General features: G+C 59.6%; 102 protein-coding genes, 2 tRNA genes and 3 pseudogenes (1 of these 107 running past the window's edge). 71 read left to right on the top strand and 36 right to left on the bottom strand.

What is annotated here, in order from left to right; translation table 11 throughout:
* Nucleotides 1–7, bottom strand: partial view of a MaoC family dehydratase gene (locus IEY47_RS12185; protein ID WP_373293577.1) — the 5' end (the start) only. Its footprint begins 890 nt before the window's first position; 7 of the gene's 897 nt are visible here — the first part of the coding sequence; its start codon is at nt 5–7; the stop codon falls past the left edge of the window.
* 389 nt (nt 8–396) lie between these two features.
* Here IEY47_RS12185 and IEY47_RS12180 point away from each other — a divergent pair, with 389 nt between their 5' ends.
* From IEY47_RS12180 to IEY47_RS12140, 9 genes are all read left to right on the top strand, one after another.
* Nucleotides 397–786, top strand: a complete 390-nt coding sequence (locus IEY47_RS12180; protein ID WP_188983517.1) for a DUF2946 family protein — start codon at nt 397–399, stop codon at nt 784–786.
* 55 nt (nt 787–841) lie between these two features.
* Complete coding sequence (locus IEY47_RS12175; RefSeq protein WP_188983516.1) at nt 842–1342, top strand: copper chaperone PCu(A)C; 501 nt, start codon at nt 842–844, stop codon at nt 1340–1342.
* Between the two features lie 73 nt (nt 1343–1415).
* Complete coding sequence (locus IEY47_RS12170) at nt 1416–1808, top strand: DUF2946 domain-containing protein (protein WP_188983515.1); 393 nt, start codon at nt 1416–1418, stop codon at nt 1806–1808.
* 130 nt (nt 1809–1938) lie between these two features.
* Complete coding sequence (locus tag IEY47_RS12165) at nt 1939–3357, top strand: PepSY-associated TM helix domain-containing protein (protein ID WP_188983514.1); 1419 nt, start codon at nt 1939–1941, stop codon at nt 3355–3357.
* A 296-nt stretch (nt 3358–3653) separates the two neighbouring features.
* A complete protein-coding gene (locus tag IEY47_RS12160; RefSeq protein WP_188983513.1) occupies nt 3654–4742 on the top strand; it encodes a calcium:cation antiporter in 1089 nt (362 codons plus the stop codon).
* A gap of 39 nt (nt 4743–4781) precedes the next feature.
* Nucleotides 4782–5315 (top strand): nucleoside 2-deoxyribosyltransferase, encoded by a 534-nt coding sequence (locus tag IEY47_RS12155; RefSeq protein ID WP_188983512.1) that lies wholly within the window; start codon nt 4782–4784, stop codon nt 5313–5315.
* Entirely contained in the window at nt 5312–6283 is a 972-nt protein-coding gene (locus IEY47_RS12150) for an HlyD family secretion protein (RefSeq protein WP_188983511.1), read from the top strand. Before IEY47_RS12155 ends, IEY47_RS12150 begins: the two co-directional genes overlap by 4 nt.
* 21 nt (nt 6284–6304) lie before the next feature.
* On the top strand, nt 6305–7492 hold the full coding sequence (locus IEY47_RS12145; RefSeq protein ID WP_188983510.1) for an ABC transporter permease: 1188 nt from the start codon (nt 6305–6307) through the stop codon (nt 7490–7492).
* A 50-nt stretch (nt 7493–7542) separates the two neighbouring features.
* Entirely contained in the window at nt 7543–8646 is a 1104-nt protein-coding gene (locus IEY47_RS12140) for an ABC transporter permease (RefSeq protein ID WP_373293585.1), read from the top strand.
* Between the two features lie 103 nt (nt 8647–8749).
* Here the strand turns inward: IEY47_RS12140 and IEY47_RS12135 are convergent, their stop codons facing one another.
* A complete protein-coding gene (locus IEY47_RS12135) occupies nt 8750–9016 on the bottom strand; it encodes a hypothetical protein (RefSeq protein ID WP_188983508.1) in 267 nt (88 codons plus the stop codon).
* Nucleotides 9017–9410: 394 nt separating this feature from the next.
* On the opposite strand from IEY47_RS12135, the gene IEY47_RS12130 reads away from it, so the two are divergent.
* From IEY47_RS12130 to IEY47_RS12120, 3 genes are all read left to right on the top strand, one after another.
* On the top strand, nt 9411–10187 hold the full coding sequence (locus IEY47_RS12130; protein WP_229779403.1) for a type IV pili methyl-accepting chemotaxis transducer N-terminal domain-containing protein: 777 nt from the start codon (nt 9411–9413) through the stop codon (nt 10185–10187).
* A 126-nt stretch (nt 10188–10313) separates the two neighbouring features.
* A complete protein-coding gene (gene fabG / locus IEY47_RS12125) occupies nt 10314–11114 on the top strand; it encodes a 3-oxoacyl-ACP reductase FabG (RefSeq protein ID WP_188983506.1) in 801 nt (266 codons plus the stop codon).
* Nucleotides 11107–12918 carry a glycoside hydrolase family 15 protein gene (locus tag IEY47_RS12120; protein WP_188983505.1) on the top strand — a complete coding sequence of 604 codons (1812 nt, stop codon included), beginning with the start codon at nt 11107–11109 and terminating at the stop codon, nt 12916–12918. The genes fabG and IEY47_RS12120 overlap by 8 nt, the downstream gene beginning before the upstream one ends.
* 53 nt (nt 12919–12971) lie before the next feature.
* Here IEY47_RS12120 and IEY47_RS12115 read toward each other — a convergent pair whose 3' ends face one another.
* Nucleotides 12972–14552 (bottom strand): AhpA/YtjB family protein, encoded by a 1581-nt coding sequence (locus IEY47_RS12115; RefSeq protein WP_188983504.1) that lies wholly within the window; start codon nt 14550–14552, stop codon nt 12972–12974.
* 232 nt (nt 14553–14784) lie between these two features.
* Between IEY47_RS12115 and serB the strand changes: the two genes are divergently transcribed.
* Nucleotides 14785–15990, top strand: a complete 1206-nt coding sequence (gene serB / locus IEY47_RS12110; RefSeq protein ID WP_229779401.1) for a phosphoserine phosphatase SerB — start codon at nt 14785–14787, stop codon at nt 15988–15990.
* Nucleotides 15991–16069: 79 nt separating this feature from the next.
* Here serB and IEY47_RS12105 read toward each other — a convergent pair whose 3' ends face one another.
* The 5 genes from IEY47_RS12105 to IEY47_RS12085 all read right to left on the bottom strand — a co-directional run bounded on the left by IEY47_RS12105 (nt 16070) and on the right by IEY47_RS12085 (nt 23441).
* Nucleotides 16070–18124 (bottom strand): EAL domain-containing response regulator, encoded by a 2055-nt coding sequence (locus IEY47_RS12105; RefSeq protein WP_188983503.1) that lies wholly within the window; start codon nt 18122–18124, stop codon nt 16070–16072.
* A gap of 120 nt (nt 18125–18244) precedes the next feature.
* The gene (locus IEY47_RS12100) at nt 18245–19960 is read right to left on the bottom strand and encodes a cyclic-di-GMP receptor FimW-related protein (RefSeq protein ID WP_188983502.1); all 1716 of its coding nucleotides are present in this window, start codon (nt 19958–19960) and stop codon (nt 18245–18247) included.
* Between the two features lie 93 nt (nt 19961–20053).
* Nucleotides 20054–20929, bottom strand: a complete 876-nt coding sequence (asd, locus tag IEY47_RS12095; protein ID WP_188983501.1) for an archaetidylserine decarboxylase — start codon at nt 20927–20929, stop codon at nt 20054–20056.
* A 67-nt stretch (nt 20930–20996) separates the two neighbouring features.
* Nucleotides 20997–21812 carry a rhodanese-like domain-containing protein gene (locus IEY47_RS12090; protein ID WP_188983500.1) on the bottom strand — a complete coding sequence of 272 codons (816 nt, stop codon included), beginning with the start codon at nt 21810–21812 and terminating at the stop codon, nt 20997–20999.
* Between the two features lie 87 nt (nt 21813–21899).
* The gene (locus tag IEY47_RS12085; RefSeq protein ID WP_188983499.1) at nt 21900–23441 is read right to left on the bottom strand and encodes an HDOD domain-containing protein; all 1542 of its coding nucleotides are present in this window, start codon (nt 23439–23441) and stop codon (nt 21900–21902) included.
* 278 nt (nt 23442–23719) lie between these two features.
* Here IEY47_RS12085 and motA point away from each other — a divergent pair, with 278 nt between their 5' ends.
* Nucleotides 23720–24571 (top strand): flagellar motor stator protein MotA, encoded by an 852-nt coding sequence (gene motA / locus IEY47_RS12080; RefSeq protein WP_188983498.1) that lies wholly within the window; start codon nt 23720–23722, stop codon nt 24569–24571.
* A 9-nt stretch (nt 24572–24580) separates the two neighbouring features.
* A complete protein-coding gene (motB, locus tag IEY47_RS12075; protein ID WP_188983497.1) occupies nt 24581–25657 on the top strand; it encodes a flagellar motor protein MotB in 1077 nt (358 codons plus the stop codon).
* Between the two features lie 271 nt (nt 25658–25928).
* Here motB and rsgA read toward each other — a convergent pair whose 3' ends face one another.
* A complete protein-coding gene (rsgA, locus tag IEY47_RS12070) occupies nt 25929–26948 on the bottom strand; it encodes a small ribosomal subunit biogenesis GTPase RsgA (RefSeq protein WP_188983496.1) in 1020 nt (339 codons plus the stop codon).
* Nucleotides 26949–27053: 105 nt separating this feature from the next.
* Here rsgA and IEY47_RS12065 point away from each other — a divergent pair, with 105 nt between their 5' ends.
* The 3 genes from IEY47_RS12065 (at nt 27054) to IEY47_RS12055 (ending at nt 28733) form a co-directional block, all read left to right on the top strand.
* The gene (locus IEY47_RS12065) at nt 27054–27848 is read left to right on the top strand and encodes a class I SAM-dependent methyltransferase (RefSeq protein ID WP_188983495.1); all 795 of its coding nucleotides are present in this window, start codon (nt 27054–27056) and stop codon (nt 27846–27848) included.
* Nucleotides 27849–27920: 72 nt separating this feature from the next.
* Complete coding sequence (gene orn, locus IEY47_RS12060) at nt 27921–28463, top strand: oligoribonuclease (RefSeq protein WP_188983494.1); 543 nt, start codon at nt 27921–27923, stop codon at nt 28461–28463.
* Nucleotides 28464–28514: 51 nt separating this feature from the next.
* A complete protein-coding gene (locus IEY47_RS12055) occupies nt 28515–28733 on the top strand; it encodes a hypothetical protein (RefSeq protein WP_188983493.1) in 219 nt (72 codons plus the stop codon).
* On the opposite strand, the gene queG is transcribed toward IEY47_RS12055, so the two are convergent.
* Nucleotides 28730–29788, bottom strand: a complete 1059-nt coding sequence (gene queG, locus IEY47_RS12050) for a tRNA epoxyqueuosine(34) reductase QueG (protein ID WP_188983492.1) — start codon at nt 29786–29788, stop codon at nt 28730–28732. The two genes, IEY47_RS12055 and queG, sit on opposite strands and share 4 nt — an antisense overlap.
* Before the next feature lie 69 nt (nt 29789–29857).
* On the opposite strand from queG, the gene IEY47_RS12045 reads away from it, so the two are divergent.
* The 11 genes from IEY47_RS12045 (at nt 29858) to IEY47_RS11995 (ending at nt 42775) form a co-directional block, all read left to right on the top strand.
* Complete coding sequence (locus IEY47_RS12045) at nt 29858–31369, top strand: NAD(P)H-hydrate dehydratase (RefSeq protein ID WP_188983491.1); 1512 nt, start codon at nt 29858–29860, stop codon at nt 31367–31369.
* Between the two features lie 26 nt (nt 31370–31395).
* Nucleotides 31396–31824 (top strand): tRNA (adenosine(37)-N6)-threonylcarbamoyltransferase complex ATPase subunit type 1 TsaE, encoded by a 429-nt coding sequence (tsaE, locus tag IEY47_RS12040; RefSeq protein WP_229779427.1) that lies wholly within the window; start codon nt 31396–31398, stop codon nt 31822–31824.
* 7 nt (nt 31825–31831) lie between these two features.
* Nucleotides 31832–33262, top strand: a complete 1431-nt coding sequence (locus IEY47_RS12035) for an N-acetylmuramoyl-L-alanine amidase (RefSeq protein WP_229779399.1) — start codon at nt 31832–31834, stop codon at nt 33260–33262.
* On the top strand, nt 33255–35165 hold the full coding sequence (mutL, locus tag IEY47_RS12030; protein WP_188983489.1) for a DNA mismatch repair endonuclease MutL: 1911 nt from the start codon (nt 33255–33257) through the stop codon (nt 35163–35165). The genes IEY47_RS12035 and mutL overlap by 8 nt, the downstream gene beginning before the upstream one ends.
* 79 nt (nt 35166–35244) lie before the next feature.
* The gene (gene miaA, locus IEY47_RS12025; protein WP_188983488.1) at nt 35245–36216 is read left to right on the top strand and encodes a tRNA (adenosine(37)-N6)-dimethylallyltransferase MiaA; all 972 of its coding nucleotides are present in this window, start codon (nt 35245–35247) and stop codon (nt 36214–36216) included.
* A gap of 86 nt (nt 36217–36302) precedes the next feature.
* Nucleotides 36303–36554 (top strand): RNA chaperone Hfq, encoded by a 252-nt coding sequence (gene hfq, locus IEY47_RS12020; RefSeq protein WP_188983487.1) that lies wholly within the window; start codon nt 36303–36305, stop codon nt 36552–36554.
* A gap of 12 nt (nt 36555–36566) precedes the next feature.
* The gene (hflX, locus tag IEY47_RS12015; RefSeq protein WP_188983486.1) at nt 36567–37868 is read left to right on the top strand and encodes a ribosome rescue GTPase HflX; all 1302 of its coding nucleotides are present in this window, start codon (nt 36567–36569) and stop codon (nt 37866–37868) included.
* Between the two features lie 95 nt (nt 37869–37963).
* Complete coding sequence (hflK, locus tag IEY47_RS12010; protein ID WP_188983485.1) at nt 37964–39142, top strand: FtsH protease activity modulator HflK; 1179 nt, start codon at nt 37964–37966, stop codon at nt 39140–39142.
* Nucleotides 39142–40011 carry a protease modulator HflC gene (gene hflC, locus IEY47_RS12005; protein WP_188983484.1) on the top strand — a complete coding sequence of 290 codons (870 nt, stop codon included), beginning with the start codon at nt 39142–39144 and terminating at the stop codon, nt 40009–40011. The genes hflK and hflC overlap by 1 nt, the downstream gene beginning before the upstream one ends.
* Before the next feature lie 231 nt (nt 40012–40242).
* Nucleotides 40243–41430 carry an ATP phosphoribosyltransferase regulatory subunit gene (locus IEY47_RS12000; protein ID WP_188983483.1) on the top strand — a complete coding sequence of 396 codons (1188 nt, stop codon included), beginning with the start codon at nt 40243–40245 and terminating at the stop codon, nt 41428–41430.
* 49 nt (nt 41431–41479) lie between these two features.
* The gene (locus tag IEY47_RS11995) at nt 41480–42775 is read left to right on the top strand and encodes an adenylosuccinate synthase (RefSeq protein ID WP_188983482.1); all 1296 of its coding nucleotides are present in this window, start codon (nt 41480–41482) and stop codon (nt 42773–42775) included.
* A gap of 136 nt (nt 42776–42911) precedes the next feature.
* Here IEY47_RS11995 and IEY47_RS11990 read toward each other — a convergent pair.
* Nucleotides 42912–42998 (bottom strand) — tRNA-Leu (locus IEY47_RS11990).
* Nucleotides 42999–43207: 209 nt separating this feature from the next.
* On the opposite strand from IEY47_RS11990, the gene rnr reads away from it, so the two are divergent.
* From rnr to dnaB, 8 genes are all read left to right on the top strand, one after another.
* Nucleotides 43208–45814: a ribonuclease R gene (gene rnr, locus IEY47_RS11985; protein WP_188983481.1), complete on the top strand. Its 2607-nt coding sequence runs from the start codon at nt 43208–43210 to the stop codon at nt 45812–45814.
* A complete protein-coding gene (gene rlmB, locus IEY47_RS11980) occupies nt 45811–46554 on the top strand; it encodes a 23S rRNA (guanosine(2251)-2'-O)-methyltransferase RlmB (protein ID WP_188983480.1) in 744 nt (247 codons plus the stop codon). Before rnr ends, rlmB begins: the two co-directional genes overlap by 4 nt.
* A 155-nt stretch (nt 46555–46709) precedes the next feature.
* The gene (locus tag IEY47_RS11975; RefSeq protein ID WP_188983479.1) at nt 46710–49235 is read left to right on the top strand and encodes a response regulator; all 2526 of its coding nucleotides are present in this window, start codon (nt 46710–46712) and stop codon (nt 49233–49235) included.
* A gap of 190 nt (nt 49236–49425) precedes the next feature.
* The gene (gene rpsF / locus IEY47_RS11970; RefSeq protein ID WP_188983478.1) at nt 49426–49842 is read left to right on the top strand and encodes a 30S ribosomal protein S6; all 417 of its coding nucleotides are present in this window, start codon (nt 49426–49428) and stop codon (nt 49840–49842) included.
* Between the two features lie 27 nt (nt 49843–49869).
* Nucleotides 49870–50100: a 30S ribosomal protein S18 gene (rpsR, locus tag IEY47_RS11965; protein WP_003095634.1), complete on the top strand. Its 231-nt coding sequence runs from the start codon at nt 49870–49872 to the stop codon at nt 50098–50100.
* A 33-nt stretch (nt 50101–50133) separates the two neighbouring features.
* The gene (locus IEY47_RS11960) at nt 50134–51021 is read left to right on the top strand and encodes a YybS family protein (protein ID WP_188983477.1); all 888 of its coding nucleotides are present in this window, start codon (nt 50134–50136) and stop codon (nt 51019–51021) included.
* A gap of 19 nt (nt 51022–51040) precedes the next feature.
* A complete protein-coding gene (gene rplI / locus IEY47_RS11955; protein WP_188983476.1) occupies nt 51041–51487 on the top strand; it encodes a 50S ribosomal protein L9 in 447 nt (148 codons plus the stop codon).
* 152 nt (nt 51488–51639) lie between these two features.
* Nucleotides 51640–53034 carry a replicative DNA helicase gene (gene dnaB / locus IEY47_RS11950; RefSeq protein ID WP_188983475.1) on the top strand — a complete coding sequence of 465 codons (1395 nt, stop codon included), beginning with the start codon at nt 51640–51642 and terminating at the stop codon, nt 53032–53034.
* 8 nt (nt 53035–53042) lie between these two features.
* Here the strand turns inward: dnaB and IEY47_RS11945 are convergent, their stop codons facing one another.
* A complete protein-coding gene (locus IEY47_RS11945; RefSeq protein WP_188983474.1) occupies nt 53043–53687 on the bottom strand; it encodes an NAD(P)H-binding protein in 645 nt (214 codons plus the stop codon).
* Nucleotides 53688–53886: 199 nt separating this feature from the next.
* Here IEY47_RS11945 and IEY47_RS11940 point away from each other — a divergent pair, with 199 nt between their 5' ends.
* The 3 genes from IEY47_RS11940 to IEY47_RS11930 are packed head-to-tail and all read left to right on the top strand — an operon-like array spanning nt 53887 to nt 55564.
* Nucleotides 53887–54249: a CidA/LrgA family protein gene (locus IEY47_RS11940; protein WP_188983473.1), complete on the top strand. Its 363-nt coding sequence runs from the start codon at nt 53887–53889 to the stop codon at nt 54247–54249.
* Nucleotides 54246–54962, top strand: coding sequence for an LrgB family protein (locus IEY47_RS11935; RefSeq protein ID WP_188983472.1), 717 nt, complete (start codon nt 54246–54248; stop codon nt 54960–54962). Before IEY47_RS11940 ends, IEY47_RS11935 begins: the two co-directional genes overlap by 4 nt.
* Nucleotides 54963–54979: 17 nt before the next feature.
* The gene (locus tag IEY47_RS11930; RefSeq protein WP_188983471.1) at nt 54980–55564 is read left to right on the top strand and encodes an LON peptidase substrate-binding domain-containing protein; all 585 of its coding nucleotides are present in this window, start codon (nt 54980–54982) and stop codon (nt 55562–55564) included.
* A gap of 3 nt (nt 55565–55567) precedes the next feature.
* Here the strand turns inward: IEY47_RS11930 and IEY47_RS11925 are convergent, their stop codons facing one another.
* A complete protein-coding gene (locus tag IEY47_RS11925) occupies nt 55568–56887 on the bottom strand; it encodes a bifunctional DedA family/phosphatase PAP2 family protein (RefSeq protein ID WP_188983470.1) in 1320 nt (439 codons plus the stop codon).
* A gap of 229 nt (nt 56888–57116) precedes the next feature.
* Here IEY47_RS11925 and IEY47_RS11920 point away from each other — a divergent pair, with 229 nt between their 5' ends.
* From IEY47_RS11920 to lipB, 11 genes are all read left to right on the top strand, one after another.
* Nucleotides 57117–58382 (top strand): glutamate-5-semialdehyde dehydrogenase, encoded by a 1266-nt coding sequence (locus IEY47_RS11920; protein ID WP_188983469.1) that lies wholly within the window; start codon nt 57117–57119, stop codon nt 58380–58382.
* The gene (gene nadD / locus IEY47_RS11915; RefSeq protein WP_188983468.1) at nt 58382–59035 is read left to right on the top strand and encodes a nicotinate-nucleotide adenylyltransferase; all 654 of its coding nucleotides are present in this window, start codon (nt 58382–58384) and stop codon (nt 59033–59035) included. Before IEY47_RS11920 ends, nadD begins: the two co-directional genes overlap by 1 nt.
* A 15-nt stretch (nt 59036–59050) precedes the next feature.
* Nucleotides 59051–59401, top strand: coding sequence for a ribosome silencing factor (gene rsfS, locus IEY47_RS11910; RefSeq protein WP_188983467.1), 351 nt, complete (start codon nt 59051–59053; stop codon nt 59399–59401).
* A 13-nt stretch (nt 59402–59414) separates the two neighbouring features.
* A complete protein-coding gene (rlmH, locus tag IEY47_RS11905; RefSeq protein ID WP_188983466.1) occupies nt 59415–59882 on the top strand; it encodes a 23S rRNA (pseudouridine(1915)-N(3))-methyltransferase RlmH in 468 nt (155 codons plus the stop codon).
* A gap of 11 nt (nt 59883–59893) precedes the next feature.
* Nucleotides 59894–61798, top strand: a complete 1905-nt coding sequence (gene mrdA / locus IEY47_RS11900; protein WP_188983465.1) for a penicillin-binding protein 2 — start codon at nt 59894–59896, stop codon at nt 61796–61798.
* Complete coding sequence (gene rodA, locus IEY47_RS11895; protein ID WP_188983464.1) at nt 61791–62933, top strand: rod shape-determining protein RodA; 1143 nt, start codon at nt 61791–61793, stop codon at nt 62931–62933. The genes mrdA and rodA overlap by 8 nt, the downstream gene beginning before the upstream one ends.
* A gap of 56 nt (nt 62934–62989) precedes the next feature.
* Complete coding sequence (mltB, locus tag IEY47_RS11890) at nt 62990–63952, top strand: lytic murein transglycosylase B (protein WP_229779425.1); 963 nt, start codon at nt 62990–62992, stop codon at nt 63950–63952.
* Complete coding sequence (locus IEY47_RS11885; protein ID WP_188983739.1) at nt 63952–64938, top strand: septal ring lytic transglycosylase RlpA family protein; 987 nt, start codon at nt 63952–63954, stop codon at nt 64936–64938. The genes mltB and IEY47_RS11885 overlap by 1 nt, the downstream gene beginning before the upstream one ends.
* A gap of 84 nt (nt 64939–65022) precedes the next feature.
* Nucleotides 65023–66183 (top strand): D-alanyl-D-alanine carboxypeptidase family protein, encoded by a 1161-nt coding sequence (locus IEY47_RS11880; protein WP_188983462.1) that lies wholly within the window; start codon nt 65023–65025, stop codon nt 66181–66183.
* A 75-nt stretch (nt 66184–66258) separates the two neighbouring features.
* Nucleotides 66259–66537, top strand: coding sequence for a DUF493 domain-containing protein (locus IEY47_RS11875; RefSeq protein WP_188983461.1), 279 nt, complete (start codon nt 66259–66261; stop codon nt 66535–66537).
* Complete coding sequence (gene lipB, locus IEY47_RS11870) at nt 66537–67160, top strand: lipoyl(octanoyl) transferase LipB (protein WP_188983460.1); 624 nt, start codon at nt 66537–66539, stop codon at nt 67158–67160. Before IEY47_RS11875 ends, lipB begins: the two co-directional genes overlap by 1 nt.
* Nucleotides 67161–67388: 228 nt before the next feature.
* On the opposite strand, the gene lipA is transcribed toward lipB, so the two are convergent.
* The 4 genes from lipA to leuS all read right to left on the bottom strand — a co-directional run bounded on the left by lipA (nt 67389) and on the right by leuS (nt 73072).
* A complete protein-coding gene (gene lipA / locus IEY47_RS11865; protein WP_188983459.1) occupies nt 67389–68441 on the bottom strand; it encodes a lipoyl synthase in 1053 nt (350 codons plus the stop codon).
* Between the two features lie 255 nt (nt 68442–68696).
* Nucleotides 68697–69725: a DNA polymerase III subunit delta gene (gene holA / locus IEY47_RS11860; RefSeq protein ID WP_188983458.1), complete on the bottom strand. Its 1029-nt coding sequence runs from the start codon at nt 69723–69725 to the stop codon at nt 68697–68699.
* Between the two features lie 86 nt (nt 69726–69811).
* Nucleotides 69812–70420, bottom strand: coding sequence for an LPS-assembly lipoprotein LptE (locus IEY47_RS11855; protein ID WP_188983457.1), 609 nt, complete (start codon nt 70418–70420; stop codon nt 69812–69814).
* Between the two features lie 45 nt (nt 70421–70465).
* The gene (gene leuS / locus IEY47_RS11850; RefSeq protein ID WP_188983456.1) at nt 70466–73072 is read right to left on the bottom strand and encodes a leucine--tRNA ligase; all 2607 of its coding nucleotides are present in this window, start codon (nt 73070–73072) and stop codon (nt 70466–70468) included.
* Between the two features lie 228 nt (nt 73073–73300).
* On the opposite strand from leuS, the gene IEY47_RS11845 reads away from it, so the two are divergent.
* Nucleotides 73301–73681 carry a hypothetical protein gene (locus tag IEY47_RS11845; RefSeq protein WP_188983455.1) on the top strand — a complete coding sequence of 127 codons (381 nt, stop codon included), beginning with the start codon at nt 73301–73303 and terminating at the stop codon, nt 73679–73681.
* A 26-nt stretch (nt 73682–73707) separates the two neighbouring features.
* Nucleotides 73708–74484, top strand: a complete 777-nt coding sequence (locus tag IEY47_RS11840; protein WP_188983454.1) for a YdcF family protein — start codon at nt 73708–73710, stop codon at nt 74482–74484.
* A 272-nt stretch (nt 74485–74756) separates the two neighbouring features.
* On the opposite strand, the gene lnt is transcribed toward IEY47_RS11840, so the two are convergent.
* From lnt to miaB, 5 genes are all read right to left on the bottom strand, one after another.
* On the bottom strand, nt 74757–76280 hold the full coding sequence (gene lnt, locus IEY47_RS11835) for an apolipoprotein N-acyltransferase (RefSeq protein ID WP_188983453.1): 1524 nt from the start codon (nt 76278–76280) through the stop codon (nt 74757–74759).
* 100 nt (nt 76281–76380) lie between these two features.
* A complete protein-coding gene (locus tag IEY47_RS11830; protein ID WP_188983452.1) occupies nt 76381–77220 on the bottom strand; it encodes a CorC family transporter in 840 nt (279 codons plus the stop codon).
* Nucleotides 77217–77693 carry an rRNA maturation RNase YbeY gene (gene ybeY / locus IEY47_RS11825; RefSeq protein WP_188983451.1) on the bottom strand — a complete coding sequence of 159 codons (477 nt, stop codon included), beginning with the start codon at nt 77691–77693 and terminating at the stop codon, nt 77217–77219. The genes IEY47_RS11830 and ybeY overlap by 4 nt, the downstream gene beginning before the upstream one ends.
* Nucleotides 77686–78711 (bottom strand): PhoH family protein, encoded by a 1026-nt coding sequence (locus IEY47_RS11820; RefSeq protein WP_188983450.1) that lies wholly within the window; start codon nt 78709–78711, stop codon nt 77686–77688. The genes ybeY and IEY47_RS11820 overlap by 8 nt, the downstream gene beginning before the upstream one ends.
* Before the next feature lie 251 nt (nt 78712–78962).
* The gene (miaB, locus tag IEY47_RS11815; RefSeq protein ID WP_188983449.1) at nt 78963–80333 is read right to left on the bottom strand and encodes a tRNA (N6-isopentenyl adenosine(37)-C2)-methylthiotransferase MiaB; all 1371 of its coding nucleotides are present in this window, start codon (nt 80331–80333) and stop codon (nt 78963–78965) included.
* 141 nt (nt 80334–80474) lie between these two features.
* Between miaB and IEY47_RS11810 the strand changes: the two genes are divergently transcribed.
* Nucleotides 80475–80804, top strand: coding sequence for a DUF1820 family protein (locus IEY47_RS11810; protein ID WP_188983738.1), 330 nt, complete (start codon nt 80475–80477; stop codon nt 80802–80804).
* Between the two features lie 59 nt (nt 80805–80863).
* On the opposite strand, the gene IEY47_RS11805 is transcribed toward IEY47_RS11810, so the two are convergent.
* The 4 genes from IEY47_RS11805 to IEY47_RS11790 all read right to left on the bottom strand — a co-directional run bounded on the left by IEY47_RS11805 (nt 80864) and on the right by IEY47_RS11790 (nt 84449).
* Nucleotides 80864–81403, bottom strand: a complete 540-nt coding sequence (locus IEY47_RS11805) for a tetratricopeptide repeat protein (RefSeq protein WP_188983448.1) — start codon at nt 81401–81403, stop codon at nt 80864–80866.
* A gap of 300 nt (nt 81404–81703) precedes the next feature.
* Complete coding sequence (gene hemL / locus IEY47_RS11800) at nt 81704–82993, bottom strand: glutamate-1-semialdehyde 2,1-aminomutase (RefSeq protein ID WP_188983447.1); 1290 nt, start codon at nt 82991–82993, stop codon at nt 81704–81706.
* Nucleotides 82994–83008: 15 nt separating this feature from the next.
* Nucleotides 83009–83638, bottom strand: coding sequence for a thiamine phosphate synthase (gene thiE / locus IEY47_RS11795; RefSeq protein WP_188983446.1), 630 nt, complete (start codon nt 83636–83638; stop codon nt 83009–83011).
* A gap of 13 nt (nt 83639–83651) precedes the next feature.
* Complete coding sequence (locus IEY47_RS11790) at nt 83652–84449, bottom strand: hydroxymethylpyrimidine/phosphomethylpyrimidine kinase (protein ID WP_188983445.1); 798 nt, start codon at nt 84447–84449, stop codon at nt 83652–83654.
* Nucleotides 84450–84662: 213 nt separating this feature from the next.
* Between IEY47_RS11790 and amn the strand changes: the two genes are divergently transcribed.
* Nucleotides 84663–86135, top strand: coding sequence for an AMP nucleosidase (amn, locus tag IEY47_RS11785; protein WP_188983444.1), 1473 nt, complete (start codon nt 84663–84665; stop codon nt 86133–86135).
* Nucleotides 86136–86278: 143 nt separating this feature from the next.
* Here the strand turns inward: amn and IEY47_RS11780 are convergent, their stop codons facing one another.
* On the bottom strand, nt 86279–86500 hold the full coding sequence (locus tag IEY47_RS11780) for a hypothetical protein (RefSeq protein WP_188983443.1): 222 nt from the start codon (nt 86498–86500) through the stop codon (nt 86279–86281).
* A gap of 201 nt (nt 86501–86701) precedes the next feature.
* Between IEY47_RS11780 and IEY47_RS11775 the strand changes: the two genes are divergently transcribed.
* A complete protein-coding gene (locus IEY47_RS11775; protein WP_188983737.1) occupies nt 86702–87280 on the top strand; it encodes a pseudouridine synthase in 579 nt (192 codons plus the stop codon).
* Nucleotides 87281–87501: 221 nt separating this feature from the next.
* Here IEY47_RS11775 and yacG read toward each other — a convergent pair whose 3' ends face one another.
* Both yacG and coaE read right to left on the bottom strand, forming a co-directional pair.
* On the bottom strand, nt 87502–87696 hold the full coding sequence (gene yacG, locus IEY47_RS11770; protein ID WP_188983442.1) for a DNA gyrase inhibitor YacG: 195 nt from the start codon (nt 87694–87696) through the stop codon (nt 87502–87504).
* On the bottom strand, nt 87693–88310 hold the full coding sequence (coaE, locus tag IEY47_RS11765; RefSeq protein ID WP_188983441.1) for a dephospho-CoA kinase: 618 nt from the start codon (nt 88308–88310) through the stop codon (nt 87693–87695). The genes yacG and coaE overlap by 4 nt, the downstream gene beginning before the upstream one ends.
* A gap of 273 nt (nt 88311–88583) precedes the next feature.
* On the opposite strand from coaE, the gene IEY47_RS11760 reads away from it, so the two are divergent.
* Complete coding sequence (locus IEY47_RS11760) at nt 88584–89432, top strand: sugar phosphate isomerase/epimerase family protein (protein WP_188983440.1); 849 nt, start codon at nt 88584–88586, stop codon at nt 89430–89432.
* A gap of 424 nt (nt 89433–89856) precedes the next feature.
* On the opposite strand, the gene IEY47_RS11755 is transcribed toward IEY47_RS11760, so the two are convergent.
* From IEY47_RS11755 to pilB, 3 genes are read right to left on the bottom strand one after another with little or no spacing between them, the layout of a single operon-like run.
* A complete protein-coding gene (locus IEY47_RS11755) occupies nt 89857–90729 on the bottom strand; it encodes a prepilin peptidase (RefSeq protein ID WP_188983439.1) in 873 nt (290 codons plus the stop codon).
* A 1-nt stretch (nt 90730) separates the two neighbouring features.
* A complete protein-coding gene (locus IEY47_RS11750; protein ID WP_188983438.1) occupies nt 90731–91948 on the bottom strand; it encodes a type II secretion system F family protein in 1218 nt (405 codons plus the stop codon).
* A gap of 2 nt (nt 91949–91950) precedes the next feature.
* Nucleotides 91951–93645, bottom strand: coding sequence for a type IV-A pilus assembly ATPase PilB (pilB, locus tag IEY47_RS11745; protein ID WP_188983437.1), 1695 nt, complete (start codon nt 93643–93645; stop codon nt 91951–91953).
* 233 nt (nt 93646–93878) lie between these two features.
* Between pilB and IEY47_RS11740 the strand changes: the two genes are divergently transcribed.
* The 8 genes and pseudogenes from IEY47_RS11740 to IEY47_RS11705 all read left to right on the top strand — a co-directional run bounded on the left by IEY47_RS11740 (nt 93879) and on the right by IEY47_RS11705 (nt 100301).
* Complete coding sequence (locus IEY47_RS11740) at nt 93879–94319, top strand: pilin (RefSeq protein WP_188983436.1); 441 nt, start codon at nt 93879–93881, stop codon at nt 94317–94319.
* A gap of 56 nt (nt 94320–94375) precedes the next feature.
* Nucleotides 94376–95749, top strand: coding sequence for an O-antigen ligase family protein (locus IEY47_RS11735; protein WP_188983435.1), 1374 nt, complete (start codon nt 94376–94378; stop codon nt 95747–95749).
* A gap of 228 nt (nt 95750–95977) precedes the next feature.
* Nucleotides 95978–96327 (top strand): annotated as a pseudogene (tnpA, locus tag IEY47_RS11730) (IS200/IS605 family transposase); the annotation flags it as partial.
* On the top strand, nt 96305–96505 hold the full coding sequence (locus IEY47_RS11725) for a hypothetical protein (protein ID WP_188983434.1): 201 nt from the start codon (nt 96305–96307) through the stop codon (nt 96503–96505). The pseudogene tnpA and the gene IEY47_RS11725, both read left to right, overlap by 23 nt.
* Nucleotides 96506–96625: 120 nt before the next feature.
* A pseudogene (locus IEY47_RS11720) lies at nt 96626–97140 on the top strand (REP-associated tyrosine transposase).
* Between the two features lie 719 nt (nt 97141–97859).
* Nucleotides 97860–99101: an MATE family efflux transporter gene (locus IEY47_RS11715; protein WP_229779397.1), complete on the top strand. Its 1242-nt coding sequence runs from the start codon at nt 97860–97862 to the stop codon at nt 99099–99101.
* A gap of 7 nt (nt 99102–99108) precedes the next feature.
* Complete coding sequence (locus IEY47_RS11710) at nt 99109–100050, top strand: ATP-grasp fold amidoligase family protein (RefSeq protein WP_188983432.1); 942 nt, start codon at nt 99109–99111, stop codon at nt 100048–100050.
* Nucleotides 100051–100225: 175 nt separating this feature from the next.
* Nucleotides 100226–100301 (top strand) — tRNA-Thr (locus IEY47_RS11705).
* Nucleotides 100302–100350: 49 nt separating this feature from the next.
* Here IEY47_RS11705 and nadC read toward each other — a convergent pair.
* Nucleotides 100351–101199: a carboxylating nicotinate-nucleotide diphosphorylase gene (gene nadC / locus IEY47_RS11700; protein ID WP_188983431.1), complete on the bottom strand. Its 849-nt coding sequence runs from the start codon at nt 101197–101199 to the stop codon at nt 100351–100353.
* A 270-nt stretch (nt 101200–101469) separates the two neighbouring features.
* Here nadC and IEY47_RS11695 point away from each other — a divergent pair, with 270 nt between their 5' ends.
* The 3 genes from IEY47_RS11695 to ampE all read left to right on the top strand — a co-directional run bounded on the left by IEY47_RS11695 (nt 101470) and on the right by ampE (nt 105585).
* Nucleotides 101470–103743 (top strand): DUF1631 domain-containing protein, encoded by a 2274-nt coding sequence (locus tag IEY47_RS11695; RefSeq protein ID WP_188983430.1) that lies wholly within the window; start codon nt 101470–101472, stop codon nt 103741–103743.
* 445 nt (nt 103744–104188) lie between these two features.
* Complete coding sequence (gene ampD, locus IEY47_RS11690) at nt 104189–104752, top strand: 1,6-anhydro-N-acetylmuramyl-L-alanine amidase AmpD (RefSeq protein ID WP_188983429.1); 564 nt, start codon at nt 104189–104191, stop codon at nt 104750–104752.
* Nucleotides 104749–105585, top strand: a complete 837-nt coding sequence (gene ampE / locus IEY47_RS11685) for a regulatory signaling modulator protein AmpE (RefSeq protein ID WP_188983428.1) — start codon at nt 104749–104751, stop codon at nt 105583–105585. The genes ampD and ampE overlap by 4 nt, the downstream gene beginning before the upstream one ends.
* Before the next feature lie 123 nt (nt 105586–105708).
* On the opposite strand, the gene IEY47_RS11680 is transcribed toward ampE, so the two are convergent.
* Together IEY47_RS11680 and cra are read right to left on the bottom strand one after the other, a co-directional pair.
* A complete protein-coding gene (locus IEY47_RS11680) occupies nt 105709–106509 on the bottom strand; it encodes a TatD family hydrolase (protein WP_188983427.1) in 801 nt (266 codons plus the stop codon).
* A 9-nt stretch (nt 106510–106518) separates the two neighbouring features.
* Nucleotides 106519–107499 (bottom strand): catabolite repressor/activator, encoded by a 981-nt coding sequence (gene cra, locus IEY47_RS11675; RefSeq protein ID WP_188983426.1) that lies wholly within the window; start codon nt 107497–107499, stop codon nt 106519–106521.
* A 315-nt stretch (nt 107500–107814) separates the two neighbouring features.
* On the opposite strand from cra, the gene ptsP reads away from it, so the two are divergent.
* The 3 genes from ptsP to IEY47_RS11660 are packed head-to-tail and all read left to right on the top strand — an operon-like array spanning nt 107815 to nt 113386.
* Entirely contained in the window at nt 107815–110691 is a 2877-nt protein-coding gene (gene ptsP, locus IEY47_RS11670; protein WP_188983425.1) for a phosphoenolpyruvate--protein phosphotransferase, read from the top strand.
* Nucleotides 110691–111635 carry a 1-phosphofructokinase gene (pfkB, locus tag IEY47_RS11665; RefSeq protein WP_188983424.1) on the top strand — a complete coding sequence of 315 codons (945 nt, stop codon included), beginning with the start codon at nt 110691–110693 and terminating at the stop codon, nt 111633–111635. Before ptsP ends, pfkB begins: the two co-directional genes overlap by 1 nt.
* Before the next feature lie 11 nt (nt 111636–111646).
* On the top strand, nt 111647–113386 hold the full coding sequence (locus tag IEY47_RS11660) for a fructose-specific PTS transporter subunit EIIC (RefSeq protein WP_188983423.1): 1740 nt from the start codon (nt 111647–111649) through the stop codon (nt 113384–113386).
* Between the two features lie 32 nt (nt 113387–113418).
* Here IEY47_RS11660 and IEY47_RS11655 read toward each other — a convergent pair.
* Nucleotides 113419–113522, bottom strand: a pseudogene (locus IEY47_RS11655) (IS110 family transposase); the annotation flags it as partial.

The following is a 113522-nucleotide window of genomic DNA, read 5'->3' as shown; positions in this document are numbered from 1 at the left end:
AGGTCATCACAGCGATTCCTTGAAGCAGGGCCTTCAGCCCGGTGGGTTGTCCGCGGCGCATACGAACGACGAGAGTATAAGCGCAGCGACGGTCACCAGGCAGATACTTGGCTCTGTACCAAAAAATGCCTGTGCTTGGTGATGCTGCGTCGGAATGGATCTCAGAATGCTCGTTTACAACACGTAAACTGCGCTTCTTCGAACAATTTCGCCTTGGCTGACCTTCGCTCGACGACTTTTCGTACAGAGTCAAGCGGTCAGACCGTGCGAGGTAGCGTCCGTTTCGTTTCGCCGGTGAAGGTTTTCGTACGCCGCGGGACGGAACAAAGCGTGTGCGACCTTAAGACGCCTTTTCTGCGCTCGACGGTTCCGAGCCGCACGCCTAGAATCCCGCGCATGACTACGACCGCCCACCAACGCCGGTCCGTGGCCTTACTGCTGCTGTGCGTCCTTGTCCTGGACGCGCTCTTTATCGGTATTGGACGCGGCCACGCCTCTGCACTCGCGCTGAGTGGGTTGCAGGGTGGCTATTGTTCCGCGGCGGGGCATGTCTTCTCGGGCGTAGGGATCGACTCGAAAGAGGTTGGCCATAAGGTGACTCTCGCGCAATGCCCCCTGTGCGCGTCCTCTGGTGGGTTGCCGATTGGCGGCTGGCGACTCGAAGCATTGGGCGTTGCGCCGGATGTTATCCGTGCAGCGCCGGCGCGGGCGCTGGTCATCGCCGACGATCACTGGCGTTCTGCCAATCCCCGCGCTTCCCCGGGCTCTATCGAATCGTTGGTTTAATTCCTTACCTTCGCCACCGCGTCGCTTTACGCGACGCCATAAGAGTCCGATTCCGATGTTCAAGAAATATGCCCTGCTGGCCGCGTTGCTGGCCACGACTGCTCTCGCTCACGCCCATGCGTTCGACGCCGGTGACCTGCACATCGACCATCCATGGTCGCGAGAATTACCGCCGAACGCACCCACGGCGCCGGCCTACTTCGTCGTGCATAACAAGGGTAGCGAGCCCGATCGTCTGCTTGCTGTGGAAACTGCCATCGCGGGGCGGGCGGAGTTGCACGAGCATGTGCATGCCGGCGACATGATGAAAATGCAAAAGGTCGACAGCGTAGTCATCCCAGCGGGCGGTGAAATTACGTTCGCGCCCTCGGGTTACCACGTCATGCTGTTCGATCTGAAGCAGCCCCTGCGGAGCGGTGATCGCTTTCCGCTGACGCTGCACTTCGAGCGCGCGGGCGATGTGCCAGTGGACGTGGCTGTGCAGCGAGACGCGCCGAGTGCAGATGGCCGCGGTAATGGCGCTCATGCCGAACATGGCGCTCACCACGACCACTGAGCATGCGCAGCGGCACCCGATAGGCGGATAACCCCGTACCTATCGGGCGCCTTGCCTTGCTGACGTTCTCGCCATGACGTCTTCTCGACGATTGCCGAACGGCGTGTTGCCCGCGCTGTTCGCCATGCTCCTGTTGATCGCGGGACCGCTGCTGTCGCAGGCGGTTTCGCTCTCGCACGCCTCGCCTCAGCCCGCACCGTGCCACGCGCAAATACCGGTTCACGCCCATGGCGAACCCGCGGCCAGCGTCGCGCTGCACAGCGACGGTCACGCCCATGCGCTCTGGGCGAAATGCGGCTACTGCGAGTTGTTGCTGACCTGCCCGGGCGTTTCGGGCTTTAGTTATGTGGCCCTGGTGCCGCCGCCTTATGGTGGGCCGCTGGCGCTGCCCCGCAAGGTTCGGGACGAACATCTTCCGCCCATCCTGCACGATGCCCAACCGCGGGCGCCGCCGGTCCTCGTCTGATCGCACATTTTTCTGTGATTCGCATCCGCTGTGCGTCGACGCATGCGACGCGACAGCGATGCTCTGCCCCAATGAAACCCAGGGCACTCATGTGCCGAGGTTTCGAGCGACCCTATGACGAGGTCACCTGATGTCTGTTGATCACTCCGCCGGTTGCGCGCCAGAACGTGCCGCCGGTAATCCGTTGCTTGCGCTTCTCATGCGCCTGCATTTCTACGTGGGCGTATTCGTCGGCCCCTTTCTGTTCATCGCGGCCGCCAGCGGTATCGTCTACGTGCTTTCGCCGCAAATGGAACCCTGGCTCTATTCCAAAGCGCTTTACAGCGAAGCACGGGGGCCATCCTTACCGCTTTCCCGCCAAGTCGAAATCGCCGAAGCCTTTCTCGACCATAAAGGAACGTTGATAGCGGTTCGGCCATCTCCGCAAACCGGGGTGACTACCCGTGTTCAGTTCGCCGAGTCCGGCCTTCGCCCCTCCGAAAGCCGGGCGATCTTCGTTGACCCGGTGAGTGGGGAAGTCCGGGGCGACCATGTGGTGTATGGCACCTCAGGCGTACTGCCGGCCCGTGGTCTCATCGATCAATTCCACCGTGGCCTGTTGTTGGGCGATTTTGGTCGACTCTACAGTGAATTGGCCGCGTCCTGGTTATGGATTGCGGCCCTTGGTGGTGTCGTCCTTTGGCTGACGAAAAGGCGCCGAGCGCGGGCAGAGCCGAAGGCCGGTCAAGGCATGAGACGTTGGCACGCTCGCCTGGGGCTCGTGCTTTTGCTCGGGCTGCTGTTCTTCTCGGCGACCGGCCTCACGTGGTCCCAATATGCAGGTGGAAACATCGGTGTGCTGCGCCAGTTCTACGGCTGGTCGACGCCGTCTGTAGCGACCGCGCTGAATGGCGCTATGGATATGCCGGCAGGTGAGCATGCCGAGCACATGGGGCACCACATGGCGGGAATGACAGGTGATGCGCCGACCGATACCAAGCCGTTCGACGCCGTGTTGGCGGCCGCACGCCAGTCCGGCATCGACGCCAGTTTGCTGGAAATTCGTCCGGCACGTTCTGCCGACAAGGCCTGGACCGTCACGGAAATCGATCGTCGCTGGCCGTCACAGGTGGATGCGGTTGCGGTCGATCCACACACCTTGCGGGTCGTCGATCAGGTACGTTTTGAGGACTATCCGCTGGCGGCGAAGCTGACTCGCTGGGGGATCGACCTGCATATGGGGGTATTGTTCGGGTTCTGGAATCAGGTGGTTCTAGCCTTGTTTGCCCTTGGCCTGGCGGTCATGGTCGTGTGGGGTTACCTGATGTGGTGGCGACGTCGACCTATCGCGTATGGATACCAAGGGCCGCTACGCACCTTTCTGGCATTGGGTGTTGGTATGCGCTTGTGGGTGCTCACGACATTCTTGGTGTTGGGGATCTGTTTGCCCGTGCTCGGCGCGAGTCTGGTGCTGTTCGTCCTGATTGATGGCGTAGTCAACGGCGTGCGCCATCGCGAGCATGGCTGGTCGCAGCCCGGCTCGCCCCCACAGGAAGAGAAGGTGGTGTAACTCCGTCCTTCGCCGTACCGCCGCATTCTTGTGGGAGCGGGCCATGCCCGCGATGTATGGATCAGGCGAAGACGAGCTTACAGTGTGATCGCATTCGCGAGCATGGCTGGTCGCAGCCCGGCTCGCTCCCTCACAGACGAGAGCCGCTTCGTTGAGGTCGTTACTGAACGGCCCAGTGCTACCAGATGTCACTGAATGTGTATTTCGCCCCTGCCCTTGTCGATGGCCGCTTTTAGGGTCCAGCGCATGAGATAGGGCGGAATGCATTCCCTGATGTCCTGCTCCGGAATTCATCGATGTCTGCGCTCAAAGAAGAGTTGTTCCTCATCCTCGCGGCGATCGTTGGCGTCGTCGCCTACGTGCTGGAGCCCCATTGGGCAGAGGGCGGTCGCGCGCTGGCGCTGATTGCGGCAGCGATTCTGGTAGGGGCGATCGTGCTGGCGTCGATGCGAGTCGCGCACCACGCCGAAGTGCTCGCGGAAAAAGTCGGTGATCCCTACGGAACCATGATCCTGACCTCATCCGCCGTACTGGTGGAGGTCGTCATTCTTGCGATCCTCATGAGCCATGAACCCTCGCCAACCCTTGTGCGCGACACCATCTACGCCGCCGTGATGCTGGACCTCAACGGCATTCTCGGTCTCGCAGCCTTGATGGGCGGCCTCAAACACGGCGAGCAGCCGTATAACGACGATTCGGCTCGTACCTATAGCGTGATGATCCTTACCGCGATGGGCATTTCCATGGTGGTGCCCGAGTTCATCCCCGAGGCGAAATGGCACGTGTATTCCTTGTTTACGATCGGCGCGATGGTTCTGCTCTACGGCGTTTTCCTGAAAATGCAGGTTGGCGCCCATAGTTATTTCTTCAGCTACAGCTACCCAGAGAAAAAGCGCCGCAAGGGCGATACCGTCGTCGAAGAAGCCCATGCGAGTACCATGCGCGCGATCGTCACGTTGGTCGTGGGCGTAGTACTCATCGGCGCGCTGGCGGAAGTCATGTCCAAGGCAATGACCATTAGCCTGGAAGGCAGTGGCGCGCCGCCAATCGTCGCCGCACTGATCGTGGCGGCTATTTCGGCAAGCCCTGAGATTCTGACCGCGTTGCGGGCTGCGTTAGCCAATCGCATGCAGTCGGTGGTGAACATCGCTTTGGGCGCATCGCTGTCGACCGTGATCCTGACCGTCCCGGTCATGGAGGCGCTGGCGCTGTACAACGGCCAACCCTTTCAGATGGCGATGACGCCCGTACAAACGGTCATGGTATTCATCACGCTGATCGTGGCTGCGATCAACCTCAACGATGGCGAGACGAATGCCATCGAAGGGATGACGCATTTCGTCTTGTTTGCGACCTTCATCATGCTGGCGTTGATGGGGGTGTAGCGCTGTAATGTGGTCTTTTCCCCCGATCGAGGCGCTTGCATGACCCTCCGAATTTATCTTGCCGGTCCGGCCGTGTTCCGTCCTGACGCCCTCGAGTACGGTGAATGGCTGAAAGCGCAGTGCGCCGAGGCGGGGTTCGAAGGGCTTTACCCGCTAGACAATGCTGTCCCGGCGGAGATCGTCGACCCTGCGGAGCAGGGGGCGTGGGTGTACCGTGCCAACCTTGCCCTCATCGAGCGGTGCGACCTGGTATTGGCTGACCTGAATTTCTTCCGCGGCGCGGAGCCTGACAGCGGCACCTGTTTCGAGGTCGGCTATGCGGTCGCCTGTCGAAAGCCGGTCTATGCTCACGTGGGTGAAACGGGAAGCTATGCAGAGCGGATCGCGCGGCGGTTTCCTGATCTGTTCCATGAGAAAGGCGTGGACCGCGACGGTATGGTTATCGAGGAGTTCGAGTTGCCCCTGAATCTGATGTTGGCCGTCCCGTCCCGGCTCGTCCATGGCAGCGTCACCGATGCGCTGGCGCTCATCGCCCGTGAACACGAGCCTCGGGTGCAAGGCGCAGCCGAATGAAGAGCTGGAAGCTGTTCGCTCCCGTTCTGATCTTCATCATCGTCGCCATCACGCTGTATTTGCGGCTGCACCGTGAGCCCCTGCTACTGCAGGGCGAAGTGGACGCCACCACCGTCACCATCGCCTCGAAGGCACACGGCAGGGTCGCTCAACTTCACGTCCAGCGCGGCGACGATGTGCGCAAGGGCGATCTGCTGGTAAGCATCGTCAGCCCTGAGCTCGAAGCGCAGGTTGCCAGCCTCGAGGCCGCGCGGGCTGGGGCAGAGGCGCAAGTGCGGGAGTCCGCGAGCGGCACGCGGGAAGAAGACCTGCGGGTGCTGCAGGCCAATGTAGCGGAAGCCGAGGCGACGCTGCGCAATGCCGAGCGGGACTACAAACGCTATGCAGAGCTGGCCGACCGTGGTTTCTATCCGCAGAGTCAGCTGGACATCGCGCGGCGCCAACAGGACGTTGCGCGCGATCAACTCGCGGCGGCGCGGGCTAATCTCGCCAAAGGCGAGTCCGGTGATCGAGCGGAACGTCGTGAAGCACTATCGGCCTCATTGGCCCAGGCGGATGCGCAGTTGCAGCAACTTCAGGCGCAGGCAGACGACCTTCAGGTGCAGGCGCCGGTCGATGGCGAAATCGGTTCGATCCCTGCTGAACAGGGCGAGCTGGTCAACGCGTACAGCCCGTTGATGACGCTGGTGCAGTTGTCGCGCAGCTATTTCATTTTCAATCTGCGAGAGGACCTGCTGGTCAATGTGCGCAAGGGCGGTCATGTGCGCCTGCGGGTGCCGGCGCTGGATCAGGACATCGAGGCAGAGGTGCGATATATCGCGCCATTGGGCGATTTCGCGACCAAGCGCGCGACGCGTGCGACGGGCGATTTCGACCTGAAAACCTTTGAGGTACGGCTGTACCCATTGGCACCCGTCGAGGGTTTGCGCCCGGGCATGAGTACATTGTGGCAGTGGGCCGAGGAATGACGGTGCCGGTCGCGTTCCATCATGGCCATCGCTGACCGGCGTCGAGGAACGCCGCAGCGCAACTTCGCGCGGTTCATCCACGCCTTCAACACCGAAGCGCGCATGGCCGCGCGTAGCTGGACGGTGCACTGGCTAGGCTGGATCTGGCCGCTGATCCTGTTCGTCGTGATCAGTGGTATCTACCAAGCGGGGACGTTGCAGGACATGCCGGTCGCGGTGGTCGACCAGGACCACAGCACACTCTCACGGCAATATGTTCGTCAATTGGATGCGGGTTCGCACGCCTCGCTCGTCACGGCCGAAGGTGGGTTGTCCGAAGCGTTGGACGGCTTGCAGCAGGGAGATCAATACGGGCTGATCTACCTCCCTCACGATTTCGAAGCGGATGCATTGGCGGGGCGACAGCCAAGCGCGGCGTTTTATTACAACTCGCTGTTCTATGCGGCGGGGTTCTATTCCACCCTCGACGCAAGCGGGCTGACGGCGGGGCTCCAGCAATCGATGCGACCCCAGTTGGCCGCGGGGATGGGTTTGTCGATGCCTGGGTTGGCGAGCATCAGCGTGGCGTTCGAAAGTCTCTACAACGCCAGTGGCAACTACATTTATTACCAGCAGTTCGCCGCGGTCGTGCACTTGCTGCAGCTGTTCGTTATCGTCGCGACCATCCATGTCCTGGCGCGGGAAGCTCCCGAGCTTCGCGCGAGCTCCCCACATATCTTGCGGGCCAAGGCCCTAGGTGTACGGCTAGTTGGCAAGCTCGCACCGTACACCTTGCTGTTCTCAACGTTGTTGATGATCGAAGTGTTTTTCCTGGTCTGGCTTAACGGGGCGGTGATCAAGGGCAGTGTGTTGTGGATGCTGGCGATCACGGCGTTCTACGTTGCCGCATCCCAAGCCGTCGGGCTGGTGTTGTTCATCTTCACTGCCAATAGGTTCTCCGCGTACTCACTCGTCGGCATGCTCATTGGGATCGCGCAGACCTATTCGGGCGTACTTATTCCCGCGCTGGCGATGCCGCTACCCGCGCAATTGATCAGCCATATTGAGCCGTTGACGCACGCGTTGAGCGGGCTTTTCGATCAATTCTTGCGCGATGCGCCGGGCACGTCCGGGCTCTACGCATGCCTCAAATTGTCGTTGTATCCCTTGATCGCCTACGTCATTGCCAAGCAGCGGCTGCGTAAGCGTCTCGACTTCAGCCCGGCGTAGGAGGCGGCGTGCTCAACTTCTGGAAAGTCCTGCAGCTAAGCCTGAAAAACATGCTGGCTAAGCCGCTCTGGCTACTGCTCGTCGCCACTGTGTGCATTGCGTCGCTGCCGTATCTGGGAAGGACGATCGATAACCTGCCGGTGGCCGTCGTGGACATGGACCACACGAGTGCCAGCCGCCAACTTTCCCGGCTGCTCGACGCAGCACCGAAGATCGCCGTCCGCAGTTACGACAACCTCCCGGACGCCAAGCGCGATCTGGCTTGGCGTGAGCTGTTTGGCGTGATCATCATTCCGGTGGATTTCGAGAAGCGCTTGCTGCGGGGCGAATCGCTGGTGGTGCCGGTGTTTGGTGACGCCACGAATCGCATGGCGAACGGGCAAATCCAGCAGGACATTACCGCGACCTACAACCAATTGCTGAACGATTTGAACCGGGCCGTGCTCATGCGCGAAGGGTTCTCCGAACGGCAGGCGGATGTCATCTTGCGGCCTCTCATTACTCGGCTCGTGGACCTCTACAATCCAGGTACGAGCTTCGCAGCCATCGTTCTGCCCGGCCTCGTCACGCTTGTCCTGCAGCACGGGCTGCTGCTGTCCAGTACTCGGATCAATCTCAATTTGCGCGGTGGAACGCCGCGTTCACTACGTCAGCCCCTGTCGACTCGGCTAGGCCGGTATGCCGCGCAGTTATTGGTATGGATGGTGTTGGCGATGCTGCTGTATGTGATCTGGCCGCATATCTTTGGGTTTCGGCAAACGGCCTCGTTCTGGGCTCTGCTAGGGCTGGTCTTGCCGTTTCTGTTGGCTGTGCTGGCCTTTAGCGAGTTTCTCGCTGAACTCCTGCCTTCCGAGGAGGCGGTCTATCTCACGCTGACGTTCGTAACCATGCCCTTGTTCTACCTCGCAGGCTACACCTGGCCGCCGCAGGCAATGCCGCAATGGGTGCTGTGGCTGGCGAACGCGATACCCTCGACGTGGGCGATTCGGGCGGTGGCGGAGATGAATCAGATGAACCTGCCGCTGCTGGAAACCGGACGGCATGTTTTGGTTCTGTTGGCGCTAGCGGCCGGGTACGGATTGGCGGGGACGTTGATCTATCAGTGGCGTAACTATCGGCGGGATCACGGCAAGGAACCGACGCCGCTGGCATAGCGCTGGAGCGCAGATTCGCCTGTAGGAGCCAGCCCGGCTGGCTCCTACAAAAAACGCGCAAAGGGCAGGGCTGGCTGCGCGGTATGCGCGCGCCGAGCATGGGTCACTGTGAAGAGGTGGCGCCGCTGTTGGTTTTCTCGATCGCTTCCTGGCGAAGCTCATTGGACTTGCGCTGTTCTTCCTGCGCTTTCTGCAGGAGCTCGGTCTTCTTCGCCGGGTCGTCCGTCTTCAAAATCTCATCCATGTGTTGGGCCGCCGTCTCTTTGTGCTCGAGCGCGGCCTGTTGCTTGTCTTCGGCCATCTGCTCACCGCAGCCAGCCAACAGAAACATGGCCGAAAGTGCCATGAGATAACGGGGGACGGTGGACATGAATCGGTTCCCTGTAGAAAAACTCCCCTTTTCGAAAAGTGGCGTATCGGGAAGTTCCTCCCACGGCCCTTCGCCTCTGCAAACACCGGTTTTGATAGAGCCAATATTGCGTGTCATAAATGGCCTAAATGAACCGAGCGGTCAGCTTCTGAGGCTTTTGTGAATTCGCGCAAGGTATCGCCATCGAAGGGCGGATTACGGGGGTAAGCGGTATCTCTATCGCGAAAGCCTTGAGATAGACTTTGCGCGTTCACACCATCTCTCGTTCGTACCTATCGATTGCCCGTTACCGGCGCCCCGTCGTATGGCGCATCCGTGTATAGCGCGAACGAGTTTTTTTTCGTTGAGCGCGGCTCGCCCGGCTCGCGCTCAAGCCAAGATCGAAGGAACTGTCGTGTCTCTCAAGAACTGTTTACGTGCGTTTACCGTAGTGCTCTCGCTGTTCGCTTCGACGAGCTGGGCCGAGATGGCACCCCTCGAAGCGATGAACATGGCGGGCCTGCAACGCACGCTCGGGCAGATTCTCGCCAAGGACTACATGATGATTGGCTCCGACGTGAAGGCAGATGTCGCGTCCAAGCAGCGTGAGGACACGCTGGCGTTGTTCGAAGATCATCACCAGAAGCTCAAGGCCTACGCGCCCAATGACGAGATTCGCAAGGCGCTCGCCGATGTGGATGCGACCTGGCAGGACTATCGCAAGCTCGTCGCCACGGCGCCGGACAAGGATCAGGCGGTAAAGGTCTTTGCCATGGCTGAGCGTCTTGTGCAGCAATGCCAACACGTCACCGACGTGTTCGAGAAGCACAATGGAGACGCCGCGTCGCACTCGATTAACCGAAGCGGTTGGAACCGCGTTCTCACTCAGCGCATTGCACTGCTTTACATTTCCCGAGCCTGGGGTATCGCGGCGCCGAATCTGGATCAAACGTTCGATGCGTCGGTCAAGGAGTTCGGCTTGATCATGGCGGAACTACAAGCCGAGGGTGCGCCGAACGATGCCATCGCTCAATCACTGCGCAAGACCGAAGCCCGCTGGGCGTTCGTGAGCCAGGCGTTCGCGTCCGACGAATTCATGCCAACTATCGTGGCGACCAATGCAGAGTCGATGTTCCGCCAGCTCAACGAGCTGACTCGGCTGTATGCAGGTCTCAACGACAACACGCTTTGAAATAAAACACGCACAGCCGTATTCCGCCGCGGACCTACCGACGCTATTCGGGACGGGTCCGCTGGCTGAACTCCTTTTCAGGCAAGCGGGTCGACTTTCTATCTCTACGTAGAATGGATCGGACCCATGCAGATTTCCCTCCAGCATCAGGTCGCACTGGTTACCGGCGGCAGTTCCGGAATCGGCGCGGCGGTCGCTGCCGCGTTGGCGAAGGCCGGTGCCGCGGTTGCAATCAACTATCACAGTCAGCGCGAACCGGCGCAAAAGCTCGCGGACAAAATCGTCGCCGATGGCGGGAAAGCCATTGCAGTCGGTGCCGACGTCGGCTCGCAGGCCGATGTCGATCGGATGTTCGCGCAAACGCTCGATGCTTTCGGGCGACTCGATATTCTCGTCGCGAACTCGGGCCTGCAACGCGATGCCGGTATCGACGACATGACGCTCGACGACTGGAACACAGTCATCAATACCAATTTGACCGGCCAGTTCCTCTGCGCTCAGGCGGCGATCCGTCAGTTCACTCGCCAGGATATCCAGCCCAATGGTTCGCGCGCGCGCGGCAAGATCATCCACATGAGCTCGGTGCATCAACGCGTTCCCTGGGCGGGCCACGTGAACTACGCAGCCTCCAAAGGAGGCGTCGACCTGCTGATGCAAAGCCTGGCGCAAGAAGTGTCCGAGCGCGGCATTCGGGTGAATTCCATTGCTCCTGGGGCAATTGCTACGCCGATCAACCAAGAAAATACGAAAGGTGAAGCAGGCGAGAAGTTGCTCGAGCTGATTCCTTACGGGCGGATTGGCGACGTAGAAGATGTCGCCAACGCAACCGTCTGGCTGGCTTCCGATCTTTCCGATTATGTGGTTGGCACGACCTTATTCATCGACGGCGGCATGAGTGTTTACCCGGAGTTTCGTGACAATGGATGAGAACTTATCGAAGCAGCGTCCGATCATGGCCCACGGTGTCGTGGGAGACATGCGAACTGCCGCATTGGTCGCGGATGACGGCACGGTCGATTTCTACTGTTGGCCCAAGTTCGATAGCCCGTCGGTGTTCACGTCGTTGTTGGACACCCCCGCGGCAGGCGATTTCGAACTGGCGCCAGAACTGCCAGGCGCGCGTCGGCAGCAGCTCTACATTCCCGGCACCAACGTGTTGCAGACGCGCTGGATCGGCGATACCGCCATTGTCGAATTGACCGACTTCATGCCTATAGACGGGGAGCCTTCTCGTTTGCTGCGCAAGGTCGAAGTGGTTAGCGGCAACGCACGGATCGCGTTGCGCTGTCAGCCCTGCCATGACTACGCCCGCGCGCAGACGCACGCGCGGTTGGAGGGCGAACGGGTATTGTTCGAAGCCGATGGTCAGCCAACGATGAGCCTTAGCGCCAGCCATGCGCTTCAGTTGGAAGGACGCGCCGCTGTCCTGGGCGTCGCACTGCAGCAAGGCGAAGTGTTCTATTGCCAATTAGGCGGTGAACAGGGAGCGTTACCGGACGAAGAGCAGTTCGAGTCGATGCTCCGCGAGACGATCACCTACTGGCGCCAGTGGATTCGGCATTCGACCTATAAGGGACGCTGGCGCAACATGGTCGAGCGGTCGGCCTTGGCCCTGAAGCTGCTGACCGACCGTGACTCCGGAGCGATCCTTGCCGCAGCCACGTTTGGTCTGCCTGAGCACTTAGGCGGCGAGCGTAATTGGGATTACCGCTACACCTGGGTGCGTGATGCGTCGTTCACCGTTTACGCGTTCATGCGCCTGGGATTGACGGATGAAGCGCGTCATTTCATGCGCTGGATGTCCCACCGCCTGAACGACAAAGGGTCCGCCGAGCAGTCCATGCATCTCATGTACAGCATCGACGGCAATCCGGATCTGCACGAAGAGACGCTGGACCACCTGGCGGGCCATGCAGGCTCGCGTCCGGTTCGTATCGGCAATGACGCGCATAGTCAGATACAGCTGGATATCTACGGCGAGCTACTCGATGCGGTTTACCTCTCTAACAAGTACGGTGAGGCCATCAGCAATCACGGTTGGATGCGTGTCACCCAGATCGTTGATGAGGTCTGCGAACGTTGGAATCAGAAAGACATTGGCATTTGGGAAATGCGTGGGGAGGAGTCGCACTACCTCCATTCACGACTGATGTGTTGGGTCGCCATGGACCGTGCCATTCGCCTCGCGGAAAAGCGCTCGCTGCCGGCCCCGTTCGCCCGCTGGAATGACACGCGCTCGGCGATCTACATGGATATCTACGATAATTTCTGGAATGCCGAACGTGGGCATTTCATTCAGCGACAAGGCAGCGCTGCCGTGGACGGGGCAATGCTTCTGATGCCGCTGGTGCGATTCGTCTCCGCGACGGACCCGCAATGGCTGGCGACCCTCGAGGAGATTGAGCGGCAGCTGGTACGGGACAGCATGGTGCGCCGTTATCGCTCAGAAGATAGCCCTGACGGGCTCGAGGGTGAGGAGGGGGCGTTTGCGGCTTGCTCGTTCTGGTACGTGGAGTGTCTAGCGCGCGCCAACCGCGTCGAGAAGGCCCATCAGGTGTTCGACAAGTTGCTTCGTTTGGGCAATCCGCTAGGGCTGTTCGCGGAAGAATTCGACTTGCAAGGTTATCACCTGGGCAATACGCCCCAGGCGCTCAGCCACCTTGCATTGATCAGCGCAGCGAGCTTTCTTGATCGAAAAATCAGCGACGAGCAGCATCTTTGGCAGCCCTGACCCACTCGTTTCGCCTGCGTTGGCCGACGTCTTGGGACGCCGGCTGACGGGAATCAGGAACGGGTGGTGCTGTCCTGCATTCGCGATAACTGACGCTCCAGAAGCGAAGGGTAGGGCTCGAGCAACCGCTCGACGCAACTGGCGCCCTCTGGGCTGGCGATGGTCCGTATCCGCGCGCGCTGGCGCACCACCGGGTCTTCGCCCACGCTTCGTTCGACCAAGAGCAGATTTCGGCTGTGCTGGCTCAAAGCGAGGGCGCTTTGAGCGGTCTCGTTAAGCAGCAATTCGGCCTGTCCAAGTTGGCGCAAGTCGTTGCCTAACGTCAGGCCGAGCTGTAGCTGCAGCGTGATGCCACTGTCTGCCACCTCCACTTGCAAGGCATGGCCCAGTGCACGGAGCAATTCACCGCAGCAAATGGCATGGGTCAGGTAGTCGTCGCTGTCGTTGCTATGGAACAACACGAGCGTGCTGCCATCGCCAAGGGTGTGCAGTTCGCCTTGGTACAGCTGAGCCGCACGATCCAGGCAACCCCGATAGCGTTCCAGAAGTTCGACCAAACGCGCCTTGGGTAGGCGCCGCAGTTGATCCTGTGCGCCCAATTGTATGGCCAGCGCGGCGCTGCGGGTGGTGTCAACAGCGGACGGCTCCACCTGCACAGCATTGTCATCGAGTTCATCGAACGCATCGGCCAGCCCATTCTCTCTGACATCACGCGCCAGTGGTGCCGGTGCGTGTGTCACGGTAGCAGGCAACGGCTTGTAAGGTGCGGCACTCGGTTGCGGGCGTGATGCGCGGGGAATGTCGTCTTCGTCGAAATCAATACTATCCAGTTCGTCGTTCGCCAAGTCGAAGGCCGGACGTGTTTGCCCGCGCAAACGAGGGGACGGCGCTTCTTCTTCGTCGTAGTCGTCCTCTTCCACCTCTGGTTCTGGCTCGGGGCGTGGAGGCGCAAGGCGCGCTTCCAGTTGGCGAGCCAAGTCGCCGATCTCGTCCATGCGGTTCGCGCCTGGCGCCGAGTAGTCGGGATCGCGCAGCCAAAGGCGGAGCTGCAACAGCGGTGTGGAAATGTAGCGCCCCAGCCGCAGGCTCAGCGTCAGGGCCAGGGCCAGCAGGATCAGGCTCAGGATCCCCATGCTTTGCAGGCTGATGGTCATGGGTTGCTGGAACTGCTTCATATCCAGCGTTACGCGTAAATGTCCCGCGATCACTTCCTGAAACGTTATTGGCGTTGTGTAGAGGCCGTCGTCCTCGTTGAGCATGCTGCGGGGAGGGCGCTCACCCGCCTCGGCGAGGATGCGGTTGTCCACGCTGTAGATCGCTGCGTGGGCGACCAAGGGGTTGCGCACCAGGTTGTTCAGCAGAACGTTGAGGCTGATGACGTCGTTCGCGACGAGCAGGTCCCTTGCCGACGATGCGGTTTGCGTCGTCAGGCTCTGGCCGAGTGCGTCGGCCTGCTCCTGCATCGCATGCTTGAACTGCATGCCCATGACCCAGGCATAGATCACCAGGGCGAGCGTTACGAGCACGACGCTGTGGAACGCGATGCGCAGGGCCAGGGGGACTCGACGTTGACGCAGTGCGTTGAAGAGGAGGACGAAGAAATTGTCGGATTTGACGGGCGCAGGCCGGTTCACAGAGCGCGGCTCTTCTCTCGGAAAGGATGGCGCGCAGTATAACGACAGGTATATGGCCGGCAAAGCTGGCGGCACGCATGAATTGCACGGCGTGCCGGCGTAATCCCCCGCGACTGTACGCCATGCGCGCCGCACGCCGTTGGTCGCTGTTCGTTGGCGCTGCCGCGACGCGCGCCGTTGAACGTGGGTCGCTGGTAGACTGGCCGCCTTTTTCGGCGAACGGAGCCTTTGCGTGATCGTCCAGATTAAAATCAGCTACCCCAATGGTGCGGTCCCCAATGCGTCCGTGCTCGCTGCGCTGTCCGTAGGTGTTGTGCGCCTCGTGGATGTCGACCAGGTTCAGGTGCATGGTGTTTGCCAAATGAGTGTGTTGGCGGAGCTGGCTTCGGCAACGTCCACCCAGTCATTGATCGATGGCGTTCGTGCCTTGAGTGACAGGCTGGACATCGATGTGCTGCCGCTCGATGACGCGGCATACCGGACATGGCTTGCAGGGCAGCGCAGCCAACGTCAGGTCATGACCGTAGCCGGGCGAGCGCTGACGATGGATGTCCTGCAACGTGTGGTGTCGATCGCCGAAGAATCGGGGTTGTCTGTCGAGCGTGTTCAGCGTCTTTCCGGGCCTTTCTTGGCGGATGCCGAGCGTGCCTGTTTGCAGTTGACCTTGATTGGCGAGGTTGCCGAACCCGCGGTCCTTCGCGAAGCGTTGCTCGCTGCTAGCGATGAATTAGGTGTCGATATTGCGTTGCAGCAGGACGCCATTTTCCGCCAGCACCGTCGCTTGGCGGTCTTCGATATGGATTCCACGCTGATCAAAGCCGAAGTGATCGACGAGTTGGCTAAGGTCGCTGGGGTAGGTGATCAGGTGGCAGCCATCACAGCTCGGGCCATGCGCGGGGAATTGGATTTTCGGGCCAGCTTCAAGGCGCGCATGGCGCTGCTGAAAGGCCTGCCCGAAACGGCTCTGGAGGGCATCGGCCAGCGTCTGGAGCTCATGGACGGCGCGGAGGCACTGTTCGTCGAACTCAAACGCCTGGGGTACAAAACGGCAATTCTGTCGGGTGGCTTCACCTATTTCGCGCGACAGGTACAGGCGCGTCTGGGGATTGATTACGTGTACGCCAATGAGCTGGAAATCGTAGATGGCGTGGTAACGGGCAATACCGTCGAGCCCATCGTGGATGCTCAGCGCAAGGCTGATCTACTGCAGTCCTTGGCCGAGGCCGAAGGGTTGGCGCTGGAGCAAACGATTGCCGTCGGCGATGGGGCGAACGATCTGCCGATGCTGGCGTTAGCCGGTCTGGGCGTGGCGTTTCATGCCAAGCCACTGGTGCGACAATCTGCACGCCAGGCAATGTCGGCATCAGGGCTCGATGGACTGCTGTACCTACTGGGCGTGCCGGACCATCATCGTTTGGAGAGCGCGTCCGCCTCGTAAGCGCTCAGTGAACCGAATAAGGGCTGTGTCCGCTTGCAGACACAGCCCTTTTCTATGCGCCAGCCGGCGAGGCAGCAGATCAGCCTTCGTCCGAAGAAAAGTCGTAATTCATGGACTGGGTGGGCTCTTGAAGGTAGAAGCCCTGGATGTAGTTGACGCCCGCTTGCCAGAGTGAGGCGAGCATGGCCGCCGTCTCCACGGTAGGGACGATGCTCAGTTTGGCGCGTGAATGGATATTGGCCAGCATCTCGTTCAGCGCATCACGCCGCATGGTGTCGCCCAAATCCTGCACGAGGCTTGTATCGATCTTCACGAACGTCACGTCCAGGTGCTTGAGCGTGTTGAACGGATTCTGAGACTGCCCGAAATGGGTGAGCGACAGGTGGCAGTTCAGGGCAGCGAGCCCCTTACTCAACTCGCGCGCCTGCTTAAGGTAGGTAATCGCATCGGCCTCCAGCAGCTGGAAGATGAGCGTGTCCGGCGCAAGCCCGTGAGCCTTTATCAGCCCGGCAAGCCAGGTCACGAGCGAAGGGTCTTGAAGACTGGCGCTTGAGAGGTGAATGAACAGCCGAGTGTTATTGCCACGACTGCGGTGTTCGGCCAGCAATTGAACGGCGTTGAGAATGACCCAGCGATCGATACGCGTCGCCATTCCAGTCTCCTTCGCGGCCTCCAGGAAGCGCTCAGGCGGTATCTCTTCACCTTCGAGGGTCAGTAACCGTAGCAGGACCTCGTAGTGCTCGGCCGTATCGCCGCGCAAGCTGATGACCGGTTGGAACAGCAGGCGGAACGCGCTATTAGCCAGCGCATGCTGGATCATCGCGAGGACGTCGCCTCGGCTGGCCGCCGCGGCAAGTGCTTCGCTGGCGTCGTAGGTTTTCAACCGGTTGCCCGCGTTGCTTTCGTCGACGCAACGCAGCGCCCGATCGATGACATCTTGGGCCTGCAAGGTCTGCTCGTCGGTACCGGTCAGGCCGATCGTGAGTGTGATCTGCACGGTCCGGCCGTTGATTTCGAACAGGTGCCCTTCGACTTTGTGCAGCAGGGCTTCGAGGCTGGTCTTCTTGCCGGACACTTCGCTTGGCATCAACGCGGCGAACGCATCGTCACCGAAGCGGGCAAGCTGCGCGCCATCGGCGATGTGCTCGCTAAGAATCTGCGTCAGCTCCACGAGCAGAATGTCCGTTCCGGTGATGCCTATGTCGGCCAGCACGGTGGAGTACTGATCGATGCGCAGGTAGGCGACGCATATCGGTTGTTCCGCCTGTAGAGCCCCGGCGACCAGCTCTAGGAAATGCTGGCGATTGAACAGACCGGTCACAGGGTCTTGGCTGCTGATTTCGCGAATCTTCTCTTCGAGTTCAGCGTTTTCCGTTTCGGCGCGGATCACGACCTGAATGCAGGGTTCGCCGTCGTAGCTGGCCGGCGACAGGCTCATGCGTGCAGGAAAGCGCTCCCCATCCGCACGTATGCCCTGGCAGTGCAGCTCGGGCGCGGCGTTGCTGTCGCCGTAATGCTTGAGGTAGTCCTTGAGGGTGTTCTGATCCTTACAGGTGATCAGGTCCATCATGGGGACGCCTTCGACTTCTTCGGCATCGTCGTAGCCAAACAAGCCGAGGTAGGTGCGGTTGGCATAGATGTGCATGCCATCGTGGACATAGGTGATGGCATCGACCGAACTGTCGAGCAACAGCTCGCAACGTTTTTCCGCCTCGCTCAACGCATGTTCTGCCTCGCGTCGCGCGCGACGATCTTGCAGAGCTGCGATCTCCCGGGTCGCTACCAGCAGCAGGCGTTCGTCCTCATGCTGGGGAAGCGCGTTGTGCGCGCCCTGCAGTAAGGCTTCGGTGATGCTGTCGGAGTCGTTGTCCGCCACCAACTGGATGAAAGGCACATCCTTGCCGAGGCGGCGGATGTGAGTCAGGGCATCGGCGGGTGCGAGCAGTTCGCTTTCCGGCGCGGCGATCAGCAGATCCCAGTCCTGCCGCAGAACGTCGATCAGGTCTTCTTCGGACGTCAGCCGATACAGGCGGGTGGCTCGACCGTTGTTGCGGAACAGGCTCGCCAATCGCTCGGCTTCGTTCTGCGAATCCTCGAGGATCAGCAGGCGGATCGTACTTTTTTCTGTGGCCATGGCTTCTGTAGAGCGCCTTCCGTCCGGCGGACTCGCCAAGCGGGTCGGCAATGATTTGTCGAGAATCTACAGAGACTTGGCAGGTGAGTCAAAGCCGGAGACGGTCGGCGTTTGAACGCTTCAGCGCGTCCAGATCGAAGGTGCCGATGATGACGGAGTCCGTGGCGCGAGGGACAGGCCTGTGTCGTCCGTTATCTCGCCCATCGCCGCCAGCCAGCGGAAGGTGAATTGGCTGAAGCTCGCTGTGGCGTCATGTTGTTCGATCAGCAAGGCGCGGCGCTCCTCGCCGCGAAGGTTGACGCTGACTTTGCTCTGCTCCTGGAAGGGCAGTCGCGGTGTAATGATCATCGCTGGCCGCGACAGCAACGCGTTCTCAGGTATCAGCAATGCGCGAACGTATTCGGTTTGTTCGCCTATCTTCTGGATGAGGCGCAAGCCGCAGGGCTGGGCGTTCGGCGCAATGAGCTGAATACCCATGCGGGTATCCAGGCGGTGTCGGCTGATCCACCTCACGACAGCCAAAGTCCAACGGTGCTGAAGATCCTGAACCGCCAGAATCTCTCCGGACAGCGGCACTGCGGGCGTGTCGTCGGGCCAGCGTAAGCAGTAACCGCCTGGGCCGTGGTCGAGGATTTCCGGTTCGAAGTGCTCGATTTTCTCTGGAGTGGCCTCTTCGGCGGTGACGCGAAATTCCACTTTTTCCGAAGGCATGCCGAGCCAATCCGTAGGCGCTTCCCCGGTCAGCGCTTCGGCCCAGACATCGGCATCGTTGTTCAATCGAAAGCGGGCGGTACGGTCCCGCGCGGTGCTCTTCAGTTGTGCAGCGAAAGATTCGCCATCCGCAAACAACGTATGGACGGCCGCCATGCCAACGCACACCCGCAGGGTTCCCTGGCCAGGAGTACGGTTGAAGCGGCGCCGCGCGCATTGCGTCCACGTCCGTTGCAGGTGCGCAGTGACGTCGGCTCCGAGGCGCTTGGCCGATGTATCGGTATCGCTGCTCAATGAGGCGATCAGCGAGGTCGTGACGATGCCCAGCTTGGCGTCACTGTCGAGCGAAATCGATTGCTTGTCTCGGGGGGCGGTATCTTCGCCAGCGGCGACGATGAACCGACATTCCGAATGGTTGGCAGGTGTCAGGTAGGCCCGGCTGCTGTTATCGCGCAACCAGGTGTAGACGATCTCGATCGCGTAGGGGCGCAATTGATTGGTGCGTGCAGAGCCGAACAGCAGCAGGGCCAGATAGGCTTCATCGATCGATTGGTGGCCTACGGCGATCAGGTCGTCCGGTGCTGGCGTCGAGTGCAGCGCATGCTGGCGTGCGAGCCCGTGTAACTGATGGGCTTCAAGCCAAAGTCCCGTTGGTGCGTGGCAATACCGGCGGGCTGTCCTAAGGAGGGGGCCACCCAGAGTCGAAAGGGCGCGCTGCAGGGCTTGGGTTGCGAGCGCGTCGTCGCGGTCAAGCCCGCGCAGGCATTCCAGCGCCACGCGTTTGTAGCCCGCAGCCAATTGCGTCTGGAGCGCCTGACACAACGTTACGACCTTACGTGTGCGTTCGTCCTGCATGGACGTCTGCGCGACCTTGCCATCGAGTTGATGGCAGGTCGTTTGAACATCCGTGCGCAAACGGTCCAACAGTTGAAGCAGCAACGCTGGCGTTGCGTGTAACCGGTTCAGCTCGAGCAGCATCGTAGACAGCTGTTGAGCAACGATGCCCAACTGATGGCGCGGCAATGCGCCAAGCCATTCGCTGAATGCCGCGACGTCGGTTGCGCAAGCGCTCAACGTCAGGCGGTCAGGCGCTGCAATACGGAGGTAGGGTGCTGACTGTTCCATCGCATCGTAAGGCACGTCTCAAGATGCATGGCACTTTAACATTATGTGCGCCAGTTCGCATTCCACCATTGCATTGGCGCTTGAAGGGTCATTTCAAAGGCTACCGGCCCGCTTGTGCGCAATGGTCTGCCCCATGACGACTGGCGCCAAGGGCTTCAGGCCCTCCGCCCACGACACCTGCTCGGGCCCGAACAGCATGACTACGGTGGAACCTAATTTGAAACGACCCATTTCTTCGCCTTTTTCAATCCGGATCGGCTGGCGCGCGGCTTCGTCATATCGCGTGCTTTTCAAGACGCGCTTGGGCGGCGTCACCAGGCCTGCCCATACCGTTTCTACACTGGCCACGATCATCGCGCCGACCAGCACCATTGCCATAGGGCCACGTTCCGTATCGAAGATGCACACCACTCGCTCGTTGCGGGCAAACAGCTCGGGCACGTTTTCCGCTGTCACCTGGTTCACCGAAAAGATTCGCCCTGGCACGTAGATCATCTCCCGCAGCGTACCGCTGATCGGCATGTGCACACGGTGGTAATCCTTTGGCGACAGGTACAAGGTGGCGAATTCGCCCCCCATGAACGGGGCTGCACGGCTGGCGTCGCCGCCCAGAAGCTCCAACGCGCTGAAGCTGTGGCCTTTGGCTTGGAATATGCGACCGTTCTCGATGGTGCCGGCCTGGCTCACGGCGCCGTCGACCGGGGAGGCGATGGCATCCGGCGCGGGATCCAGCGGGCGGGCGCCGTCTTTCAGGGCCCGGGTGAAAAAGGCATTGAAGTGCTCGTAGGCGGTGGGGTCTTCAACCCGCGCTTCGCGCATGTCCACATTGAAGCGGTTGATGAATCCCTTGATGAACGCGTTCTTGAACCAGCGCACACGGCACTCGGCAACGCACCCAGCGGCACGCGACAGCAGGTGATGGGGGGTGATGTACTGGCTGAAAATGAACAGGCGATCTTTAAGCGTCATCGGAAATCCTTGGAGAAAGTGTCTACGCCGGCTATAGCCGTGCGGACAGGGTGTCGTTCAAAAGGGCCTAGGGTTCGACCGGCGTATCGGGGTGATTGCCCCATTCTGACCAAGAACCGGCATACGCTTTGACGCGCGGATAGCCGAGCGCGCGCGCAACCAGGTAGGTGAAGCCCGAGCGATGGTGCGTCTGGCAGTGCGTCACGATTTCTTTGTCAGGCGTCAGCCCTAGCGCTCGCAAGTGTTCGGCGATGTCCTCCCGGATTCGCAGGTGGCGTGCCTTGTCCATGCCGTCGGTCCATTCGAAATGCACCGCGCCTGGAATATGGCCGCCCTTGGCTGCGAGTACCTTTTCACCACTGTATTCCAGCGGACCACGCGCATCCCAGATAGCCAAGTCTTCGGCGCCTAGGCGGCTTTGGAGGTAGTCCAGCGTCGCGGTGGGCGCGTCATCGATTTCAATCTTAACCGGGCCTGACTCTGCCGCCGGAACATCCTGCGTGAGCGGTCTACCCTCGGCATGCCAGGCGTGGATACCGCCGTTCAAATAGTGATAACGGTGGTGCCCGATGACGTCGAGCAACCAGATGAATCGGCCTGCCCAGCCGCCGCCTTCATCGTCGTACACCACGTAGACGGAATCCGCCGTATGGCCCAGTTCGCCGAAGAGGGTTTCGAGGGCTGCCTTCGACGGCAAGAGGCCGGGGGCGGGCGGTTGACCCAACTGAGTGCGCTTGTAATCGACATAACGGGCTCCCGGCAGATGGCCGGCTTCGTAATGTGCAGCGCTGCTGAGGTCGACCAGGATCAACTCAGGCTCGGACAGCAACGGCGCAAGATCGGCTGGCTCTATGACCAAGGGCAGTTCGGACAACGCAGACATGCGGGGTCTCCGGAGCGTAAAGCCCGGGATTGTAGCGGATAGCAGGGCTTGTGACAGGCGTAGCGATACGGACTGTGTAAGCGAACGCTAACCGCGTGCGGAACGTCCAGCGAACAGCATCAGGGCGCGCTCGATGCACTGGGCCGTTTTGCCGAAGATCTGTAGCGATGCGTCACTGAGCGGTAGCCCGTCCTGGTCAGCGACCAGCACGAAGGCGACCTTGCCATTCAGCGCGATCGAACGAAGGACCAAATGCTCGCTCGGGAACAGCGCTTTTAGGTTGCCGGGGAGTAGAGGCGAGAATTGCGCTACGTTCGCTGGCGACAATCGTAGTTGTCCGGCGCCGGCAAGCAGGCGGCGGACCACTTGGCTTTGCGCCGCTTCGAGTTTCAGTCCGGCCGAGTCAGCCGATAGCCCGTGCCCTTGCTGGCCAAGCAGTGCGCTCTGTGTCCGGTCTGCAACAAAGATCATTACCCGGCGCATGCCGCCGGCTACCACGGCGTCGCGGGCGGCGGAGGATAGCTGCAGCACGTTGACGAACGGCGATGGCGTGCTCAACAGGTTCGCGCATAGGGCTTTCCATTCCACTGCATCGCTTGTCGCTGGTTGGGTTGTCGGTGCGTCGGCGGTTTCCGTGGACGGGCCAAGACGGCGGGCATGCCATGGCCATAGCAGTGCTTCCGCGGGATGCCAGAGATCCTGCTGTTTCTGCTGACGTGCGCTGTGAACGGCCAGTTGGTGCACCTGTTGCTGCAGTTCATCCAGTTCGACCTGCATGTACAGCGCCGTCAGTCGCTGCCAACGCATGCTGTGAGGGCTGTCCCAGGCATGGTAGGAGGAAAGTGCCAAACCGTTGGCCAGAACGATGGTGTTGGCTGGTTGTGTCAGCCAGCGGCGCAGGTTTTCGTCCTCGTCCAATCGCTGTTGCCTCGCCAGCGGATGGTCCGTGTCGCGGGCGACGTGCAGGGCCTTCGCCAGCAGGCGGCGATCCTCGACCAGCAGGCGATAACCCTGCACGATCCAGTCGGGCAGGTGCCAGCGTTCCGCCAGTTTCAGGCACAGGGGCATGAGCGATGTGCCGAGCAACTCTCGCTCGACGAGGACCGGCGGCTCGTCGTTAGCGAGTACGCGGCGTTCCCATTCTTCGAAGAGTCGCGGATGCGCCGCGGCAAGTGTCCACAGCGGCGCGAGAAACAAAAGGCTGCCCCAATGGATGTCTTGCCAGAGGCGGGCCAGTCGGGAGGCGAACAAGCCATTGGCTTGCTGGCACGCGTGTTGGCTGATGGCTTGGAGCTGACGTAACGCAGGTGGTATGTCGGCTTCAGGAACCGACGGCAAGCGCTCTAGAAGCGCTTCGGCATTCTTCAGTCCAAGGCGCGTGAGCGCGACCTCGAGACTTTCGGCAGGATCACCCAAGCCGTTCTGGCGTTTGTTCACCTCGCGTAATACGGCAAGCGCCAGCGCAGGACTGCCCTGGATGAGGTCGGCAATGTCACGAATCGTCCGACGGCTGTCGCCCAATGCGCGCCGCACCTGTAGGTGGCGTTCGGCCGGAATGGGCAATCTTACGGCGTCCAACTGCTTGAGCCACGCGCCTTGATTGTTCGGTATCGAATGCTTGTCTGGCATGGGAATGAATGACCGTTCGGATGACGTTGCCGCGGATACCCAGTGTATCGGCAGCCATAACGTAAATATAAATCCGGAAAAATGGCTTTTTCCGGTGAGCGGCCTATAGTCACCCGCGAATCGTCCGATAAACCCCTCAGAACCTGTTCACGATCCGCTGCGCTTCAGCTCGTGCGATCGTAAACGGGCTCTCAAAACGTCATCGAGTGCGCGTGTCATCAGCGTGCATCCGACGATGCGAAATTCTTCTTCCGACTGACTCTGCAAGATCTCCCTCAATGGCAAAAATCATCGGCATCATCGTAGTCTTCGCCAGCGTCCTGGGCGGCTACGTTCTTTCTCACGGCAAAATCGCCGCATTGATCCAGCCTTTCGAGGTGATGATCATCGGTGGTGCGGCGTTGGGGGCATTCCTGCAGGCCAACCCGGGCAGTGCGTTCATGCACGTGTTCAAGAAGTCCTTGAAGATGTTCAGTTCGCGCTTTACGCACGCGTTTTACCTGGACGTCTTGCGGCTGCTGTACGAAATCCTCAACAAGAGTCGTCGCGAGGGCATGATGGCCATCGAGGGCGACCTCGAGGACCCCGCGGCCAGCCCGATCTTCAGCAAGTACCCAACCGTATTGAAAGACGAGCGGATGATCGCCTACATCTGTGATTACCTGCGGATCATGTCGTCCGGCAACATGGCGCCCCATGAGCTCGAAGGCCTGTTCGACATGGAACTCAACAGCATCAAAGAAGAACTCGAGCACCCGTCCCATGCTGTGGCACGGGTGGCTGACGGTCTGCCAGGTTTTGGTATCGTTGCCGCGGTTCTTGGGATCGTCGTGACCATGGCCATGCTCGGCGAGGCCGATCAGGCCGCGCTCGGCCAGCACGTGGGTGCGGCGCTGGTCGGTACCTTCCTCGGGATTCTGGCTGCATACGGGTTCTTCGGGCCGCTGGCGGTGAGCCTGGAGCACGACGCCAAAGAAGAGCTCAACGTGCTCGAAGCGATCAAGGCGAGCCTGGTGGCATCCGCATCCGGCATGCCGCCCTCATTGGCCGTCGAGTTTGGCCGCAAGGTGATCTATCCGGCTCACCGCCCCAGCTTCAGTGAGCTGGAACAGGCCGTGCGCGGCAACTGAGGCTGACTGATGGACAACAATCAGCCAATCATCGTCAAGCGCGTCAAGAAGGTCGTCGGCGGCCATCACGGCGGCGCGTGGAAGATCGCGTTCGCCGACTTTGCCACGGCGATGATGGCGTTCTTCCTCGTGCTCTGGTTGATGTCGTCAGCGACGCCTGAGCAAAAGCGCGTCATTTCCGGCTACTTCCAGGATCCGATCGGCTTCAGCGAAAGTGCGAGCCCGTACGTGATCGACCTGGGCGGCACCCCAACGCCGTCACCGGACAAGACCATCAATCCGCAGATTCAGGAAGAGCCGCAAGACGAAATCCTGCCGGATAAGGCCGATGAAGCGTTGCAGGCGGAGAAGCTGGCGGAGCAATTGGCCGAGCAGGTGGACCGTGAGCGTCTGGAACTGCTGCTCAAAGAGTTGCAGGTTAAGGTCGACGAGAACCCGGAGCTCAAGGATTTCCGCGATCAGATTCACTTCGAAATCACTCAGGACGGGCTACGCATCCAGATCACGGACGCCGATAACCGACCGATGTTTGACCTGGGCAGCGCGCAGTTGCAGCCCTATTTCGAGGACATTCTGCTGATCATGGCCGACACCATCAAAGCGGTGCCCAACAAGATCAGCATTAGCGGTCACACGGACGCCAAGCCGTTCGCCGGTCGTAACGGCGTCGGCAACTGGGAGTTGTCGGCCAGTCGTGCCAACGCCGCGCGGCGAACGTTGGAAGCGGGCGGCTATCCGGAAGATCAGGTTGCGCGGGTAGTGGGTTACGCATCGTCCAGCCTGTTCGATCGTGATGATCCGATGAACCCGGTCAACCGGCGTATCGACATCATCGTGCTGACCAAAAAGGCGCAAAGCGCGATGGAAGGCAACGGCGAAGGCGCACCGTCCGACGGCGATAGCGACGCCCCGGCGTCCGATGCGCAGCCCGCCGCACCCGGCGCAGGGGATAACGCCGCGCCCGCCCCGGCAGGTGCGCAGCGCGATCCTGCCGCGCCGGTGACATCGATGCCGGCGTCTGCCGTGCAGAAGCAGGCGAACGTGTTCGAAGCCGGTGTGCTGAAGTTCGACCAGACGCGGCAGTGAGCTGGCTCGCCCGGCTCCAATCTCACGGTCTTTGGACGCGTGCTGTAGGGATTCAAGTCCGAGCCGGTAGCTCGTTCTAGCGTGTGGGAGTGGGCCGGGCGGCTTTAGATATGCCGCAAAAGCCGCGGGTTGCACCCGCCCTACGAAAGCGATCGTTTCCAGAGGCAGCAGTATCTCTCTGCAGGGGCGGTTGGGTGGCGGTCCGCTTTAGCCGCGGCGCATCAGGGCGATTAGGCGACTAGAGTTGCCCCTACCGTTATTACTGGATTTGTCAGTACTCATCCTTCGGCAGGCTGGCGAGGATGTGCCGGTAACTGTCCATGCGTTGCGGCAGGATTCGTCCATCGTCCACGGCGGTGAGCAACGCGCAACCAGGCTCGCGGTCGTGCCGGCAATCGCGAAAGCGGCAGGTGCCGAACAGGGCGCGCATCTCGATGAAGCCGTCTTCGATGTCCTCTCGCGTCACGTGCCCCAGGCCGAACTCGCGGATACCGGGTGAGTCGATCAAATCGCCGCCTGCGGGGAAATGGAACAGTCGCGCGGTGGTGGTCGTGTGTGTGCCTTTGCCCGTCGCCTCGGACAGCTCGCCTACACGGGTGCCGGCATCCGGCAGCAAGCCGTTGACCAGCGACGATTTGCCCACGCCGGATTGCCCGACGAACACGCTGACGCATCCATCCAAATTACCTTGCAGCTCCTCAAGGCCAAGGCCATTGCGAGCGGACACTTCTAGTACTTGGTAGCCCAAAGTCCGATACGTCTTGAGCAGTGCATCCAGACGTGTGCTGTCGCCTTCGCCGATGAGATCCGCCTTGTTCAGCAGCAGCAACGGCTCGATACCCGCATGTTCGGCGGCAATCAGATAGCGATCGATGAGATTGCCGTGAGGTTCCGGCAGCGGCGCGAAGGTGATGACAAGCTGATCGACGTTGGCGGCAACCGGCTTGAGTTGTCCGCGCGTATCTGGACGGCAGAGTTCCGATTTTCGTGGGAGCAGGGCAACGATGACGCCTTGGTCGTCGGCGCCGGAGCGCCAGACGATATGGTCACCGGTGACCAACGAGGGAAGATTTGCGCGGCGATAGCAGCGAAAAACCCGCCCTTCGGCGTCTTCCACTTCAACCGTTACCCCAAAATGCGCAATCACCTGTCCCGGTTGTTCGGGGCCCAGATCGCCGCCTTGGAGTTCCTCGACAGCGCGTGATTCGCGCTTGGCCGATCGCGCTGCGCGTTCTTCTTGAATCTTTTCGATGCGCCATTGCTGGCGGCGGGTCAATTGGCGTTTGGCCATTCGGAGATCTGGTGATTGGGACGGTGCGCGAGTCTATCATGCCCACCTTGCGGCCTCTGGCTAAACTGCTAGGTGGCGAACGTTCGAACAGGGGAAGACGAATAGATGCAGGGGGGGGAGCAGCGATATCCGGCCTTGCGAGCACTGTGCGCGCAGCTGATGGCGATGGTCGTGGTAGCGGGCCTGCTGTTCCTACTAGCGCGCTATTTCGGCTGGCGGGTGCCCTTATGGGGCGTTGCCGCACTCCAGGGCGTACTGGCAGCGGTACTGGGCATGCGTCTGGGCTTGTCTCGTTGGTGGGGGCCGATCAACCTGGCATTCGTGCCAGCCCTGCTCGTGTTGTATGGACTGGCGCTTCCAGCGTGGAGCTACGGCGTGCTGTTCTTCCTGGTCCTGTTGTTCAACTGGAACAGTTTTGGCGAGCGGGTGCCGCTCTATCTGAGCGGCGAGCCGACGGAGCGCGAGCTGGCCGAAATTCTAAAGTCCCTTGGTCGACCTTTCGTATTCGTCGATCTTGGCTGCGGGCTGGGTGGCACGATCGCGCGGCTGGCCAAGCGCTTTCCCGATTCGCGCTTCGAAGGGGTGGAGACAGCACCGTTGAGCTTTGTGGTCGCGTGGATGCGCGCCTTGGCGTGGAGCAATTGCAGGGTCCGTTATCGCAATCTCTGGAAGCAGGACCTCTCGACGTTCGATGTCGTCTACTGCTTCCTGTCTCCCGCGCCTATGCCCGCAATCTGGCGCAAGGCGAGCGCGGAAATGCCAGCGAATGGGCTGCTCATCAGTAATAGTTTCGCCATCCCGGGTGTCGAGCCTGCGAGGGTCATCGAGGTGCAGGATTGGCGGGAAACCCGGCTGTTGCTGTGGCCGATGGACGCTCACATCAACCAGCCCTCGCCATAAGGTCCCCGCGATACATTCGCGACGAAACGGCAACAGACCCTAGAATAGCGGCCCGAGCAGAGGAGAATTGGCATGCCGAACCCACAGAACTTGATTTGGATCGACCTGGAAATGACTGGGTTGGAGCCTGAGCGCGACGTGATCATCGAGATCGCCACCATCGTGACCGATAGCGAACTCAACGTGCTTGCCGAAGGCCCCGTGATGGCGATCCATCACAGTGATGCGGTGCTCGCGGGGATGGATGAGTGGAACACCCGTACGCACGGGCAGAGCGGGTTGACCCAGCGTGTGCGCGAAAGCGGGATCGACATGGCCGCCGCCGAGGCGGAGACCATTGCCTTCCTGGAAGAATGGGTGCCCAAGGGCAAATCGCCTATCTGTGGTAACAGCATCGGCCAGGATCGGCGCTTCCTCTATAAATACATGCCGGCGCTCGAGGCTTACTTCCACTATCGCTATCTCGACGTATCGACCCTCAAGATCTTGGCCGAACGCTGGGCGCCGGGCGTCAAGGACGGGTTCCAGAAGAACAATACGCACCTTGCGTTGGATGATATTCGGGAGTCCATTGCCGAGTTGCGTTATTACCGGGAGAACCTGCTGAAGGTTTGATAGGAGCGCGCTCGTTATCTCGCGAGATTGCAGCTTTTTGTAGGAGCGGGCTTGCTCGCGAAAGCGATTTCCTTCGCGAAGATTGTTCTGATCCTTCCGCCGTATTCGCGGGTAAACCCGCCCCTACAAAAAGCGACGTTCAACTCGCATAGCGCAATGCTTGCAGGTGGGGCGGATGAAAAAGCGATCGCCAGCAAGCCCTTCGCAGCCCGGCTGGCTCCTACAAAAAGCAGCCCAATTTTATTGTCGAAGATCAGCTGCGCGCGCTAGCTCCGATGCCTATCCAACGCCCATTCCACATGTTCGCGCACCAATGCCGAGGGGTGGTTGCGGCGTAGATTCAGGGCCTCGATCACCGGGATGGTGGACGGTGCGTTGCCTAGGCCCACTGCCAGATTCCGCAGCCAGCGCTCGTAGCCGGCCCGTCGTAGCGGCGAACCTTCGGTGCGACTGAGAAACTCGTCTTCGGTCCAGCGGAATAGGCTGGCGAGTTCTTCGTTATCCAGCCCATGGCGGGGTGAGAAGTCTGGCTCGTGCGTCGGGCGTGCGAACCGATTCCACGGGCACACGATCTGGCAGTCGTCACACCCGAACACGCGATTACCCATGAGCGGGCGAAGCGCTTCCGGGATCGGCCCCTTGAGCTCGATGGTGAGGTAAGAGATGCAGCGCCGTGCATCCAGCTGTTGTGGGCCCACGAAGGCCTGTGTCGGGCAGATATCCAGGCACGCGCTGCAGCGGCCGCAGTGTTCCGTGGCCTGCGGCGGGTCGACGGGAAGGGGGAGATCGACGAAGAGTTCGCCAAGAAAGAAATAGCTGCCTGCCTTGCGATTGAGGACGAGCGTGTTTTTGCCAATCCAGCCAAGACCTGCTTTTTCTGCGACGGCTTTTTCCAGCACGGGTGCGCTGTCGACGAATGCCCGGTACCCCAACGTGCCGACTTCCGCGACGATGCGGTCGGCCAACTGCTGCAGCCGCTTGCGGATCAATTTGTGGTAGTCCCGGCCAAGCGCATAGCGGGACAGGTAGGCTTTATCGCGCTCTGCCAGACGCTGCGCCATGCGCGTGTCGCCCGGCAGGTAGTCCATTCGTACGGAAACGACGCGCAAGGTTCCCGGCACAAGTTCGGCCGGGCGGGAACGCTTTTGGCCGTGTGCGGCCATATATTCCATCTCGCCGTGGTATCCCGCGTTCAGCCAGTCTTGCAAATGTTGCTCGTGACGGCCCAGGTCGATATCGGTAATGCCGACCTGCTGGAAGCCAAGCGCTTGTCCCCATTCTTTTATGGCGTGGGCAAGGGCGGGAAGGTCTGGCTGAGTGGACATGAGCGCGTTACGTAATACGGGGAGGCCTATAATCCCGCAATTCTGCCAGACATGGAGCGGCACTACCCGATGCAGCAGACATACGACGACCTGCCTGATGCGCTGTACACCGTTGAACAGGTCCGCGCGCTCGATGCCCGGCTGATCGCCAGCGGTACACCAGGCTTTCAGCTCATGGGCACGGCCGCCGAGGCATGCTGGCGCGCCCTGCGCCAGCAATGGCCGGATGTGCGCACGCTGACACTGCTCGCGGGCCGAGGCAACAACGCGGGGGATGGCTACCTGATTGCAGCGCTGGCCAAGCGCGCAGGGTGGTCGGTCAGAGCGTGGGCGGTAGGTGAGCCTGCACAGCTGCAAGGCGATGCTGCAATGGCTTATCGAGAAGCTGTCGCTTCAGGTGTGGTCACGCAGCCTTGGCGCAACGACGCCACCTTCGAAGGGGTCGTCATCGATGCGCTGTTGGGTACTGGCGCACAGGGCTCGTTGCGTCCGCCTTACGATGCTGCGATCAAGGCCGTCAATTCGAGTGGTTGCCCGGTCCTTGCGGTCGATGTGCCGTCTGGGTTGAACGCCGATACCGGCCACGCCCTGGAAGGCGCCATCAAGGCTGTGGTGACCGTGACGTTCATTGCTCTCAAGCAAGGGTTATTTACGGGGGAGGCCGGCGCATACGTAGGGCGTTTGGTCTTCGATGACCTTGGCGCTAATCAAATGGATGACCGTCGTGTCGCGTCGCCCGTGACTCGATTGAGCCGTGCCACTCTGCCGCAGTTGGCACCACGTGTACCGACCGCGCACAAGGGGCATTTCGGGCATGTGCTGGTTATTGGGGGAGACCGCGGGATGGGGGGCGCCGCACTCTTGATGGCGGAAAGCGCCTTGCGCGCGGGTGCGGGGCTGGTCTCCGTCGCTACGCGGGAAGAGCATGTGGCTGCCGCGCAGGCGCGTCGTCCGGAACTGATGACACACGGTGTGCGATCGGCCAATCAGCTGCTGGCCATGGCAGAAAAAGCCAGTGTGCTGGTCGTGGGGCCGGGCCTTGGCGGAGCGGCGTGGGGACGCAGCCTGCTGAGCGCCGCAGCGGTAGTCGGGTGTAAGCACGTCTGGGATGCCGATGCGCTCAATCTGCTGGCGACTGGCGCGGTCGAGCTGCCCGAGGATTCGGTCATCACGCCCCATCCCGGCGAGGCGGCACGACTGTTGAGTTCGTCCACCGGCAACATTCAGGCGGACCGATTCGCGGCGGCGTTCGAGCTGGCGCGTCGATACCGGACCTGTGTCGTATTGAAGGGCGCTGGTACCATCGTCGCCGCGCCGGATGGCCGGCTCGCCGTATGCGACAGGGGGCACCCCGCGATGGCGGGTTCCGGACTGGGTGACGTGCTAGCGGGCCTGATCGGCGCGCTGCGGGCACAGGGCATGAACGCCTACGATGCGGCATGCCTCGGTGTGTGGCTGCATGCATGTGCTGGCGAGCGTATTGGGCTCGCCGAGGGCCGGGGGCTTGCCGCCGGCGACATGCCGACTTTTATCAGACAGGTTATCGAGGAGCATTCTCCGTGTCGTTCGGTTCACCCTTGACGCTTGAGGTCGTTGGCGAAGATGCCATGCTGGAGATGGGCGCGCGTCTTGCGCGGGTGACCGGAGGGCACGGCGTAATCTTCCTGCACGGTGACCTGGGCGCGGGCAAGACGACGCTTTCGCGGGGGCTGATTCGCGGGCTTGGTCATCAGGGGCGCGTGAAAAGCCCGACGTTCACCCTGGTCGAGCCCTACCAAATTGGTGATATTGCGGCATTCCATTTCGATCTTTACCGACTAGCGGACCCCGAAGAACTGGAATTTCTCGGTATCCGGGATTATTTTGCCGAAGATGCGTTATGCCTGATCGAATGGCCAGAACGGGGCACTGGCGTTTTGCCAAAGCCTGACCTGGACATTACCATTACGCCGCATTCTGAAGGGCGGTTGCTCAGCCTCGTTCCTTATGGAGCGCGAGGCGAAGCCTGGTGTTCTGCCCTTGCCACTGGAGTATGACGAAGCAATGAGGATTGGTATGCGGGTGGGCATGTTGCGCGGCATTGTCGGATTGCTGCTGGCGTTCCTGGCCTTCGAGGCGTTTGCCGCATCCGATGTTCGAAGCGTTCGCTTGTGGCGCGCGCCGGACAACACACGCTTGGTCTTTGACCTTTCTGGGCCCGTGCAGCACAACCTGTTCACGCTCGCGGCGCCTGACCGGATCGTGGTCGACATAAAAGGTGCAGACCTCAAGACCCGCCTGGATCAGCTCGCAATCGCCAATACGCCGATTACCAGCATCCGTTCGGCACAGCGTGCTGCGGATGAGCTTCGCGTGGTGATCGACCTGTCCGCCGAAGTGACACCCAAGAGTTTCGTGTTGCCGCCAAACCAGGAGTACGGCGACCGGCTCGTGATCGACTTGTTCGATAAGGGCGCGGACCTGTCGCCGAGCCTTCCCGAGACCACAACGGCCAGCGTACCTGCAACGCCTGTCACGCCGACTCAGCCCGCGACCAAGCTTCCTCCCGTCAATAGCGCCAAGCGCGACATCGTGGTCGCGATCGATGCCGGGCACGGTGGCGAGGATCCCGGCGCGCTTGGTCCCAAAGGCGCGCGTGAAAAAAACATCACCTTGGCGATCGCCAAGGAGCTGCAGCGGCAGATCAACGCGGAGAAGGGTTACCGTGCCGAGCTGACGCGGACCGGCGATTACTTCATTCCGCTGCGTAAGCGCACCGAGATCGCGCGCAAGAAGGGCGCCGACCTGTTCGTGTCGATTCACGCGGATGCAGCGCCACGGGCCTCGGCCTTCGGGGCCTCGGTATTCGCGCTATCCGATCGCGGTGCAACTTCGGAAACGGCTCGCTGGCTGGCAGACAACGAAAACCGTTCCGACCTGATCGGCGGGGCGGGGAGTCTGAGCCTGGAAGGTAAGGATCAGATGCTGGCTGGCGTCCTTCTCGATCTTTCGATGACTGCGTCGATGGCGTCGAGCTTGAACGTTGGGCAAAAGGTGCTGACAAACCTCGGCAAGATCACGCCACTGCATAAGCGTCGCGTGGAACAGGCAGGGTTCATGGTCCTCAAGTCGCCGGATATTCCATCCATCCTGGTCGAGACCGGTTTCATCTCTAATCCAGGGGAAGCCGCCAAGCTCGCCACGTCGGGCCATCAAGCGAGTCTCGCGCGCTCCATTACACGTGGGGTCAAGGACTTCTTCGCGCAGCACCCGCCGCCAGGTACGTACATCGCTTGGTTACGAGACTCTGGCAAGTTGGCGATGGGGCCTCGTGAGCATGTCGTAAGCTCAGGTGAAAGCCTTGCCTTGATTGCCCAGCGGTACCAGGTGAACTTGGCAGCCCTGCGCAGTGCCAACAAGCTTTCCAACGATGTGATCAAAGTGGGCCAGGTGCTCGATATCCCAGCGACCACGCTGGCTTCAAGCAATGACTGAACTGCGCCGCATACAGCTACTCAACCCGCGGCTCGCCAACCAGATCGCTGCCGGTGAGGTCGTAGAGCGGCCGGCATCGGTGATCAAGGAGTTGCTGGAAAACAGCCTCGACGCCGGTGCGAAGCGTATCGATATCGACGTCGAACAAGGTGGCATCAAGCTGCTTCGCGTTCGCGACGACGGCTTGGGAATCCCTGCCGACGATTTGCCTTTAGCGCTTGCGCGTCATGCCACGAGCAAGATTCGCGATCTTGAAGACCTCGAGCGGGTCATGAGCATGGGTTTCCGTGGCGAGGCGCTTGCGTCCATCAGCTCAGTTGCGCGCCTCACCATGACCTCGCGCACGGCTGACGCGACAGAGGCTTGGCAAGTCGAGACCGAAGGCCGGGATATGGAGTCTCGGGTGCAGCCTGCTGCGCATCCCGTCGGCACCTCGGTTGAGGTCCGCGATCTGTTTTTCAATACGCCTGCCCGACGCAAATTTCTGCGCACGGAAAAGACCGAGTTCGATCACCTACAGGAAGTCGTGCGGCGCCTTGCGCTTGCGCGGTTCGATGTGGCGTTCCATCTGCGCCATAACGGCAAGAGCATCCTGGCGTTGCACGAAGCACGCGATGCGCAGGCGCGTGCTCGCCGTGTCGGTGCCGTCTGTGGTCCGGCCTTCCTCGAGCAGGCGTTGCCGTTGGAAGTTGAGCGGGAGGGCGTGCGTTTATGGGGATGGGTAGGCCTGCCGACCTTCTCCCGAAGTCAGGCGGACCTCCAGTATTTCTATGTGAATGGTCGCATGGTGCGCGACAAGCTGGTCGCTCACGCGGTACGTCAGGCGTATCGCGATGTTCTGTTCAATGGCCGGCATCCGACGTTCGTCTTGTTTCTTGAAGTGGATCCGGCCGTGGTGGACGTTAACGTTCATCCCACCAAACATGAGGTTCGCTTTCGTGAAAGTCGCATGGTGCATGACTTCCTCTATGGCACGCTGCACCGTGCGTTGGGTGAGATACGCCCTGAGGATCAGCTGGCGTCAGTAGCGCCCGCTGTGATGCGCCCTACGGGTGCTACTGCGGGCGAATTCGGCCCTCAGGGTGAAATGAGTCTCGCCGCGAGCCTGCTTGACAGGCAGCCGCAACCGGTCGATGGGAGCGAGACATCTTCTATTTCGGCCGTCTTAGGTGGTGGTGTCGGTGGCGGTGCAAGCTATCGCAGCTACCGTCCAGAATCTTCGTCGATGACGGCCGAAGCCTCGGGTGCATACCAAGCGTTCTACGCGCCACTTGCGCCGAGTGCCGTGGCGGCACCCTTGCCGGACGTGCAGGGCGATATTCCGCCTTTGGGATATGCGGTCGCGCAGCTCAAGGGCGTTTACATCCTTGCTGAAGGCGCCCAGGGGTTGATCGTCGTCGACATGCACGCGGCACATGAGCGGATTACCTATGAGCGTCTGAAGACTGCGATGGCTAGCGAAGGCTTGCGCGGGCAGCCGCTACTGGTGCCGGAGTCCGTCGCGTTGAGCCAGCGCGAAACCGATTGCGCCGAAGAGCACGCCGAGTGGTTTCATCGACTCGGCTTCGAGCTGCAGCGCCTGGGCCCGGAAACATTGGCGATCCGGCAGATCCCAGTGTTACTGAAGCAGGCGCATGCCGCTGGATTGGTGCGGGATGTGATTGCGGATCTGCTGGAATACGGCACCAGTGATCGGATTCAAGCGCATTTGAACGAATTGCTCGCCACCATGGCCTGCCACGGCGCGATCCGGGCCAATCGGCGCTTGAGCCTGCCGGAAATGAACGGTTTGCTTCGTGATATGGAGCAGACTGAGCGTAGCGGTCAATGCAATCACGGTCGACCTACTTGGACGCAGATGAGTATGGATCAGTTGGATAAGCTGTTCATGCGCGGTCAATAGCGCTGGAAAACGTCTTCCTGCTTGCGTCCATCGCCAGGTCCGCTGGAAACTACGCGCCTTTCGATTTCCGGAACCTTCGATGTCTTCCCTGCCACCCGCTATCTTTCTCATGGGGCCTACTGCTGCGGGGAAGACCGATCTTGCGCTGGCGCTGACGGAGCGCTTGCCCTGCGAGCTCGTAAGCGTTGACTCTGCGTTGGTGTACCGGGGGATGGACATCGGTACGGCAAAACCGTCCGCCGATATTCTCCAGCGTTATCCGCATCGACTCATCGATATTCGTGATCCTGTCGAAGCCTATTCAGCGGCTGACTTTTGTCGCGACGCGTTGCGGGAAATGGCCGCGATTACCGCCGCAGGACGGATCCCTCTGCTGGTCGGTGGCACGATGCTGTACTTCAAAGCGCTGATCGACGGGCTGGCAGAGATGCCAAGCGCCGATCCCGCGGTCCGGGCGTCTCTCGAAGCAGAGGCTGGGGTGCTGGGTTGGGCGCATATGCACCGACGCCTGTCAGAGGTCGATCCCGAGTCGGCGGCGCGTATTCATCCCAACGACCCGCAGCGTCTGCTAAGAGCGTTGGAGGTGCATCGCATCAGTGGGCAGACGATGACTGAACTGAGGCAGCGTCAGCAGGCTGAAAATGCCGTGACAGAGGCGCCCGGCGAAGGGCGATTCCCGTATACTGTCGCGCAGTTCGCCATTGCCCCGGCACAGCGTCAGACCTTGCACGATCGAATTGCCCTGCGCTTCCGCTCGATGCTGGAACAGGGGTTCGTTGCAGAGGTCGAAGAGCTGCGTGCTCGCGGAGATCTGCACGAAGAGCTGCCATCCATTCGGGCGGTCGGGTATCGGCAAGTTTGGCAACATTTAGATGGAAGGCTGACCTACAGCGAGATGGAAGAGCGGGGCGTTATCGCGACCCGGCAACTGGCTAAGCGGCAATTTACTTGGTTGCGCAGTTGGCCCTGTCTGACGTGGTTGGACAGCGCTGCTCCCGACAACAGCTCACGTGTCTTGAAATACCTGGAATCGGCCTCCATATTGCGGTAAGTCATTCATTCTTCGCCTTGCACTCGCTTTTCCTGCAAGGCAGCTAAAATTCAAAAGATTTCAAATCTCAATAAGGAGTGCGTCACATGTCAAAAGGGCATTCGCTACAAGACCCTTACCTCAATACGCTGCGCAAAGAGCGCGTCCCGGTCTCCATCTACCTCGTTAACGGCATCAAGCTGCAAGGCCAGATCGAGTCCTTCGACCAGTTCGTCATCTTGCTGAAAAATACGGTCAGCCAGATGGTCTACAAACATGCAATTTCCACTGTGGTCCCAAGCCGTCCTGTGCGGTTGCCGAGCGGTGATCAGGACCAGTCCGAGCCGGGTAACGCCTAACGGGGCTGGACTTTGTTCTTCGAACGACATGAGGGTGGGGAGCGCGCCATCCTCGTTCATCTCGAGGGTCAGGATCCGGATGTCCGGGAAGACCCTCAAGAGTTCTCTGAGCTAGCGCGTTCTGCCGGCGCGGAAGCAGTGGCTTTCGTCAATGTCCCGCGCCATCGGCCCAGTGCCAAGTACCTGGTGGGTACCGGTAAAGTGGATGAACTTCACGAGCTGGTCCATGCCGAGCAGGTTGAGCTGGTCATCTTCAATCACACCCTCACGCCGAGTCAGGAGCGTAACCTAGAGCGCGCCCTGGAATGTCGTGTGCTCGATCGTACCGGTCTGATTCTCGACATCTTCGCCCAGCGCGCGCGAACGCACGAAGGCAAGTTGCAAGTCGAGCTCGCTCAACTGGAACACATGAGCACGCGGCTGGTTCGTGGGTGGACTCACCTTGAGCGCCAGAAGGGTGGCATCGGACTCCGCGGCCCTGGTGAAACACAGCTGGAAACCGACCGTCGTCTTTTGCGCGTCCGCATCCGGCAGATCAAGCAGCGCCTGGAAAAGGTTCGCAGTCAACGTGACCAGGCGCGGCGAGGGCGCCGTCGTGCGGAGATACCTTCAGTCTCATTGGTGGGGTACACCAACGCCGGCAAGTCTACGCTGTTCAATGCGCTCACCACGTCGGAGGTTTACGCGGCGAATCAGCTCTTTGCGACCCTTGATCCGACCCTCAGGCGTCTTGAGCTCGAGGATATCGGCCCGGTGGTACTGGCCGACACGGTAGGGTTCATCCGTCATCTTCCGCATAAGTTGGTGGAATCGTTTCGGGCGACCCTCGAAGAGTCGGCGAACGCGGACTTGCTGCTCCATGTGATCGATGCGCACGAGCCTGATCGCGACGAGCAGATCGAACAGGTCCTCGATGTGCTGGAGGAAATTGGCGCGCGCGAGTTGCCAATGCTCGAGGTCTACAACAAGTTGGACTTGCTCGAAGGTGTCGAGCCTCACATTCAGCGTGACGAAGAGGGTATTCCGCGTCGTGTCTGGGTTTCCGCCCAGACGGGACTAGGTCTGGATCTCATCAGGCAAGCCGTCGTCGAATTGCTCGGTGAGGATATGTTCGCTGCCACCTTGCGGATACCGCAAACGTTGGCGCGACTTCGCTCACAGCTGTTCGCCCTCGGGGCGGTGCGCGACGAATCACATGATGAGCAGGGCGATACGTTATTGGTTGTTCGCTTGCCTCGTGTGGAGCTCAATCGTCTCGTGAGTCGAGAAGGGTTGAAGCCCGATGTCTTCATCCAGCAACACACTTTGCAATAATGGCCGGCCGGCCGCCTTTGGCGCCGGTCGGGGGATTCTGTAGCATTGGCGGCGCGCCGTGGGCGCGTTTTTGCATATCAGTGATGGAGAGCGCTATGGCTTGGAATGAGCCGGGTGGCAATTCGAATAATCAAGACCCTTGGGGCGGCCGCAAAGGCGGTGGGCGTCAGGGGCCACCCGATCTCGATGAGGCCTTTCGTAAGTTGCAGGAAAGCCTGGGCGGGATGTTCGGTGGTAAGAAGCGCAACTCCAGTGGCGGAAGCAGCGGCGGAAGCAAGGGCGGTGGTTTTGGCATGCTTGCCATTGCGCTGCTCGTGCTATTGGCTGCGTGGCTCTATAACGCGGTGTACGTGGTGGACCAGCAAGAGCAGGCGGTGATCCTGCGCTTGGGTAAATATCACGAGACCGTCGATTCGGGCCTGAATATTTACTTCCCGCCGTTCGATACCAAGTACCAGGAGAACGTTACGCGCGAGCGGGCTTACAGCAAGCAGGGCGCGATGCTCACGCAGGATGAAAACATCGTCGAGGTGCCACTGACGGTGCAATACCGCATCAGCAACCTGCGCAACTTCGTGATCAACGTCGATCAGCCTGAAATCAGCCTCGAGCATGCCACGGACAGCGCGCTGCGCCATGTGGTGGGCTCGTCGACCATGGACCAGGTGTTGACCGAAGGGCGTGAAGCCATTGCGGCCCAGGTCCGTGAGCGTCTGCAGCGGTTCCTGGATAACTACCAAGCCGGTATCACGGTGACTCAGGTCAATATCCAGAGCGCTTCGGCGCCTCGCGAAGTTCAGGAGGCATTCGACGATGTCATCCGGGCGCGTGAGGACGAGCAGCGTGAGCGCAACCAGGCGGAAACCTATGCGAACGGCGTGATTCCAGAAGCGCGCGGTCAAGCGCAGCGTCTGCTGGAAGAAGCCAACGGCTACCGTGACGAAGTCGTGGCTCGCGCGACCGGTGAGTCAGATCGTTTCACTGCGCTGCTCGCCGAGTACCAGAAGGCCCCCGACGTGACTCGGGAGCGTCTGTACCTGACGACGATGCAGGAAATGATGAGCAACACCAGTAAGGTGCTCGTGACGGGCGACAAGGGACAGAACAATCTGCTCTATCTGCCACTGGACAAGATGATCGAAGGCGGTCGCAATCAGGGGTCTGCGACGGGCAATTCATCGACGTCCTCGTCCAATTCCAGCAGTTCGGATGCCGGGTCCCGGCTTGCTCGCGAGCTGGAGCAGCGTGACCTGCGTTCTAGGGAGAGCCGCTGATGAGCAATAAGTCTCTTTTTGGCCTGATTGCCGCGGTGGTGTTGGCCATCGTGGTCTGGTCCAGCTTCTATATCGTTGCCGAAACCGAGCGAGCGGTCCTGCTGCAGTTTGGTCGAGTGGTCGAAGCCGATGTCCCGCCAGGGCTGCATTTCAAGATTCCATACGTCAATCGCGTGCGTAAGTTCGATGGTCGTCTGCTGACGCTCGATACATCGACTCAGCGCTTTTTGACGCTGGAAAAGAAAGCGGTCATGGTTGATGCCTACGCAAAATGGCGAATTGCGGATGCCGAGCGTTTCTACACCGCTACCTCCGGCACGAAGCAAATAGCGGATGAGCGTTTGTCACGTCGGCTAGAGGCGGGGCTTCGCGACCAGTTCGGTAAGCGTACGTTGCACGAAGTCGTGTCGGGTGAGCGTGATGCGCTCATGGCCGACATGACTGCGCTGCTCGATAGCATGGCGCGCCGCGAACTCGGTATCGAGGTGCTCGATGTGCGAGTGAAAGCGATCGATCTGCCGCGTGAAGTGAACCGTAGCGTCTATGAACGCATGAGCTCTGAGCGTGAGCGTGAAGCGCGTGAGCATCGTGCGAAAGGGCGCGAGTTGGCGGAAGGGATCCGCGCGGATGCCGATCGTCAGCGTCGAGTGCTCTTGGCCGATGCCTATCGAGATGCTGAAGAAATTCGCGGTGATGGTGACGCCCAGGCAGCCGCGATCTATTCGAGCGCCTATAACCAAAACGCCGAGTTCTATTCCTTCTACCGCAGTCTCCAGGCATATCGCGAGAGCTTTGCGGACAAGCGTGACGTGATGGTGCTGGATCCAGGTAGCGAGTTCTTCCGTTATCTAGAGAAATCGCGGCCTTGATCTGAGCGTGGTTGGGGCGCCTTCTGGCAGCCTGTTTGGCTGCTCGGGGTGACCCCGGCATTAAAGGACGGTATGATGCGGCAGCCGGGAAATCCCGGCTTTTTTGCGTCTGCACGATGCTGAAAGCGTTCTTTGACGAGCGCTAGCTGCGTTTTAACGGTTTGTGTGACGAGCGCTCTCGGCGTTCGTCGATCGGACGCTTCAATCGTCCGAAGATAAGGGGAAGGCGAGATGGCGACGATAGACCGCTGGTTGCTACCAGATGGCATCGAAGAGGTACTGCCGCCCGAGGCGGCGCGTATTGAAGTGGCCCGGCGTGACATTCTGGATCTGTTCCACCGTTGGGGTTATGCCTTCGTCGTTACGCCCCATATCGAATTTCTTGAATCTCTCCTAACCGGTGCCGGCCAGGATCTGGATCTTCGTACCTTCAAAGTGACCGACCCCAATACTGGGCGGCAGATGGGGTTCCGGGCAGATATTACGCCCCAGGTCGCTCGTATCGATGCCCACAGTATGAAGGTGGGCGGTCCGAACCGCCTGTGTTACGCCGGAAGCGTATTGCATGCGCGGCCGCGCGCGCTTTCGACGTCCCGTAGCCCCATACAATTGGGTGCCGAGTTGTACGGTGATGCGACGCCGGCCAGCGACCTCGAAATCATCAGTCTCATGCTTGAGACCCTAGAGCTGGCCAATGTTGCTGACGTTCATATGGACCTGGGGCATGTTGGCATTTACCGCGGGCTGGCGCGTGCGGCGGCGCTGTCGGGCGATGCCGAGCAGGCACTGTTCGATGCGCTGCAGCGCAAGGCAATCGATGAAGTCGAGTCGTTAACCGCAGGGCTTCCAGCGGCGCTAGCCTCGATGTTGCGTGCACTGGTGGAGTTGTGCGGTGGTCGCGAGGTGCTTGATCTGGCTCGAGCTGCCTTAGTCGAGGCGCCGGATGATGTGCACCAGGCGCTGGACGAACTCATCGCCATCGCCGATCACTTGTCCGCGCGCTACCCCGAACTTCCGCTTTACTTTGATCTTGGTGAGCTCAGGGGATATCACTACCACACGGGTGCGGTCTTCGCGGCGTTCGTTCCTGGTGTTGGGCAGGCGATCGCGCAGGGCGGTCGCTACGATGATATCGGCGGCGATTTCGGTCGGGCGCGGCCTGCAACAGGCTTCTCTACAGATTTGAAGACCCTGGTCACGTTGGGGGATATGTCGTCGGTTGCGTTCGAGCCCGGGGTTTGGGCGCCGGATAATCACGATCTGCAGCTCTGGCAGGTCGTGCGTACACTCCGAGAAGACGGTGTGCGCGTGATTCAGGCGATGCCGGGTCAGGATATCGCGATGGCGCGCGAGGCGGGATGCGATCGCGAATTGGTATTGCAGGGTGGTCGCTGGGAAGTGCGGTCGCTGACGATCTAAATGGTTTCTGCCGGCTCTGCTGGCTTCGAATTGCGAGAGGGTAAGCGTTATGGGTAAGAATGTCGTTGTCCTGGGTACCCAGTGGGGCGATGAGGGTAAAGGCAAGATCGTCGATCTGTTGACCGATCAAGCGGCCGCCGTCGTTCGCTACCAAGGCGGCCACAACGCGGGCCACACCCTTGTCATCAATGGTGAGAAAACCGTCCTCCACCTGATTCCGTCCGGCATTTTGCGGGAAAACGTCGAGTGCATGATCGGCAACGGTGTCGTGGTTGCCCCCGACGCGTTGTTGCGGGAAATCAAGAACCTGGAAAGCAAAGGGGTTCCGGTACGGGAGCGTCTGCGTATCAGCCCATCGTGCACGCTGATCCTTCCCTATCACGTTGCGTTGGATCAGGCCCGTGAGCGTGCTCGCGGCGATGCCAAAATCGGCACGACGGGCCGGGGTATCGGCCCTGCGTACGAGGATAAGGTCGCGCGCCGTGGCTTGCGAATTGGCGATCTCTTTCATCGCGAGCGCTTCGCGGCAAAGCTCGGCGAGCTGCTGGATTACCACAACTTTGTCCTGCAGAACTATTACAAGGAGTCGCCCGTCGACTTCCAGCAGACGCTCGATGAAGCGCTCGAATATGCCGAGATCCTGCGTCCGCTGATCACCGATGTGGCTGCGCGCCTGCACGAGCTGCGCCGTCAGGGCGCCTACATCATGTTCGAAGGCGCGCAGGGCTCGCTGCTCGATATTGACCATGGCACCTATCCCTACGTGACCAGTTCCAGCACCACGGCGGGTGGTACGGCGACAGGGTCTGGCTTTGGTCCGCTCTATCTCGATTACATTCTCGGTATCACCAAGGCCTATACCACGCGCGTTGGTTCGGGGCCGTTCCCTACCGAGCTGTTCGATGAAACCGGTGCCTACCTGGCGAAAAAAGGCCATGAGTTCGGCTCTACGACAGGCCGGGCGCGCCGTTGTGGTTGGTTTGACGCCGTCATCATCCGTCGGGCGATCGAGATCAACAGTATTTCCGGCCTGTGCCTCACCAAGCTGGACGTGTTGGACGGTCTAGAGACGATTCGTATCTGTGTGGGCTACAAGGATGCGCAAGGTGAGCTGTTGATCGATGCGCCAACGGACGCCGACAGTTACATCGGTCTACAGCCGGTCTACGAAGATTTGCCAGGCTGGAGCGAATCGACCGTCGGGGCGAAATCGCTGGAAGAACTGCCGGCGAATGCCAAAGCCTATATCAAGCGTATCGAGGATTTGGTCGGTGCGCCGATTGCAATTATCTCCACGGGTCCGGATCGCAACGAGACGATTGTGCTGGAGCATCCGTATAGCTGATCCCGCGTGATCGAACGAAAAGGGCCGCAGAATGCGGCCCTTTTTTCATACGTTCAGAAGTAAGTCGAAGCTAAAGATCGGTATTTTTTCAGGGCAAACAAAAAACCGAGCCAGAGGCTCGGTTTTTTGTGGAATATGGTGCCCAGGAGAAGACTCGAACTTCCACGATGTTGCCATCGCTAGGACCTGAACCTAGTGCGTCTACCAATTCCGCCACCTGGGCATTGAAGCGGTGTATGCTGCTCCGCTTCAACTCAACAACGTTTGACGTCGTTGTGGGGGCGCACTATACGGACGGTTTTTTGGCTTGTAAATACCTGTTATGGAAAAATTTTTATTCCGTAAGCAAGGCTGCCGAAAGCACGCGTTTCGCGCTTCAATAGGGCACCGAAGCCCATCTCGAACCGATTTATACAAAGGTACTTCCATTCAATGGCCGATTGGCAATCCCTCGATCCCGAGGCCGCTCGCGAAGCGGAGAAATACGAAAATCCCATCCCCAGCCGTGAGCTGATCCTCAAGCACCTGGATGATCGCGGGTCGCCAGCCAATCGAGAGCAGCTGGTCGAAGAGTTCGGCCTGACCGAAGAAGACCAGATCGAGGCCCTCCGTCGCCGCCTCCGAGCGATGGAGCGTGACGGTCAGGTGATCTATACCCGCCGCGGTACTTATGCGCCGGTAGACAAGCTCGACCTTATCCTTGGTCGTGTGAGTGGTCATCGGGATGGCTTCGGTTTCCTTATTCCGGACGATGGCTCCGACGACCTGTTTCTCAGCCCAACGCAGATGCGGTTGGTGTTCGATGGCGACCGCGCGTTGGCCCGCGTGGCGGGATTGGACCGCCGGGGACGTCGTGAGGGAAGCCTGGTCGAGGTGGTGTCGCGGGCGCACGAAACCGTCGTCGGCCGGTACTTCGAGGAGAGCGGCGTCGGCTTCGTCACTCCGGACAATCCGAAAATCCAGCAGGAAGTGCTCGTTACCCCAGGGCGCAACGGCGGCGCCAAGCCGGGGCAGTTTGTCGAGATTCGTATCACGCATTGGCCGACGCAACGTTTTCAGCCCCAGGGCGACATCGTCGAGGTGATCGGAAACTACATGGCGCCCGGCATGGAGATCGATGTCGCACTGCGTAGCTTCGATATTCCTCACGTGTGGCCAGAAGCCGTCGAGAAAGAGGCGGCATTGCTCAAGCCCGAGGTTGCTGAAAAGGACAAGGCCAAGCGTGTCGATTTGCGCGACCTGCCATTCGTGACGATCGATGGCGAGGACGCGCGAGACTTCGATGACGCGGTTTACTGCGAAAAGGGAAGTTGGGGACCGTTTTCGGGTTACCGCCTCTTCGTCGCGATCGCCGACGTGTCGCACTATGTGAAAGTGGGCTCTGCGCTCGACGAAGAAGCGCAGAAACGCGGTAACTCGGTCTATTTCCCTGAGCGCGTCGTTCCGATGCTGCCAGAAGTGCTGTCGAACGGCCTTTGCTCGCTGAATCCGCATGTTGACCGTCTCGCCATGGTGTGCGAGATGAAACTGTCGCGTAGCGGCAAGATGACGGACTACCGATTCTACGAAGCGGTGATTCATTCTCACGCTCGGCTGACCTACAACAAGGTCGCGACCCTGCTCGAGGATCCTAAATCCGACGATGGCCAGCGTTTGAGTCAGGAATACGCAGCGGTATTGCCGGACTTGAAGCGTTTGCATGCGTTGTACAAGGTATTGCTCAAGGCGCGGCATGTGCGGGGCGCGATCGATTTTGAAACGCAAGAAACCCGCATCATCTTTGGTTCGAATCGCAAAATCGACGAGATCCGCCCGACGCAGCGCAACGATGCGCACCGCCTGATCGAGGAGTGCATGCTCGCGGCCAACGTGGCGACGGCCGCGTTCATGCAGGACCACGATATTCCGTCGTTGTATCGCGTACATGACGGCCCGCCGCCCGAGCGACTCGAGAAGCTCAAGGCGTTCCTGACCGAGCTGGGCTTGTCGCTGCACAAGGGAAAAGACGGCCCCACACCGAAGGACTACCAGCGTCTGCTTGAAACGGTGCGTGAACGGCCTGATTTCCAGCTGATTCAGACGGTCATGCTGCGCTCGTTGAGTCAGGCGGTGTACAGCGCGGACAACAACGGCCACTTCGGCCTGAATTACGACGCCTATACCCATTTCACGTCGCCTATACGGCGCTACCCCGATTTATTGGTTCATCGCGCAATCCGTAGCGTGATTCGTTCCAAGCGCCAGACCTCGCATGTCGAGCGTGCCGGGGCTGCAGTCATGCCGAAGGCGAAGATCTATCCGTACGACGAGGCGTCGCTAGAGCAGCTGGGCGAGCAATGCTCGATGACAGAGCGGCGTGCCGACGAAGCCACGCGTGACGTGGTCAGTTGGCTCAAGTGCGAGTTCATGAGTGATCGCGTCGGTGAAGTCTTTGATGGTGTTATCACCGCAGCCACCGGCTTCGGAATATTCGTCGAACTGCGGGACATCTACGTGGAGGGCTTGGTGCATGTGACCGCGCTGCCTGCGGATTACTACCATTTCGACCCTGTCCACCACCGGCTTTCCGGCGAGCGCAGCGGTCGGCATTTCCGCCTTGGCGACAGCGTCGCGGTCAAGGTGATGCGTGTCGATCTCGATGAACGCAAGATCGATTTCGAAATTGCCGAGATGCCAAGCCCAGCGCCAAAACCCACGGGGCGTGGCCGGGGAAAAGGACGAGACGAGCCGAAATCCCGTCGAGGGGCCGGCGAGCCGTCCTCGCGTGCTTCAGGGCGAAAGAAGTCGTCGGCAGAGAAAGAGGTCATCGTCGAGCAGGATGAAGTGGCTGGTCAGCATCTGGGCAACACGGACGTCGGCAGAAGCCGCGCCATGAAGAAAGCGCTGCTCAACGAGGCCAAAACCAGCAAAGGGCAGGCAAGCAAAAGCGGTCAACGCGGTGCGTCGGCAGGTGCAAAGCCTGCGCGCACCAAGAAAGAAGCGTCCGGCAGGGCGTCGGGCTCGGCACCGCGTAAGCGCAAGAGCAAGAGCAAGTCATGAGTCAGTGGGAAAAAATCTACGGCGTTCATGCGGTCGAGGCATTGCTGCGCCATCACCCTAAGCGCGTGAAGCAATTGTGGTTGGCGGACGGGCGTCAGGACCCTCGGGTTCAGGTGTTGACCGAACTTGCCGCGTCCGCGCGGGTTCCGGTGACGCAATGCGAGCGCCGCGAGCTGGACGAATGGGTCGAAGGCGTGCACCAGGGCATCGTTGCAGATGTGAGTCCCAGCCAGGTCTGGGGCGAGAACATGCTCGACGAGCTCTTGGAGCGTAGTGAGGGACCGCCACTGCTATTGGTGCTCGATGGTGTGACCGATCCGCATAATCTTGGCGCCTGTCTGCGCACAGCCGATGCCGCGGGTGCGCTCGTGGTAATCGTGCCCAAGGACAAGTCGGCAACGTTGAATGCCACCGTTCGCAAGGTCGCTTGCGGCGCGGCGGAAGTCATTCCCCTGGTCGCCGTCACCAATCTCGTAAGGACGCTGGAAAAGCTGCAGCAGCGTGGGCTTTGGGTCGTCGGTACTGCCGGCGAGGCAGAGCAGGAGCTGTATGCACAGGATATGACGGGCCCGACCGTGCTGGTCATGGGGGCCGAGGGCAAGGGCATGCGCCGCTTGACGCGCGAGCGGTGCGATTATCTTGTGCGTTTGCCGATGGCGGGCAGCGTCAGCAGTCTTAACGTTTCGGTGGCCACGGGTGTGTGCCTATTCGAAGCACGCCGGCAGCGCAGCGTTCGTTAAAGCCATAGCGCGGTATCGGCCGTTGGGCTGGCTGCAAATCATCAACATTGGGCCGGCGCGATGGATAACCCGTGTTCGAGCGCGGTCTACTCTGCTCGACGTTGATTGTGTGATCGCTCGGCGCCTGCCGAGCGTTGCGGCACCTTGGAGGATACATGTCGCAATACCTTGGCTTCGAGCGCCTGTTTCGCGTCTCGCCGAATGCCTATCTGTTGTTGAGTCCGGAGCGGGTCATCCTGGATGCCAACGAGGCCTATCTTTCGGTCACGGGCAGGACGATCGAGGAGTTATCGGGGCGTACGCTCGAAGAGGCTTTCCCGCCAGGGCCAGATCCTTCCGCAGAAGAGCGACAGCTCTTGGATGCATTGGATCGAGTGGTCGAGCGCAAGCAGCAAGACAATCTTCCCATCATCCGCTACCGCATCCCTGATACGTCTCACGGCGATCTGGTTCTGCTCGACCGATACTGGAGCACAACGCTATCGCCCATCCTGGATGCGCGCGGTGAGTTGGACGCTATCCTTTTGTCCACGGCGGACATTACCGATCTGCACGCGGCGCGGCAGCAAAGTACGTCGGATGCCGAGGTAAAACCCATCGCGCATTTGGCCGAGGGCATTATTTCCCGTGGGTTGGCCCTTCAGGCGGAAGGTCAGCAGCTGCGTCGCGTTTTCGAGCAAGCGCCGGGTTTCGTCTGCTTTTTACGCGGACCGGAGCATGTATTCGAGCTTACCAATAGGGCTTACGACACCTTGGTCGATGGGCGTGCGCTTATTGGCATGCCACTGGCGCAGGCGCTGCCGGAGATGCGTGAGCAAGGCATCGTCTCGCGGCTGGACGAATGCTATCGCGCGGGCGAGCCCTTCATTGCGCGCCAAATGCGCGTAATGATCCAGCGCGGGGGCCGTCTGGAAGAGATCTTTGCCGATTTCGTGTTTCAGCCGGTGCTTGGTGCCGATGGATACGCCGCCGGTATCTTCATTCAGGGGCAGGACGTCACGGGACAGAAACGCAGTGAAGACGAGCTGAGTCGCTATCGGCTGCGCCTCGAGGAATTGGTCGCGGAACGTACCCGTGAGCTTGCTCGTAGCGAAGCGGAGCGTCTGCAGGCCGAGCAGGCGCTGACTCAGATACAAAAGCTCGAGGCGGTCGGAAAACTGACAGGCGGTGTCGCGCACGATTTCAACAACGTGCTTCAGGTCATCGGCGGTAATTTACAACTGCTGAAGATTGGAAAGGAAATGAGCGCGCCCTCTGTTCAGCGTATCGATTCTGCGCTCGAGGCCGTCGAGCGAGGTGCTCGGCTGGCTTCTCAGTTGCTCGCATTCGCGCGACAGCAGCCGCTGGCGCCCAAGCCGGTCGACCTTGGCGCAATGCTCGAGCGCATGAGCAATGCATTGCTGCGCGCGCTGGGCGAGGCGGTCGAGATCGAAGTCGCCATCGATGAAGGGCTGTGGCTGACCTTTGTCGACCCTGGAAGCCTGGAGAGCGTGGTGCTGAACCTGGCGATCAACGCGCGCGATTCGATGGAGGGTGGCGGGCATCTTACGCTGCGGGCGCGCAACGTCGTGTTGCAGGATGAGCAGTTCGTTGGGCATGCGGAAGTGTTGCCAGGCGATTACGTCCAGTTGAGCGTAATCGATGAGGGCTGCGGAATGTCGGAGGATGTCCGGATTCGCGCCTTCGAGCCCTTCTTCACGACCAAGCGCGACGGGCTTGGCAGCGGGCTTGGCTTGAGCATGGTGTACGGCTTCGTCAAGCAAAGTGGTGGGCACATCACGTTGAACAGCGACCCTGGTGGCGGCACGGCGGTCGTATTGTTCCTGCCGCGCTGCGTCGATGGAGCGAGCGTGCAAGGCGTACAGGACGAGCGAGGTGTTCAAGGCGGTTCTGAGCGCATCCTCGTGGTCGAGGATGACCCGAACGTTCGGGCGACATCTGTCGCTATCTTGCAAGAGCTGGGATATGTCGTTACCGAGGCGCGCGATGCGGTAGAGGCGCTCGATCTGCTCAGGCAGGGCCAGGCATTCGATCTGATATTCAGCGATGTCGTCATGCCTGGCTCGGTGAGCTGCATGGATATGGCCAAGGAGGCGCGACGTTTGCTGCCGGACGTTTCGGTGCTTTTTGCATCTGGCTACCCGGAGAACGTCATTACGCCTAGCGGGCGTCTGGATGAAGGTGTCGAGCTGTTGAACAAACCCTATGGCATCGAGCAACTGTCGCGTAAGGTAAGGCGTCTGCTCGGCGATTCCGTTGGCGACACGGTGCATGCGGTGTCCGAGGCCGACACCTGTGTCGCAGTCGAATCCGAAGCGCAATCTCAAGACGAGGACTCCGGCTTGCGGATCCTCTTGGTCGAAGACGACGCGACGCTGCGTATGCTGACCGGGGAAGTGATCAGCGAGCTGGGTCATCGTGTTGATGAATGCGAATCCGGCGAAGAGGCGCTCGAGCGTCTACAGCCGGGCGCGTTCGATGTGCTGTTCACGGACGTAGGGCTGCAGGGAATGACGGGCATCGAGTTGATTCGACATGCCCGGGAGCGGGATCCGTCGATCAAAGTGGTAGTTGCATCGGGGTATCCCGTGAACCCCCAGGAGCATGGTTTGGATCGCATCGAGGTGATGCTCAAGCCATACGATGTCCAGTCGGTTCGACGGTTGCTCGATCGCCTTTAAGGGCGGACGAAGCGAGACATCCGCCGATCAGAGGTCACCCGGCTCCTTGCCTAGCCCGATGGCCTTCTCTAGAATGTCGGCCCTTGCCGTTTCGGTGGGCGTATTCGCGTCCAGCCGATCGGTGAGTCAATTACTTTTCCCTCCTTGCCTGACCGCGTCGGCGGCAGGCTGCAACCCGTAAGGAGCTGCAATGCGTCATTACGAAATCGTGTTCCTGGTTCACCCGGACCAGAGCGAGCAGGTGGGCGGCATGGTCGAGCGCTACACCAAGCTCATCGAAGAAGACGGTGGCAAGATCCACCGTATGGAAGACTGGGGCCGTCGCCAGTTGGCCTACGCCATCAACAACGTTCACAAGGCTCACTACGTGATGCTGAACGTCGAGTGCGGCGACAAGGCTCTGAGCGAACTGGAAGACAACTTCCGTTACAACGATGCTGTGATCCGTAACCTGATCATCCGTCGCGACGAGGCCGTCACCGACCAGTCCGAGATGCTCAAGGCCGAAGAAAACCGCAGCGAGCGTCGCGAGCGTCGTGAGCGTCCTGAGTCCGATTCGTCGAACGAAGGCAACAACGACAGCAGCGATAACAGCGCTGACGAGTAATTCCGGATCATTTGAGGAGCCACATTCATGGCACGTTTCTTCCGTCGTCGTAAGTTCTGCCGTTTCACCGCCGAAGGCGTGAAAGAGATCGATTACAAGGATCTCAACACCCTGAAAGCCTACGTTTCCGAAACCGGCAAAATCGTTCCTAGCCGTATCACCGGTACCAAAGCCAAGTATCAGCGTCAGCTGGCGACTGCGATCAAGCGCGCTCGCTACCTGGCTCTGCTGCCCTACACCGACAGCCACGGCCGCTGATTTCAGGTAGTCGAAAGCAAGGATAGATAGCGCATGCGCGCTCTGGCAGATCTGATCATGCGCGGCCGTAAGCAGGCCACCTTCGTGGTGGTTGGATCTGCCGCTCTGCCGTTGTTGTTCTGGCTGAGTGCCGCGGCCAGTAGCCTCGTGCTGCTGCGCCGTGGGTTGAGTGATGCGCTAGGGATCGTCGTTTGGGGATTGCTTCCCGCGTTGGTCTGGTGGTTTTTCGGCGAGCCGAGAGCCCTAATGATCATCCTTGGGACGCTTTCGCTGGCGTTGGTCCTTCGCAGTAGCGCGTCGTGGCAACGAACGCTGATGGCGAGCGTCGCGGTTGGCATCGTCTTCGGAATGCTGCTCACCGCCGTGTTCGGCGACAGTATTCAGGCCCTGGCGACCGAGTTCGAAAAGTTCCTGCCGCAGTTACTCGGCAGTACCTACGAACAGTTGTCGGTCGAAGAGCGCACGCGTCTTGCAGGGTTGCTGGCCTCGGTCTTGACCGGGCTCATGGCCGCCCTGCTGCAGTTGGTATCGATCCTAAGCCTGATGCTGGGTCGATATTGGCAAGCACTGCTGTACAACCCGGGCGGGTTCGGGGCTGAGTTTCGTGCCCTGAGGATGCCTTTGCCGTTAACGGCTTTGTTGATGATCGGGATGTTGCTCGGTCCCAACCTAGGCCCGCAGATGGCGATGTTGACGCCGATATGCAGTGTGCCGTTGGCATTTGCAGGTCTGGCCGTTATCCACGGAGTTGGCTTCAGCCGCTTCTGGATCGTAGGGCTGTACGTGGTGATTGTGCTGTTTCTGCACGTGATCTATCCGTTGCTGGTGGTCTTGGCCATCGTCGACAGTCTGATTGATTTCCGTGGTCGCCGCCGGCGTGACAAGAACGCCAAAGACGATTCCACGGGCGGTGAAGGTTAAAGTTAAGAGGTAAGACCCAATGGAAGTCATCCTGCTGGAAAAAATCGCCAACCTGGGCAACCTTGGCGACAAAGTGAACGTGAAAGCCGGCTACGGCCGTAACTATCTGCTGCCGAAGGGCAAAGCGACTGCGGCCACTGCCGAGAACGTCGCTGCGTTCGAAGCACGCCGTGCCGAGCTCGAGAAAGCCGCTGCCGATCGCCGTGCATCCGCTGAAACGCGTGCAGCTCAGCTCTCCGAGCTGGAAGTCACCATCACCGCTACTGCGGGCGATGAGGGCAAGCTGTTCGGTTCTATCGGTACTGCCGACATCGCTGACGCGCTGACTGCTTCTGGCGTCGAAGTTGCCAAGAGCGAAGTTCGCCTGCCGAACGGCACCATTCGCCAGACCGGCGAATACGACGTTGCAGTGAATCTGCACTCCGACGTCGAAGCGACCGTCAAGCTGATCGTCATCGCAGCTTAATCGCTAAAGCGGCACGCGGGCCTCGCACCTATGTGCGGAGCCTGCCGAGAATCGGGCACGCGCCATTTCGATGGCCGTGCCCGATTGTCTTTCTGCATGTACCCTCGGGTAGTGCACACTTCTGTTTCTTTTTTCTCGTTGCCCATCGCGCCATGAACGACATCAGTATCTCCGAGCAATACGACCTGGAAACCTCCGCGCTGAAAGTGCCTCCGCATTCCATCGAGGCGGAGCAGGCCGTTCTGGGTGGCTTGATGCTCGACAATAATGCTTGGGAGCGAGTACTGGATCAGGTCTCGGATGGCGATTTCTATCGTCACGACCACCGGCTCATTTTTCGCGCGATCTTCCGGCTAGCGGAGCGTAACGCGCCGTTCGACGTGGTTACGCTCTCCGAACAGCTCGACAAGGAAGGGCAGCTCGCGCAAGTGGGTGGCCTTGCGTATCTGGGTGAGCTTGCGAAGAACACGCCGTCCGTTGCGAACATCAAGGCCTATGCGCAGATCATTCGTGAGCGCGCGACGCTGCGGAACCTGATCGGCGTTAGCAACGAGATCGCGGATGCGGCCTACGCCCCGCAGGGGCGCACAGGTGAAGAGATTCTCGACGAGGCCGAGCGGCTGATCTTCCAGATCGCCGAAGCGCGTCCGAAAACCGGCGGGCCGGTCGGGATCAACGACATTCTCGTCAAGGCGATCGATCGCATCGATGAGCTGTTCAATGCCGGGGACGCGATTACCGGGCTTTCCACTGGCTTTACCGACCTCGATAACTTGACCAGCGGCCTGCAGCCTGCGGACATGATCATCGTCGCCGGCCGTCCGTCCATGGGTAAGACCACGTTCGCCATGAACCTGGTGGAAAACGCATTGATGCGTAGCGACAAGTCGATCCTGGTGTACTCATTGGAGATGCCATCGGAATCCATCGTGATTCGTATGTTGGCGTCGCTCGGCCGTATCGATCAGACCAAGGTGCGTGCGGGCCGTCTGGACGACGATGACTGGCCGCGCCTGACGTCGGCCGTCAACCTGCTCAACGATCGCAAGTTATTCATCGACGATACGGCGGGTATCTCACCTTCGGAAATGCGGGCGCGTACGCGCCGCCTGGCGCGAGAGCACGGCGAGATTGGCCTCATCATGGTCGACTACTTGCAGCTGATGCAGATCCCAGGATCAAGCGGCGACAGTCGGGTGAACGAAATTTCCGAAATTTCCCGCTCGCTGAAGGCGCTTGCCAAAGAATTCAACTGCCCGGTGATTGCTCTTTCGCAGCTGAACCGGGGGCTCGAGCAGCGACCGAACAAGCGTCCGATCAACTCTGACTTGCGTGAATCCGGGGCAATCGAGCAGGACGCCGACATCATTCTGTTCGTCTACCGGGATGAGGTGTACCACCCTGAAACCGAATTCAAAGGCGTGGCCGAGATCATCATCGGCAAGCAGCGTAACGGCCCCCTTGGCACTGCGCGCCTGGCATTTCTGGGCAAGTACTCGCGTTTCGAAAATCTTGCCCCTGGCAGCTACAACTGGGATGACGAGTAAGCAAGCGTTTAGCGCCCTAGCTGGCGAAGGACATCGCACTCGACAATACGCACGCCATCACCTTCTTCCAAAGCAAGACGCCAGAGTGCACGCGCGAGCTGGCTTGCCTCGATCGCGCCCCATTTGCCTGGTAGGTGCTTCATGATCGGCCCTGCGAGGGTTTCAGCCGTTCTCGCCTTCTGCCGATGGCCAAGCAACAAGGAAGGTCGGGCGATGGTGAGCTGAGGCCAGTTCTGTGCCTGGAGTGCGCGTTCGGTTTCGCCCTTCACGCGGTTATAGAAGAACGACGATGAGCTGTCTGCGCCGATCGCGCTGACGACCAGGAGATGCCGCGCCCCCAGCTTCCGGGCCCTGTCGGCAATTGCGAGGATCAGGTCATGGTCGATTCGCTTGAAGGCCTCTTCGGAACCGGCATCGGCCATGGTCGAGCCGAGACAGCAAAATGCGGTGTCGATGCCTTCTGCGCTCTGGTCGAGCGCTAGTAGCACATCGGGCCCCACCGGGTTTTCGAGATGAGCATGTACCACCAGCGGCCGGCGGGTCGGAGCGACGACCCGTTTAACCGTGGGTTCGCTTAGCAATCGGTCGAGCAAATGCTCGCCGACCAAGCCTGTCGCACCGGCCAGCAGGATGTTCTGGGGGGTTAGATACATGGGGCCTCCAACGCGCGTCCTTATCCATCGGACCGCAACGGAGCGCTCATGTGCGGGTGTGACGCATGCCGGCCACTGCCAGCGGCGACTGGGCGTTGAGGCATAGGGGTATAATCTTGGCCTTCATCTGTATCAAGCTGCTTTTGGTAGGCGGGGCGCTCCCTGCCGCCTCTATCTTGTTCGTTTCTGGATTTCGCCCATGTTACTTAGAGGTTTGACCTGGCTGGTGGTGTGCCAACTGCTAGGTACGTGCATCAATGTCCTGTTGCTGCCGATGTTGCCCGCGCCCATCATCGGATTGGTCGGGTTGTTCATTTTTCTGCTCGTGCGGGGGGAAGTCGGCCCGCAACTCAGTGCAGCGGCGAACGGCTTGCTGCGCTATCTGCCATTGCTGCTGGTTCCGCCCGCAGTAGGTGTGATGGCCTACGGATCAGCCATCCTGACGCATTTCTGGGCGCTGATCGCGTCGCTCGTTATCTCGCTGGCGCTCTCGATGATCGTTTGTGGTGTGCTGATGCAGCGCCTGTTGGATCGCCGCGAGCAGCCGCGAGAACACTCATGATGCTGGACTGGCACGCGGCCTGGGTCGCGGTGGTGCATCACCCCTTGTTCGGCATTGGGATAACGCTTGCGGCGTACCAGCTGGCGTTGGCCGTCTACGAGCGAACGCGCTGGGTTTTCCTGCAGCCCGTGTTGTTGTCGGTGTTGCTGGTGGTGGGCGTGCTCTTGTCGTGCGGCATTCAGTACGTGGAATATCGCCAAAGCGTTTCGATCATGAGCGTGCTGTTGGGACCTGCGACCATCGCATTGGCGGTTCCGCTCTACCTGAACATTCGCCGGATCAGGCAGTTGTTCGTACCGATCATGATCACGCTAGCCGTGGGTGGCTGCTTCGCGACACTGTCTGTTGGCTTCTTCGGGTGGCTGTTCGGCCTGGACCGGTTCTGGCTCATGAGCCTGTTGCCAAAGTCGGTCACATCGCCCATCGCGATGCTCGTTGCTAACGAAATGGGCGGCGACGCCGCGCTGGCGGCTGTCTTCGTCCTGATTACCGGCGTAATGGGCGCCATCATCGGGCCGGAACTGCTGCGGCGATGTGGTGTTCGACATGTAGCCGCGGTGGGGATCACGCTTGGTCTGACGGCGCATGCCGTTGGTACCTCGCGTGCGCTTCAGGAGGGCGAGGAATGTGGCGCGTTGGCAGCGCTCGCCATGAGTTTGATGGGCGTCGCCACCGCGTTGTTCTTGCCGATCATCGTTGGCCTGGTCACCTGACCTTCACAGGAGAATCAATGCTTCCGCTCTTTCCCCTGAACACGGTGCTGTTCCCCGGATGTGTCTTGGACTTGCAGATCTTCGAGGCGCGCTATCTCGACATGATCAGCCGGTGCATGAGGCAGGGCACGGGCTTTGGCGTTGTCTGCATTCTCGAGGGGGAGGAAGTGGGTGAGGCTGCCAATCAGTTTTCCCTCGTGGGCTGTGAAGCCGTCATCCAGGATTGGCAGCAGCGCAGCAATGGCCTCTTGGGCATTCGCGTCGCGGGCCAGCGACGTTTTCGGGTCAGCCGGGCCGAAGTGCAAAGTGACCAGCTCACGCTGGCGGACGTGGAGTGGCTTGGCGAGGCTGCCGATCGACCGTTGACCGCGGAGCATGCTGACCTTGCCGCGCTGCTCGAGGCGCTGGCCGAGCATCCACTTGTCGCGGAATTGGGAATGGGCGGCGCGGCGGCCAGTCAGCATGCGCTCGCCAATCAGCTTGCGTATTTGCTTCCATTTGGACCGGAAGAAAAGCTGCAGCTGCTTGTGCAGGCCGACCCTGCCGCTCGCCTCGAGCAGATTCAGCACTTGGTCGAAGGGCTGCAGGGCGATGGCGGTTGACCGTTATTGGTAGCGGTAAAGCGCCAGACTGTTGGGAAACACCCAGATCGCGAACCCGATCAGTACGAAGGCGCAGCCGAACAGCACCAGATACCAATTCCGCGCCGGTAGCGGGTTAATCGGCGCGAAACGCTCGCTGATGCAGAGGCTGAGCGCGCAGAAAAAGCCCGCAAGCAGTGCGCCGGCAATAATGTCCGTAGGCCAATGTACGCCGAGATAAATGCGTGATGCCGCTATTGCGACGGCGGGCAGGCACGCCAGCAATAGCCAGGTCAGGCGCCAGCGTGCGGGTTGGTCGCGACCCGCCAGAATGCCTAGCGTCAGGCAAAGCGCGAACGCCGCCGAGCTATGCCCGCTGGGGAAGCTAAATGTGTGCAATGGATCGACAAGCACCTCGGGGCGGACACGAGCGAAGAGGTTTTTCAGTTGTCCGTTGGCAACCGCGGTTCCCAGCAGCGCGCCAAGCGCAAATCCCGCGGCGCGCCATTGGCGTAGTGCGGCCAGGGAGGCGCACAGGGCAATAGCCGCCAGCAGCTGCGCATCGAAATCGCCAAGGCCTGTCGTGAAGGCAACCACGCGGTCCCAGGTGGGTTGACGCGCGTCCTGAATGACGCTGATCAGGCCGTTGTCCAGCGCTTCGAGATGCGGGAGCGCGAAGAACAGCGCCGCGAACAGGACGAAGCACAGCCCCGCGCCAAGCTCGACGTTGTAGGGTTTGTCGGTCAGTGCGCGCTGAATGAGTATCCCCAGAAACGCGGCGAGCAGGCCAACCACGATGCCTGCTTCGGTCCAGAAGCCTGCCGGCAGCGGAAGGCGCAATGCCGCGCCTGTGCTCCAGCCGGGCAGCAGGTACGCAACCGCCCAGCCGGCCGAGGCGATCAGGCTAACTAGTAGGAAACGTATGAAAGGCATGTCCAGCATGCCTGCGATCATCGGCAGCATTGGGCGAAGCGGGCCAATGAAGCGTCCGACCAAGAGGCTGATGACGCCGTATTGTTCGATGTGCCGCTCGGCATGATCGAACCACTCGGGGTGCTGACGCAGCACCGGTAGCCCGCGAATGTTCTGGTGGAAGCGGCGCCCTAGCAGGTAAGAAACGATGTCCCCTGCGAGCCCGCCGGCAAACGCCAAGAGCAGGGTTTCACCCAGGCCGAGAACGCCGTTGCCGGCGAGCACGCCGACCGCGAAGAGCAAGACAGTGCCAGGGACGATGAGACCTGCGATGGCAAGGCATTCGACGAATGCCGCAAGAAACAAGGTGACGCCAAGCCACTCTGGATGGCTGGAAAGCCAGGTGTTTATGGACTGTAAATCGAACGGCATCGTTGAGGCTCGGTTGAAACGGGATCGCTTTTCGATAGAGCACGAGGGGCCGCGGTTCCCGCGGTTGAGTCGCCAGGCGAGCTTCGCACGTGTTCGCGGCCCAGGGAAACGTTTCCGGCCATGTCCGTAGCCGAAGCTGCGGCTCACCGTCTGCCGGTAGCGACTGTGCGGGAAGCGGCGCGGCCGCTATAATCACCGGCCTTTTTTCCATAGCCGGATGCGAGAAACCATGAGCGAGTCCGTGCACGATTACATGATTCGCCTGGGCCGCGCGGCGCGTGACGCTTCGCGGCAGCTAGCTCGCGTCGATACCGCGCAAAAGAATCGCGCGCTCGAGGCAATCGCGGCGGCGCTCGATGCCTCGCGGGCAGCGCTCATCGCCGCTAACGAACGGGACGTGGCCAATGCGCAGGCGAATGGCCTGCAGGCGGCCATGGTAGACCGCCTGGCCCTCACTGCTGCGCGTATCGACGACATGATCGAAGGTTTGCGCCAGGTCGCGAAACTGCCCGATCCCATCGGCGAGATACGCGATATGCGCCACCTGCCGTCTGGTATCCAGGTGGGCAAGATGCGGGTGCCGCTTGGCGTGGTCGGCATCATTTACGAGTCCCGTCCGAACGTGACGATCGATGCGGCCAGCCTGTGCTTGAAGTCCGGCAACGCCACAATTCTGCGCGGCGGTTCGGAGGCCATTCACTCCAATCAAGCCATTGCACATTGCGTCGCGCTCGGGCTGGCTGAAGCCGGTTTACCCGCAGCGGCGGTGCAGGTGGTGGAGACCACTGACCGCGAAGCGGTGGGCGCACTGATAGGCATGCCGGAGTTCGTCGACGTCATCGTGCCGCGTGGCGGAAAGGGGCTGATCGAACGGATCAGCCGGGATGCGAAGGTCCCAGTCATCAAGCATCTGGACGGCGTGTGCCACGTGTATATCGACAAGGCGGCAGACGTCGAGAAAGCCGTCCGGGTCGCGGACAATGCCAAAACTCAGCGTTATTCGCCCTGCAACGCAATGGAAACCCTATTGGTGCACCGCGCTATCGCGTCGGACGTGCTTCCAGCACTGGCAACGATCTACCTGGAAAAAGGCGTCGAGCTACGAGGCTGCCCGGCGACATGCGAGCTACTAGGGCAAAACGTTATAGCCGCCAGTGAAGGCGACTGGTTCGCGGAATACAACGCGCCGATTCTTGCGATCCGAATGGTCGCGTCGCTGGACGAAGCGATCGCGCACATCAACCACTACGGGTCTCACCATACCGACGCCATCGTTACCGAGCATTTCAGCGATGCTCGCCGGTTTTTGGCCGAGGTGGACTCGAGTTCGGTCATGGTGAACGCCTCGACTCGCTTCGCCGACGGCTTCGAGTATGGGCTTGGCGCCGAGATTGGTATCTCTACGGACAAGCTCCATGCCCGAGGCCCTGTGGGCCTAGAAGGCCTGACGAGCGAGAAGTACGTTGTTTTCGGCAACGGGCACGTGCGCACTTGATGAGCGGCACTCGACGCATAGGGCTGCTCGGAGGAACCTTCGACCCGATCCATATCGGCCACCTGCGTGCAGCTGTCGAGGTGGTCGAGTATCTGAAACTGGACGAGTTGCGGCTGATCCCTAGTGCGCGACCACCCCATCGTGATCATCCGCAAACAGCCCCCGAGCATCGTTTGCGGATGGTGCAATTGGCGGTCGCCGGTATCGAGGGAATCAGCGTCGATGATCGCGAGTTACGTCGGGAGCGCCCCTCCTACACGGTGGAAACGCTGGAATCCCTGCGCACGGAGCTGGGTGAGGATGTCCAGTTGATGCTGCTTCTGGGCTGGGATGCCTTCTGCGGCTTGCCGGGTTGGTATCGCTGGGAAGAATTGCTGAAGCTGTGCCACGTACTGGTGCTGCAACGGCCGGATGCCAATACGGAAGCACCCGAAGAGCTTAGGAATCTGGTCGCCGCTCGGAGCGTCAGCGATCCTTTGACGATGACGGGTGCCGCTGGACAACTTTCGTTCATCTGGCAAACGCCATTGGAAATTTCCGCAACGCGCATACGTGAGTGTCGCCAGGCGGGGCGGTCCATCCGTTTCCTCACCCCGGATGCGGTTTTGAATTACATACAAGCGCAGGGGCTTTACCCTGCGATCTCCAACTGAGGTTACTACCCGAACATGCAGAACGAGCAACTGGTCCAGCTGGCGATCGCCGCGCTGGAAGACATGAAAGCGCAAGACATCACCACGATCGATGTTCGCGGCAAGACCAGCGTCACCGATTTCATGGTGATTGCGAGCGGTACGTCCGGTCGTCACGTGAAATCCATGGCTGAGAGTGTCATCGAAAAGGTCAAGGGTGAGGGCGTGCGTCCGTTGGGCAGCGAAGGCCTGGACGGAGGCGAGTGGGCGTTGCTGGACTTAGGTGATGTCGTCGTGCACGTCATGCAAACTGCCACGCGCCAGTTCTATGATCTTGAGCGGTTGTGGCAGGGCGCCGAGCAGAGCCGGGCACAGTCGAGCGAGTGACGGAGCGACTGGATTGCGTTTACGTCTGATCGCCGTCGGTTCGAAGATGCCTCGCTGGGTCGAGGAGGGCTGGCACGAGTACGTCAAGCGTCTGCCCTCTGAACTCGCACTCGAGCTTGTTGAAATTCCCCTGAGCACCCGCGGTAAGAACGCTGACGTGGCCCGGCTGATTCGTCAGGAGGGCGAGGCGATGCTCGGCAAAGTGCAGGCAGGTGAACGCATCGTGACCCTCGAAGTGAACGGTCGTCCATGGAGCACGGAACAGCTCGCCGCTGAGTTGGATCGCTGGCGGCTGGATGCGCGCACCGTCAACCTTATGGTCGGTGGTCCCGAGGGACTGGCGCCGGAGGTATGCGCGCGTAGCGAGCAGCGGTGGTCTTTGTCGCCGCTGACACTGCCTCATCCGCTGGTTAGGGTACTTATCGGTGAGCAGATCTACCGCGCCTGGACCGTGCTGTCCGGCCACCCCTACCACAAGTAAACCGTCGTCCGATGCCGCAGCCCATACGCCTGAAAGATCACGAGAAAGACGCCCGCGTCGTTAGAAACCGGGTGTTGGTGGGCGCTGTCGGAATTCTCGCGCTGACCCTGGTGCTGTTCGCGCGGATGTATTACTTGCAGGTCATCCAGTACGACTATCACTCGACGCTTTCCGAGAACAACCGCGTCCACGTTCAGCCGATTCCGCCCAATCGCGGGCTCATCTACGATCGGAACGGGGTGATCATCGCCGACAACAGACCCAGCTTCAGTCTGACGTTGACCCGTGAGCGTGCTGGAGATTGGGAGACGGTGCTCGATACCGTGGTCGAGGTGCTGGCATTGACGCCGGAGGACCGGGAGCTATTCGAGAAGCGGCTTCGCCAAGGCCGTCGGCCGTTCGAGCCGGTCCCGATCTACTTCGAACTGTCCGAAGAGCAGATCGCCCGAATCGCTGTGAATCAGTTCCGCCTACCGGGCGTCGATGTCGCGGCGCAACTGGTTCGGCATTACCCCTTGCGTGAGCATTTTGCCCACTCCGTCGGCTATGTCGGGCGCATCAACGAGCAAGAGCTCAAGACCCTCGATCCCGTCAATTACAGCGGTACGCACCACATTGGCAAAACCGGAATCGAACGCTTCTACGAGGACGAGCTCCACGGTGAAGTGGGTTACGAAGAAGTGGAAACCAATGCGCGTGGACGCGTGCTGCGCGTCCTGAATCGGACCGACCCGAAGCCTGGCAAGGATTTGCAGCTGACCCTCGATACCCAATTACAGGAAGCAGCGGAGCAAGCACTGGGTGGACGCCGAGGCGCGATCGTCGCGCTGGAGCCGTCCACTGGAGAGGTCTTGGCGATGGTCAGCCAGCCCAGTTTCGACCCCAACCCGTTCGTGACCGGTATCAGCTTCAAAGCGTATGCAGAGCTGCGCGATTCGATCGACCGTCCGCTCTACAACCGAGTATTACGCGGTCTTTATCCGCCGGGCTCGACGATCAAACCGGTCGTAGCAGTCGCAGGCTTGGATGCGGGCGTGGTGACGCCGTCGACGCGCGTATTCGATCCCGGCTTCTACCAACTGCCGAACTACGACCACAAGTACCGCAACTGGAATCGCAGCGGCGACGGCTGGGTCGATCTGCGGCTGGCGATCGCCCGCTCGAACGACACGTATTTTTACGATCTGGCGCACAAGATGGGCATCGATCGCCTGCATGATTACATGACGCGTTTTGGCCTCGGGCAGCGGGTGTCGCTGGACATGTATGAAGAGACTGCAGGGTTGATGCCTTCTCGCGACTGGAAGCGTGGCCGCTATAAGCAGGCGTGGTTCCCCGGTGAGACCATCATTCTGGGTATTGGGCAGGGCTACATGCAGGTGACGCCACTGCAGTTGGCACAGGCCACCAGCCTGGTCGCGACCCATGGCAAATGGATACGCCCACACCTGGCCAAATCGTTGGATAACGAGCCGCCGGTGGATCCAGACCCCATTCCCGATATCAAACTGCGCGACGACCGTTTCTGGGACTACGCGCGCCAGGGAATGGAAGAGGTCATGCACGGTGAGCGCGGTACGGCACGTAAGGTCGGTAACTCGGCCGTCTATCGTATTGCGGGTAAGAGTGGCACGGCTCAGGTCGTTGCGATTCGACAGGGCGAACGTTACAACAGCGCAGCCTTGGCTGAACGGCACCGTGACCATGCGTTGTTCGTTGCATTTGCGCCGGCGGACGATCCGAAGATCGTCGTCGCGGCCATGGTCGAGAATGGTGAGTCTGGTTCGGGGGTCGCCGCACCTGTGGTCAAACAGGTAATCGATGCCTGGTTGCTTGGCGAAGATGGGCAACTCAAACCTGAATTCCGTCCGGCATTGCCTATGGCAGAACAGAAGAGCGATCGGCCGCATGAGTAGTTTCGACAGGACGATTTCCACCGAGGATGTACTCAAGCGCCGGTCATCGCTGCTGCAGCGCATGCACATCGATGGTTGGCTCCTGCTCATCCTTCTGTTGCTCGGCGTGGGCAGTCTATTCGTTCTCTATTCCGCCAGTGGGCGCCATTGGGATCTTTTGGCCAAGCAGGCGTCGTCGTTCGGAATTGGCGTTGTCGCAATGATCGTGATCGCGCAATTCGAGCCTCGTTTCATGGCGCGCTGGGTGCCCTTGGCCTATGTCATCGGGGTGAGCTTGTTGCTGGTGGTCGAGGTCATGGGCCATACCGCAATGGGGGCCACACGCTGGATCAATATTCCGGGTGTGATTCGCTTCCAGCCATCCGAACTCATGAAGATCATCATGCCGGCGACCATTGCCTGGTACCTGTCCCGGCATAACTTGCCTCCGCGGCTCAAGCACGTGGTGATTAGCCTGGCATTGATCGTGGTGCCGTTCGCGCTGATCGCCAAACAACCGGACCTGGGGACTTCGCTGCTGATCCTTGCGTCCGGCGCCTTCGTTATTTTTATCGCCGGTTTGCCTTGGCGTTGGATGCTGGGTGCGATTGCAGCGAGCGTACCGGTCGCGGTGGGCATGTGGTATTTCATCCTGCACGATTATCAGAAACGCCGCGTCCACACCTTTCTGGACCCTGAAAGCGATCCCCTTGGCAGCGGCTGGAACATCATCCAATCGAAGGCCGCGATCGGGTCGGGTGGGGTGTTCGGCAAAGGGTGGTTGCTGGGCACCCAGTCGCACCTGGATTTTTTGCCCGAAAGCCATACGGACTTTATCATCGCCGTTTTAAGCGAAGAGCTTGGGCTCGTAGGCGTGAGCCTATTGCTGCTGGTCTACCTGTTGCTCATTGCGCGAGGCCTGGTGATTACCGTCCAGGCTCAGACATTGTTCGGCAAACTATTGGCCGGCGGCTTGACCATGACGTTCTTCGTCTACGTCTTCATCAATATAGGCATGGTCAGCGGGCTGCTGCCGGTCGTAGGTGTGCCGTTGCCCTTCATCAGCTATGGCGGGACGCATATGGTCACGCTGCTGTCGTCGTTCGGGATTCTGATGGCGATTCAGACGCACAGAAAATGGATTGCACAGGCTTGAGAAAAGTGGATTCGATGCGATTACTAAGTCACCGTGTATCTCGAGCACTCGTTGGAATGGGATTGGTGTTGTCGTTGCAGACCCCTGTGTGGGCCAAGGATTACGACAATGCTCCGCAGGTTCGCGCGCTCATTGAGGATCTGTCTCAGCACTATGGGTTCGCCGAAGAGCAGCTGACTGCGCTCTTCAGCGACGTTCAACGAAAACAGGCGATTCTCGACGCGATTTCACGCCCGGCCGAGCGCGTACGGCCATGGAAGGAATATCAGCCGATCTTTGTGACCGAATCACGCATTGCCCAAGGCGTGGATTTCTGGCGACAGCATGAGGCGGCGCTCAAACGCGCTGAGGCCGAATACGGCGTTCCGGCCCAGATCATCGTTGCCATCATCGGCGTCGAGACGTTCTATGGGCGAAATACTGGCAGCTACCGCGTGCTCGATGCGCTGTCCACGTTGTGTTTCGACTATCCGCCGCGCGCGCAGTTTTTCTGCCAGCAGTTGCGCGAGTACCTCATGCTCGCGCGCGAGCAGCAAGTCGATGCGTTGAGCCTGAAAGGGTCTTACGCCGGGGCAATGGGGTTGCCGCAGTTCATGCCTGGCAGCTTCCGCGCCTATGCCGTGGATTTCGATGGCGATGGCCATATTAATATCTGGAGCGATCCAACCGATGCCATCGGTAGCGTCGCCAGCTACTTCAAAGCGCATGGCTGGCAACCGGGCGCCCCGGTCGTGAGCCGCGCCCGAGTCAATGGGACGCGCGTCGATGAGGGGGTGAGCCCGGGCATAGACGCCAGTACGACCCTCGCGGAACTTGCCTCGCTGGGTTGGAGCGCCACTGATGACATCGAGCCTGAATTGCCGCTCACCGCGTTTCGCCTGGAAGGCGCAAATGGCCCGGAGTACTGGCTAGGCCAGCCGAATTTCTACACTATTACGCGCTATAACCGCAGCACGATGTACGCCATGGCGGTCTATGAGCTTTCCCAAAAACTGCTTGAAGCACGAGGCAAGCAATGATGCGCACCGTTTTCTTCCGTCTCGTCGCACTCGGTGCCGCCGGGCTACTGGTCGCGAGCTGTTCCAGCCAGCGCTCGTCCTCCCTACCCAGTACGGGCGGGGTTGCCTCCTCCGGCGCGGGCGACTACTCGCGTCCGCACAAGGACGGCGCGCCTTGGTGGGATGTCGATGTATCCAAGGTCCAGGATGCCGTGCCGATGCCGCACTACGGGGCTTACAAAGCGAACCCGTACACTGTCCTTGGTAAGACCTACTACCCGATCGCGGACTCCCGCAATTACCGTGCGACCGGCACCGCCTCCTGGTACGGCACCAAGTTTCATGGGCAGGCGACCGCTAATGGCGAAACCTACGACCTATACGGCATGACTGCTGCCCATAAGACCTTGCCACTGCCGAGCTACGTCAGGGTCACCAATCTGGATAACGGTCGTAGTGTCATGCTCCGGGTTAACGATCGCGGTCCGTTCTATTCCGATCGCGTGATCGACTTGTCCTTCGCAGCTGCGAAAAAACTCGGCTATGCGGAAACCGGTACGGCACGCGTCACAGTCGAGGGGATCGACCCGGTGGAGTGGTGGGCCAAGCAGGGTCGCCCGGTCCCGGCGAACGACAAGGGATTGGCCATGGCGGCGCCAGCCGTTGCCACGAACCAGACCGTCGAAAATTATACGCCGCCGCCTCAACAGCACGCCGCGCCCGTCCAGCCCGCACAGGTTGCAGTTCAATCGGCAGCCGCTGGCGCCGTATCGGGTCTTTACGTCCAGGTGGGCGCGTTCGCTAACCCGGACGCAGCGGAGCTGCTCAAGGATAAGTTGAGCCAGACGACCCAGGCCCCTGTCTTCATCGATTCGGTCATACGCAACCAGCAGACATTGCACCGTGTACGCCTGGGACCATTGCCGTCCCAAGACGAAGCGCGCCAGTTACAGGATAGTCTTCGGTTGGCCAATCTTGGACAACCGACCTTGGTCAAGCCGGACTGACCGCCCTAAGCCCGCTCCAGCCACCATGGTGCGACGGGTCGATTCACCAAGCGTTCGATCACTAGCCTTCAACCAGAGAAACGGATGAAAATCACCAGCTTTGCCAAACGCCTCTTTCTGACATTTGCGCTTTGCGTCCTGCCGGCTGGCTGGGCTGCCGCCCAGATGGTCCCGTCGCCGCCGCAGCTCGCTGCCAAGTCCTATCTGCTGATGGACGCAGCGAGTGGCAACGTCCTGATCGATAACACTGCGGACGAGCGCCTTCCCCCTGCCAGTCTGACCAAGCTCATGACGGCCTACATCGCGACCCTCGAGATCAACCGTGGTCAGATCAAAGAGTCGGACATGGTGCGCGTCAGCGAGAAAGCCTGGCGTATGGGCGGCTCGAAAATGTTCATCGAGGTCGGCAATGAAGTCTCGGTCAGCGACCTGCTGCACGGGATCATCATCCAGTCCGGTAACGACGCCAGCGTTGCGCTCGCCGAGCACATTGCGGGCAGCGAAGATGCATTCGCTGACATGATGAACACCACCGCGCAACGCCTGGGCATGAAGAACACCCACTTCATGAACGCTACGGGCTGGCCTGATCCGAACCACTATTCTTCCGCGCACGACATGGCGATCCTCGCTCGGGCGATCATTAATGAAGATGCGGCCCACTACGCGATCTACAAGCAGAAAGAGTTCTTCTGGAACAACATCAAGCAACCGAACCGTAATCTGTTGCTATGGCGCGACAACACGGTAGATGGCCTTAAAACTGGCCACACGGAAGAAGCCGGCTATTGCCTGGTAGCGTCCGCCGTGCGCGATGGCCAGCGTCTCATCGCTGTCGTCTTCGGGACCAGCAGCGAGCAGGCGCGTGCCGCTGAGACGCAGAAGCTGCTCACGTATGGCTTCCGCTTCTTCGAGACCCGTACCTTCTATCAAAAGGGCACCGAGCTGACGCAGGCTCGTGTCTGGAAGGGTGCTGTGCCGCAAGTGAAAGCTGGCCTTGCGCAAGACCTGACCATGACGTTGCCGAAAGGCACCGCGGAAAAGCTTGCGGCGACCATGACGGTGAACCCTGACCTCATCGCGCCCATCGAGCAGGGCGCCGTGATCGGCAAGGTCGAAGTCAAGAATGGCGAGCAAGTCGTGCATACAGCGGACCTGGTGGCTCTTGAGCCGGTCGAGGAAGGTGGTTTCTTCCGCCGTATTTGGGACAGCTTGCGCCTGTTCATCTACGGCTTGTTCAACTGACCCGACACTCACCCACAGACGCTCTCGAACCGAGAGCGTCTTGTTTCGGACAGGCCAAAAGCCTGCGGTAAGCTCATGACCGATACCGACGTTCAACCACCCAAAATTGAATTTCCCTGCGCCAACTACCCGATCAAAGTGATCGGCGAGGCTGGAGACGGCTTCGCCCAATTGGTGATCGAGGTGTTGCAGCGACACGCGCCAGACCTCGACCCAGGCACGTTGGTTACCCGTGACAGTCGTAACGGGCGCTTCCTGTCCGTTCAGGTGCTGATCACTGCAACGGGTGTCGAACAATTGCAGGCGATCCACGTCGATCTGCGCGCTACTGGCCGTGTGCATATGGTGCTCTAGTGAGCAACGACCTCATCGTGCGTTACCTAGGGCTGGTGGAATACCTGCCCACGCTGGAAGCGATGCGCACGTTTACGGCGACACGTGGCGCGAGTGACGCTGACGAAATCTGGCTGTTGCACCACCCTAGCGTCTTCACTCAAGGCCAAGCGGGCAAAGCCGAGCATCTGTTGGCGCCGGGCGATATTCCGGTGATTCAGGTGGAGCGGGGCGGTCAGGTGACCTACCACGGTCCTGGCCAGCTCGTGGCCTACATCATGCTTGATTTGCGTCGGCGTGATTTAGGGGTACGTGAGCTCGTCACGGCGATGGAGCAGAGCTTGGTCGATGTACTGGCGACGTATGGTGTCAAGGCAGCGCCGAAGGCCGATGCGCCAGGTGTTTACGTCAACGGCGAGAAAATCGCCTCGCTGGGATTGCGCGTGCGTCGTGGCTGTTCTTTCCACGGGCTCGCGCTCAACGTCGACATGGATATGTCACCCTTCTGGCGCATCAATCCGTGCGGATACGCGGGTTTGAAGATGGTGCAGCTCAGTGATCTGCTCGATACCAAGCCCAATTTGGATGAAGTCGCGCATCGCCTCGAAATGGCGCTACGTGAGCAATTGGGTTATTCGGCGTAGGCGCTCGAACTGCAAGCGTCGCGGGCATCGCCTGTGCCACCGCATTGTGTCGATCTCGAATTCGAATGGCTGCTCGATACTCGTAGGGCGGGTGAAACCCGCGGCTTTTCGAGGTGAACTGCGCGGGTTGCACCCGCCGTACGGGCCGTATCGCGGGCATGGCCCGCTCCCACAATGGCCCGCTACAAGTGTTACCACACGTCTTACGACGCTTGCGGGTAGCCGCGATCAGTTCAGGCTGAGTGTCGGGATCAGGTTCGTATCGACCTGCTGGCCGGGTACGGGAACGGGAGCCGCGAGGCCTAAGTTGTTTTTCTCGAATACACGGTCGGCGCGGTAGCTAGAGCGTACCAAGGGGCCGGCTGCGACTTCCATGAAGCCCTTTTCGAGACCGATTTCGCGGAAACGGTTGAATTCTTCCGGGCTGACCCAGCGCTTGACCGGCAGGTGATTACGCGTCGGTTGCAGGTACTGGCCAAGGGTCAGGATGTCGACGCCGATGGCGCGCAGGTCGTCCATGGCTTCGAGCACTTCTTCGTCGGTTTCGCCCAGGCCGAGCATCAAGCTCGTCTTGGTGATCACCTGTGGACGGTGACGTTTGGCGTGTTCTAGTACATGCAGCGTTTTCTCGTACCCGGCACGAGGATCGCGTACGACATGCGTCAGACGCTTCACGGTCTCGACGTTCTGGGCAAACACTTCCAGGCCGGAATCCACGACGCGCTCGATGGCTTCGAGGTCGCCGTCGAAATCAGGTGTCAGGGCTTCAACCACAACCTGGGGTGTCCGCTGCTTGATCGCCTGCACGCACGCGGCGTAATGGCCCGCACCGCCATCGTCCAGGTCATCTCTGTCCACGGAGGTCAGCACGATATAGCGAAGCGCCATGAGCTCGACGGATTTAGCCGTGTTCTGAGGTTCTTCAAGGTCCAGCCAACCATTGGGGTTACCCGTGTCTACCGCGCAGAACCGGCAGGCGCGCGTGCAGACGGAGCCCATCAGCATGATGGTAGCAGTGCCGTTGGACCAGCATTCGCCCATGTTCGGGCAATGGGACTCTTGGCATACCGTGCTTAACCGGTGCTCGCCCACATTGCGCTTTACTGCTTCGAAACGATCGCCCGTGGGGGCTTTTACCCGCAGCCAGTTGGGTTTTGGCTCGAACACCTGTGGCTGCGCTGAAGCACGGCGCTTCTGGCCGTCCTTGATTGCAGTTATACCTTGAGGTGTACGGAATTTTTCGCCGCTGGAAACGGGCTTGGGCGAGACGGTATCGGACATCGAATTTCGGCTCCGGTGGGGGCTTCGTTAGCGGGGAGCATGTGTCGGCGTGAAGTGTAACACAGCCGATATTCGCGGGTGTTTGGCGAGAAAGCTGTGGCAGCCTACGCAAGGATTGGGACCCTCCGTAGGGTGGATGGCCGAAGCCATCCACGTGTGCCTTCCCGTCCTACAGCACGCGCCGATAAGGCATTGCCGCTATCCACCCTGCGGCGAGCCGTGACCGGTGCTCACGAGGCGTCGTGAACGGACGGTTCAGAGCGCGAAACGCTTTCCCGTCAGATGCAGACAGAGCTGTGACAGGCCGGTCCATGGCGAGCCGGCAGCCTGGCCTTTGATCTGTGCATCGATCTCTTGCGCGTGCATCAGCAACTGTTGCCAGCGCATCGCGCCATGGCGTTGTAGTGCTTTGCTCATCAAGGGGCGTCGTTTGTCCCACACTGGTGGGCGCATTTGCGAAAACGCGCGTTCCAGCGGAATACCTTGCGCATGCAGTTGAGCAAGATTGGCAAGCGTTCGCAGCTCGCGAGCCAACGCCCACAGGATGACCGGTGGCTCGACCCCTTCGCCACGCAGCCCTTCGAGCATTCTCAACGCATGTGTCGCGTCGCCCTCGAGGGTAGCGTCTATGAGACCGAATACATCAAAGCGCGCGCTGTCGCCGACCGCCGCTTGCACGGTATCGACATCGATCTGTCCATCGTTCGCCAGCAGCTTGAGCTTTTCGATCTCCTGCGCAGCCGCGAGCAGGTTGCCTTCAACGCGGGCCGCCATCATCTCTAGCGCCTCGGGCGTCGCGGAAAGGCCTGCCTGCGATAGTCGCTGGCGTATCCATTGAGGTAGCTGATGGCTGTCCACCGGCCAAATCTGGATGAACTGCGTAGACGGGCTATCAATGAGCGCCTTTGCCCATTTGGTTTTTTGGGCGCTGCCGTCGAGCTTGGGCAGATTGATCAGGAGCAAGGTGTCTTCGGCTGGCCGCGCAAGGTACTCCAGCAAGGCGGCCGCGCCCTTATCGCCGGGCTTGCCGGACGGGATACGCAACTCGATGACACGCTTTTCAGCGAACAACGATAGGCTCGCGCCCGCTTCGAGTAGCTGTGTCCAGTCGAAGCCGGTCTCGGCATTGAACACCTGCCGCTCGGTGAAGCCTTGCGCGCGCGTCGCCGCCCGTATGGCATCGCTGGTTTCCTGGCACAGCAGCGGTTCGTCTCCCGTCACGACATAAACAGGGGCGAGCGTGCCTTGCAAGTGTTTAGCAACCTGGTTGGCGTTCAATTTCATGGGTGTGTTCCGGAGCGAATGGATCGCTCGAAGGCGTGCCGAGATTTAGACTGGCAGCGGTCCAAATCTCGGCAACCTCTAGGTCGTCACTGCGCGCGCGACGGTAGCTCGATGGGCGACTGCATCGGGCGATTGGCTTCTTCTTGTGCCCGGCGAAGGGCTTCTTGTTCCTGGCGACGTTTGGCTTCCGCCGTCTCTTCGAGCTTCGCCAGCTTAGCGGAATCGAGCGACTGCAGACGCAGCATGAGTTGCTGGAGCAAATCACGGCGCATTTCTTCGCCGAGTTTTACCGATTCCTGTTCGTAGCCGATCGGATTGTTACCGTCGTAAACGTAGACACGCTGAACTTCCAGACGGTTGTTCAATAGTGGATAGTCGCCTACGCCGCGAATCTGATATTCCAACGTTTTGGTCAGTTCGTTTTCTGCGCTACGTGAGCCGCCACTGTAACTCGCGGTCCGTGTCGTATCGCGTTCGTCGGCGATATACAACGTGTATTCGGCACCGCTGTGAACGTTCACGCCAGCGCCTTCGAGCATATCTTTCAGATCATTTACGGTCGCACCGTAAGAATCGCGCGCTTGTACGTCGAGTTCGTTCAACGCTATGCCGTCGACGCCCGTTCCACGAAGGTGAAATCCGCACGCAGTCAACAGCAGCGTTGCCCCAACGATCAGCAGTTTCCGTTTCATCATGTTCTATCCTCTTGTCCGCGCCGCCGTGGCGGCGCGTCCTTTAGCTTAGTTGGCGACGATGTTGACGAGTTTGCCGGGTACCACGATGACCTTGCGAATGGTCAGCCCATCGGTGAAACGCAGCACGTTCTCGTTGGCCCGGGCTTCCGTTTCCACCTGCTCGCGGGTAGCACTGGCGGGGACTTCGATCTGGCCGCGCAGCTTACCATTCACCTGGATGACCAGTGTGAGGCTGTCTTGCTGCAGTGCTTTTTCGTCGACCTTTGGCCAGGCGGCGTCGATCACGTCTCCCGACTTGCCCAACGCGTGCCAGAGTGCGTGGCAGATGTGCGGGGCAATCGGCGCGAGCAGCAGCGATACGCTTTCCAGTCCCTCTTGCAGCAGGGCGCGATCCTGCGTCTCGGTCTGCGGCAGTTTCTCCAGCGCATTCATTACCGTCATGACCTGTGCGATGGCGGTGTTGAATTTGTGGTGCTGGCCGATATCCGAACTCGCCTGCCTGATCGCCAGGTGGATCGTGCGGCGTACGTCCTTTTGCGCGTCAGTCAGGCTCGACAGATCGAGCGCGCCGACCGGGCCGGCGGAGACATGAGCTTGCGCCAAACGCCATACACGGCGCAGGAAGCGGCTGGCACCTTCGACGCCGGCGTCAGACCATTCCAGGCTCATGTCCGGTGGCGAGGCGAACATCATGAAAAGGCGGCAGGTATCCGCACCGTAGGCATCGATCATCGCTTGCGGATCGACGCCGTTGTTCTTCGATTTCGACATCTTCTCGACGCCGCCGATTTCCACCGGCAGGCCGTCGCTTTTGAGTTTGGCGCCGATGACCTTGGCCTTGGCGTCACGCTCGACTTCGACGTCGGCAGGGTTGAACCAATCTTTCCCGCCATTTTCCGCGATGCGGTAATAGGTTTCCGCGACGACCATGCCTTGGGTCAGCAGGTTCTTGAACGGCTCGTCGTTGGAGACCAGGCCCTCGTCACGCATTAGCTTGTGGAAGAACCGCGCGTAGAGCAGGTGCAGGATCGCGTGCTCGATACCGCCGATGTACTGGTCGGCAGGCAGCCAGTGATTGGCCGCAGCAGGGTCGACCATGCCCTTGTCGTAATTTGGCGAGGTATAGCGCGCGGCATACCAGGACGACTCCACGAACGTATCCATAGTGTCGGTTTCGCGCTTCGCCGGTGCGCCACATTTCGGGCAGCTGCACTCGTAGAATTCGGGCATTTTCGCCAGCGGAGAACCAGCGCCATCCGGTACGACGTCTTCTGGCAGGACCACAGGCAACTGGTCTTCCGGAACGGGCACGTCACCGCAGCTATCGCAGTGGACGATCGGAATCGGGCAGCCCCAGTAACGCTGGCGGCTGATGCCCCAATCGCGCAGGCGGAACTGCGTGCGGGATTGGCCCAGTTCCTTCTTGCGCAGCGCGACTTCGATCGTATCGAACGCGCCGTCGAAATCGAGACCGTCGAATTCACCGGAATTGATCAGCTGACCATGTTCGCCGTAAGCCGCCTGCCACGGCTCAGGCGTTTCATCGCCCGCGCTGGTGCGCACCACCGGCTTGATCGGCAGATCGTATTTGATGGCGAACGCGTAATCGCGCTCGTCGTGGGCAGGTACGGCCATGACCGCGCCGTCGCCGTAGTGCATCAGTACATAGTTGGCGACCCAGACTGGCAGCAGCTCGCCCGTAAGCGGATGCTGGACCTTCAGTGAGGTCGGCATGCCTTTCTTTTCTTGCGTGGCGATGTCCGCCTCGGCGACACCGCCGCGCTTGCACTCATCGATGAACGCTTGCAGGTCGGCGTCGTTTTGCGCCGCCTGGGTCGCTAGAGGATGTTCGGCGGCAACGGCTACATAGGTCGCGCCCATTAGCGTGTCCGGGCGGGTGGTGAAGACGTTTAGTACGCCTTCGTGGCCGATGCTCGCGGTGTCATACGGGAAGCGGACTTCCATGCCACGGGACTTGCCGATCCAGTTGCGCTGCATGGTCTTGACCTGTTCGGGCCAGCCCGGCAAATCATCCAGAGAGCTCAGCAGCTCTTCCGCATAGTCGGTGATCCGGAAGTAGTACATCGGGATCTCGCGCTTCTCGATGAGCGCGCCCGAGCGCCAGCCGCGACCGTCGATGACCTGCTCGTTGGCGAGTACGGTCTGGTCGATCGGATCCCAGTTGACGGTGCCGTTCTTGCGATAGATCACGCCCTTCTCGAACAGACGCGTGAACAGCCACTGTTCCCATCGGTAGTAATCGGGTTTGCAGGTCGTCAGCTCGCGAGACCAGTCGATCGCAAGGCCGAGGCTCTTGAGCTGGGCCTTCATGTACGCGATGTTTTCGTAGGTCCACTTGGCGGGCGCGACTTTGTTTTTCATTGCCGCGTTTTCCGCTGGCATGCCGAACGCGTCCCAACCCATGGGTTGCATCACGTTCTTGCCTTGCATGCGTTGGTATCGTGCGATCACGTCGCCGATGGTGTAATTACGCACGTGCCCCATGTGCAGTTTGCCGCTGGGATAGGGGAACATCGACAGGCAGTAATAGGGGTCCTTGTCGGACTCTTCGGTGACGACGAAAGCGTTTCGTGCGTTCCAATGAGCTTGTGCGGCGGCTTCGATTTCGCTTGGCTGATACTGTTCGTGCATGTTGGCGGGCGCTTGCAATGGGGCTCTACGAATAAGCGCCGTAGCATACATGACCCCCGCCAATCGAGGGAAACGCAGATTGGTGAAAGCGGGCGGCGCCGTTTGTCGTCGTATCACTTGGCGGCGTGCGAGAGGCTACTAAGATCAAAGAAACGATCAGGGGTCCCACCGTTTCGTTCACGCAAGGTAGCGTGGCGAAATGCCGACTTCGTTTTGGAGGAATCAACGATGGTGCAAGCAGATCAACCGGAGGGCGAGCAGAGACCGTATGAGCGGTTACTGCGCGAACTCACTCGCGCAATGGAGAAGGTGGAGCTCGCCGCGGCGCTGGGGCAGGACGCGCCGGAGGAGCTCGAGATCAAAGGGTTACAGGCAAGCGACGTCTCGTTGATCGAGGCCTATCTCTCCGGCGAGCGTCACTGGTTGAGCGATTGGCTGGACACCGTCGCCGAAAAACCGAGTCATGCCAGCGAGAGCGGCGGCGGTCCGAATATCCATGCGCTGGACTGCGCAATTTGCGGCCACACGATCGTGTGCGCGGCCGGTCATAACAGACAACCGTGCCCCAGTTGTGGATCGCGACTTTTCCTGGTCACCAAGCCGCAATAGACTCGAACGCCTCTAAGGAGGCGTCCATGCCCATTCGCTATTTTTTCAAGCAACTGCTCCTTCCGCCTGGCCTGTTCATCGTCTTGATCGTACTTGCGTGGTGGTTGAGGGCGAGGCGGCCTCGCCTAGCCATCTTCTTTCTTGTCGCAGGCGTAGGTGGATTGTGGGCGATGAGTTCACCCGCCATCGTCGAGAGAACCGCGCGGTTGATTGAGACGGAGCCCGTGTTGCCGCAAGACCAATGGACGACACTGCAGGATGATGCGGATGCGATCGTCATTCTCGGTGCGGGCCGGGAGCGGGGTGATCCTGCCTACGGCGAAGATCAGCCCAGCCTGCTGGCTGCGCAGCGCATCAGCTACGCCGCTGCATTGGCGAAAGCATCGGGTTTGCCCATCCTTGCAACAGGGGGCTTGCATTACGGCTCGCCGCCGAGCGAAGCAGCGATGGCGGCGAAGATGCTGTCTGAGCAGTTCGGCGTTCAGGTGCGCTGGCAGGAGACTGAAAGCCGGACGACCTGGGAGAACGCGCAATACACGACGAATATTCTGAGGTCGGAAAACAAGCGGCGTGTCGTATTGGTCACACAGGCATGGCACATGGCGCGTGCCCGTTGGTGCTTCGAGCAATTTGGGTTCGAGGTCGTGACGGCGCCGATGGGCTTTCTGAGTGCGCCGGCGGACGTTCCGTTGGCGGGCTGGCTGCCCGAAGCGAAGGCGTTCTGGCAAAGTAGTTTGCTGTTGAATGAAGCGGTGGGGCGAATGATCTACCCGTTTGCTTACCAGGGCACGCCGTGGCCTTGAGATATCGCGTCTCTGTGCGCCGATGCGATACGCGTGGATAAGGCGTTGCCGTTATCCACGCTACGGTGAGCCAGCCTGTGTTTTTCCTGTGAACGTTTTGCGACGTCCGTCGCGCGTATAGCGGGATTGGCGCGCAACGCGTTTCGTAGGGTGAAATCCCGCAGGGCTTCCACCGTTTACTGCGAACTGCGGCAAACCGACTCGTAGGGTGGATGGCCGAAGCCATCCGCGTGTACGTCTACGCAAGGCTCATGAAGACGGGAGACCGCCCGTTACAGCTTGCGCGAACGTCGTCTCGCCACGATCGCAAACGCGAGGATCGCGACGCACAGTACTGCCAGCGGCCAAATGCGCCATTTGAGATAGGGCGTCAGGCCCTGCATCGGCGTGACGCTCCCGCGCAGAACGCCTTTGCGGAACTGCGGCAACTCCAGTTTGACTTGTCCATCCGGTGCGATCAGGGCGGTGACGCCATTGTTGGTGGCGCGGATCATCCAGCGGCCTGCTTCGAGCGCCCGCATTTGGGCCATCTGCAGATGCTGTAATGGGCCGATGGAGTGACCGAACCAAGTGTCGTTGCTGACGGTGAGCAGCAGTTCGCTCTGTGCTGCCAAATCTGCCGCAAACTCGGGGTAGACCACTTCATAGCAAATGAACGGGGCAATCCGGTAGCTCCGCGCCAGTAACGGTGGCTGGTCCGCAGGACCACGGGCGAAATCCGACATGGGCAGGTCGAAGAACGCGATCAACCCACGGAGCACCTCTTGCAGAGGGACGTATTCGCCGAAGGGGACGAGTTTTTGCTTCAGGTAAGTGCCTTCACCCTGGCCGACGACCGTGATGCCGTTGTAGTAACGCAGGTCGCCGTTGCCGTTTGGCTCACGCAAGGGTAGGCCCGTGATCAATGCGGCCTGGTGATCTCCGGCAAAACGGGCCATGTCAGCAAGATAGCCGGCGGCCATTTCCTTGAGGACTGGAACGGCTGTTTCAGGCCAGACGACAAGATCGGCATCGCCAATGTGTTCGACGGTCAAATCGCGATACAGCGCGAGCTGAGCGTTGAGCTGGGCAGGATTCCACTTCAGTTCCTGAGCGACGTTGCCCTGAATCAGAAGCGTCTTGAGCGGAGCGCCGGCTGGGCTGGTCCAGGCGTGGCCCTTGAGCCATTGCCCGGCAATCCACGGCGCGGCGATAAGCAGAAGTGCGGTAAGAAGAGCGGCGGGACGCACCGAAAGGGCTTTGAGCCGGCTCAGGAGCGCAGCCGTGAGAACGACCACGAAGCTCAGTAGCCAGACACCTCCCAGCGGCGCCAATCCGGCCAGTGGAGCAGAAAGCTGGCTATAGCCCGCGTACAACCAGGGGAAACCGGTGAGAAACCAGCCGCGGAACAGTTCCTGCGCGATCCATAGGGCCGCGAAGGCGAGCGCATCGCTGAGCGGGGCATCGGTACGGCGAAAAACTTTGACCCAAAGCCAGGCGAACAGCCCGAAGAAAAATGCTAGCCCGGCGACGAGTCCTATAGTCAGCAAGCCTGCCAAGGGTGCAGGGGCGCTGCCGTAGTCGTGAATGCTGACGTAGACCCAACTCGTTCCCGCGATGAACATGCCGAAGCCGTAGCACCATCCCCGCCAAAGCGCAGCGTGGGAAGAGAGGCGCGAGAGTCCGTGGTACAGCAGGGCAACACCCAACAGCAGAACGGGCCAAAGCCCGAACGGTGCGAATGCGAGTGGCGTGAGCAAGCCTGCCAGCAATGCAATCAGGTTTCCCGGCCATCCGGTGCGGGCGATCAACGACATGGCAATCCTTTCGTATGGCAGGCTCTAAATGAACGCCTGTTCGACGTTCACCTAGAACGAAGCGTTAGCTTCTTGAGCGGGGTGTTAACGGCCAAAGTGGTTATCGAGACAGTGGCGTCAAACGCAACAGGTGTAAGCGACGGCTGTCGGCATTCAGCACGCGAAAGCGAAAGTCTCCGACCTCGATTACCTCGTTACGCTTGGGCAGGTGACCAAACTCGGCCATCACTAAGCCGCCTACCGTATCGAACGCTTCTTCGGAAAATTCGGTATCGAAAAATTCGTTGAAAGCATCGACGGGCGTCAGCGCCTTGACGATGAAATCGCCGCTGGGCAGGGCTTTGATGAAGCTGTTGTCGCCATCGACGTCGTGTTCGTCTTCGATATCGCCAACGATCTGTTCCAGTACGTCTTCGATGGTTACGAGGCCCGCGACGCCGCCGTATTCATCGATGACGATGGCCATGTGGCTGCGATTGGCGCGGAATTCGCGAAGCAGCACATTAAGGCGTTTTGACTCGGGAACGAAGGTGGCTGGCCGCATCATTTCATCGATGTCGAACGGCTTCGCACCCTCGAGCAACAACGGTAGAAGGTCCTTCGCCAGAAGAATGCCCTTGACCTCGTCGAGGCTCTCGCCAATCACGGGATAGCGCGAATGCGCGGCTTCAATGGCGGCAGGCAGGAATTCCTGCGGCGTTTGGTGTGCTTTGATGATCATCATCTGCGAGCGCGGCACCATGATGTCGCGTACTTGCAGGTCGGCGACCTGGATGGCGCCTTCCACGATCGCCAAAGCTTCGCTATCGAGCAGCTTGTTTTCGTGGGCCTCGCGCAGGTGTTCCAGGAGTTCCTGGCGGTTCTTGGGTTCATGGGCAAAGGCCTGGATGATGCGTTCCATCCAGGACCTGTGCCCATTGCTTGATCGATCTTCGCTCATGTGTGTTCGTGCTCAGAGGCGTCTTCGAGATAGGGGTCGGGGTAGCCGAGTTCGGCCAGCAACGCCCGTTCCAGTGATTCCATTTCTTCGGCTTCTTCGTCTTCTATGTGGTCGTAACCCAGAAGGTGTAAGCAGCCGTGAATGACCAGGTGGGCCCAGTGTGCGTCCGCTGTCTTGTCTTGCTCGAGTGCTTCGCGCAAGACGACGGGCGCGCAGATCACAAGATCCCCAAGCAGCGGAATGTCCAGTAATTCATCCGGCACATCGGCGGGGAACGACAATACGTTGGTGGCGTAGTCCTTCTCGCGCCAGCGCAGGTTCAGCTCGCGGCCTTCCGGTTCGTCAACGATGCGAATGGTCAGCTCGGAATCGGCCGTGCGCTGCTGTAGCGCAACGCTGCACCAGCACCTGAAGTCCTCATCGCTCGGCAGGCTTTCCGCCTCACTGGCGATTTGCAGATCGAGCTCAAGCATCGTTGTCGATAGCGCCAGGGTTGTTGTCTGCAGGCGTGCTTTGGCTTGCCACTGGCCGATTGTCGAAGCGGTCGTACGCTTCCACAATACGCTGCACCAGCGGGTGTCGAACGACGTCCTTGGACTGGAAGTGCGTGAAGCCGATGCCGGGCACGTCACGCAGGACATCGATGACGTGCGTCAAGCCGGAGCGAGTGCCGCGGGGTAGGTCGATCTGCGTAATGTCACCGGTGATCACGGCCGTAGAGCCAAAGCCGATGCGGGTCAAAAACATTTTCATCTGCTCGACAGTCGTGTTCTGGCTCTCGTCGAGAATGATGAAGCTGTTGTTGAGGGTCCGCCCACGCATGTAGGCAAGTGGCGCCACTTCGATGACCTGCTTCTCGATAAGGCGGGCGACGTTTTCGAAGCCGAGCATCTCGTAGAGGGCGTCATAGAGCGGGCGCAGATAGGGGTCGATCTTTTGTGCCAGGTCGCCGGGCAAAAAGCCGAGTTTTTCACCCGCTTCGACGGCCGGACGGACCAGCAGGATGCGGCGGATCTGCTCGCGCTCCAGGGCGTCAACGGCGCAAGCGACAGCGAGGTACGTCTTGCCAGTCCCGGCAGGGCCAATACCGAAATTGATATCGTGGTCCAGGATCGACTTCACGTAGCGCTGTTGGTTGGCACCGCGAGGTTTGATCATGCCCTTACGGGTTCGGAGCGCAACGTTGTGATCGGTCGGAGATGGATTGACGAGTTCTTCCATGCCCGATTCCTGTAAGAACAGGTGCACGGTGTCCGGGGACAGTTCGGAGGCTGCGCTTTCGCGGTAGAGGCGGCGGAGCAGTTGCTCGGCCGCTTTAGCCTTGTCGCTCGCGCCGATGAGTTCGAACTGGTTGCCGCGATTGCGAATCTCCAGACCTAGCCGGCCTTCGATCAGGCGGATGTTCTCGTCGAACTGACCGCAGAGATTGGCGAAGCGGTTCGCTTCGAACGGTTCGAGGGTGAAACGGTGTGCTGTCGCGTCAGTATTCAAAATGGTCCGATAGCCGCCGAACGGCAGATTCGATGGGTGGAAGCATAACGCCGTGCTCGCTCTCGCGGAAGTCGACGTTAGGCCTATGCGTGTGGGTCCGGAATCAGGGCGCCAAATGCATGATGCACTGTAGCGAAACAAGCGATGAACGATCCCCGTGACCCGCTACTTGCAGAGATCGCATCACGACTCGTTCGTTCACGCCAGCGCTCGACCAACGTCATCGCCTCGCGCCGATTTGGGCAATGCGTTCAGGCAAATGCCGTTTCGGTCGTGGCCGCAGGTGCCGTGGCAACGGGCGTAAGCGAGCCTCGCAGGGAGTGGGGCAGCGCATCGTCGATATGGACGTCAACGAATTGACCGATGAGCTGGGCATCCGGGCAGCGGAAGTTGACGATACGGTTGTTTTCCGTGCGGCCCTGCAACATACCGGGATCTTTCTTGGAGAAATCGGTGACCAGAATCCGTTGCGTGGTACCGACCATACGACGACTGATTTCGAAGCCTTGCTGGTTGATGCGGGTTTGCAGGATCTGGAGTCGCTGCTTCTTGAGTTCTTCTGGCGTGTCGTCTGGCAGATCTGCGGCGGGTGTGCCCGGACGCGAGCTGTAGACGAACGAGAAGGAAAAGTCGAACCCAACGTCTTGGATCAGCTTCATCGTCTGCTCGAAGTCCCGTTCCGTTTCGCCGGGGAAACCGATGATGAAGTCCGAGCTGATGCAGATATCCGGGACAGCCGCCTTTAGCTTGCGAATGCGCGATTTGTATTCGAGCGCCGTGTGATTGCGCTTCATCGCCGCGAGTATCCGATCCGATCCAGATTGCACGGGCAGGTGCACGAACTTCACCAGTTCCGGAATCTCCGCGTGCGCCTGGATCAGCGCGTCGGAGAATTCCAAGGGATGACTCGTCGTGTAACGAATACGCTCGATGCCATCGATGGCGGCAACGAGGTACAACAGCTCGGCGAAATCCGTGATGGCTCCAGCGCCGTCATCGCCGCGATAGCCGTTCACGTTCTGGCCAAGCAAGGTCACTTCGCTGACACCGTTTTCCGCCAGATGAATGATCTCGCCCAGCACATCATTCAACGGTCGGCTGACCTCTTCGCCACGGGTGTAGGGCACCACGCAGAAGGTGCAGTACTTGCTGCAGCCTTCCATGATCGAAACGAAAGCACTCGGGCCGTCGATCCGCGGCTCGGGCAGGCGATCGAATTTTTCGATTTCCGGGAAGCTGATGTCGACCTGCGGTTGCTTGAGGTCACGCGCGGCGTCGATCATCTCCGGCAGGCGGTGCAACGTTTGCGGCCCGAACACGACATCCACGTAGGGGGCTCGGTCGCGAATCGCTGCGCCTTCCTGGCTGGCGACGCAACCACCAACGCCGATGACGAGGTCTGGATTCTGCAGCTTCAGCTCGCGCCAACGTCCAAGCTGGGAGAAGACTTTGTCCTGCGCTCGTTCGCGAATCGAGCAGGTGTTGAGCAGGATGACATCGGCCTGGGCCGGGTCGCCCGTGACTTCCAGGGCTTGATGTTCACCCAGCAGATCGACCATGCGCGAGCTGTCGTACTCGTTCATCTGGCAGCCGTGGGTTTCGATGTAAAGCTTCTTAGCCATGGAAATCATCGGACGTTGCGAAAAAGGACCGGCGATTATAAAGACGACACCGCGTGGTTGATAGCGGCAACGGTCGGGACGGTTGCCGACTACCGACGTGATACCATGCGCGCCTTTTTCGTCACCGTTCGACAGTCGACCATGAGCAAGCGCGAATCCCCCATCTTCAAAGTGATCTTCGTCAACCAGGGCCAGGTGTACGAAATGTACGCCAAGCAGATCTTCCAGAGCGACCTGTGGGGCTTTCTGGAAATCGAGGAATTCATTTTCGGGGAGCGCACCCAAGTCGTGGTCGACCCAAGCGAAGAAAAGCTAAAGGCGCAATTCGATGGCGTCGTGCGCAGCTTCGTGCCCATGCACGCCATCATTCGGATCGACGAAGTCGAACGACTGGGGACGCCAAAGATCAGCGAAGCGAAGGCGGGCAGCAACGTCATGCCGTTTCCGATGCCGATGCCGGAAAGACCCTAAAGACGCAGGAACGGTGCGATCTGCGTTTGCTTTATCTTGAGCTGGATGCAGCGCGCGTATTACGGCAGCGGCGAAAACGGCGAGCGCCCGTCCGCTGCCTGCAGCTCCAGCAGATAACTGCGGAAAATCTGCCCCAACACCTGGGTCGCGATTTCCAATTCGTCATGCCCCATCTGTGCGGCGACCTGATCCGCGCTGTCCATCGCATCGTCCGAACCATTGACTGCGGACATCTTCAACACGATGTAGGCCTGCACGTTATTGGCCGGTACGCCATCGCCGCGAAAGAACATCATCCCCAGCCGGTACTGCGCCACGGCGTGGCCCTGTAGCGAGGCGCGCTCGAACCAGGTCAGTGCCTGCTCCATATCGCGTGGAGTGAGTTCGCCATTGGAGAAGTATTCGCCCAGCTCGTACTGCGCTTGCCCGTCGCCCTGCTGTGCCATTTGGCGACACGCGTCGAGCGCCTGCTGGCGATCTTCGGGCGCGGTATTGAGCGCGCAGCGTCCCGTCGCAGGCACGAGCAAAGAGTTGTCGCCCGCCAGAACCATCGTTGGCAGGGAAAATAGGAGGCAACCCAGGATGAGGGTGCGAATCATCAGATCGAAACGCCTTCAGATCGAAACGGTTCGAGCCAGCCTCGCTGGCTCGATGCCGAACATTATGGATAAGCCCGCGCCGGGTTACAAAAACTTTGCACACCCTCGGGCGTTATTCTGGCGTCCGCTGCCTACCGCTTGAAACAACGTGCGACTCGGCTACCAAGGCGTCGTGCTACGCAAGCGGCGAAATCCATCCGCGGACGTTTATCGCCACCGAAACCGCTCCGTTAACCAATCGACGCGCACCCTGCGCCACGAGTTCCCTATGCGTAGCGCCGTAGGCCGCACGCCATAACGTCAAGCCTTGGCAATGCTGGCGAACGCGCGCTCTGCGGCGTCGAGCGTAATGTGCAACTCCTCATCGCCATGCGCGATCGACGTGAAGCCGGCTTCGAACGCGCTAGGGGCAAGGTATACGCCGCCTTCCAGCATCGAGTGATAGAAGCGCTTGAAACGTTCAGCATCGCTGGTCATCACGTCCTCGAAGGTGAGGATATCGTCGGCGCCACTGAAGTACAGACCGAACATTCCGCCAGCCTGAGTGGTGACGAATGGTACGCCGGCCGCATCCGCACGATCCTGCAAGCCTTGTAGCATGCGGCTGGTGTATCGGCTCAGCTCGTCATGGAAACCGGGACGGGCAATGAGGTTAAGCGTGGTAAGGCCTGCCGCCATGGCCAGCGGATTACCGGAAAGCGTTCCCGCCTGGTAGACAGGGCCCAAGGGCGCGATCTTTTCCATGATCTCCCGCTTGCCGCCAAAGCAGCCAACCGGCATACCGCCGCCGATGATCTTGCCGAAGGTCGACAGGTCCGGCGTGACGCCGTAGTACGCCTGGGCGCCACCTAGAGCGACCCGGAAGCCCGTCATCACTTCGTCGAAAATCAGCACGACGCCGTGCTGGTCGCACACCTTGCGGAGCCCTTCGAGAAAGCCAGGGATAGGCGGGACGCAGTTCATGTTGCCGGCGACGGGCTCGACAATGATGCAGGCGACTTCCTCACCGGCTTCGCTGAGCGTCTTTTCGACCGCAGCTAGGTCGTTGAAGGGAAGCGTCAGGGTATGTCGCGCGAAGGCGGCGGGCACGCCTGGGGAGCTGGGGACGCCCAGCGTCAGTGCGCCCGAGCCGGCCTTGACCAGCAAGCTATCGGAATGCCCGTGGTAGCAACCTTCGAACTTGATGATGCTGTCACGGCCGGTATAACCGCGCGCCAGGCGGATCGCACTCATGGTGGCCTCGGTGCCAGAGCTCACCATGCGCACCATGTCCATGGACGGTACGAGGCTGCACACCAAATCGGCCATCTGCGTTTCCAGTGCGGTGGGGGCGCCGTAGGACAAGCCATGCTCAAGTTGACGACGCACGGCGTCCAGCACGTCCGGATGGCTGTGACCGAGGATCATTGGTCCCCAGGAGCCGACGTAATCGACATAGCGCTTGTCGTCTTCGTCGATGACGTACGCACCCGCGGCGTGTTTAAAGAAGATCGGTGTGCCGCCAACGCTACGAAAAGCGCGCACGGGCGAGTTCACGCCACCCGGGATGTGTTGTTGGGCAGCAGCGAAAAGGGCTTCGGAACGGGACATAGGGGCCTCGATGAGTCAGGCGGATTCGAACAATGCGCTAAAGGCTCGGGCGCGGCTCTCGACGTCTTCGGCGGAGGGCGCGGAGAACAGCGCATGAATGACAGCGATTAAGCTAGCGCCATTGGCGATGAGCGTGGGTGCGGTAGCGAGGGTCACCCCGCCGATGGCGCAAATGGGAACGTTGCAGCGAGCGCGCGTCTGCTCGAGTAATTCGACGGTCGCGCCCGGGGCGCCAGGTTTCGTCATTGAGTCGAAGAAGCGGCCGAATGCAACATAACTGGCCCCTTCGGCAATGGCGGTTTCGGCCAGATCCAGGCGTGCATGGCAGGTCGCACCGATGACCGCTTTGCGGCCAAGCAGGGCACGCGCGGCGGACAGCGAACCGTCTTCCTGCCCCAAGTGCAGGCCAACGCCGAGGCGTGCGGCAAGCTCTGCGTCGTCATTGATGATCAGCGTGGCATCGTAGCGGGCGCACAGGTCGCGTAGCGCTTCGGCCTCCCGCAGGCGTCTGGCCTGGTCGTGGGTTTTGTCACGGTATTGAAGGAGCCGCGCACCCCCGCGCAATGCGGCTTCCACGTAGGGCAGCAGCTTCCCGTCTGCCAATAGTGCGCTGTCCGTGATGGCATAAAGACCACGCAATTTCATCTAGGCGAACTCCTCAGGAGCAGAAGTCGAGTGGCAAGCGGCGAGGAACGTATTGGCCACGCCCAGGCGCCTCCGCGTCACGAAGCGTCCGCCAGGTGTAGTCCAGCGCCGTTTCAACTGCGCTGGGCAGCGTCTGGCCGAGCGCCAAGCGGCCGGCCAGCGCGCTCGCCAGGGTGCAACCCGAGCCATGGTAGCTGCCAGGCAAGCGCGCGCACGTGAAAGTATGACGACTGCCGTCACGGCTATACAGCCGGTTGTGCACGTCGCCTTCATCACCGTGCCCGCCGGTGATCAAAAGGTGTTCGATAAAGGGCAGCAGTTTTTTCGCGCATTCGTCCGCGGTGCCTTCAGGCAACTCAGCGAGGATGCGCGCTTCCGGCAGATTGGGCGTCGCAATGGTGGACGCCGGCATCAGGCGCTCGCGCATGGCGTAGCCCACCTCGTCCTTTCCGAGGGATCCACCGCCGCCAGCGCGCAGGACTGGATCGCACACCAGCGGCACGCCGGGCAGCGACTGCATGATTTCAAGCACGGTCTCGACCATTTCGATCGAACCGAGCATGCCCAGTTTGACGGCAGCCACGGGCAGATCCGCTATCACGGCATTGGCTTGGGCGATCACCCAGTCACGGTCCAGAACGCGAAAATCCACGACATCGACGGTGTCTTGCACGGTCAATGCGGTGACAGCAGGCGCGGCGTGGCAGCCCTGGGCGATTAGGGCTTCGATATCGGCCTGAAGCCCAGCGCCACCGCTGGGGTCATGGCCGGACAGGCAGAGTACGACGGGGCGTGAGGGAGATGTTTTCATGGTGCGCGAGCTTATCACCATTTCAATTCGCAACGCTGTTCCGGGCATGAACGAAGCGCCCCTTTTGCGTCTGTTGTCACCCTGTCATCAAGCGTGTTTTAACGTGCGGCCAAGGCCCGTGATCACGGCTGCATTGAGGCGCTTTCGATGTGGGGTGCGTTCGACTACGGGATGCAGGCAAGATAGCGACATTGTTTAGAAAGGAACCGCTCCATGACCCAGCCTGCCGACGGATTCATTGTCGTTAACACTGCTGAAGAGGCGGTCGATCGTCTCGAGTCCTTGCACCTTCAAGCGACGCGTGCCCTGAGCAGCGCACTGAAGCGTTACCTGAAGGACCGCACCGAGCCCGACGAAGCCGAGCGCGCGTTGTTTCGCTATCCGGAGTTGCGCCTTCAATACGATCATCTTGGCGAGACACCGACCACCACGCGTGCCTACGGCAAGGTGCAGGTGCCGGGTACTTACAGCGTCACGGTGACGTATCCCCACGCGTTTCGAACGTACTTGCTCGATCAACTTCGCCCGTTGCTCAGCGATTACAACGTCAAGCTCGAAGTAGGCTTGAGCCAACAAAATATTCCGTATCCGTATGTCGTCGAGCAGGGCGATGAGCTGGCCGGAACCGGCGTGACGGCCGCTGCGTTGGCACGGGTGTTTCCAAGTACTGATCTTTCCGCCGCAACCGATTCGGTCGCCGATGGCTTGTACGACTGGACGGATACTGCGTCGCTGCCGCTCGCCCTGTTCGACGGGGCACGGACGGATTTCTCGCTGCGGCGCATCGTCCACTACACCGGCAGCGACTGGCGCTACGTGCAGCCATGGATCCTGCTGACCAACTACCACCGTTACGTCGACCAGTTCATCCGTCATGGTTTGGCGCAGCTGCGCGACGATCCTCGCTTCGTGAAGATGGTGCTGCCCGGTAACGTGACTATCGAACGCGGGACGTCCGAAGAGGATGCCCAGGCCGTCGCCGATGCGGTCGTGTGGCATCGCTACCAGATGCCGGCGTATCACCTCATCGCCGCGGACGGCCACGGTGTCACGCTGGTCAACATTGGCGTCGGCCCGTCGAACGCCAAGAACATCACCGATCACCTTGCCGTGTTGCGGCCCCACTGCTGGTTGATGATCGGCCACTGTGGCGGATTGCGTCAGTCGCAGACCATCGGTGACTACGTGCTGGCTCATGCCTACATGCGCCGTGACGGAATTCTTGATCGCGTGCTGCCGCCACACATCCCGATTCCGGCGCTGGCCGAAGTGCAGCAAGCGCTGCAAGAGGCCGCGGCCAACGTGACAGGGGACCAGGGCGAAGTGCTGAAACGGCGCTTGCGCACCGGCACCGTATTGACCTACGACGACCGCAACTGGGAGCTGCATTGGGCTCACGAGCGAGCGTTGATCAACCTGTCGCGCGCTGTGGCGGTGGACATGGAAAGCGGCACCATTGCCGCTCAGGGCTATCGGCTGCGCGTGCCGTACGGCACGTTGTTGTGCGTTTCGGACAAGCCGCTGCACAGCGAGATCAAGCTGCCGGGCTCGGCGTCGGGCTTCTACCAGCGCGCGGTGAGCCAGCACCTGTCCATTGGTATCGCCGCATTGGACCTGCTGCGTAATCAGCTCGACTCGTTGCACTCGCGCAAGCTGCGCAGTTTCGACGAGCCGCCGTTTCGGTAGGCGGCGGTTGTGTGGGCGTCGCTCTCCGGCGCGGCGTCTACCGGTCGGTTCGTGGAATCCGGGTTATCACCCGGTCTACGGCGCGCTGCCAACCCGTAGGGCGGGTGCAACCCGCGCGTGATCGCTTCGATGCGTGCAATCGCTTACTTCTTCTTCCCGAACATCAGGCGATACCGGTTGCGATTGAGCAAGACATAGCCGGTCAATTGCATGCCAGCAGCCACCAGCAGGCTGCGCATCAGGGCGGGGTCAGTGGCGCCATCGCTGCCATAGATCTTGATCAGTGCGAAGGCGACGCCCGCTAAGCCCAGAATGAAGAAGACCAGACCTAGCAGCGTTAAACGGTGAAGCGAACGAAAGGGCATGAAATCGACCAGTGGGATAGGGCAGGCAACGCTAGCCGGAGTGCGAGCGGTTTGCCAGTGTTGTGACGAAAAACGATGTTGCCGCCGACGCGCGATGCTGCCGTTAGAATGATGTGAACCGCTCGCCATCGCTTCGAATGCTCAAGGTAATCGATGACACGTAATCGCCACACATCCGCTTCGCCTGCGCCAAAGCGGCGCATGCCCAAAGCGCCGCCCGCAGAACCGCGGCTCATCGTCTTGAACAAGCCCTTCGATGTGCTCACCCAGTTTCAGGATGAGGCGGGCAGGGCGACATTGCGCGATTTCGTTTCGGTGAAAGGTGTGTATCCAGCAGGACGGCTGGACCGCGATAGCGAAGGCTTGCTGTTGCTGACGAACGATGGGCAGCTGCAAGCGCGTATTGCCGATCCCAAGCACAAGCTGGTCAAGACCTATTGGGTGCAGGTGGAAGGGGCGCCTACCGAAGAGCAACTGGCGTCGCTACGCCGCGGCGTCGAGCTAAACGACGGCCCGACTTTGCCAGCCGAGGTGGAACAGATCGACGCGCCAGCGTTATGGCCACGGAACCCGCCAGTACGCTTTCGCAAACACATTCCTACGCATTGGTTAGCGCTCAGCATCCGCGAAGGCCGGAACCGGCAAGTCCGCCGAATGACCGCCGCGGTCGGCCTGCCAACTCTCAGACTTGTCAGAGTGCGGATCGGCCCATGGTCGCTGGACGGCTTACAGCCCGGTGAATGGCGAGACGTCCCGCCAGCGCTCCCTTCGCTTTCGTAGGGTGGATTAGCGCAGCGTAATCCACCTTGTCGTGTATGCAGGAGCATCCGTTAACGACCTGGTGTATTAACCGCAAGCGGTTGATCCACCCTACGACTCGCTATGTGGGAGCGGGCCATGTCCGCGATGGAGTTATGCCACGCGCAGGGTGATGCGTGGACTAAACGCGAGTCATCGTAGGGTGGATTAGCGCAGCGTAATCCACCGTTCCTTGCGTGCCCTCAATGCTCCCGCGGCGGCAGATCCCCAGAGAACAGCTCATCCTCCAACGGATCTCCCGGAATCGCGTGCTCCTCCGACGCCCAAGCGCCGAGATCGATCAACTTGCAGCGATGGCTGCAAAAGGGACGAAAAGTGTTCTCGGTTTTCCACTCGACCGGCGCACCGCAGGTCGGGCAGTCAACTTGAAGGGTCATGGTTTGCCTCCACGCAAAGTCAGATAAAAACGATGGAGTCGCTCCACCTCTTGTTGCAGCCAGACCGGTTCGCGGTCGTTGATCAAGACGTCATCGGCATGGCGCAAACGGTCATCCCGCTTCGCCTGGATCGCAATGATCGAACGGACGTGATCTTCGGATACCCCGTCTCGCAGCGCTGTCCGCTGCAATTGCAAATGCTCCGGCGTATCCACGACGAGCACGCGCTGCACGTTGCGCCATTGTCCCGACTCCACCAGCAACGGCGAAACCAAAATGGCGTAGGGCGATGTGCCTTCTGCCAGATATCGCCACGTTTCCTCGCGAATGAGCGGATGCAGCAGCGCTTCCAACCACTTGCGCTCGTCGGGTGTGTCGAAGATTCGCTCGCGCAACAGCGGGCGATTCAGGCTGCCGTCAGCCAGCAGAATGTCGTCGCCAAAATGGACCGCAATGGCGTCCAACGCAGGCTTGCCGGGTTCGACGACCCAACGCGCCACTTGGTCCGAATCCACCTGATGTACACCCACGTTGGCGAAGTGCGCGGCGACAGCGCTTTTGCCGCTGCCGATGCCGCCAGTGAGGCCAAGAATCCACGGTGCAGATGCAGTCATGCTACGTCCAGTGCCGGTCGCGTTGGGGCGCAAGAGTACCGGAGGCGGCGACGTAGGTAAAAAGCGATTCGATAAACGCCGTCGTACCTGCGCGCGTGCTCGATCGCCAATCCGTGGGCAACGGCCGACACCTTTGCCATCCCGTACTTGCCATCAGCGCCAGCGCTTACCGCAGGGAAACTTTTGCAGGTCGAGACACCCTCAATAACAGGCACGCCGCGTATGAGCGCCTATCCTGCCCGTGCGGTTTCATTCATTCGAAGGATCTTTCCGATGGCTAACCAGATCGCTGTAAGCCAGATCACCACGACCCCCTTGTCGCTGGAGGCTGAATTGGCACTCGCCAAACGGTTCGGCTACGGCTTGGAACTGGCAGAGAAAAAGTTACCGGGCGACCCTCAAGAAGCTGACGACCTGCTGTGGCTTATCAAGGAGAGCGACGTCGCCAGCGTTTCGCTGCAAGGTCGGGTGCTTACCCCATTTCCAACCGTTGCAATGCCGCAGCCGTCCGATCCCGAACGGCGGCTGGAGGCGCTGATGAACAGCGTCGAGCGTTTTGCGAAATACTGGCCTGGCTTACCGCTCGTTACCAATACCGGCGCGTTGGCCAGCAGCGGCAACGAAGCTTACGTCTGGGAGCAGTGCATTCCGCTCTATCGAAGGCTAGCGGAGCATGCCCAAAGCGCTGGCATGCGCATCGCACTCGAAGCGCTTGCGCCATCGATGCAAAACCGCAGCAGCATCCTCTTCAGCTTCGACCAAGCGCGCGAGCTTGCCAATGAGGTCAACCATCCCGCGTTCGGGGTGTGCCTGGATATGTACAACAGCTGGCAGGACAACAACCTCGCCGCGGCGATTCGCGCCGCTGCGGGAAAACTGTTCCTGGTACAAGTTGCCGATTGGCGCCGACCGCGCAGTTACCACGATCGCCATGCATTGGGCGCTGGGAAAATCCCACTGGCCGCGATCATTCAGAAGCTCACGTCCATTGGCTACGACGGCCCATACGTCCTGGAGATCTTTTCCGAAGGGGTAAGCAACTCACTCTGGGAAAATGAAGCACGCCTGACGGATGCGATTTCGACGAGCGTTCAGTATTTGCGTGGCCAGCTTAGTATCTGATCGACCCGCGCGATGTGCCGCCTCATGGCTTTGCGGCCACTGCACACCCCTGTAGGAGCGAGCTTGCTCGCAAACAACGGAAGACCAGACGCCTGAAAATCGCAGACATGGCTGATGGCCGCCCCGCTGATCACAGCCCGGCCTGCTCCCACATAGCGAGGCCTAGAGCTGCTTTTTTAAACACCATTCGGGATCGGCAGTCATCTGGCCAGACGCCTAGCCCAGGCCAGTCGCACCCCTGTAGGAGCGCACTTGTGGGCGATCCAGGACGCACCAACCCACCTGGCCAGCGCGTAGGGTGGAATCCCGAAGAGCGTCCACCGTTTACCGTGGGCCCGGCCAACACGGGCTCACCCGTTGTAAACAACGTGGCTGAAAAACCGCTTTCGCGGCCAAGGCCGCTCCTACAAATTCGACAGCAACCCTACCGAAACCCCGCCACCTGCAGATACGCGCCCGTAATCCAATCACCCCAGATCAACGCGATCCATCCCGCCACCGCCAGATAGGGCCCAAACGGAATCGGTGTGCCGCCATCCGCATTGCGCAATCGCAGCAAGATCAAACCTAGCACGGCGCCGACAAGCGACGACAACAGGATCGTTAGCGGCAACACCTGCCAGCCGCCCCAGGCGCCCAGCATCGCCAGCAACTTGAAGTCGCCATACCCCATGCCCTCCTTGCCGGTAACGAGTTTGAACACCCAGAACACCGACCACAGGCTGAGGTAGCCGAACACCGCGCCCCACAGGGCGTCGCTCAGCGTCGTGAAAAGCCCATACGAATTAACGATTAACCCCAGCCACAGGAGCGGCAGTACCAGCGCATCCGGCAACAACTGATGGTCGGCGTCGATCATGCTCATGGCGATCAAGCCCCACGTCAGTACCAGCATGGCGCCCGCTTGCCAGGTCACGCCGAAATGCCACACCAGCCAGGCACTCAGCAGGCCGGTCGCCAGTTCCACCAGCGGATAACGGCTGGAAATTCCCGCCTTGCAGGCAGAGCACCGCCCGCGCAGCATTAGCCAGCTCACTACCGGAACGTTCTCCCACGCACGAATCTGGTGATCGCACTGCGGGCAACGCGAGGCGGGGACCATCAGGTTATAGCGGCTTTCCTGCGGTTCGCCTGGAAGCTCGAGCATCTCGCGCGCCTGCGCGCGCCATTCGCGCTGCATCATGATGGGCAGACGGTGGATCACGACATTCAGGAAACTACCAACAAGCAACCCCAGGACGAGGGCACAAAGCACTGCGGCCAGCGGAGTGCTGGCCAGGAAATCGAGAGCGGACATATCAGACGACGGAGCCGAGTTGGAAGATAGGCAGGTACATCGCGATGATCAGGCCACCGACCAATACGCCAAGTACGGCCATGATCATAGGCTCCATGAGCGCCGTGAGGCCATCGACTTTGTTATCGACCTCTTCCTCGTAATAGGTCGCGACCTTGTCGAGCATCGTATCCAGCGCACCGGACTCTTCGCCAATCGCCGTCATCTGAATGGCCATGGACGGGAATACGCCGGTGGTGCGCATTGAGAAGTTCAGCTGCATACCCGTAGAAACGTCCTGCTTCACCTTCTCGACGGCGTTCTTGAACACCACGTTGCCCGTCGCGCCGGACACCGAATCCAGTGCATCCACCAACGGAACACCCGCAGCAAAGGTGGTCGCCAGTGTTCGCGCATAACGCGCGATGGCGGCCTTATAAATGATGTCGCCAACAATCGGCAGCTTCAGAACGGAGCGGTCGATGAAATCGCGAAACTTCTGTGAGCGTTTATGGGCTTCTTTAAACGCAAAGCCCGCGGCAAACATGCCCAACAATACAAAGAACCACGACTCTTGCAGTGTTTCAGAAATCCCGATCACGAAGAGCGTAAATGCCGGCAGTTCAGCGCCGAAGTTCGCGAACACCGACTGGAACTGCGGGACGACTTTGATCAGCAAGATGGCCGATACGATGATCGCCACCAGTACGACAGCGATGGGATAGTTCATCGCCTTCTTGATCTTTTTCTTCAGCAGCTCGGTCTTTTCTTTATACGTCGCGACGCGATCCAATAATGTTTCCAGCGCACCGGACTGTTCGCCCGAGTCCACGAGGTTGCAATACAGGTCATCGAAGTATTGCGGCTTCTTGCGCAGCGAATTGGCCAGGCTATTACCGGCAGCAACTTCCTGCTTCACGTCATCAATGAGTTTGCGCATGTTGGGGTTCTCGACCCCTTCACCGATGATGTCGAAGGCGCTGAGCAGCGGAACACCGGCCTTCATCATGGTGGCGAGCTGACGGGTGAACAGGGCAATGTCCAGAGGCTTGATCTTTTTGCCTTTGCCAAACAGCGACATGCCTTTCTTGCGCACTTTCGTCGGGTTGATGCCCTGCTTGCGCAACTGTGCCTTCACCAACGCCGGGTTGGTGCCGCTGAGTTCACCCTTGACCTTCGTCCCTTTCCGGTCAAGACCTTCGAAGGCGAAGATGCTGGTCTTTGCTGCTTTTGCCGCCATGCTTAATCCTTGGTCACGCGGTTGACTTCTTCCAGGCTGGTTATGCCGTTCATGGCCTTGAGCAATCCGGAGGTGCGCAGGTCGTTGAAACCGTCTTTGCGCATCTGTTCAGCGATATCGATGGAGTTGGATTCCTCCATGATCAGTCGCTGCAACGCGGGGGTAATCTTCACCACCTCGTAAATCCCGACTCGGCCTTTGTAGCCGTCCTTGCAATTTTCGCAACCAACTGGCCCAAACACCTTGAACGTACCGATTTTGTCGGCTGGGAAGCCTTCCTGCTTGAGCGTATCCGACGGAATGTCGACGGGCTTTTTGCAGTTGCCGCAGAGCTTGCGTGCCAATCGCTGAGCGATGATCAAATTCACCGAAGTCGCGATATTAAAGGCCGGGACGCCCATGTTACGCAGACGAGTGAGCGTTTCAGCCGCACTATTGGTATGCAGTGTAGACATCACCATGTGGCCTGTTTGGGCGGCCTTGATCGCAATCTCCGCTGTTTCCAGATCGCGAATCTCACCCACCATGATCACGTCAGGGTCCTGACGCAAAAAGGCACGAAGTGCCTGAGCGAAGTCCATCCCCTGGCGCGGGTTGACGTTGACCTGGTTGATCCCCTCAAGGTTGATCTCCACCGGATCTTCCGCCGTGGAGATATTAATGTCCGTCGTATTGAGGATGTTGATGCCGGTATAGAGCGAGACGGTCTTGCCCGATCCGGTCGGGCCGGTGACCAAAATCATCCCTTGTGGCTGCTTCAGCGCGGAGAGATACAGCTCGCGCTGAACGTCTTCGTAGCCCAGATGCTCGATGCCCATCTGCGCGCTGGTCGGGTCGAGAATCCGCATCACGATCTTCTCCCCCCATAAGGTGGGGAGCGTGTTTACCCGGAAGTCGATGGACTTGTTCTTCGACACCTTCATCTTGATCCGGCCATCCTGCGGCTTGCGGCGCTCGGAGATATCTAGCCCGGCCATGACCTTCAGACGGGCCGACAGGCGGCTGGCCAATTGGATCGGTGGCTTGGACGCCTCATGCAGGATGCCGTCGGTCCGAAAGCGCACGCGGTAGCTCTTTTCATAAGGCTCGAAGTGCAGGTCCGAGGAGCCGAGGCGGATGGCGTCCAGCAGCATCTTATTGACGAAGCGCACGACGGGGGCGTCTTCGGCATCTTCGGTACCGGCGACTTTTTCTTCTTTCGCCGTCGCTGTCTCGACGCTGTCCAGATCCACGTCGTCCAGGTCGCCAAGGCCGGCGGCGCTATCGAAGAACTTTTCGATAGCGGCTGTCAGCTTGTCGTCCTCAACCAGGATCGGATCGAGCATCAGGCCAGTGCTGAACTGAATGTCGCGTAGGCCTTGCTGGCTAGACGGATCGGAGAGCGCCACAAATAAGCGGTTGCCGCGCTTCCAAAGTGGGAGCAAGCGGTGCTCGCGTACGAGCTTTTCACTGATCGCATCATGCGGCTGCGACTCTTTATCCACCGCCGTAAGGTCAAACAGTGGCACCCCGAACTGATCGGCCGCCAACTCCGCCATCGGCCGGCTCTTCACCAACTTGTTGTGCACTACGTAATGCACGAGCGACAGCTTGTCCTTCTGCGATTGCGCCTGCGCTTGTTGCGCGGCTTTTTCATCCAGCAGGTTCGCTTGCACCATCTGGCGCGCAAGGCCGGAGAGGGGCGTGGTATCGAGCATGGGCCGGTCACCTTTACTAAAGCGGAATGCCGCCCTTATAGCGCACGGGCCGGGGTGTGCCAAATGGGCGGCTTTGAGGTGTCAAAAAGTGTCACTAGGTGCGGAAGGGCGGGAGGCAGAAATGGCAAATCGCGCCTAAACTCCTGTGGAATGATGGCATCTCAAAGTTGGCACGAAGGCTGCTGATGTGTCGTCAGGTTCATACCTAAACACATCAAAGGGGATGTTCGGACATGAAAGCTCAAAAAGGTTTTACGTTGATTGAATTGATGATCGTTGTTGCGATCATTGGTATTTTGGCTGCAGTTGCTATTCCTGCTTATCAGGACTATACCGTGCGTGCCCGTACCTCTGAAGCTCTAATTCGTGCGTCCGCTGCTAAAACGGTTGTTACCGAAAATGCCGCTGCGGGTCAGGCTTTTGCTTCCGGATTTAGCGCTACCGCTGCTGCTACTCCTAACGTCGAAGCAAATGGGGTTACCATTAGCGATGTGGGAGTAATTACTGTTGATCTAACTACTGCGGCGGGCGGCGGTGATTTGGTTTTAACGCCAACATCGAACAGTGCTGCTCTTGCAGCAGGAACTATTCCAACGCAACCAATTGTATGGACTTGCACCGGAACTAATACCAATAAATCTCAGTTGCCATCTAACTGCCGCGGTGGTAGTTGATCAGTTTGAAAAAAAAGCCCTGATTTTCAGGGCTTTTTTTTTGGGGAAATAGATAGATGTTAAAGAGAAACTTGCTGGTTTTTTATTTTGCAGCAATTGTTGTTTTATTTTTTATATTCTCTTTTTCTGCGGTTGGGATTTTTTTTGAAGATTATGGTTGGCATGATCAGCAGCGTATTCTTCAGGTGCTATTTATAATCGGTTGCGTTATTGGTGTTTTTTTTATCAGAGCTAAAAAGTTTTCTTTTTTTTATTTTTCAACGATCTCAATATTTTTCTCTTGCGGTTTGATCTCTATTTTTCTGTCAGATTTTATCTGGTGGAGCGTTAAAGAGTGGGCTGTTTTTTTGGGGTTGGTGTTTGTTGTATATACATCGAGCTTTGTTTTTGAGAGTGAAGAGAAGGTTTTTTATGTCTTTCTACTGGCGGGCTTCATAGCGCTTTGTTTGGCTCTAAAGTTTTTAATTTTTTATATGTCGGCTATTGTCTCCGGAATCGGGGATTTCAGTGCTGAGGTTCTTCAGCCAGGCTTTGATAATCCTAGGTTTTTGGGTCAGTTTCAGCTTGTGGCCATTCCTGCTTCTATGTATCTGGTCTCGTATTTTTGGGATAGCCATCAGCGCATTTTAATGTTGACATTTTTAGTTGTTTTAATTGTTCATTGGTTGCTTTCCATAGTGTTGGGCGGAAGAGGTGTTTGGCTTGCACTTTTCCTAAGCAACGTAGCTTTTTCTTTTTTTTCTTCTTTTAGAAAGTATATTTTTATACAGTTTTTTTCCCTGTTCGTTTCTGCGATTTTATTTTGGTTTTTGTTCCGCTTCATTCCGTCGCTTGTAGGTTTTAATTCTTTTATTTTTAGCGGAGCAAGAACAGGCCTATCATCGCGAGAGCTACTTTGGGATAGAGCTTTGGATATGTTTCTAGAAAGTCCATGGTTCGGCATAGGGCCTATGCAGTTTTCCGCAGTGTACAATTCGGTTGCCGCTCATCCTCATCAGATTTTTTTGCAGATAGCAGCTGAATGGGGCGGGGTAGCGCTGTTGATGTTTGTTCTGACGGTTTTTTGGGGGGCGCGAGATTGTATTTTTTTCTTGAAAAAACGAAGAGCTGTAAATTCAGACTTTGTTGTTGTCTTTATTTTATTGAATCTTTTTTTGCTAGCCCAACTTGATGGGGTTTTTGTAATGCCTTATGTGCAGACTTGGTTTGCACTTTTTGTGGGTGTAATTCTTGGTAGGTCTTCTTATGGAAATGGTCCTCAGAGGCAAGGATTGTTAGCTTGTTACTTTCCTGTTTTTTTAATTTTGATCTTGTCAAGTATATTGTTTTTTGACGTCCCTAGGCTCGTCGAAATGGAAAATTTCTATCTGCACACTACTGGTGGCGTTTGGGCCCCAAGGTTTTGGTTTCAGGGGTGGATAGGGCTGTGATCATTTATCTCATAGGTCCGTAGAGTGGAACCCCGGCGGGGCTTGCTCCGTGTTCACTCATAAATAAATAAGGTAATTCCCCGGCTGTGCGAGGGGGCTCCTTGAGGTTTGCCCGTGTGAAGCGGTCATAGGGAACCTTCTGTCTCGACCAAGAGATGGGGTTTCCTAACGAAAGATTACCAAAGTCTTGCCCATACGAAGTGGAACTGTAAGTGCCGGGTAGTATTTATTCCGAAGAAACGCAAGCGGATAATTTTTGATGCGGTCCGCAGACACTTGGGTGAGCTACTGCATGAGTTGGCTAGGCAGCGGGAATGCCAGATCGTGGACGGTCATTTGATATCCGATAATGTTCAAATGTGCATCAGCATTCCGCCCAAATACCCGGTGTCGAATGTGATTGGCCATATCAAGAGAAAAAGTGTCAATTCAATTGCTCGGCGTTTCATGGACAAGGCGAAGAATTCACAGGTGAGAGCTTTTAGGCAAGAGGGTATTTCGTTTCAACGGTGGGCCTGGATTACGAGGTGGTGCGTGCTTATATCCGGAACCAGGATGAACATTATGACCAGCTCAAGTTTGGCTTATGTTCTAGCTCTTGCCCCTTTGAGGGACTACCTATTAAAGCCTCCGGCTTTGCTGGGGGATACTTACTCCTGGCTCATCCGCAAAGCGCCCTGGCAACCTCTGGGCGTTTTTTATGACGGCCAACCGGAATGTTCGGCGCTGGATGGTGTTATGGCAAATATCGTGTAGTGGGTTACGCCTGTAGCTAACCCACTCTACGGCAACTTAAAAGGCGGGAGTTGTGCCTGCGTTCAGGCCGCTTGCCGTCCCAGTAGGCTGCCGTTGACCCGACTAAGTGGAGGAAATGGAATGCCCAACTATCGCCGTGCCCGCGCACCGGTGGGAGCGTGGTTCTTTTCCGTCAATCTGCGGCAACGCCGGGATGATGATCTACTGACCTATTAGGTCAATTTGCTCCGCACGTCAGTAAGGTACGTGATGCAGCTACATCCCTGGCGAATCGATGCCTGGGTTGTCTTGCCGGAAACATACACTGTGTTTGCACGCTGCCGAGTGACAACACGGACTAAGAGCTTCGCTAGCGGCTGATCAAAACGTTCTTTTCCCGAGGTTTGCTTGTCGCCGAGCGACGAAACATTTCACGTGTCCTGCGCGGTGAGCGCGGCCTTTGCCAGCGACGCTATTGGGAACATCGAATTCGCGACGACAGCGACTTCCACCGCTACATCAACCCGGTGAAACATGGCCACGTCGTGCGGGTTGTGGATTGGCCGTATTCGAGCTTTCACCGTGGCCGCGTGTTGGGTTTATATCCGGCAGACTGGACCGGCGATATGGGATTGTCCGTGGACGGTGACCTTTAGGATGGAATCCAAAGGGGCTTCCACCGCTTTCTGCGGAAGTGCTCTATGTCGAGCTTCGTGGCGGACGGCTGTCTGCGTTGAGCGGTGGGTTACGCGGCGCTAACCCACCCTACGGGCTTCCACCACTGGCCGCGAAAAAGGTGTGGGCCAGCTCCGTATCTGAACAAAAAGGTGGGTTACGCTTGCGCTAATTCGCGCCTGCGAGTATGAAGCTTACGAGAAGGCCGCCCAGCGTTTGAAAGCGCGGACCGCGGCCGCAGGGCGTTGTGGAGCGTTCCAAAAATCGTACTCATCAATGTGAGCTGCGTCACAAAATATTTCGAACTTCCGAAATCTCACCGAAGTCAGAAAATGGCGTCACAGGAATGATCACGTGGCGAATGTTATTTGTGATGCAGTCGAGGACGGACGATTTGGTAACGGTATTAGATAGCGACGCCTGAGCCTCCACCTAGTGGTAGGGCGCCGGAGGCCGGTTAAGCGGCATTTCAGGCGTCGATGGTTCTGCAGTACACGCATCGTTTTTCAGCAGTAAAAATTTTACCCTGGTTAGCAATTTGGTTTCCGAGCTGAAGGAGGGCGGTCGCCCGACTTCAGGGGTCGTGATTAGAACGTGCAGGTGATGTGCGCTTCAACGCGTTAGCTTTTTTGTGAACAAGGACGGTCTTCCGCACTTTTAAAGCGGGAGCACATATAGGACGCGTCTAATGAGACCCCGCGTGATCTCCAACGCTGCGTGGATGATGGCCGAGAAGATTGTCTCTGTATTCGGAGTGATCTTCGTCACATCTTATGTTGCCAAAACGTTTGGTCCGGCCGTCCTTGGCCAAATAACGTTTTCCGCGTCGCTTTTTTCCATTATTCAAGCGATTGCCATTTTTGGCACCGAAACCATCCTTTTTAAACACATCAGTAAGTGCCCAGTAAAAGGCATTCGGCTGATGGCGGTCACCCGTCGATTGCGCATAACGCTATTACTGGTTACCTCGATTCCAGTGCTGGCGTATGTTTGGTTTGCAATGGAAGAGGCTTTCGCTGCTTTTGCCCTTGCATCGTTCGTTGCGGCAATCTTCATTACGCAAGACACCTTCAGCGTATTCAATAACGCCCGGTTGGCATCGCGCTTAAATACCATCGCTAATTCGATCGGTATGCTGACGAGTTTTGCAATTAGCTTTTCAGTAGCGCTGTTGGCGCTCAATCCTCTCCTCCTAACGCTTTCCATCGTCACCATGACGCTGGTGCCCTATCTGATCAAACGGTTCTCCTTTCAGAGAGAGTTCCGAACGGTGGCGCCGCCGAAGCACAACCCGCGCTATCTACGCCACCTGATCTACATGGCCCTACCACTGGCCATTTCCAGTATCTTCATGTCTGCGCAAGTAAAGATGGCGCAGCTCTTCCTGGCAGACGTCGGTTCGGCGCACGAACTGGGACTGTTTGCGGCAGCGAATACGATTTCGGCATCGTGGATATTCATCCCCGCTGCACTCATCACTTCCAGCTTCTCTGAGATTTTCAGAGCGCGTTCGGAAGTAGCTATAAAGCTGACTGCTCGGCTGAATGGCTATGTTATCGGTGTTTCGCTGTTAATGCTGTTTGTCCTCGTGATTTTCGGTGAAAAAATAATCCTCGCGTTATATGGCCAGGCGTATGCCCAGTCCGGGGAGCTTGTAATAGTCCTGGCCATAGCAACTTGTTTTTCTGCCATGGGGACCGTTGCTTATCGTTACATCGTCAAGGAGGGCGGATTCAATTATTTGCTAAAGAAGATCATCTGCTTGATGGTCGTCAGCGCGCCTTTGTCATATTGGCTTATTCAGCAATACGGCATTACAGGGGCCGCGTGGAGCATATTAATTTCAGAGTTGTTGTCGCTGACTGTGATGAATTACTTCTTCAAGAGCGGCATCATCCAAAAAATCCAGTTCTTCTCTTTTAATCCTGAAGCATACAGGTGAGGCTATCATGAGCTTAAAAAAGGGACTGAAACAAGGCGCCTTACAATGCTTTAAAAGACTTCCTTGGGTATATCAGGACAGTCTTTATTATTTTAAGAAATTTCGTCGGCTTCCTAATTTGCGAAGCCCGAAAGACTTCAATGAGAAATTGCTTTATCGGAAGTTCATCTATGGCGACTATCAATGCTACGGTCGCCGCTCCGATAAATTCCTGGTGCGTGAACATGTGGCTGGCATTATCGGTGATCAGTACCTGATCCCGTTGATTCACGAAACAAGCGATCCCGAGACGCTATTGACGCTGCCATCCTGGAACGGGACCGTCATCAAGCCTAATCACGGTTCGAGCATGGTCGAGCTATTGCTCCAAGAGCCCGATGACCAGCAGAAACGACAGATCGTCCAGCGCTGTAAGGATTGGTTGAAGACTGACTTTGCGACCGTAGGACGTGAAGCGCATTATCGCTACATCAGTCCGCGGATCGTGGTAGAGAAGTGTATCGGCGATGGCAAATCGGCGCCTATCGATTACAAGTTCCATATGTTCAACAAGCAAGATGGAACATTCGATTACGTGCTGCAAATCATCTACAACCGTTTCGGTTCAGCGTTGTCGATGAATTTCTACGTCAACAATCTCCAGGAGGCGTTTCATCGCATCCGTGATACGGGGTTGGATATCGCGCCAAAGCTTGATGCGCTCTCGCAGGCGTTGAGCTTGAGTAAGCAATTGGCTTCCGACTTCGATTACGTACGGGTTGACTGGTACATCGAAGAGGATCGTGTTTGGTTCGGTGAGCTTACCTTTACGCCTGGCGCCGGGCTCGTGACCGGCTTGGAAAAAGGGTTGAGTCGCATGATGGGTGATATGTGGATCCAGAACAGGCCGGAGTCGGCAGACAAGCTTCGTCCCGTCGTGCATATCCCGACAACGCTCGAGAGTGCTTAATCCGTAGTGGCAAGCGTGGTGACCGGCACGCGTTAACCAGGCGCATTCGCGTGTCGATATGCGCGGTACAGCGGCGTGGCCCCGTGGGCCAATGGTAGAACCGGGGTGCGAAAGGCAAAGCGTGCTGAGGGGTGCTTGAAACACGGCGCCTGGGGTGGTAGTTTCCGCGCCCGATGCCGGTGTAGCTCAGTTGGTAGAGCAGCGCATTCGTAATGCGAAGGTCGTAGGTTCGACTCCTATCTCCGGCACCATAAAATTCAAGCCCCGCGATGTCGGGGCTTTTTTATGGGCGTCGAAAAATTACATCTTCAGGCGCATGGACAGGTCCATTGCGCGTACGTCTTTTGTCAGCGTGCCGATCGATATGTAGTCCACGCCGGTTTCTGCGATGGGCCGCAGCGTACTGTCATTGATACCGCCTGAGGCTTCGAGCTTCGCGCGTCCTGCCGTGGTGAGGACAGCCGTACGCATGTCGGCTAGGCTAAGTTCGTCGAGCATGATGATGTCGGCGCCAGCGTCCAACGCTTGGTCCAGTTCCAATAGGTTTTCCACTTCGACTTCGACTGGTTTTTCGGGGGCGATCCTGCGCGCTGCGGTAACGGCTTCGCGGATGCCACCGCACGCGGCGATGTGGTTCTCTTTGATCAGGAAGGCGTCGAATAGGCCTATGCGGTGGTTATGGCAGCCGCCGCACGTCACTGCGTACTTCTGCGCAAGGCGAAGTCCCGGGAGCGTTTTCCGCGTATCCAGCAGGCGCACGGAAGTGCCCTCGACACGGTCGGCGTAGCTTCGGCACTTAGTGGCTACCCCTGAGAGTAGTTGCAGAAAATTCAGCGCGGTGCGTTCTCCGGTTAGCAGTGCACGTGCAGGGCCCTCCAGCTCGAACAGCACGTCGTTCGGCTGTACGCGCTGGCCATCGGTGACGAGCCAACGCACCGATACCTTAGGGTCAATTTTTTGAAAAACAGCATCGACCCAGGCGGCACCTGCCAATATTCCAGATTCACGCGAGATAACTTTTGCTGACGCCATTTTGTTGGCGCATATGAGTTTTGCAGTGATATCACCGCTGCCAATGTCCTCTTGAAGCGCACATGTGACGTTGGTCTCAATTTCTGCAGATAACGCGTCCAGTCTTAGATTCGCCATGAATTTTTCCTACCCTTGAGGCGCCGAAAAACAAGGATGTAGACCCAATTTAAGCGGCTTAATAAAAAAGTTGCTTCTATATGCATTGTTTTCGATTTTGTGATGTCTCTAACAAGCTAACGTAGCGGAAGGAATATGATGGCCCGAAGCCGCCATTTTCTTTCTTTTTATTTATGCGTAGATTCCGTTGACGTCACGATGTTGACGAGTTCGCTCTAATGGATTTAAGCAGCCTTTCGACCTTTGGCAGTAGGTCGAGGAGTATTTGCAATGACCGACGCGAAGATCGTGCACTTGAACAAAGGGACAGAACGTCCCACCAACGCTGTTGCGGGCCGAGTGCCTGCGGCACTGGTGCCTGTGCGCGATAAATCGGCCAATCAGTTGAAGCAGGCATTGCAGACGCTGTTCGATAATGCTGATGACACGCTGTTCGAAATGGCGGATCGAGCCGTCAGCAATGCCGAGCAGAACGCCTTCTTCGAAGCGATGCGTGACCTGCGCTTGAAGCGTAAGAGCATCGAGCGCGATTTTCTTCAGGGCGTATTCGATGCGTTCGCCGCGCTGAATGAGTATCGGGACCCTAGAGCGTCGGCACAAGCGGCGCAGTCATTCGAAAGTCTCTCGCTCGTGCAGAACGACGAGCTTGAAGAGACGGTGGCGGTCGATGCGATGGTCGCCAAGGTGCTCAATCGTGACCAAATTTCCCTGGGGCATTTGACCGTTCGTCTTAATACCCAGGTGACACGCAAGCTCGACGATCAGGCAAATCCGATCGGACCGACCGCGCTCTGCCACCTGTTTCTCAACTGCTGCCGCAATCTTGGCGTCGAGATCAAGGTCAAGCTGATCATCCTGAAGCTGTTCGAAAAGTATGTGCTGTCGGGTCTTGATCAGTTGTATGCCGAAGCCAACCAGGCGTTGGTCGAGGCCGGCGTGCTGCCCGAACTGAAATCATTGCCACCGCGTAAGCAGATTCCACGTGCCAATCGAGGCAATCCGGTAAAGGAGTCGGCGGCTGTTTCAACGGCAGATGTGCTCGATGACGCTGGGCACGACGAAGGTTTGCACGAGGTGTTTGGCGCGCTGCAATCGTTGCTTGCCGACGCCCGCGAACATTCCGGCGCGCGTCGGCAGGTACCGGCTGGCGCTACGCCCATTACTAGCAATGACCTGCTGCGTCTGCTTTCTCATATTCAGCTGCATCTCCCGAGCAGCGCGCAGGCGGATGTGGATATGCGGGGTCAACTTGACCACTTGCTGCAGCGCGCCAGTGCGAAAACGGGCCGAACGCGGGTGGTGGCGGAAACGGACAACGATGTCATCAACCTTGTGTCCATGTTGTTCGAATTCATCCTCGACGACCGGACCCTGCCGGATTCGCTGAAAGCGTTGATCGCTCGATTGCAGATTCCCATCGTAAAAGTAGCGCTGCTGGACAAGACCTTCTTCAGTCGCGGTGGCCATCCCGCGCGCCGGCTGCTCAATGAGATTGCATCCGCCGCGATGGGGTGGAGCGCGCAGGGTGACCTGCAGCGCGACAATCTTTACGTACGGATCGAGCAGGTCGTCCAGCGTCTGCTGCATGACTTCACTGATGATCCTGCGATTTTCAATGAGCTGTTGACCGAATTCCTTTCCTATACGAAAGACGAACGTCGTCGTAGCGATCTGCTCGAGCAGCGCACGCGGGACGCAGAGGAAGGCCGGGCAAAGGCGGAATTGGCGCGGCAACAGGTCGAGCAGGCGCTCAACGAGCGTTTAGTCGGGAAGAACCTCCCAGAGGTGGTCGTTCAGCTGCTGCAGGAAGCGTGGAGCAAGGTCCTGTTGCTCAGCTGCCTTAAGCACGGCTACGGTTCCGAGCAATGGAACGATGCGCTGCGGACCATGGATCAGCTGCTTTGGAGCGTCGAGCCTCACGAAGAGAGTGAGGCGCGGCTGCAACTACTCGAGCTGGTGCCCAGCCTGCTTCGTTCGTTGCGTGAAGGGTTGGCCAGTGCGGCCTTCGATCCCTTCTCGACCAGCGAGTTTTTCAAGCAGCTCGAAGCGCTGCACGTGCAAGCGCTACAACGCCTTAGGCCGAATCGAAATGGTGCTGGAGAGGCAATTGCTGAGCCGGCCCTTGACCTACCGGGGCCTGCCGCGGCTGTGCTTTCGGTCACCCAGGACCCAATGGCGATGGTCCATGTGGTCGAAGAGATCGTGTTGGAGGGAGCTGGTGAGCCTTTGGCGGATGGCCAGACGGATTTCCCTATCGCCGATGACGAAGCGCTACATCAAGTGGACAGCCTACGCGTTGGCAGTTGGGTCGAAATTCAGGAAGACGACGAGCACCGTATTCGCTGCAAGTTGGCGGCCATCATCCGCCCGGCAGGCAAGTATGTGTTCGTAAATCGCACGGGCATGAAAGTGCTGGAAAAAACCCGCACTGGGCTTGCTGTAGAGTTTCGGCGCAATGCCGTTAGAGTTTTGGATGACGCGCTGCTGTTCGATCGTGCTTTGGCTTCGGTCATCGGCAACTTGCGGCGTATGAAAGAAGCCTGATACACGCGCTAGCGCGGCGCCGCTCGTGGCTGGCGGCGTACCTCCTGTTGCTCGGTCCCAAGCTATTTCCGGCGGTATACGGTGGAAGCCCTTCGGGATTCCACCCTACGAAAAACACAGTTCGTGGCTTGTCGTAGGGTGGATAACGGCAGCGCCTTATCCACGCGCTTCGGGTAGTCGGTGCATACGCGTGGATGGCTTCGGCCATCCACTCTACGTCTGAGCGCAGCCTGTTTTCTCGCTATTGTGGGAGCGGGGCGGGCTGCCGCTGGCCATGACTGCGTTTAAGTTACGGGTAAGTCGACCCCGCAATCTATCCAGACCCTCTAGCCAACGATTCAATCGCGCGCCGTGGCCGTAATGGTCTGGTGTTCCGGTATCATGCGACCGCCTTTCAATCGCTTCGCCAGTGATGAGCATTGCTGGTGACATGGTGGGAGCTTGCATGCAACTTGACTCTCGAACCGGCTGGTTCAGTGACGTAGACCGGTGTCCGTCGCCGAACTTCAACGCCCGACCAACTGGCGAAATTTCGTTGCTGGTCATTCATAACATCAGCCTGCCGCCAGGCGAGTTCGGCACGGGCAAGGTTCAGCAGTTCTTTCGCAATCGCCTCGATCCGGACGAGCATCCCTTTTTCCAGGAGATCGCGTCGATGACGGTATCGGCGCATTTCCTCATCGAGCGCGATGGAAAGATCACCCAGTTCGTCTCCTGCCTCGACCGAGCATGGCACGCTGGAGTGTCATGTTTTGAATCGCGCGAGGGGTGCAACGATTTCTCGCTAGGTATCGAGCTCGAAGGAACGGACACGCTGCCCTACACAGATACGCAATACCGGTCGCTGGCTGCTCTCGGGCGGGCTTTACGATCGGCATATCCGGCTATCGAGCTCCAGCGTATCTGCGGCCATAGCGATATTGCGCCAACGCGTAAGACGGACCCTGGCGTTGCCTTCGATTGGCACCGTTTTTTGAATGACTTGGATGCAGAGGACTCGCTTCAATGAATTTTCTGGTATTGCTTTTGGTGGTCGGGATCGAGAAGTTCTCGCCCTGGCGTCGGCGCGTCCAGGCCGATGGTCTTTGGATACGCCAACTGCGGCGGGTGGAAAAACCGCGCAGCGATTCGATACGCGCTTGGTGGATCATCGCGTTGCTTGTGTTGCTACCGGCAATGGTCTTGGGTGTTGTGCTGTCGGCCATCGAGCCAATCGCTTATGGGTTGCTAGCACTGCCGGTTCATCTGCTTGTGGTGCTCTTCAGTCTTGGTCGTGGCGGCGTTCAAGCGGGGCTCGGTCCGTTCCGGGATGCGTGTCGTCGGGGAGACACCGAAGGTGCGTATCTCGTCGCGCGGCGGGATCTCGGAATAGACGAGGCAACACCAGAGGCGTTGGCGGCACGCGTTCAGCAGCGCTTCGTCTGGCAGGCATTCGAAGGTTTTTTTGCGATCGTGTTTTGGTACGCGCTGCTGGGGCCGGTGCTGGCGTTGGTCTATCGCCTGGTTGCCCTCATCGTCGAGCATAGCGCCATGCCAGGTCTGCGTGAGCGGGCGGCTTTACTGCAACATGCATTGGACTGGCTGCCGGCGCGGGCCTTGGCGGTGACGTTTGGGTTAGTTGGGGATTTCGTCGCGCTCAACCAGGCCTTACTGAACCGATTGCTGGACTGGGATATCAGTGCTGCCCGCTTGGTGACCGACGCTGGACGCTCGGCGGCAGAACTATCGGTGCCGACGCTCGACGAGGACGGCAATGTGAGCCTGGACGCACTGTGGCAATTGCTCGTGCGTTCAGCGGTGCTCTGGTATGTCGTGTTGGCGTTGTGGGTGGTGTTTGTTTGATGGGTGTGAGGCCGGGGGGAGCCCAGTAGGGTGGATGGCCGAAGCCATCCACGCGTATACAGCGGCAGCACGCTTGGATAAGGCGTTGCCGTTATCCACCCTACGGCCATCCGCATCAGTCGCCTATTCAGGCCTGTTCAATTCACTTTCCCAACCGAACAACGCTTCCGTATTTCGCGTCGCAGCGTCGGCCAGCTCTTCGGCTGGAACACCCTTTAACTCTGCCAATGTATGGCAGATATCCGGGAGAAACACTGGACTGTTGCGTTCGCCTGCGTGGGAGGCGGGCGTGATGTCCGGCGCATCGGTTTCCAGCACGATGCCATCGAGCGGCAATTGCTTGAGAACGCGGTGCATCCGCTTGGCTTGCGGCCACGTCCCCGCGCCGCCCAGTCCGATCTTGAAGCCAAGCCGCAAGTATTCGCATGCTTCTTCGTAGCTGCCGCTGAATGCGTGAGCAATGCCTCCACGTGGCGGACGGTAACGCTTGAGAATCGCGGTGACGTCGGCATGTGCCCGACGTACGTGCAGCAATAGCGGAAGATCGAACTCGATGGCCAGTTCGATTTGCGCTTCGAACAGCGTTTTCTGTGCATCCTTGTCTGGGCGCTCGACGTAGTAATCCAGGCCAACTTCCCCGATTGCGCAGAGCTTGGGGTGCCCCTGTAGCCGTTCCAACCATTGCCGAAGACGCTGTAGATGCTCCGGTGTGTGCATGTGCATGAACACCGGGTGCAGGCCGAGCGTCGCGAACAGCGATGGTTGAGCGGTGGCGAGCGACCAGAGGCGTTCCCAGTGATCGTGATAGACACCGATCACCACCTGGCGCTCGACGCCCCGCGCGATCGCCGAGTCGATGACCTGCTGGCGGTCGCTGTCGAAGGGCGGAAAGTCGAGGTGGTTGTGGGTATCGATCAATTGCATCCAAACGGCCTATTGCCTAAGTTTGAGACGTCGGGGGATCGCCTCTATGCCGACCGTGTGTGTACCTTCTTCGATCGCGGCGACAATGGTTTCGAGCGCGCGCTCGGCGATCCGTTCATGCTGCTGATAGATCGCGTTGACCCGGAGTGGCAGGAAGTCCAGCAATTGTGTATCGCCGAAGGTCGCCAAATGGACGTGGCCACCGTCCAGCCGATCGTGCTCGCGCAGCACATCCAGCACGCCCTCCAGCAATACGTACGCGGTCGTGATAATCGCGTCGGGCCATGCGCTATCGAAGGCGCGCATTTGTTGAGCGCCGCATTCCCGGCTGAACTGTGCGGCTTCGCGTATCGTTACCTCTCCCGCGAACGCTTCGAGCGCCTCTTTGAAACCCGCAGTTCGGGCCTGGCTGATAGGAAGCTCCGGGCGCGCGCCGATCAGCGCGATGTGACGTGGCGATGGCGAAAGCAATGTTTGTGTCAGCTGGGCGGCGGCCTCGTGGTCATCACTGACAATGGAACAGACACGCTTGGCGTCCATGGCCCGGTCGACGGCCACGACGGGTATACCGTCCTCGATGACCTTGAGGTAGCTCGTGTCACCCTGCGGCAGACAGGTGGCGACGATCAAACCATCGCAGCGGCGCGCACGAAAGAGCGCGAGTACCTGAAGCTCGGTCTCCGGGTCGTCGTCGGAGGATGCGATCAGTAACTGGTAGCCGCGCCCGCGGGCAAGACGTTCCAGGCATTTCGCAATCTTGGCGTAGCTAGGGTTTTCCAAGTCCGGAATGATGAGGCCCAGCGTCCGCGTGCTGCCACGGCGCAGGCCTGCGGCATGCTGGTCAGGGCGGTAGCCATGCGTCTTCACGACACTCATCACGCGCTCTACCGTCAACGGGCTGATGCGCTTTTCCTGCGCCTTGCCGTTGATGACATAACTGGCCGTGGTGACGGAGACGCCTGCGAGACGGGCGATATCGGTGAGCTTCACTGCATTCGTTCCTTTTTATTCCAGTGATTGTTGACGTTTCGTTGCTGCTGCGAGCGAAGCGTCAACAGACCCTATCTTCAAGGATCAATGATTTTCGCGTAACGTGGCAACTCGAATGAAACGATTCAGCATAAAGCGAGTCTGTTTCATCCGCGCCGGATTCTTCATTGCATCCTCTGCGCGTGTATCGACAAAGGGCACAGGGATCGAACGTTGCCTGCATCTTTTGCGGCTCAGCTGTCAGAAAAACAAACGTGCACGCATTTGCGATCAATGACGAGCGTGCCAAACGTGGAATCGAAAATGGGATCCGACATGCTTGAGTTGAACACCCACCAGATCCAGATGAATCAGCGGGTCGCCGACAAGACCGAGGCCCTTGCTCAGCTGGCCGATGCGCTCGAAAACGGTGGCCTGGTAGCGTCCGGCTACCTTGAGGGCCTGACGGCCCGCGAAGCGCAGGGATCGACCTTCCTGGGGCAGGGCATTGCCATCCCTCATGGCACGCCTGCAACCCGGGACAAAGTCCGCAGCACCGGGGTGCGTCTCATGCATTTCCCTGAAGGCGTGGATTGGGGGAACGGCCAGATCGTCCATCTGGCGATCGCCATCGCGGCTAAATCCGATGAGCACTTGCGTTTGTTGCAACTGCTGACCCGCGCTCTGGGCGAAGGTGACATCACCGACGCATTGCGCACCGCGACGACAGCCGAACAGATCGTCGATTTGCTGCAAGGCGCACCGCAAGCGTTGGCCTTGGACAGCCAGCTCATCGGCCTGCACCTGCCGGTTGAAGACTTCGATGAGTTGGTCTGGCAGGCCGGTCGGCTACTGAAGAAAGCAGGCTGCGCCGGCAGTGGCTTTGCCTCCAGTCTTAGTCGCGCGCAGGCACTGCCGCTGGGCAACGGACTATGGTGGCTCAACAGTGAAGAGTCTGTGGAGCAGCCGGGCCTTGCCTTCGTTACGCCCGATTCACCGGTGGAGTACCGCGAACAATCCGTGGTTGGCCTGTTCTGCCTCGCCAGCGTAGGCGAAGCCCATCGGCAGTTGCTCGAGCGTTTGTGCGACCTGCTGATCGAAGGCCGCGGCGATGTACTCAGTCAGGCCACCTCCAGCCGAGTCGTCCTCGAGGCGTTGGGTGGCGAAGTTGCCCCCGACTGGCCGCATATCCGAGTCACCGTGGCGAACGATCATGGGCTTCATGCGCGTCCTGCCAAAGCGCTGACCGAAGTCGCGCAGTCGTTCGACGGCGACGTTCGCGTTCGTCTTGCCGGGGACGAAGGTCGGGGGGTGTCTGCGAAAAGCTTGAGCAAACTGCTGGCATTGGGCGTACGGCGCGGACAAGAACTGGAATTTCTGGCCGACCCGGCAATTGCCGACGATGCCTTGCCGGCGCTTTCCGCTGCGGTGGTGGCAGGGTTAGGCGAAGACGTTAGGCCGTTACCTGCGCCAGGCGATGCGGTTCTGGCGACCCAGGAGGAAATCGCCGAATGCGAACCGGCGGTCGCGGCGTTGGCTCGTGGTGCGCGCATCCAGGCGGTCGTGGCCTCGCCCGGTATCGCGATCGGCCCGGCGTTGGTGCGTAAACCGCTGCAACTCGATTTTCCGGAGAAGGCGCAGGACGCGGCCCATGAGCGCGCGCGACTCGACAAGGCGCTCGCTGAGGTACATGACGATATTACCCGGCTGATCGCGAACAGCTCGGAAAAAAGCATTCGCGAGATATTCGTGACGCACCAGGCGATGCTCGGTGACCCCGCACTGCGTGAGGATGTCGATGCGCGTTTGCGCGAGGGGCTGAGCGCCGAGGCGGCCTGGACCTCGGAAGTGGAAGCGGCGGCCCAGCAGCAAGAGGCTTTGCGTGACGCGCTACTGGCAGAACGCGCCGCGGACTTGCGGGACGTTGGCCGCCGGGTGCTGGCCAACCTCTGTGGTGTCGAAAGCGCCGCAGAGCCGAATGAGCCTTACATCCTTGTCATGGATGAAGTCGTGCCGTCGGACGTGGCGAGTCTGGATCGTGACCGCGTAGCCGGCATTCTTACTGCACGTGGCGGCGCTACCGCACACAGCGCCATCATCGCGCGAGCCTTGGGCATCCCCGCGTTGGTGGGTGCAGGCAGCGCAGTGTTGGGGCTGGAGCCAATGACGCCATTGCTGCTGGACGCTGACCACGGCCTGTTGGAAGTTGCGCCCGATACCGAGGTATTGCGCCGCGCGCAGGAAGCGCGTGCCGCTGGACTGCGGCGTCGTGAACAAGCCGAAGCATTGCGCATGGAGCCTGCGGTGACCGTGGATGGCCATGCCGTGGAGGTGGTGGCGAACGTGGGCTCCAGTGGCGATGCTGAGAAAGCCATGGCGTTGGGGGCTGAGGGAATTGGCCTGCTACGCACCGAGCTGGTCTTCATGGATCATCCCGAAGCGCCCGATCAAGCGGCGCAGGAGGCAGAGTATCGGCGCGTCCTGGATGCTCTGGATGGCCGTCCGCTGGTCGTGCGCACGCTCGACGTTGGTGGCGACAAGCCGTTGCCGTATTGGCCGATGCCAGCGGAGCAGAACCCGTTTCTCGGCGTGCGCGGTATTCGGCTGTGCCTGCAGCGCATGGACATTCTGGAAACGCAGCTGCGCGCGCTGCTCGCCTCGGCGGAAGGGCGACCGTTGCGCATCATGTTCCCCATGGTGGGCACCGTGACGGAATGGCGTACGGCGCGCGATCTGGCGCTGCGGCTGCGCCAAGAAATCCCGGTGGCCGACTTGCAGCTGGGCATCATGGTCGAAGTGCCCTCGGCAGCGCTGCTGGCGCCGGTATTGGCCAAGGAAGTCGATTTCTTCAGCATCGGTACGAACGACCTGACTCAATACACGATGGCGATCGACCGTGATCATCCGACACTGTCGGCCCAAGCGGATGGCTTGCATCCGGCGGTTCTACGGTTGATCGACATGACCGTGCGCGCCGCACATGCCGAAGGCAAGTGGGTCGGCATATGCGGCGAACTTGGCAGCGATGCCGCGGCGGTACCGATCCTCGTCGGCCTTGGCGTCGACGAGCTCAGCGTGTCGGCGCCGGCGATTCCGTTGGTCAAGGCCCGTGTACGAGAACTGTCGAACGCCCAATTGCAAGCGCTTGCGGCGCAGGCATTGACGCTGGAAAGCGCATTGGCGGTACGCGCGTTGGTCGAGGAGCATTGCTAATGGCGCGCATTCTCACACTGACACTCAACCCAGCGCTGGACCTCACCGTACAGTTGGAAACGCTGCAACCCGGTGCGGTCAATCGCAGCACCGGGTTCGCCACGCATGCCGCCGGCAAGGGATTGAACGTGGCGCAGGTCCTAGCAGACCTTGACCATCGGATCACCGTCAGCGGCTTTCTTGGCGAATCGAACCCTGCGCTGTTCGAGGCGCTGTTCTCTCGTCGCGGCTTCGTCGATGCCTTCATCCGCGTGCCGGGCGAGACGCGCAGCAACATCAAGCTGGCCGAGCGTTCGGGGCGGGTGACGGATCTCAACGGTTCAGGCCCCGAAGTGGGCCCGGCTCATCGAGACGCATTGGCGCAGCGGCTGGATGAGATCGTCAGCGGCCACGACGCAGTGGTCGTGGCCGGTAGTCTGCCTCGTGGGGTCGACCCCGAATGGTTCTGCAGCTTCTTGCGCATCGTCAAACGACACGATGTGCCGCTGGTGCTCGATACCAGTGGGGAAGCGTTGCGCTTGGGCCTTAAGGCGAAGCCCTGGTTGATCAAGCCCAACGAGCACGAGTTGGCCGAGATTCTGAGGTTGCCCGATAGTGCGCGGGCGACCGTCGAGAAGGCTGCCCGCACGCTGCAAGGCGACCAATCCACGCACGTACTGCTGTCGATGGGAAGCGACGGCGTCAGCTGGTTCGGACCGGATATCTCGCTCCATGCGCAGCCGCCGAAGGTCGATGTGCGGAGCACGGTAGGGGCGGGCGACTCGCTGCTGGCGGGCCTGCTGCACGGGCTCTTGAGCGACGCTGCTCCGGAAGAAACGCTTCGCCATGCGACGGCGATTGCCGCGCAAGCCGTGACGCAGGTGGGATTTGGAATACACGATCGTGAGCAGCTGACGCGCCTGGATGCGGCGGTGCAGCTGACGCGGCTACAGGAAGAAGAATAAGAGGCTTCCACATGAATGTGCTCATCATTACCGCCTGCCCGAATGGACAGGTCACCAGCGTGCTCTGCTCGCGGCTATTGCAGGCGGCAGCCGAAAAATTGGGCTGGTCCACTCGGGTAGAGGTACAGGATCCACAGGCCATCGGCTCACCGTTGAGCGAAGCGGATATTGCGGCGGCCGAATTGGTGGTCGTCGTTCGGACCGGCGATCTGGACCTCTCTCGTTTTGCTGGCAAGCCGCTCGTGCAGGCGACACCCGCGGAGTCGCTCGACAATCCACAGCGATTCCTGACGGAAGCGGCCGCGCGTGCACAGCGTTACGAAGCGAATACGGCGAACGCGACCCAAGCATCGTCGACGCCTCGATTAGTCGCCATAACCGCGTGCCCCACAGGCGTCGCCCATACCTTCATGGCGGCCGAAGCCTTGCAAACGGCGGCGACCAAGCTGGGTTACGTGTTGCAGGTCGAAACCCGCGGATCGGTTGGCGCGCGCAACGTGCTCGACGCCGCCGCGATTGCTGCTGCGGATGCCGTGCTGTTGGCAGCGGACATCGAGGTCGATACCTCGCGTTTCGCCGGCAAGAAGGTGTATCGCTGCGGCACCGGTATCGCACTCAAGCAACCCGCCGACACGTTGAAAAAAGCCTTGGCGGAAGCGACTCCGCTGCTCGGCGGTGCGGTGGCCAGCGAGAGCGGGGAGGGGGCGAAACAGGAGAAGGCGGGCGTCTACAAACACTTGCTGACAGGCGTCTCCTACATGTTGCCGATGGTCGTGGCTGGTGGCTTGTTGATCGCGCTTTCGTTCGTCTGGGGGATCAATGCGTTCGAGGAGCCCGGTACGCCCGCTGCGGTGCTCAAGCAGATCGGTGATGCGGCGTTCGCACTGATGGTGCCGATCCTTGCGGGCTATATCGCTTACTCCATCGCGGACCGACCTGGATTGGCACCCGGCTTGATCGGCGGCATGCTGGCGAGCACCTTGGGGACCGGGTTCATCGGCGGGATTATTGCCGGTTTTCTCGCGGGCTATACGGCCTTGCTGCTGGTGCGTTATGTGCGTTTGCCCGCGAGCGTCGAGGCGCTTAAGCCCATCCTCATCATTCCGCTCTTTGCGAGCCTCATTACCGGCTTGGGCATGATCTTGGTCGTCGGCACGCCGGTGGCCGGGTTGTTGAGTGCGTTGACGCAATACCTGGAAGGCATGGGCAGCACCAACGCCATTTTCCTGGGCCTGTTGCTGGGCGGGATGATGTGCGTCGATCTGGGCGGGCCGATCAACAAGGCCGCGTATGCGTTTTCGGTCGGCTTGCTGGCGTCGCAAAGCTATGCGCCCATGGCTGCGACAATGGCTGCCGGCATGGTGCCGCCGATTGGCATGGCCATCGCCACCTTCATCGCGCGGCGCAAATTCGCGCAGAGCGAGCGCGAGGCCGGCAAAGCAGCCGGTGTCCTGGGGTTGTGCTTCATATCCGAAGGCGCAATTCCCTTTGCCGCGAAAGACCCTCTGCGCGTCATCCCGGCCAGCCTGGCAGGTGGCGCGCTCACGGGCGCGTTGTCTATGTACTTTGGCTGTCGCCTGATGGCGCCCCATGGCGGACTGTTCGTGATGCTGATCCCCAATGCCATCAACCATGCCTTGTTGTACCTGCTGGCGATTGCAGCGGGTAGCGTGCTGACCGGCGTGGTGTATGCGGTGATCAAGCGGGAAGAGAAGGTGGAAATGGCAGCGCTTGACGGTGTCCAGGGATAGCGCAGCGCTGTTGTAGATACCGTCTTCCCCCTCTACCGAGCAAGTGCCAGTTTTGCATCGAAGGGGACGCCGGATTTGAGTACGCCATAGGCGATGTTTAGCAGCTTGCGCATCGCGGCACATACGATCTGCTTGC

The organism is Pseudomonas matsuisoli, from assembly GCF_014647635.1.
Classification (GTDB): domain Bacteria; phylum Pseudomonadota; class Gammaproteobacteria; order Pseudomonadales; family Pseudomonadaceae; genus Pseudomonas_P; species Pseudomonas_P matsuisoli.
Note: the sequence above shows the minus strand (reverse complement) of the source record. Positions and strands in the feature narration are given on the sequence as shown.

What these genes read in the sequence shown, in the direction of transcription:
- pfkB (WP_188983424.1), top strand. Translation starts at nt 110,691, where the DNA reads ATGGCGCGCATTCTCACACTGACACTCAACCCAGCGCTGGACCTCACC.
- dnaB (WP_188983475.1), top strand. Translation starts at nt 51,640, where the DNA reads ATGAACGACATCAGTATCTCCGAGCAATACGACCTGGAAACCTCCGCG.
- IEY47_RS11805 (WP_188983448.1), bottom strand. Translation starts at nt 81,403, where the DNA reads ATGATTCGCACCCTCATCCTGGGTTGCCTCCTATTTTCCCTGCCAACG.
- IEY47_RS11680 (WP_188983427.1), bottom strand. Translation starts at nt 106,509, where the DNA reads ATGCAATTGATCGATACCCACAACCACCTCGACTTTCCGCCCTTCGAC.
- IEY47_RS11920 (WP_188983469.1), top strand. Translation starts at nt 57,117, where the DNA reads ATGAGCGAGTCCGTGCACGATTACATGATTCGCCTGGGCCGCGCGGCG.
- rodA (WP_188983464.1), top strand. Translation starts at nt 61,791, where the DNA reads ATGAGTAGTTTCGACAGGACGATTTCCACCGAGGATGTACTCAAGCGC.
- leuS (WP_188983456.1), bottom strand. Translation starts at nt 73,072, where the DNA reads ATGCACGAACAGTATCAGCCAAGCGAAATCGAAGCCGCCGCACAAGCT.
- IEY47_RS11885 (WP_188983739.1), top strand. Translation starts at nt 63,952, where the DNA reads ATGCGCACCGTTTTCTTCCGTCTCGTCGCACTCGGTGCCGCCGGGCTA.
- IEY47_RS11740 (WP_188983436.1), top strand. Translation starts at nt 93,879, where the DNA reads ATGAAAGCTCAAAAAGGTTTTACGTTGATTGAATTGATGATCGTTGTT.
- IEY47_RS11925 (WP_188983470.1), bottom strand. Translation starts at nt 56,887, where the DNA reads ATGCCGTTCGATTTACAGTCCATAAACACCTGGCTTTCCAGCCATCCA.
- fabG (WP_188983506.1), top strand. Translation starts at nt 10,314, where the DNA reads ATGCAGATTTCCCTCCAGCATCAGGTCGCACTGGTTACCGGCGGCAGT.
- hflK (WP_188983485.1), top strand. Translation starts at nt 37,964, where the DNA reads ATGGCTTGGAATGAGCCGGGTGGCAATTCGAATAATCAAGACCCTTGG.
- IEY47_RS12035 (WP_229779399.1), top strand. Translation starts at nt 31,832, where the DNA reads ATGAGGATTGGTATGCGGGTGGGCATGTTGCGCGGCATTGTCGGATTG.
- IEY47_RS12100 (WP_188983502.1), bottom strand. Translation starts at nt 19,960, where the DNA reads ATGGAACAGTCAGCACCCTACCTCCGTATTGCAGCGCCTGACCGCCTG.
- IEY47_RS11810 (WP_188983738.1), top strand. Translation starts at nt 80,475, where the DNA reads ATGAGCAAGCGCGAATCCCCCATCTTCAAAGTGATCTTCGTCAACCAG.
- IEY47_RS12085 (WP_188983499.1), bottom strand. Translation starts at nt 23,441, where the DNA reads ATGCCAGACAAGCATTCGATACCGAACAATCAAGGCGCGTGGCTCAAG.
- IEY47_RS11695 (WP_188983430.1), top strand. Translation starts at nt 101,470, where the DNA reads ATGACCGACGCGAAGATCGTGCACTTGAACAAAGGGACAGAACGTCCC.
- mltB (WP_229779425.1), top strand. Translation starts at nt 62,990, where the DNA reads ATGGGATTGGTGTTGTCGTTGCAGACCCCTGTGTGGGCCAAGGATTAC.
- IEY47_RS12045 (WP_188983491.1), top strand. Translation starts at nt 29,858, where the DNA reads ATGCAGCAGACATACGACGACCTGCCTGATGCGCTGTACACCGTTGAA.
- rsfS (WP_188983467.1), top strand. Translation starts at nt 59,051, where the DNA reads ATGCAGAACGAGCAACTGGTCCAGCTGGCGATCGCCGCGCTGGAAGAC.
- IEY47_RS11845 (WP_188983455.1), top strand. Translation starts at nt 73,301, where the DNA reads ATGGTGCAAGCAGATCAACCGGAGGGCGAGCAGAGACCGTATGAGCGG.
- ampE (WP_188983428.1), top strand. Translation starts at nt 104,749, where the DNA reads ATGAATTTTCTGGTATTGCTTTTGGTGGTCGGGATCGAGAAGTTCTCG.
- rsgA (WP_188983496.1), bottom strand. Translation starts at nt 26,948, where the DNA reads ATGGCCAAACGCCAATTGACCCGCCGCCAGCAATGGCGCATCGAAAAG.
- hfq (WP_188983487.1), top strand. Translation starts at nt 36,303, where the DNA reads ATGTCAAAAGGGCATTCGCTACAAGACCCTTACCTCAATACGCTGCGC.
- IEY47_RS12170 (WP_188983515.1), top strand. Translation starts at nt 1,416, where the DNA reads ATGACGTCTTCTCGACGATTGCCGAACGGCGTGTTGCCCGCGCTGTTC.
- IEY47_RS11840 (WP_188983454.1), top strand. Translation starts at nt 73,708, where the DNA reads ATGCCCATTCGCTATTTTTTCAAGCAACTGCTCCTTCCGCCTGGCCTG.
- IEY47_RS12120 (WP_188983505.1), top strand. Translation starts at nt 11,107, where the DNA reads ATGGATGAGAACTTATCGAAGCAGCGTCCGATCATGGCCCACGGTGTC.
- rpsR (WP_003095634.1), top strand. Translation starts at nt 49,870, where the DNA reads ATGGCACGTTTCTTCCGTCGTCGTAAGTTCTGCCGTTTCACCGCCGAA.
- holA (WP_188983458.1), bottom strand. Translation starts at nt 69,725, where the DNA reads ATGAAATTGAACGCCAACCAGGTTGCTAAACACTTGCAAGGCACGCTC.
- ybeY (WP_188983451.1), bottom strand. Translation starts at nt 77,693, where the DNA reads ATGCTTGAGCTCGATCTGCAAATCGCCAGTGAGGCGGAAAGCCTGCCG.
- IEY47_RS12140 (WP_373293585.1), top strand. Translation starts at nt 7,543, where the DNA reads ATGCTGGCTAAGCCGCTCTGGCTACTGCTCGTCGCCACTGTGTGCATT.
- rnr (WP_188983481.1), top strand. Translation starts at nt 43,208, where the DNA reads ATGGCCGATTGGCAATCCCTCGATCCCGAGGCCGCTCGCGAAGCGGAG.
- asd (WP_188983501.1), bottom strand. Translation starts at nt 20,929, where the DNA reads ATGACGCTTAAAGATCGCCTGTTCATTTTCAGCCAGTACATCACCCCC.
- mrdA (WP_188983465.1), top strand. Translation starts at nt 59,894, where the DNA reads ATGCCGCAGCCCATACGCCTGAAAGATCACGAGAAAGACGCCCGCGTC.
- yacG (WP_188983442.1), bottom strand. Translation starts at nt 87,696, where the DNA reads ATGACCCTTCAAGTTGACTGCCCGACCTGCGGTGCGCCGGTCGAGTGG.
- lipA (WP_188983459.1), bottom strand. Translation starts at nt 68,441, where the DNA reads ATGTCCGATACCGTCTCGCCCAAGCCCGTTTCCAGCGGCGAAAAATTC.
- queG (WP_188983492.1), bottom strand. Translation starts at nt 29,788, where the DNA reads ATGTCCACTCAGCCAGACCTTCCCGCCCTTGCCCACGCCATAAAAGAA.
- IEY47_RS11930 (WP_188983471.1), top strand. Translation starts at nt 54,980, where the DNA reads ATGCTTCCGCTCTTTCCCCTGAACACGGTGCTGTTCCCCGGATGTGTC.
- nadC (WP_188983431.1), bottom strand. Translation starts at nt 101,199, where the DNA reads ATGGCGAATCTAAGACTGGACGCGTTATCTGCAGAAATTGAGACCAAC.
- miaA (WP_188983488.1), top strand. Translation starts at nt 35,245, where the DNA reads ATGTCTTCCCTGCCACCCGCTATCTTTCTCATGGGGCCTACTGCTGCG.
- lnt (WP_188983453.1), bottom strand. Translation starts at nt 76,280, where the DNA reads ATGTCGTTGATCGCCCGCACCGGATGGCCGGGAAACCTGATTGCATTG.
- IEY47_RS12155 (WP_188983512.1), top strand. Translation starts at nt 4,782, where the DNA reads ATGACCCTCCGAATTTATCTTGCCGGTCCGGCCGTGTTCCGTCCTGAC.
- IEY47_RS12150 (WP_188983511.1), top strand. Translation starts at nt 5,312, where the DNA reads ATGAAGAGCTGGAAGCTGTTCGCTCCCGTTCTGATCTTCATCATCGTC.
- IEY47_RS11660 (WP_188983423.1), top strand. Translation starts at nt 111,647, where the DNA reads ATGAATGTGCTCATCATTACCGCCTGCCCGAATGGACAGGTCACCAGC.
- IEY47_RS11790 (WP_188983445.1), bottom strand. Translation starts at nt 84,449, where the DNA reads ATGAAAACATCTCCCTCACGCCCCGTCGTACTCTGCCTGTCCGGCCAT.
- IEY47_RS12160 (WP_188983513.1), top strand. Translation starts at nt 3,654, where the DNA reads ATGTCTGCGCTCAAAGAAGAGTTGTTCCTCATCCTCGCGGCGATCGTT.
- IEY47_RS11935 (WP_188983472.1), top strand. Translation starts at nt 54,246, where the DNA reads ATGATGCTGGACTGGCACGCGGCCTGGGTCGCGGTGGTGCATCACCCC.
- ptsP (WP_188983425.1), top strand. Translation starts at nt 107,815, where the DNA reads ATGCTTGAGTTGAACACCCACCAGATCCAGATGAATCAGCGGGTCGCC.
- IEY47_RS11775 (WP_188983737.1), top strand. Translation starts at nt 86,702, where the DNA reads ATGCCCAAAGCGCCGCCCGCAGAACCGCGGCTCATCGTCTTGAACAAG.
- IEY47_RS11735 (WP_188983435.1), top strand. Translation starts at nt 94,376, where the DNA reads ATGTTAAAGAGAAACTTGCTGGTTTTTTATTTTGCAGCAATTGTTGTT.
- hflC (WP_188983484.1), top strand. Translation starts at nt 39,142, where the DNA reads ATGAGCAATAAGTCTCTTTTTGGCCTGATTGCCGCGGTGGTGTTGGCC.
- ampD (WP_188983429.1), top strand. Translation starts at nt 104,189, where the DNA reads ATGCAACTTGACTCTCGAACCGGCTGGTTCAGTGACGTAGACCGGTGT.
- IEY47_RS11710 (WP_188983432.1), top strand. Translation starts at nt 99,109, where the DNA reads ATGAGCTTAAAAAAGGGACTGAAACAAGGCGCCTTACAATGCTTTAAA.
- IEY47_RS11995 (WP_188983482.1), top strand. Translation starts at nt 41,480, where the DNA reads ATGGGTAAGAATGTCGTTGTCCTGGGTACCCAGTGGGGCGATGAGGGT.
- IEY47_RS11780 (WP_188983443.1), bottom strand. Translation starts at nt 86,500, where the DNA reads ATGCCCTTTCGTTCGCTTCACCGTTTAACGCTGCTAGGTCTGGTCTTC.
- orn (WP_188983494.1), top strand. Translation starts at nt 27,921, where the DNA reads ATGCCGAACCCACAGAACTTGATTTGGATCGACCTGGAAATGACTGGG.
- IEY47_RS11875 (WP_188983461.1), top strand. Translation starts at nt 66,259, where the DNA reads ATGACCGATACCGACGTTCAACCACCCAAAATTGAATTTCCCTGCGCC.
- motA (WP_188983498.1), top strand. Translation starts at nt 23,720, where the DNA reads ATGGCAAAAATCATCGGCATCATCGTAGTCTTCGCCAGCGTCCTGGGC.
- IEY47_RS12090 (WP_188983500.1), bottom strand. Translation starts at nt 21,812, where the DNA reads ATGTCTGCGTTGTCCGAACTGCCCTTGGTCATAGAGCCAGCCGATCTT.
- IEY47_RS11725 (WP_188983434.1), top strand. Translation starts at nt 96,305, where the DNA reads ATGAACATTATGACCAGCTCAAGTTTGGCTTATGTTCTAGCTCTTGCC.
- IEY47_RS12145 (WP_188983510.1), top strand. Translation starts at nt 6,305, where the DNA reads ATGGCCATCGCTGACCGGCGTCGAGGAACGCCGCAGCGCAACTTCGCG.
- motB (WP_188983497.1), top strand. Translation starts at nt 24,581, where the DNA reads ATGGACAACAATCAGCCAATCATCGTCAAGCGCGTCAAGAAGGTCGTC.
- rlmB (WP_188983480.1), top strand. Translation starts at nt 45,811, where the DNA reads ATGAGTCAGTGGGAAAAAATCTACGGCGTTCATGCGGTCGAGGCATTG.
- amn (WP_188983444.1), top strand. Translation starts at nt 84,663, where the DNA reads ATGACCCAGCCTGCCGACGGATTCATTGTCGTTAACACTGCTGAAGAG.
- IEY47_RS12175 (WP_188983516.1), top strand. Translation starts at nt 842, where the DNA reads ATGTTCAAGAAATATGCCCTGCTGGCCGCGTTGCTGGCCACGACTGCT.
- rpsF (WP_188983478.1), top strand. Translation starts at nt 49,426, where the DNA reads ATGCGTCATTACGAAATCGTGTTCCTGGTTCACCCGGACCAGAGCGAG.
- IEY47_RS11945 (WP_188983474.1), bottom strand. Translation starts at nt 53,687, where the DNA reads ATGTATCTAACCCCCCAGAACATCCTGCTGGCCGGTGCGACAGGCTTG.
- IEY47_RS12135 (WP_188983508.1), bottom strand. Translation starts at nt 9,016, where the DNA reads ATGTCCACCGTCCCCCGTTATCTCATGGCACTTTCGGCCATGTTTCTG.
- mutL (WP_188983489.1), top strand. Translation starts at nt 33,255, where the DNA reads ATGACTGAACTGCGCCGCATACAGCTACTCAACCCGCGGCTCGCCAAC.
- nadD (WP_188983468.1), top strand. Translation starts at nt 58,382, where the DNA reads ATGAGCGGCACTCGACGCATAGGGCTGCTCGGAGGAACCTTCGACCCG.
- IEY47_RS12105 (WP_188983503.1), bottom strand. Translation starts at nt 18,124, where the DNA reads ATGGCCACAGAAAAAAGTACGATCCGCCTGCTGATCCTCGAGGATTCG.
- tsaE (WP_229779427.1), top strand. Translation starts at nt 31,396, where the DNA reads ATGCTGGAGATGGGCGCGCGTCTTGCGCGGGTGACCGGAGGGCACGGC.
- IEY47_RS11855 (WP_188983457.1), bottom strand. Translation starts at nt 70,420, where the DNA reads ATGATGAAACGGAAACTGCTGATCGTTGGGGCAACGCTGCTGTTGACT.
- IEY47_RS12000 (WP_188983483.1), top strand. Translation starts at nt 40,243, where the DNA reads ATGGCGACGATAGACCGCTGGTTGCTACCAGATGGCATCGAAGAGGTA.
- IEY47_RS12065 (WP_188983495.1), top strand. Translation starts at nt 27,054, where the DNA reads ATGCAGGGGGGGGAGCAGCGATATCCGGCCTTGCGAGCACTGTGCGCG.
- coaE (WP_188983441.1), bottom strand. Translation starts at nt 88,310, where the DNA reads ATGACTGCATCTGCACCGTGGATTCTTGGCCTCACTGGCGGCATCGGC.
- IEY47_RS11750 (WP_188983438.1), bottom strand. Translation starts at nt 91,948, where the DNA reads ATGGCGGCAAAAGCAGCAAAGACCAGCATCTTCGCCTTCGAAGGTCTT.
- IEY47_RS12165 (WP_188983514.1), top strand. Translation starts at nt 1,939, where the DNA reads ATGTCTGTTGATCACTCCGCCGGTTGCGCGCCAGAACGTGCCGCCGGT.
- IEY47_RS12180 (WP_188983517.1), top strand. Translation starts at nt 397, where the DNA reads ATGACTACGACCGCCCACCAACGCCGGTCCGTGGCCTTACTGCTGCTG.
- IEY47_RS11760 (WP_188983440.1), top strand. Translation starts at nt 88,584, where the DNA reads ATGGCTAACCAGATCGCTGTAAGCCAGATCACCACGACCCCCTTGTCG.
- IEY47_RS11755 (WP_188983439.1), bottom strand. Translation starts at nt 90,729, where the DNA reads ATGTCCGCTCTCGATTTCCTGGCCAGCACTCCGCTGGCCGCAGTGCTT.
- IEY47_RS11960 (WP_188983477.1), top strand. Translation starts at nt 50,134, where the DNA reads ATGCGCGCTCTGGCAGATCTGATCATGCGCGGCCGTAAGCAGGCCACC.
- thiE (WP_188983446.1), bottom strand. Translation starts at nt 83,638, where the DNA reads ATGAAATTGCGTGGTCTTTATGCCATCACGGACAGCGCACTATTGGCA.
- rplI (WP_188983476.1), top strand. Translation starts at nt 51,041, where the DNA reads ATGGAAGTCATCCTGCTGGAAAAAATCGCCAACCTGGGCAACCTTGGC.
- miaB (WP_188983449.1), bottom strand. Translation starts at nt 80,333, where the DNA reads ATGGCTAAGAAGCTTTACATCGAAACCCACGGCTGCCAGATGAACGAG.
- IEY47_RS11830 (WP_188983452.1), bottom strand. Translation starts at nt 77,220, where the DNA reads ATGAGCGAAGATCGATCAAGCAATGGGCACAGGTCCTGGATGGAACGC.
- IEY47_RS11975 (WP_188983479.1), top strand. Translation starts at nt 46,710, where the DNA reads ATGTCGCAATACCTTGGCTTCGAGCGCCTGTTTCGCGTCTCGCCGAAT.
- IEY47_RS11940 (WP_188983473.1), top strand. Translation starts at nt 53,887, where the DNA reads ATGTTACTTAGAGGTTTGACCTGGCTGGTGGTGTGCCAACTGCTAGGT.
- pilB (WP_188983437.1), bottom strand. Translation starts at nt 93,645, where the DNA reads ATGCTCGATACCACGCCCCTCTCCGGCCTTGCGCGCCAGATGGTGCAA.
- hemL (WP_188983447.1), bottom strand. Translation starts at nt 82,993, where the DNA reads ATGTCCCGTTCCGAAGCCCTTTTCGCTGCTGCCCAACAACACATCCCG.
- IEY47_RS11880 (WP_188983462.1), top strand. Translation starts at nt 65,023, where the DNA reads ATGAAAATCACCAGCTTTGCCAAACGCCTCTTTCTGACATTTGCGCTT.